General features: G+C 59.0%; 93 protein-coding genes, 3 pseudogenes, 1 riboswitch and 1 other annotated feature (1 of these 98 running past the window's edge). Of the genes and pseudogenes, 28 read left to right on the plus strand and 68 right to left on the minus strand.

Translation table 11 applies throughout. The features are described from left to right. The 8 genes from RY831_RS16180 to RY831_RS16215 form a co-directional block, all read left to right on the plus strand. Nucleotides 1-1,910 (plus strand): condensation domain-containing protein (locus RY831_RS16180; RefSeq protein WP_326507409.1); only part of this gene is annotated, 1,910 nt, incomplete at its 5' end. Nucleotides 1,911-1,947: 37 nt separating this feature from the next. Further along, entirely contained in the window at nucleotides 1,948-3,819 is a 1,872-nt protein-coding gene (asnB, locus tag RY831_RS16185) for an asparagine synthase (glutamine-hydrolyzing) (protein WP_326507410.1), read from the plus strand. A gap of 39 nt (nucleotides 3,820-3,858) precedes the next feature. Next, nucleotides 3,859-4,956 carry a DUF481 domain-containing protein gene (locus RY831_RS16190; RefSeq protein WP_326507411.1) on the plus strand — a complete coding sequence of 366 codons (1,098 nt, stop codon included), beginning with the start codon at nucleotides 3,859-3,861 and terminating at the stop codon, nucleotides 4,954-4,956. Nucleotides 4,957-5,037: 81 nt separating this feature from the next. Beyond that, the gene (locus RY831_RS16195) at nucleotides 5,038-14,544 is read left to right on the plus strand and encodes a non-ribosomal peptide synthetase (RefSeq protein ID WP_326507412.1); all 9,507 of its coding nucleotides are present in this window, start codon (nucleotides 5,038-5,040) and stop codon (nucleotides 14,542-14,544) included. Next, entirely contained in the window at nucleotides 14,541-14,984 is a 444-nt protein-coding gene (locus tag RY831_RS16200; RefSeq protein WP_326507413.1) for a DUF697 domain-containing protein, read from the plus strand. Before RY831_RS16195 ends, RY831_RS16200 begins: the two co-directional genes overlap by 4 nt. 27 nt (nucleotides 14,985-15,011) lie before the next feature. Continuing rightward, on the plus strand, nucleotides 15,012-22,298 hold the full coding sequence (locus RY831_RS16205) for a non-ribosomal peptide synthetase (RefSeq protein ID WP_326507414.1): 7,287 nt from the start codon (nucleotides 15,012-15,014) through the stop codon (nucleotides 22,296-22,298). Next, the gene (locus tag RY831_RS16210; RefSeq protein WP_326507415.1) at nucleotides 22,295-24,142 is read left to right on the plus strand and encodes an SLC13 family permease; all 1,848 of its coding nucleotides are present in this window, start codon (nucleotides 22,295-22,297) and stop codon (nucleotides 24,140-24,142) included. The genes RY831_RS16205 and RY831_RS16210 overlap by 4 nt, the downstream gene beginning before the upstream one ends. Nucleotides 24,143-24,201: 59 nt before the next feature. Further along, the gene (locus tag RY831_RS16215; RefSeq protein WP_326507416.1) at nucleotides 24,202-25,251 is read left to right on the plus strand and encodes an ABC transporter substrate-binding protein; all 1,050 of its coding nucleotides are present in this window, start codon (nucleotides 24,202-24,204) and stop codon (nucleotides 25,249-25,251) included. Between the two features lie 436 nt (nucleotides 25,252-25,687). Here the strand turns inward: RY831_RS16215 and RY831_RS16220 are convergent, their stop codons facing one another. The 7 genes from RY831_RS16220 to RY831_RS16250 all read right to left on the minus strand — a co-directional run bounded on the left by RY831_RS16220 (nucleotide 25,688) and on the right by RY831_RS16250 (nucleotide 32,594). Continuing rightward, complete coding sequence (locus RY831_RS16220) at nucleotides 25,688-26,860, minus strand: prohibitin family protein (RefSeq protein WP_326507417.1); 1,173 nt, start codon at nucleotides 26,858-26,860, stop codon at nucleotides 25,688-25,690. Continuing rightward, entirely contained in the window at nucleotides 26,861-28,510 is a 1,650-nt protein-coding gene (locus RY831_RS16225; RefSeq protein WP_326507418.1) for a cyclic peptide export ABC transporter, read from the minus strand. It abuts the gene before it with no gap. A 5-nt stretch (nucleotides 28,511-28,515) separates the two neighbouring features. Then, nucleotides 28,516-28,713 (minus strand): hypothetical protein, encoded by a 198-nt coding sequence (locus tag RY831_RS16230; protein WP_326507419.1) that lies wholly within the window; start codon nucleotides 28,711-28,713, stop codon nucleotides 28,516-28,518. Continuing rightward, nucleotides 28,713-29,273, minus strand: coding sequence for a hypothetical protein (locus tag RY831_RS16235; protein ID WP_326507420.1), 561 nt, complete (start codon nucleotides 29,271-29,273; stop codon nucleotides 28,713-28,715). The genes RY831_RS16230 and RY831_RS16235 overlap by 1 nt, the downstream gene beginning before the upstream one ends. A gap of 6 nt (nucleotides 29,274-29,279) precedes the next feature. Next, complete coding sequence (locus RY831_RS16240; protein ID WP_326507421.1) at nucleotides 29,280-30,047, minus strand: thioesterase II family protein; 768 nt, start codon at nucleotides 30,045-30,047, stop codon at nucleotides 29,280-29,282. 272 nt (nucleotides 30,048-30,319) lie between these two features. Next, on the minus strand, nucleotides 30,320-30,862 hold the full coding sequence (locus RY831_RS16245; RefSeq protein ID WP_326507422.1) for a YcjF family protein: 543 nt from the start codon (nucleotides 30,860-30,862) through the stop codon (nucleotides 30,320-30,322). A gap of 58 nt (nucleotides 30,863-30,920) precedes the next feature. Continuing rightward, a complete protein-coding gene (locus RY831_RS16250; RefSeq protein WP_326507423.1) occupies nucleotides 30,921-32,594 on the minus strand; it encodes a serine hydrolase in 1,674 nt (557 codons plus the stop codon). A 349-nt stretch (nucleotides 32,595-32,943) separates the two neighbouring features. Between RY831_RS16250 and RY831_RS16255 the strand changes: the two genes are divergently transcribed. Both RY831_RS16255 and RY831_RS16260 read left to right on the plus strand, forming a co-directional pair. Continuing rightward, a complete protein-coding gene (locus RY831_RS16255; protein WP_326507424.1) occupies nucleotides 32,944-36,417 on the plus strand; it encodes an indolepyruvate ferredoxin oxidoreductase family protein in 3,474 nt (1,157 codons plus the stop codon). Nucleotides 36,418-36,694: 277 nt separating this feature from the next. Continuing rightward, the gene (locus RY831_RS16260; protein ID WP_326507425.1) at nucleotides 36,695-37,423 is read left to right on the plus strand and encodes a GNAT family N-acetyltransferase; all 729 of its coding nucleotides are present in this window, start codon (nucleotides 36,695-36,697) and stop codon (nucleotides 37,421-37,423) included. 67 nt (nucleotides 37,424-37,490) lie between these two features. On the opposite strand, the gene RY831_RS16265 is transcribed toward RY831_RS16260, so the two are convergent. The 33 genes from RY831_RS16265 to sctW form a co-directional block, all read right to left on the minus strand. Next, a complete protein-coding gene (locus tag RY831_RS16265) occupies nucleotides 37,491-39,563 on the minus strand; it encodes a PP2C family protein-serine/threonine phosphatase (protein WP_326507426.1) in 2,073 nt (690 codons plus the stop codon). Further along, nucleotides 39,553-41,457 carry a hypothetical protein gene (locus tag RY831_RS16270; protein ID WP_326507427.1) on the minus strand — a complete coding sequence of 635 codons (1,905 nt, stop codon included), beginning with the start codon at nucleotides 41,455-41,457 and terminating at the stop codon, nucleotides 39,553-39,555. Before RY831_RS16270 ends, RY831_RS16265 begins: the two co-directional genes overlap by 11 nt. Continuing rightward, nucleotides 41,457-42,209, minus strand: a complete 753-nt coding sequence (locus RY831_RS16275) for a hypothetical protein (protein WP_326507428.1) — start codon at nucleotides 42,207-42,209, stop codon at nucleotides 41,457-41,459. The genes RY831_RS16270 and RY831_RS16275 overlap by 1 nt, the downstream gene beginning before the upstream one ends. A gap of 362 nt (nucleotides 42,210-42,571) precedes the next feature. Beyond that, complete coding sequence (locus tag RY831_RS16280; protein ID WP_326507429.1) at nucleotides 42,572-42,805, minus strand: EscF/YscF/HrpA family type III secretion system needle major subunit; 234 nt, start codon at nucleotides 42,803-42,805, stop codon at nucleotides 42,572-42,574. A 55-nt stretch (nucleotides 42,806-42,860) separates the two neighbouring features. Beyond that, nucleotides 42,861-43,121, minus strand: coding sequence for a hypothetical protein (locus RY831_RS16285; protein WP_326507430.1), 261 nt, complete (start codon nucleotides 43,119-43,121; stop codon nucleotides 42,861-42,863). Between the two features lie 2 nt (nucleotides 43,122-43,123). After that, nucleotides 43,124-44,494 carry a type III secretion system inner membrane ring subunit SctD gene (gene sctD, locus RY831_RS16290; RefSeq protein ID WP_326507431.1) on the minus strand — a complete coding sequence of 457 codons (1,371 nt, stop codon included), beginning with the start codon at nucleotides 44,492-44,494 and terminating at the stop codon, nucleotides 43,124-43,126. A gap of 51 nt (nucleotides 44,495-44,545) precedes the next feature. Then, nucleotides 44,546-46,225, minus strand: a complete 1,680-nt coding sequence (gene sctC / locus RY831_RS16295; RefSeq protein WP_326507432.1) for a type III secretion system outer membrane ring subunit SctC — start codon at nucleotides 46,223-46,225, stop codon at nucleotides 44,546-44,548. 63 nt (nucleotides 46,226-46,288) lie between these two features. Continuing rightward, nucleotides 46,289-46,666 carry a CesT family type III secretion system chaperone gene (locus tag RY831_RS16300; RefSeq protein WP_326507433.1) on the minus strand — a complete coding sequence of 126 codons (378 nt, stop codon included), beginning with the start codon at nucleotides 46,664-46,666 and terminating at the stop codon, nucleotides 46,289-46,291. 21 nt (nucleotides 46,667-46,687) lie between these two features. After that, on the minus strand, nucleotides 46,688-47,740 hold the full coding sequence (gene sctU / locus RY831_RS16305) for a type III secretion system export apparatus subunit SctU (protein ID WP_326507434.1): 1,053 nt from the start codon (nucleotides 47,738-47,740) through the stop codon (nucleotides 46,688-46,690). A 12-nt stretch (nucleotides 47,741-47,752) separates the two neighbouring features. Further along, nucleotides 47,753-48,559, minus strand: a complete 807-nt coding sequence (gene sctT / locus RY831_RS16310) for a type III secretion system export apparatus subunit SctT (RefSeq protein WP_326507435.1) — start codon at nucleotides 48,557-48,559, stop codon at nucleotides 47,753-47,755. Between the two features lie 6 nt (nucleotides 48,560-48,565). Beyond that, a complete protein-coding gene (sctS, locus tag RY831_RS16315) occupies nucleotides 48,566-48,832 on the minus strand; it encodes a type III secretion system export apparatus subunit SctS (RefSeq protein WP_326507436.1) in 267 nt (88 codons plus the stop codon). Nucleotides 48,833-48,845: 13 nt separating this feature from the next. Then, nucleotides 48,846-49,496, minus strand: coding sequence for a type III secretion system export apparatus subunit SctR (gene sctR / locus RY831_RS16320; RefSeq protein WP_326507437.1), 651 nt, complete (start codon nucleotides 49,494-49,496; stop codon nucleotides 48,846-48,848). Beyond that, entirely contained in the window at nucleotides 49,493-50,587 is a 1,095-nt protein-coding gene (sctQ, locus tag RY831_RS16325; protein WP_326507438.1) for a type III secretion system cytoplasmic ring protein SctQ, read from the minus strand. The genes sctR and sctQ overlap by 4 nt, the downstream gene beginning before the upstream one ends. Next, entirely contained in the window at nucleotides 50,584-51,147 is a 564-nt protein-coding gene (locus tag RY831_RS16330; protein ID WP_326507439.1) for a type III secretion HpaP family protein, read from the minus strand. Before RY831_RS16330 ends, sctQ begins: the two co-directional genes overlap by 4 nt. Continuing rightward, the gene (gene sctO, locus RY831_RS16335; protein ID WP_326507440.1) at nucleotides 51,140-51,637 is read right to left on the minus strand and encodes a type III secretion system stalk subunit SctO; all 498 of its coding nucleotides are present in this window, start codon (nucleotides 51,635-51,637) and stop codon (nucleotides 51,140-51,142) included. Before sctO ends, RY831_RS16330 begins: the two co-directional genes overlap by 8 nt. A 4-nt stretch (nucleotides 51,638-51,641) precedes the next feature. Beyond that, nucleotides 51,642-52,970, minus strand: coding sequence for a type III secretion system ATPase SctN (gene sctN, locus RY831_RS16340; RefSeq protein WP_326507441.1), 1,329 nt, complete (start codon nucleotides 52,968-52,970; stop codon nucleotides 51,642-51,644). Nucleotides 52,971-53,071: 101 nt separating this feature from the next. Further along, nucleotides 53,072-53,704, minus strand: a complete 633-nt coding sequence (locus RY831_RS16345; protein ID WP_326507442.1) for an HrpE/YscL family type III secretion apparatus protein — start codon at nucleotides 53,702-53,704, stop codon at nucleotides 53,072-53,074. Then, nucleotides 53,662-54,372: a SctK family type III secretion system sorting platform protein gene (locus tag RY831_RS16350; RefSeq protein WP_326507443.1), complete on the minus strand. Its 711-nt coding sequence runs from the start codon at nucleotides 54,370-54,372 to the stop codon at nucleotides 53,662-53,664. Before RY831_RS16350 ends, RY831_RS16345 begins: the two co-directional genes overlap by 43 nt. An 11-nt stretch (nucleotides 54,373-54,383) precedes the next feature. Next, nucleotides 54,384-55,151 carry a type III secretion system inner membrane ring lipoprotein SctJ gene (sctJ, locus tag RY831_RS16355; protein WP_326507444.1) on the minus strand — a complete coding sequence of 256 codons (768 nt, stop codon included), beginning with the start codon at nucleotides 55,149-55,151 and terminating at the stop codon, nucleotides 54,384-54,386. 11 nt (nucleotides 55,152-55,162) lie between these two features. Then, nucleotides 55,163-55,594 carry an EscF/YscF/HrpA family type III secretion system needle major subunit gene (locus tag RY831_RS16360; protein WP_326507445.1) on the minus strand — a complete coding sequence of 144 codons (432 nt, stop codon included), beginning with the start codon at nucleotides 55,592-55,594 and terminating at the stop codon, nucleotides 55,163-55,165. Between the two features lie 39 nt (nucleotides 55,595-55,633). Next, entirely contained in the window at nucleotides 55,634-56,032 is a 399-nt protein-coding gene (locus RY831_RS16365; RefSeq protein WP_326507446.1) for a tetratricopeptide repeat protein, read from the minus strand. A gap of 200 nt (nucleotides 56,033-56,232) precedes the next feature. After that, nucleotides 56,233-56,712, minus strand: coding sequence for a tetratricopeptide repeat protein (locus RY831_RS16370; protein ID WP_326507447.1), 480 nt, complete (start codon nucleotides 56,710-56,712; stop codon nucleotides 56,233-56,235). A gap of 9 nt (nucleotides 56,713-56,721) precedes the next feature. Then, nucleotides 56,722-57,495, minus strand: a complete 774-nt coding sequence (sctB, locus tag RY831_RS16375) for a type III secretion system translocon subunit SctB (RefSeq protein WP_326507448.1) — start codon at nucleotides 57,493-57,495, stop codon at nucleotides 56,722-56,724. A 41-nt stretch (nucleotides 57,496-57,536) separates the two neighbouring features. Beyond that, the gene (gene sctE / locus RY831_RS16380) at nucleotides 57,537-58,805 is read right to left on the minus strand and encodes a type III secretion system translocon subunit SseC family protein (RefSeq protein ID WP_326507449.1); all 1,269 of its coding nucleotides are present in this window, start codon (nucleotides 58,803-58,805) and stop codon (nucleotides 57,537-57,539) included. Beyond that, nucleotides 58,798-59,301 (minus strand): SycD/LcrH family type III secretion system chaperone, encoded by a 504-nt coding sequence (locus RY831_RS16385; protein WP_326507450.1) that lies wholly within the window; start codon nucleotides 59,299-59,301, stop codon nucleotides 58,798-58,800. Before RY831_RS16385 ends, sctE begins: the two co-directional genes overlap by 8 nt. A 46-nt stretch (nucleotides 59,302-59,347) precedes the next feature. Further along, the gene (locus RY831_RS16390; protein WP_326507451.1) at nucleotides 59,348-59,965 is read right to left on the minus strand and encodes a hypothetical protein; all 618 of its coding nucleotides are present in this window, start codon (nucleotides 59,963-59,965) and stop codon (nucleotides 59,348-59,350) included. Between the two features lie 105 nt (nucleotides 59,966-60,070). After that, a complete protein-coding gene (locus RY831_RS16395; protein ID WP_326507452.1) occupies nucleotides 60,071-60,613 on the minus strand; it encodes a hypothetical protein in 543 nt (180 codons plus the stop codon). Nucleotides 60,614-60,643: 30 nt separating this feature from the next. Continuing rightward, nucleotides 60,644-60,946: a hypothetical protein gene (locus tag RY831_RS16400; protein ID WP_326507453.1), complete on the minus strand. Its 303-nt coding sequence runs from the start codon at nucleotides 60,944-60,946 to the stop codon at nucleotides 60,644-60,646. Nucleotides 60,947-61,189: 243 nt separating this feature from the next. Further along, nucleotides 61,190-63,292: a type III secretion system export apparatus subunit SctV gene (gene sctV / locus RY831_RS16405; RefSeq protein WP_326507454.1), complete on the minus strand. Its 2,103-nt coding sequence runs from the start codon at nucleotides 63,290-63,292 to the stop codon at nucleotides 61,190-61,192. Between the two features lie 12 nt (nucleotides 63,293-63,304). After that, nucleotides 63,305-63,646 carry a type III secretion apparatus assembly chaperone SctY gene (gene sctY / locus RY831_RS16410; protein WP_326507455.1) on the minus strand — a complete coding sequence of 114 codons (342 nt, stop codon included), beginning with the start codon at nucleotides 63,644-63,646 and terminating at the stop codon, nucleotides 63,305-63,307. Nucleotides 63,647-63,817: 171 nt separating this feature from the next. After that, nucleotides 63,818-64,213 (minus strand): type III secretion apparatus assembly protein SctX, encoded by a 396-nt coding sequence (sctX, locus tag RY831_RS16415; protein WP_326507456.1) that lies wholly within the window; start codon nucleotides 64,211-64,213, stop codon nucleotides 63,818-63,820. Nucleotides 64,214-64,242: 29 nt separating this feature from the next. After that, complete coding sequence (locus tag RY831_RS16420; RefSeq protein ID WP_326507457.1) at nucleotides 64,243-64,617, minus strand: type III secretion system chaperone family protein; 375 nt, start codon at nucleotides 64,615-64,617, stop codon at nucleotides 64,243-64,245. Nucleotides 64,618-64,619: 2 nt separating this feature from the next. Then, complete coding sequence (gene sctW / locus RY831_RS16425) at nucleotides 64,620-65,717, minus strand: type III secretion system gatekeeper subunit SctW (RefSeq protein ID WP_326507458.1); 1,098 nt, start codon at nucleotides 65,715-65,717, stop codon at nucleotides 64,620-64,622. Nucleotides 65,718-65,911: 194 nt separating this feature from the next. On the opposite strand from sctW, the gene RY831_RS16430 reads away from it, so the two are divergent. The 4 genes from RY831_RS16430 to RY831_RS16445 all read left to right on the plus strand — a co-directional run bounded on the left by RY831_RS16430 (nucleotide 65,912) and on the right by RY831_RS16445 (nucleotide 67,872). Next, nucleotides 65,912-66,358, plus strand: a complete 447-nt coding sequence (locus RY831_RS16430) for an ATP-binding protein (RefSeq protein WP_326507459.1) — start codon at nucleotides 65,912-65,914, stop codon at nucleotides 66,356-66,358. Further along, nucleotides 66,348-66,782 carry a type III secretion system chaperone gene (locus tag RY831_RS16435; RefSeq protein WP_326507460.1) on the plus strand — a complete coding sequence of 145 codons (435 nt, stop codon included), beginning with the start codon at nucleotides 66,348-66,350 and terminating at the stop codon, nucleotides 66,780-66,782. Before RY831_RS16430 ends, RY831_RS16435 begins: the two co-directional genes overlap by 11 nt. A 39-nt stretch (nucleotides 66,783-66,821) precedes the next feature. Beyond that, nucleotides 66,822-67,208: a hypothetical protein gene (locus tag RY831_RS16440; RefSeq protein WP_326507461.1), complete on the plus strand. Its 387-nt coding sequence runs from the start codon at nucleotides 66,822-66,824 to the stop codon at nucleotides 67,206-67,208. A 109-nt stretch (nucleotides 67,209-67,317) separates the two neighbouring features. After that, the gene (locus RY831_RS16445) at nucleotides 67,318-67,872 is read left to right on the plus strand and encodes an RNA polymerase sigma factor (protein WP_326507462.1); all 555 of its coding nucleotides are present in this window, start codon (nucleotides 67,318-67,320) and stop codon (nucleotides 67,870-67,872) included. Between the two features lie 134 nt (nucleotides 67,873-68,006). Here the strand turns inward: RY831_RS16445 and RY831_RS16450 are convergent, their stop codons facing one another. The 7 genes from RY831_RS16450 to RY831_RS16480 all read right to left on the minus strand — a co-directional run bounded on the left by RY831_RS16450 (nucleotide 68,007) and on the right by RY831_RS16480 (nucleotide 77,993). Beyond that, the gene (locus tag RY831_RS16450) at nucleotides 68,007-68,474 is read right to left on the minus strand and encodes a type III secretion system chaperone (protein ID WP_326507463.1); all 468 of its coding nucleotides are present in this window, start codon (nucleotides 68,472-68,474) and stop codon (nucleotides 68,007-68,009) included. Between the two features lie 82 nt (nucleotides 68,475-68,556). After that, nucleotides 68,557-71,751, minus strand: coding sequence for a regulator of G-protein signaling domain-containing protein (locus RY831_RS16455; RefSeq protein WP_326507464.1), 3,195 nt, complete (start codon nucleotides 71,749-71,751; stop codon nucleotides 68,557-68,559). A gap of 97 nt (nucleotides 71,752-71,848) precedes the next feature. Beyond that, nucleotides 71,849-73,315 (minus strand): hypothetical protein, encoded by a 1,467-nt coding sequence (locus RY831_RS16460; RefSeq protein ID WP_326507465.1) that lies wholly within the window; start codon nucleotides 73,313-73,315, stop codon nucleotides 71,849-71,851. Between the two features lie 14 nt (nucleotides 73,316-73,329). Then, on the minus strand, nucleotides 73,330-73,767 hold the full coding sequence (locus RY831_RS16465) for a CesT family type III secretion system chaperone (protein WP_326507466.1): 438 nt from the start codon (nucleotides 73,765-73,767) through the stop codon (nucleotides 73,330-73,332). Nucleotides 73,768-73,844: 77 nt separating this feature from the next. Further along, nucleotides 73,845-74,177 carry an STAS domain-containing protein gene (locus RY831_RS16470; protein ID WP_326507467.1) on the minus strand — a complete coding sequence of 111 codons (333 nt, stop codon included), beginning with the start codon at nucleotides 74,175-74,177 and terminating at the stop codon, nucleotides 73,845-73,847. Nucleotides 74,178-74,259: 82 nt separating this feature from the next. Further along, nucleotides 74,260-75,264: an ABC transporter substrate-binding protein gene (locus tag RY831_RS16475; protein ID WP_326507468.1), complete on the minus strand. Its 1,005-nt coding sequence runs from the start codon at nucleotides 75,262-75,264 to the stop codon at nucleotides 74,260-74,262. 32 nt (nucleotides 75,265-75,296) lie between these two features. Then, nucleotides 75,297-77,993 carry an MFS transporter gene (locus RY831_RS16480; RefSeq protein ID WP_326507469.1) on the minus strand — a complete coding sequence of 899 codons (2,697 nt, stop codon included), beginning with the start codon at nucleotides 77,991-77,993 and terminating at the stop codon, nucleotides 75,297-75,299. 456 nt (nucleotides 77,994-78,449) lie between these two features. Between RY831_RS16480 and RY831_RS16485 the strand changes: the two genes are divergently transcribed. Further along, entirely contained in the window at nucleotides 78,450-79,052 is a 603-nt protein-coding gene (locus RY831_RS16485) for a hypothetical protein (RefSeq protein ID WP_326507470.1), read from the plus strand. Nucleotides 79,053-79,229: 177 nt separating this feature from the next. Here RY831_RS16485 and RY831_RS16490 read toward each other — a convergent pair whose 3' ends face one another. Then, nucleotides 79,230-79,718 carry a site-specific integrase gene (locus RY831_RS16490; protein WP_437126281.1) on the minus strand — a complete coding sequence of 163 codons (489 nt, stop codon included), beginning with the start codon at nucleotides 79,716-79,718 and terminating at the stop codon, nucleotides 79,230-79,232. Nucleotides 79,719-80,017: 299 nt separating this feature from the next. On the opposite strand from RY831_RS16490, the gene RY831_RS16495 reads away from it, so the two are divergent. From RY831_RS16495 to RY831_RS16505, 3 genes and pseudogenes are all read left to right on the plus strand, one after another. Continuing rightward, nucleotides 80,018-80,230, plus strand: a complete 213-nt coding sequence (locus RY831_RS16495; protein ID WP_437126280.1) for a universal stress protein — start codon at nucleotides 80,018-80,020, stop codon at nucleotides 80,228-80,230. Between the two features lie 259 nt (nucleotides 80,231-80,489). Next, nucleotides 80,490-80,807 (plus strand): annotated as a pseudogene (locus RY831_RS33255) (transposase); the annotation flags it as partial. 113 nt (nucleotides 80,808-80,920) lie between these two features. Next, a pseudogene (locus tag RY831_RS16505) lies at nucleotides 80,921-81,067 on the plus strand (IS256 family transposase); the annotation flags it as partial. A gap of 84 nt (nucleotides 81,068-81,151) precedes the next feature. Here the strand turns inward: RY831_RS16505 and RY831_RS16510 are convergent. From RY831_RS16510 to RY831_RS33420, 4 genes and pseudogenes are all read right to left on the minus strand, one after another. Next, nucleotides 81,152-82,420, minus strand: coding sequence for a PQQ-dependent sugar dehydrogenase (locus RY831_RS16510; RefSeq protein ID WP_437126282.1), 1,269 nt, complete (start codon nucleotides 82,418-82,420; stop codon nucleotides 81,152-81,154). A gap of 50 nt (nucleotides 82,421-82,470) precedes the next feature. Further along, a complete protein-coding gene (locus RY831_RS16515; RefSeq protein ID WP_326507476.1) occupies nucleotides 82,471-82,899 on the minus strand; it encodes a DUF2231 domain-containing protein in 429 nt (142 codons plus the stop codon). A 620-nt stretch (nucleotides 82,900-83,519) separates the two neighbouring features. After that, nucleotides 83,520-83,628 (minus strand) — a sequence feature (AL1L pseudoknot). A gap of 852 nt (nucleotides 83,629-84,480) precedes the next feature. Then, nucleotides 84,481-85,179, minus strand: coding sequence for a hypothetical protein (locus RY831_RS16520; RefSeq protein ID WP_326507477.1), 699 nt, complete (start codon nucleotides 85,177-85,179; stop codon nucleotides 84,481-84,483). A gap of 545 nt (nucleotides 85,180-85,724) precedes the next feature. After that, nucleotides 85,725-85,922, minus strand: a pseudogene (locus RY831_RS33420) (transposase); the annotation flags it as partial. Nucleotides 85,923-86,689: 767 nt separating this feature from the next. Here RY831_RS33420 and RY831_RS16530 point away from each other — a divergent pair. Then, on the plus strand, nucleotides 86,690-87,133 hold the full coding sequence (locus RY831_RS16530) for a hypothetical protein (protein ID WP_326507479.1): 444 nt from the start codon (nucleotides 86,690-86,692) through the stop codon (nucleotides 87,131-87,133). A 716-nt stretch (nucleotides 87,134-87,849) separates the two neighbouring features. Beyond that, nucleotides 87,850-88,560 carry a hypothetical protein gene (locus RY831_RS16535; RefSeq protein ID WP_326507480.1) on the plus strand — a complete coding sequence of 237 codons (711 nt, stop codon included), beginning with the start codon at nucleotides 87,850-87,852 and terminating at the stop codon, nucleotides 88,558-88,560. A gap of 276 nt (nucleotides 88,561-88,836) precedes the next feature. Here the strand turns inward: RY831_RS16535 and RY831_RS16540 are convergent, their stop codons facing one another. Then, nucleotides 88,837-89,553 (minus strand): hypothetical protein, encoded by a 717-nt coding sequence (locus RY831_RS16540; RefSeq protein ID WP_326507481.1) that lies wholly within the window; start codon nucleotides 89,551-89,553, stop codon nucleotides 88,837-88,839. A 998-nt stretch (nucleotides 89,554-90,551) separates the two neighbouring features. Beyond that, nucleotides 90,552-91,649, minus strand: coding sequence for an ATP-binding protein (locus RY831_RS16545; protein WP_326507482.1), 1,098 nt, complete (start codon nucleotides 91,647-91,649; stop codon nucleotides 90,552-90,554). A gap of 167 nt (nucleotides 91,650-91,816) precedes the next feature. Here RY831_RS16545 and RY831_RS16550 point away from each other — a divergent pair, with 167 nt between their 5' ends. Continuing rightward, a complete protein-coding gene (locus tag RY831_RS16550; protein WP_326507483.1) occupies nucleotides 91,817-92,542 on the plus strand; it encodes a Crp/Fnr family transcriptional regulator in 726 nt (241 codons plus the stop codon). 93 nt (nucleotides 92,543-92,635) lie between these two features. Here the strand turns inward: RY831_RS16550 and RY831_RS16555 are convergent, their stop codons facing one another. Beyond that, on the minus strand, nucleotides 92,636-93,160 hold the full coding sequence (locus tag RY831_RS16555; RefSeq protein ID WP_326507484.1) for a CopD family protein: 525 nt from the start codon (nucleotides 93,158-93,160) through the stop codon (nucleotides 92,636-92,638). After that, nucleotides 93,157-93,462: a DUF3817 domain-containing protein gene (locus RY831_RS16560; RefSeq protein WP_326507485.1), complete on the minus strand. Its 306-nt coding sequence runs from the start codon at nucleotides 93,460-93,462 to the stop codon at nucleotides 93,157-93,159. Before RY831_RS16560 ends, RY831_RS16555 begins: the two co-directional genes overlap by 4 nt. A 115-nt stretch (nucleotides 93,463-93,577) precedes the next feature. On the opposite strand from RY831_RS16560, the gene RY831_RS16565 reads away from it, so the two are divergent. Beyond that, nucleotides 93,578-94,534, plus strand: coding sequence for a GlxA family transcriptional regulator (locus tag RY831_RS16565; protein ID WP_326507486.1), 957 nt, complete (start codon nucleotides 93,578-93,580; stop codon nucleotides 94,532-94,534). 23 nt (nucleotides 94,535-94,557) lie between these two features. Here RY831_RS16565 and RY831_RS16570 read toward each other — a convergent pair whose 3' ends face one another. After that, complete coding sequence (locus tag RY831_RS16570) at nucleotides 94,558-96,264, minus strand: diguanylate cyclase domain-containing protein (RefSeq protein ID WP_326507487.1); 1,707 nt, start codon at nucleotides 96,262-96,264, stop codon at nucleotides 94,558-94,560. Nucleotides 96,265-97,069: 805 nt separating this feature from the next. On the opposite strand from RY831_RS16570, the gene RY831_RS16575 reads away from it, so the two are divergent. Further along, nucleotides 97,070-97,279, plus strand: a complete 210-nt coding sequence (locus RY831_RS16575) for a hypothetical protein (RefSeq protein ID WP_326507488.1) — start codon at nucleotides 97,070-97,072, stop codon at nucleotides 97,277-97,279. Between the two features lie 125 nt (nucleotides 97,280-97,404). Here the strand turns inward: RY831_RS16575 and RY831_RS16580 are convergent, their stop codons facing one another. Then, nucleotides 97,405-98,721 (minus strand): PQQ-dependent sugar dehydrogenase, encoded by a 1,317-nt coding sequence (locus tag RY831_RS16580; protein ID WP_326507489.1) that lies wholly within the window; start codon nucleotides 98,719-98,721, stop codon nucleotides 97,405-97,407. A 271-nt stretch (nucleotides 98,722-98,992) separates the two neighbouring features. After that, nucleotides 98,993-99,427, minus strand: coding sequence for a hypothetical protein (locus tag RY831_RS16585; protein ID WP_326507490.1), 435 nt, complete (start codon nucleotides 99,425-99,427; stop codon nucleotides 98,993-98,995). Nucleotides 99,428-99,486: 59 nt separating this feature from the next. Between RY831_RS16585 and RY831_RS16590 the strand changes: the two genes are divergently transcribed. Beyond that, on the plus strand, nucleotides 99,487-100,644 hold the full coding sequence (locus RY831_RS16590) for a D-alanyl-D-alanine carboxypeptidase family protein (protein WP_326507491.1): 1,158 nt from the start codon (nucleotides 99,487-99,489) through the stop codon (nucleotides 100,642-100,644). A 159-nt stretch (nucleotides 100,645-100,803) separates the two neighbouring features. Here RY831_RS16590 and RY831_RS16595 read toward each other — a convergent pair whose 3' ends face one another. Beyond that, entirely contained in the window at nucleotides 100,804-101,178 is a 375-nt protein-coding gene (locus tag RY831_RS16595) for a response regulator (protein WP_326507492.1), read from the minus strand. Between the two features lie 286 nt (nucleotides 101,179-101,464). Here RY831_RS16595 and RY831_RS16600 point away from each other — a divergent pair, with 286 nt between their 5' ends. Then, nucleotides 101,465-101,788, plus strand: coding sequence for a response regulator (locus RY831_RS16600; RefSeq protein WP_326507493.1), 324 nt, complete (start codon nucleotides 101,465-101,467; stop codon nucleotides 101,786-101,788). A 543-nt stretch (nucleotides 101,789-102,331) separates the two neighbouring features. Here the strand turns inward: RY831_RS16600 and RY831_RS16605 are convergent. Continuing rightward, the gene (locus RY831_RS16605) at nucleotides 102,332-103,024 is read right to left on the minus strand and encodes a hypothetical protein (RefSeq protein ID WP_326507494.1); all 693 of its coding nucleotides are present in this window, start codon (nucleotides 103,022-103,024) and stop codon (nucleotides 102,332-102,334) included. A gap of 300 nt (nucleotides 103,025-103,324) precedes the next feature. Here RY831_RS16605 and RY831_RS16610 point away from each other — a divergent pair, with 300 nt between their 5' ends. After that, entirely contained in the window at nucleotides 103,325-104,014 is a 690-nt protein-coding gene (locus RY831_RS16610) for a DUF4197 domain-containing protein (RefSeq protein ID WP_326507495.1), read from the plus strand. Between the two features lie 99 nt (nucleotides 104,015-104,113). Here the strand turns inward: RY831_RS16610 and RY831_RS16615 are convergent, their stop codons facing one another. Continuing rightward, nucleotides 104,114-105,523, minus strand: a complete 1,410-nt coding sequence (locus RY831_RS16615; RefSeq protein WP_326507496.1) for a DUF2863 family protein — start codon at nucleotides 105,521-105,523, stop codon at nucleotides 104,114-104,116. Nucleotides 105,524-105,561: 38 nt separating this feature from the next. Between RY831_RS16615 and RY831_RS16620 the strand changes: the two genes are divergently transcribed. Together RY831_RS16620 and RY831_RS16625 are read left to right on the plus strand one after the other, a co-directional pair. Beyond that, nucleotides 105,562-106,179: a DUF3293 domain-containing protein gene (locus RY831_RS16620; RefSeq protein ID WP_326507497.1), complete on the plus strand. Its 618-nt coding sequence runs from the start codon at nucleotides 105,562-105,564 to the stop codon at nucleotides 106,177-106,179. Between the two features lie 421 nt (nucleotides 106,180-106,600). Then, the gene (locus RY831_RS16625; RefSeq protein ID WP_326507498.1) at nucleotides 106,601-107,860 is read left to right on the plus strand and encodes a diguanylate cyclase domain-containing protein; all 1,260 of its coding nucleotides are present in this window, start codon (nucleotides 106,601-106,603) and stop codon (nucleotides 107,858-107,860) included. A 45-nt stretch (nucleotides 107,861-107,905) separates the two neighbouring features. Here the strand turns inward: RY831_RS16625 and RY831_RS16630 are convergent, their stop codons facing one another. The 6 genes from RY831_RS16630 to RY831_RS16655 all read right to left on the minus strand — a co-directional run. Then, nucleotides 107,906-108,880, minus strand: coding sequence for a zinc-dependent alcohol dehydrogenase family protein (locus RY831_RS16630; RefSeq protein ID WP_326507499.1), 975 nt, complete (start codon nucleotides 108,878-108,880; stop codon nucleotides 107,906-107,908). Nucleotides 108,881-108,945: 65 nt separating this feature from the next. After that, nucleotides 108,946-109,248, minus strand: coding sequence for an ArsR/SmtB family transcription factor (locus tag RY831_RS16635; protein ID WP_326507500.1), 303 nt, complete (start codon nucleotides 109,246-109,248; stop codon nucleotides 108,946-108,948). 64 nt (nucleotides 109,249-109,312) lie between these two features. Beyond that, nucleotides 109,313-109,687, minus strand: coding sequence for a hypothetical protein (locus RY831_RS16640; protein WP_326507501.1), 375 nt, complete (start codon nucleotides 109,685-109,687; stop codon nucleotides 109,313-109,315). After that, a complete protein-coding gene (locus tag RY831_RS16645) occupies nucleotides 109,684-110,118 on the minus strand; it encodes a MotA/TolQ/ExbB proton channel family protein (RefSeq protein WP_326507502.1) in 435 nt (144 codons plus the stop codon). Before RY831_RS16645 ends, RY831_RS16640 begins: the two co-directional genes overlap by 4 nt. An 11-nt stretch (nucleotides 110,119-110,129) precedes the next feature. Beyond that, nucleotides 110,130-114,503: a cobaltochelatase subunit CobN gene (locus tag RY831_RS16650; protein ID WP_326507503.1), complete on the minus strand. Its 4,374-nt coding sequence runs from the start codon at nucleotides 114,501-114,503 to the stop codon at nucleotides 110,130-110,132. 264 nt (nucleotides 114,504-114,767) lie between these two features. Further along, nucleotides 114,768-114,973, minus strand: a riboswitch (cobalamin riboswitch). Nucleotides 114,974-115,133: 160 nt separating this feature from the next. Then, a protein-coding gene (locus RY831_RS16655; protein WP_326507504.1) for a TonB-dependent siderophore receptor crosses the window boundary here: on the minus strand, nucleotides 115,134-115,343 show its 3' end. 1,926 nt of this gene lie beyond the right edge of the window; only the last 210 of its 2,136 coding nucleotides appear in the window; its start codon lies beyond the right edge, outside the window — the gene reads right to left on this strand; the stop codon is at nucleotides 115,134-115,136.

Genomic DNA, 115,343 nt, shown 5'->3' on the forward strand with positions numbered 1-115,343 from the left:
TCCGCAGGAATGCGCTGGGCGAGGAGGAGATCGTTGCCTATCTGGTCGGGCAGGATTGCGCCGACCCGGCGCAGCTGCGTGCGCAGCTTGCGGCCTGCCTGCCGGCGCCGATGATTCCATCGCGTTTCATGTCGCTGCCGGCATTGCCGCAAACGCCCAACGGCAAGACCGATCGCCGTGCCCTGCCCGAGCCGCTGCCCGAGCCGTCCCAGGAAAGCCGCACGCTGCCGCGCGAGCCGGCGGGCCGCCTCGAACTTGAAATCGCACGCATCTTTTCGGACGTGCTTGGCCATGCGATTGGTCCGAACGAGGATTTCTTCCTTTCAGGCGGCCACAGCCTGCAGGCAATCCAGGCCATGGGCCGGCTGAACCGGGAGCTCGGCGCGGCCTACAAATTGCACGATCTTTACAGGGCTCCGAGCGCTGCGGCATTGTCCGGTATCGCGGTCGGACGGGCGATGCCGGTGGTACGAGCGCCAGAGGCGCCCGACTATCCGCTCACCTATGCGCAGCAGGCATTGTGGGTATTGCAGCAGATGCAGCCCGGGTATGCCGGCTATAACGTGCCGGGCAGCTACATCCTCCAGGGAAGCCTTGATATCGACGCGCTGCAGATGGCATGGGCGGCGCTCGTGAAACGCCATGAATCGCTGCGCACGGTATTCCGGCAGATCAATGGCGAGCCGCGCCAGGTCATTCTCGATCACATGGCATTCTCCGTGGCGAAGATTGCCTGTGCCGATCCGCAGACACAGCATCGCGGCTCCGTGGATTCCCCGGTTCCAGCGGATTGCGCGCATGCCGCCCTTCCCCCGCAAGTCGAATCCATCATTGCCGAGCTGACCTGCCAGCCCTTCGACCTGGCGAACGGACCGCTGTTCCGAATCGCCGTCGTATCGCTGGAACCCGGCAGGCATGTGCTATTGCTGGTAACCCATCACATCATCAGCGACGGCTGGTCCGATGCCGTCATGGTGAGCGACCTCGCTGCGGCCTACAAGGACACATTGGCGCGCAGGCCCGCATCCCTGGCAGCAGCGCCGGAGATCCGCTATCGCGATTTCGCCGCCTGGCAGCGACGCTATCTGGCTTCACCGCTGGCGCAAGCCCACCTGGATTACTGGACCGGCCGCCTGGCGAATGCACCGCTGCTGCAAGTGCCCGCCGACCGTCCGCGCTCGGGCAGCCTGCTCCGCCCCGGTGCGCGCATCGCCATGCGGTTCGATGCCGAGGATGCCGCTGCCTGGCTGCAGGCGGTGCCGGCTTCACGCCGTTATGCGGCAATCACCGCTGCCACGCTTGCACTGCTGCACGTCGAGAGCGGCCAAACCGACTTGCTTCTCGGCCTGCCGGTTGCCAACCGGGAGCGTCCGGAGTTGCAGGAGCAGGTAGGCCTGCACTTGAACATGCTGCCCTTGCGCCTGCGCGTGGAACCCGATGCGCCGCTCGACATGCTGCGCAGCGGCTGTTCCGATGCCATCGTCGAGGCGATGGCCCATGCCGACTACCCGTTTGCCCGCCTGATCGAACAGCTTGGCGTGAGCGCCCTGCCGGGACGCCATCCGCTATTCGACGCGATGCTGATCTACCACCAGCATGCGATCCCGACGCCGGCGCTGGCCGGTATCGAGGTGAAGGCGCACGCAATGCGTTCCTATACAAGCCGCTTCGATCTCGACTTCGAAATCTGGACGGACGACGACGGAATACACGGTTTCATCGAATACGATGCCGGACTCTTCGGCGAAGAGCGGGCTGGCCAGATCATGCAGCGCTGGCAGGCGCTGTTGCTGGAAACCGGCAGGAACGCGGCGACCAGCCTGAAGGACATGCGCGCCCGGCTGCTGCCGCAAAGCGACGACACCTCCGACTTCCTCGCCAGAAGCCTCGCCCTGGACGACGATTTCTGAGCGACCGGATCCACCATTTTTATCAAGGAAAGTCTTCATGTGCGGCATTGCCGGAATAGTCAACATCGATCCAAGGCGTCCAGCCAGCGGCGAGGAGGTGGTTCGCATGACGCGCGCCATCGTCCATCGCGGCCCGGACGACGAAGGCCTGCATGCCAGCGGACCGGCTGCGTTCGGATTCCGCCGCCTGTCCATTGTCGACCTGAGGCCGGAGGGAAACCAGCCGCATTTCAACGAAGACCGCAGCGTGTTCTCGGTCGTCAACGGCGAGATCTATAACCATCACGAACTGCGTGAAGAACTGGCGAAGAAGGGACATGTCCTGCGGTCGCGCTGCGACGTGGAGGTGGTGCCGCATCTATATGAAGAGTACGGCATCGAACTGATGGACAAGCTGAACGGCCAGTACGCGTTTGCCGCCTACGACAGCAAGCGTCACCGCCTGCTGCTGGCCCGCGACCCGGTCGGCGTCTGCCCGCTGTTCTATACCGTGGTCGACGGCCAGTTGCTGTTCGCATCGGAGATCAAGGGACTGCTTGCCCATCCTGCGGTGAGCCGGCAGCTCGACTTGCGGGGCCTGGATCAAATCATGGCCTTCCCCGGCATCGCCAGCCCGACCACGATGTTCCAGGATATCTCGTCGCTACCCGCCGGCCATTTTCTGTTGATGGAGGAAGGCAGGATACGCACCGGCGCGTACTGGGATCTCGATTACCCGGCCGACAGCCAGCGCGCCGCGCCCTCCGACTGGCAGGAACAGCTGGACCATTTGCTGCAGCAAGCCGTCAACCGCCGCTTGCAGGCCGATGTGCCGGTGGCCTGCTACCTGAGCGGCGGGCTTGATTCCTCGCTCGTGGCGGGCGTGATGCACAAACTGCGCCCCGGCAGCAACTGGCATGCATTTTCGGTGGTGTTCGACAATACCGATCTCGACGAACGCAAATATCAGCGCCTGATGGCCGAACGGATCGGCGCCCGCCATCATGAGGTGGCCTTCGACGCGTCGCAAGTGGAAAGCCGGCTGCGATCGGTCATCAGGCATGCGGAATCGCCGTTGAAGGAGAGTTACAACACCTGCTCGCATGCGCTGTCGGAAGCGGTGCGCGAGAGCGGTTGCAAGGTGGTGCTTTCCGGAGAAGGCGCCGATGAACTCTTTGCCGGCTACGTGGGTTACCGCTTCGACATGATGCGGGCCGGCCAGGACGACGGCGCCGACCTGCTCGACGAGGACAGCTGGCGTGAATCCCAACTGCGGGAAAAGCTGTGGGGCGATGGCAATTTCTTCTACGAACGCGAGTATGGCGCCTTTCGCGACATGAGCAGCACGCTCTACGCGCCGGACATTGCCCGCGATCCCGCTCGCTACGACTGCCTGGCCCAGCCTCTGGTGAACCGCGAGCGCTTGCGGGGACGCCACCCGGTTCACAAGCGGTCCTACCTCGATTTCAAGCTTCGCATCGCCGACCATCTGTTGTCGGACCATGGTGACCGGATGACCTTCGCCCACAGCGTGGAAGGCCGCTATCCCTTCCTCGACCGCGACCTCATCGAATTCGTCACCCGGCTGCCGCCCGGCCTGCTCACGCTGGACCAACGCGAAAAGTATCCGGTCCGCACCATCGCGCAGCCTTACGTCGCTCCGCAGATCATCGCGCGGGAAAAATTTTCCTTCGTCGGTCCGGGCAGCCCGGACATCCTCCGCGGCAAAAGCGATTGGCTGATGGACATGCTATCGTCCGACACCATTCGGCGCCAGGGCTATCTGAACCCGGAGACGGTCGCGCGGCTGCGCAGCATTTATGAAGGCAACGCGTACAAGATCAATCAGACATTCGACGTCGACCTGATGATGGTGGTGCTGTCCTTCCAGGTTTTCCTGGACGAGTTTGCCATCCCCGACCGGATCTGAACGCATCACACGATAAATATAAAAGGGAGTGAGTTCTACATGAAAGCGATTAACGGCAGTTCCGCCATCCTGGCCGCGGCGATGGCCCTTTGCACCCAGACCGCTTCGGCACAAGGCACGCCGCCGGCTGCACCGGCTGCAACGGCCGCACCTGCTGCAAAGCCCGTACCCGGCGCGACAGCCGACTACCAGGCTGGATACGACGCCGGATACAAGGCCGCCATGGAAGCGCTGAAAGCTTCCGCCATGCCGGCAACGGCGGCCGCTCCCACGTCGGCACAGGCCGCCGCGGTGGCACCGACCGCAGTTGCCGTCGCCGCTCCGGCGCCAGGCGCGAACAACGAGCCGAAGGACTGGTGGAACCACAGTGCCCTGCTCTACCGGCAGCTCGATCCCGCATGGCGCCATCATGCCGAATTGCAGTTCTCCGCCACCGGCCTGAACGGCAACGACACTGGGCATGCGCTGCGCGGCACCGGCAAGCTCTTCAGCCGCAGCAACCGATGGACCAACGAACTGGTCGCCAGCATCGACAAGCGCAAGATCGTGCAAGCCGGCGGCGCGGTCAACCAGCGCGATTACAAGATGCTGCAGGAATCGCTGCGCTACGACATTACCAGCAATCTCTATGGCTCGGCCGGTTTCATCATCGAACGCGACGACGTCAACTTTATCGACCGGCGCGATACCGTGCTCGCAGGCTTTGGCTACTATCTGTTCGATACGCCGACCATGCGTCTCAATGCCTTCGTTGGTCTCGGCAAGCTCGATGAAACTTATCTCGCGCCGGTGCCGTCGCTGGTCGGCATCTCCAGCCGCGACAGCGGCCTGCTCTACTTTTACCAGACCTTCGACTGGCAGCTTTCGCAGAACTGGACCCTGCAGCAAGGCTTCCGCCAGATACGCGATCTCGACGAATCCGGGCGCTATGTCCTGGCGAGCTCCGGTCCCACGCCTTATACCGCGGCCGAATTCGTCAAGCGCTACCGCAACGTATCGAACGTGTCTCTCAATTACCAATTGTCGCCGCGCAGCGTCCTGTCGTTCGGCGTCGAGTCCCGCTATGACAGCAACCCGTGGCCTGATGTCAGGCCGCGCGATACGGTCCGCCGTATCTCGGTCAACCTCTTGTACTAGTTAAAAGACATCCCGCCGCGGGCTTGGCCGAGCCGACGCGGCGAAAGCATCTGAAGTGGAAACGAAAAAATGACGCAGCCGTTGAACAAAAAGCACCTCCATCAAGTCGTCGAACATCTGCTGCGCCAGCATCAGGGTCGCATCGCCATCGAGCAGGGCGGGCACTCCTGCCGTTATGATGAACTGGACCGGCGCTCCGGGGCGCTTTGCATCGCAATGCAAAGGCTCGGCGTCGGACGCGGCGATGTGGTGGCTCTGCCCATGCCTGCGTCGATCGACTATGTGGTCGCGCTGATTGCGACGGTTCGCTGCGGCGCCATTTTTCTTCCGCTGGATCCGGCGTTTCCCGAGACGCGCCTGCGCACCGTGTTGAGCAAGACCAATCCCGCCATGATCGTCGGCAACGATGCCGGTGTGGTGGCGCGCATCGCAGCGCTGGCCGGCGCACCGGCCACGCTGCTGCTGCAAGATCTTGCGCGGGAGGCCGGCCAGGTCCAAGCGCAACCGCAACTACCCCCGCAACCGGTCGCCGGTGAAGACGATACCGGCTATCTGATCACCACTTCGGGTTCGACCGGCGAACCGAAGCTGATCGCCGGCCGCAACAAGGGCATCAGTCACTTCGTGCACTGGGAGGTATCGGAATTCGGCATAGACGAGACGGTGCGCGCCAGCTTCTTTGCGCCGCCCACCTTCGACGTGAGCCTGCGCGAAATCTTCGTACCCCTGCTGGCGGGCGGCATCCTGGTGATTCCCGATCCGGAAGTGCGCGGCGACGCGCGCAGGCTGGTCGGCTGGCTGCGCGACTGCAAGGTCACGCTCATGCATTGCGTGCCTTCGCTGTTCCGCCTGCTCACGAGAGCATTGGCCGAGGACATGGCCAAAGGCGGTTTGCCGGAGCTTCGCATGGCTGCGCTTGCCGGCGAGCCGCTGTATGGCGCGGATATCAGCGCCTGGCGTGCCGCCGCGGGACCGGCGACGCAGCTGGTCAATCTCTACGGCCCTTCGGAAACAAGCCTGGCCAAGGCGTTTCACCGCATCGGCGATGATGTCGCGCCGAATGCGATCGTTCCCCTGGGCCAGCCGATCAGGAACACCGCGCTTCTGATTCTGCGGGATGGCCGTCTCTGCGACATCGGCGAGATCGGCGAACTCCACATCAGCACGCCCTTTGCAAGCAATGGCTATTTCGCCGATCCGAACCTGACCGCACAAGCCTTTGTTGCCAATCCGCTCGCTCCCGAAAGCGCTGATCGAATCTATCGCACCGGCGACCTGGCGCGCTACCGCGCCGACCGCAGCGTGGAATTCGTGGGCCGTGCCGATCGCCAGGTCAAGGTGAACGGCGTGCGCATCGAATTGCCCGAGATCGAGGCGGCCATGCGCTGCCATGCCGGCGTGACCGAAGCAGTGGCGCACACCTTCCGGGTGGCGAACGGCGACAATATCCTGGTCGGCTATTACACGGCCGATGCCGCGCTGGACGCACAGGCCTTGCGCGCAGCCATGCAGACGGTGCTGCCTGCGGGCATGCTCCCCGGCTATCTGCTGCAGCTGCCGGAATTCCCGCGCAACTTCAATGGAAAGATCGACAGGAAGGCATTGCCCCGCCCTGAAGCGCTGCTCGATAGCGGACAGTCCTATACCGCGCCGGAAGGCGAACTGGAGCAGGAAATCTCCCGCATGTGGGCCGAAGCGCTCGGCCTGGAGCGCGTCGGCGCAACCAGCCCTTATCTGCAGATCGGCGGCAACTCGCTGCGCGCCATCGGCCTGATCGGCCGTATCGGCCAGCGCTTTGGCGTTGATATCACCATCCGCGACTTTTTCGAGAGCGGCACCGTGCGTGCGCTGGCCGAACGCGTCGCAGCCAATCGCAAGCCGGCAAGGCAAGCCATTCCGTTCGCGGCCGACCGGGAAGATTACCCGCTGACCGATGCGCAATCGGGCCTGTGGCTGCTCGACCGCATCTCGCATTCGCGTACCCTGTACAACAATGTCGAATGGCTCGAGTTGCATGGCGCGCTGGACCGCCCCGCGCTGGAGTCCGCGTTCCACTCCCTGGTCGAACGGCATGAGTCGCTGCGCACCGCCTACATCGACGTGGACGGCGTGCCTCGCCAGCGCGTCCTCCACACCGCGGATTTCTCGATGCATCTGCATGAGCTCGAATCAGCCGAAGATGCCCAGGCGCAGCTTCGCGAGATGCTGGAGATAGAGCGGCATCGGCACTTCAACCTTTCCTCCGGCCAGGTATTGCATGTCAGCGTGGTGAAGCAGACTCCCGAACTGCACCACCTGATCATCAACATGCACCATATCGCCTGCGACGGATGGTCGATGGGTATCCTGGTCCGCGAGCTTGCCAATGCCTATCAGGCTGCCCGATCCGGCGCAATGGTTGAGCCCGCCGCGAAAGAGCGCGGCCTGGCCATGCGCGATCTCGCATGCTGGCAGGCGGATCAAACCGTGCCGGAATCCCGCGCCGGGCAGTGGCGCGCACGCCTTTCCGATGCGGACAAGCGGGCCGCGATTCCGCCGGACGCTTTCGATTCCATCGCCGACAACGGTGCATCCGGCAGCGCCCTGGCCGCCGGATGCACGCGGATCGAACTATCCAGCGAACAGACGGGAATCCTGCGCAACCACCTGGCAGGGCAAGGCGCCACGCCTTACATGGCCGTCGCTTCAGCGCTAGCCATCCTGCTGTACCGTTACGGCGGCAGCGAGACCGTAGTGATCGGCACGCCGGTGGCCGGCCGCAGCCGCAGCGAATTGGCGGACGTGGTCGGCTTCATGGTCAATACGCTGCCGCTGGTGCTGCGCCTGACGCCGGACATGAGTTTCTCCGCGCTTCTCGACCGCACGCGGCAGTCGGTCGAGGAACTTTCGGAATGCGAATTCGATAATGCCGTTCAGTTCGCCACCTGGCTGAGCTCCGGCCAAGCGGCCATCGATGCGTCGCGCAACCCCCTGTTCGATGTCGTGCTGGCGATGGAACCCGCGCCGGCGGCAATGCCGCTCGGCGATATGCAGGTCATCGAACGCGAGGTGCCCGAGGCGCCGGCCCGCAATGATCTGTCGCTTCGCCTGCAGGACGACGGCGCTAAGCTGTCGCTGGTTCTTGAATATCGCAAATCGCTGTATAGCGCCGCGACCGCCGCAAGACTGCTCGACGAGCTCGGCAGGCTGCTGACTCGCGGCTGCGAAACCCCGGCCTTGCCGATCCGCGGCCTCGGCATGCTGAGCGAGCAACAGATGGCGGCGCTGCTGCAGCATGCACGGGGCCCGGTCCGCCAAATGCCGCAGACCACGATCCATGCATGCTTTGCCGCGCAGGCAAAGGCAATGCCGGATGCGGCGGCCCTGGTCGGCTTTGACGGGAAAATCGACTACCGCTGGCTGGACCGGCGCGCCAACCGCATCGCCGCCGCATTGATCGACACCTGCGGCGTACAGCCTGGCGATGTCGTTGCGGTATTGCTCGACAGGGAAGCGGACTGGCCGGCCGCGATTCTCGGCATCCTCAAGGCCGGTGCGGTGTACCTGCCGCTTGACGGCTGGCACCCGGCGGCGCGCCATGCGCAGTTATGCGACGACGCCGGTGCCCGCGTGCTCGTGAGCCGGAACACGATGGCCGCCGCGCTGCACGACAAGCTTCCCGTGCTCGATCTCGCCGCTCTGCAAGGCATCGCCGAAGATCCCCCGGCGCTAGTCCTCGCACCAGAGTCGCCCGCTTACCTGATCTACACCTCGGGCTCGACCGGTACGCCAAAGGGTGTGCTGGTGTCCCACCTCGCCTTCCTCAACATGATCGGCGACCAGATCGAGGCCCTGGATATCAATGACGCCGACACCGTCATGCAGTTCGTGTCGCCGGCCTTTGACGTCAGCCTGTTCGAAATCTTCCTGGCTTTGCTATCGGGTGCGCGCCTGGCGCTGGCCGACCGCCGCCTGTGCGGCACGGCCGAGGGCTTCGCTCAGGCCGTCGACAGGCTCGGCATCACCGTGGCGGCGATGACGCCGGGATTCCTGAACTCCATTGGAGATCTGCCCCTTTCGGGTCTGCGCATCATCGTCAGCGGCGGCGAAGAGCCGATCGCGGCGGATGTTCAGCGCCGCCTCGGCCAGGGAATCCGATACGTCAATGCCTATGGCCCGACCGAAAGTGCTGTCTGTGCCGCCTTTCATGAATTCGACCCGACCGGACCGCTGCCTCGCCAGCTTCCGCTTGGAAGACCCACCGCCAATACCGCCCTGCATGTCGTCGCACCCGACCTGACGCCGCTGCCGCACGGCGCGGTGGGCGAACTGGCGATCGCCGGCGCGGGGCTGGCGATCGGCTATTTCCGCCGCCCTTCCATGACCGAACAGGCGTTCGTCAACGGCACGCTGGCCGCGGGAGAGCAACGCTTGTATCGTACCGGCGACCGCGTGCGGCGAAACTCCGACGGCGCGCTGGTGTTTGTCGGCCGCAACGACAGCCAGGTCAAGATCCGCGGGCACCGTATCGAGATCGGTGAAGTCGAGTCCGCATTGCGCGGCCTGCCGGGCGTCGGCGATGCGCGCGTGCTGCCGCGCCGGATCGGACAGGACCTGGAGCTTGTCGCCTACTGGACCGGCGATGCGCAAACCGAACCCGGACTGCGCCGGCTGCTGGCGGAAAGCCTGCCCGAATACATGGTGCCGCGCCTGCTGATGCGCCTTGATGCATTGCCGCTGAATGAGAACGGCAAGCTGGATCGCAGCCGCCTTCCCGATCCGGCGGCGACGGATTCCCCGGAAACCGGTTATCAGCCGCCGCGTACCGCTGACGAAGTGCAGCTGGCGGCCCTGTGGTCGGAGCTGCTGGGACGCGAGCGTGTCGGCAGGGACGATAATTTCTTCGATTGCGGAGGCCGCAGCCTGGCCGCCAACCGCCTCGCATTGCGCGCCGCGCGGGCGCTCGGCATCCGCGTCGAGATCCGCGACATCTATGCCGCGCCGACGCCGGCAAAGCTCGCCCTCCACCTTCGCAGCCGCTGCGCGGACACGGACCCGGCATTACCGCGCCTGCCCGACGGCGAGCCGGCGCCGCTCTCGCCGATGCAGCGCCGCTTGTGGGTGATCGACCAGCTTGGAGAAAGCGGAGCCGCTTACCATATCTGCGGCCTGACCAGGCTGAGCGGCAGGCTCGACATCGATGCGCTGCGTGCGGCTTTCGATGACGTGGCCGCGCGCCAGGCGGTGCTGCGCACCCGCTTCGAGACACGCGACGGCAATCCGGTGCAGGTGACCGACAGCAGCGGCCGCGTGCCCTGGACCGTTCTGCCCCTGGATCTCGGCCCCGACTTCCAGCAGACGGAACTGGAATCCATTGCGAACAGCCCGTTCCGGCTCAGCCAGGAGTGGCCGATCCGGGTCGCGCTCGCGGCAGAAGACCAGTCGCAATGGAAACTGCTGATCGTGCTGCATCATATTGCGGCTGACGGCTGGTCCATGCCCATCCTGGAATCCGAACTGGCGCAGGCCTATGCGGCCCGTGTTCGCGGCAAGGCGCTCGAATGGACGCCGCTGCAGGCCCAATACCGGGATGTTGCGGCCTGGATGGAAAATCAGCTCGGGCAAGACGCCCATGCCGAAGACCGCGCCTACTGGATGCGTCAGTTCGACGGCGAGATTCCGCTGCTCGATCTGCCCGCCGACAGGCCGCGGCCCGCGGTGCGGCGCTTCCAGGGCGCCAGCATCGAGCATGTTCTGAGCGATGCAACCGTGTCTGCCGTGCACGCGTGCGCGCAGGCGCATGGCGTGAGCCTGTTCGCCGTGCTCCTCTCCGGCCTGCAAACCCTGCTTTACCGCTTGTCCGGCCAGGACGACCTGATTGTTGGAGTACCGGTGGCCGGCCGCCAGCATCCCGCCGCCGAGGGACTGGTGGGATTTTTCGTCAACACCTTGCCTTTGCGCGAACGGATTGCCGGCGAACAGGGCTTCGCAAGCCGCCTCGCCGCCGCCGCGGAAACCACACGCCATGCCTTGGCGCACCAGAATTATCCGTTCGACCGGCTGGTGAGCGAATTGAACATTGCGCGCGACACGTCGCGCTCCGCGCTGTTCGATGTGATGATCGGCCTTGATGAAACGACTTCATCGCCTGCGCTGCCCGGCCTGGATGCGCAGCCCCTTACGCTGGCGCGCAGCGGGTCGCGATGCGACATGACGTGGATGTTCAGCGTCGGCACCGCCGGTGCGGCCTTGCGCGTGGAATTCGATACCGATCTTTTCGATCAGGAACGCGTGATCGACTGGACGCGCCGCTTCGAGCACCTGCTGTGTGCCGCAATCGGGCAGCCGCAGCAGCCGCTGAACCAGCTCGATCTGCTGTACGGCCAGGAACGTGCCGCACTTCGCCAGAGCCTGGCGCAGCCTGCGGCAGGCGATGCCGAAACCACGGTGCTCGAACTCTTCGAAGCGCATGCGGCCAGCAGGGAAAACGCTGCTGCATTGCTGGGCGACGGCGTGGCATGGACCTACGGAGAACTCAACCGCGCCGCGAACCGGATGGCGCGCCGCATCGGGCGGATGCTGCGCAAGCCGGGCGTGCCGGTAGCGCTGGCGCTCGAACGCGGACCATTGATGGTGCTGGCCCAGCTGGCCGTCATGAAATGCGGAGCATCCTATCTCCCGATCGAACCCGATGCGCCGGCCGAGCGCATCGCCCTGCTGCTCGAGGACTCCGGTGCCGATCTGCTGCTGCTCGAACCCGGCAGCAGCTTGCTCGACGGCGACAACGATGCCGTACGGCGCGTTGCGTTAAGCATTCCGCCGGAAGGCGAGGAAGACAGCGGCAACCTGCCGTCCGCGCTGCTGCCGGAAGATCCGATCTATGTCATGTACACCTCGGGTTCGACCGGGCGTCCAAAAGGCGTGGTTGCCCTGCACCGCGGCGTGATGCGCCTGGTGCGCGATTCGCTGTACTACGAGCCGGAGGCCGGAGACCGCATCCTGCAACTGTCGAATTACGCATTCGATGGCGCGACCTTCGACTTCTACGCGGCCTTGGCCAACGGGCTTCCGCTATGCCTGATGGACAAGGAAACCTTGCTCGATCCGCAGGCGCTGGCCGCCTTCGTTCAACGCCATGGCGCCAACGTCAGCTTTATCACGACCGCCCTGTTCAATCGCATCGTCGACGAAGCGCCGGCAATGCTCGCCGGTTTCCGGCGGCTCTTTTTCGGGGGGCAGGAAGCATCCCTTTCGCACGTAGGCCGCGCCTTGCGGCATATGTCGCCGGGAGCGCTGGCGCATGTCTACGGTCCGACGGAATGCACCACCTTCGCGACCTGGCATACGGTACGTACCGAGGATCTGCATGAACAGGCCGTGCGCCTTCCCATCGGCAAGCCTGTTGCGCAAACCAGCGCGGTCGTGCTCGATACGCGGCGCATGCCTGTGCCGCCTGGCGTGCCGGGCGAACTCTACCTCGGCGGCGCCGGGCTTGCGGGAGGCTATCTCGGTTCGCCTGAACTGACCGCCGACCGCTTCGTTGCCTCGCCTTTCGATCCTGAGCAGCGGCTCTATCGCACCGGCGACCTGTGCACGCAGCGCGCCGACGGCACGATCGAGTTCCTGGGCCGTCTCGACGGCCAGGTGAAGGTGCGCGGCTTCCGCATCGAGCTGGGGGAGGTGGAACATCACGTTGCGGCCCATCCCGGCGTGGAAAAAGTGCACGTCATGCCGCGCAGGAACGACAGCGGCAACATCGAGCTTGTCGCCTATCTGACCGCGCGCGAAGCGGCACCGCCAAGCCTGCAGTCGCTGCGCGACCATCTGGCGCAGTCCTTGCCGCAATACATGCTGCCTTCGCATTTCGTCCTGCTCGACGAAATGCCCCTCAATCGCAATGGCAAGGTGGACCGTGCGGCGCTGCCGGCGCCCGAAGCCGGCGCCTTGTCGCTGGCGGAAGCGGAATCTCTTTCCGGCGAAGGCATGAGCAGCGGGGAACGCGCCCTCCTCGACGCCTGGCGTTCGGTGCTGCGGCGCGACGCCATCGGCCTTCATGATAATTATTATGCGATCGGCGGCGATTCGATCCAGGCGATACAGATCGTGTCGCGACTGCGCGCCGCCGGGTTTGCGCTGAAGGTGACCGATCTGCTGCGCTATCCCACGATTGCCCAGCTCGCCCCCATGCTGGGCGAGGCGGCGGCAAACAAACGGCGGACCGCGCATGCAAATGAAGACATTCCCCTGACGCCCATCCAGCACTGGATGCTGGAACGCAAGCTGCCCTCGCCGCAGCACTTCAACCAATCGGTATTGCTGCGCCTGCCCGACGGGGACGCGGCTCGGATGGCGCGTGCGCTCTCGGCGCTCGAGGCCCGGCATGAGTCCCTGCGCCTGCGCTTTGGCGTCGATGCCGACGGCAAGGCATGGCAGAGACTTGCGCCGGTAGCCGGTCCGGTCGGACTTGATGTTCATGCGTTCGACGGCACGGACGCCGTCGAACGCATGCAGGAGGAAATCAACAGGCTGCAACGCAGCCTCTTGCCTGAAACCGGCCCATTGTGGCGCGCCGCGCTGTTCAGGCTGAACGACGGTCACCGCCTGTTCCTGACCATCCATCATTGGGCGGTCGATGGCGTCTCATGGCGCATCCTGCTCGAAGACCTGGCGACGGCGCATCAGCATGCCGCCGATCCGGATGCCGCGATTGCATTGCCGGAAACCGGCTTCGGTTTCCATGACTGGGCGCTTGCGCTGAAGGATGCGGCGTCGGATCCGCGCTTCGCCGGCCAGGCGGACTACTGGCGGCGCCAGTCGCTGGCGCAAGCCGGCCGCATGCCCGTCCTTGCCGATGTGCCCGCCGCACCGCTGCGGGAGCGGGCTTCATACAGTTTCGCTTTGCCCCGGGACAAGGCGGAAGCCCTGTTCGGCGCTTGCCACGATGCCTACCGGACCCGTTCCGACGAACTGCTGCTCGCCGCCTGGGTACATGCGCTGACGCAGGTACAGGGTCATCCGGCCTGCCGTATCGCCCTGGAAAGCCACGGCCGCGAAGCATTGGCCGACTCGATCGACGTCGGACGCACGGTCGGATGGTTCACTGCGATCTATCCCCTGGTCTTCACGCTGGAGGGCAGTGACTGGTCCAGCCATATCCGTCAGGTCAAGGAAACCTTGCGCAACGTGCCCGACAATGGCATCGGCTACGGGCTGCTGCGCTATCTCGGCGGACAGGAACTCAAGGGCGGCCATGCTCCCGAAGTCGTTTTCAATTACCTCGGCCGCTTCGATCACCAGGAGCAGGCGCTGCCGGTTGCCGCCGAATCGACCGGTGACGAACTCGATCCGGCCATCCGCCTGGAACAGGGGCTCGACGTCAGCGCCGAATTGCGCGACGGCGTGCTGCAAGTCCGCCTGACGGGGGACACGGCGCGCCACCCGGATGCGTTTTTCAGGTCACTCAAGGATGCGTTTTCCCGCGCGCTGGAAGACGTGATTGCGCATTGCCTGTCCGCCGACGCCGGAGGGCTCAGCCCGAGCGACGTCGATCTGCAAGGCATCGGCATTGATGATCTCGACAGCATCCTCGACAGCCTGGAGGGTTCATGACCGGTCCCACCCCCCTGACCCGCGCCGGCTTGCGGCGCATTCGCGCCCACGACGTGATCGTGCACCATACCACCCTGGCTGCCGGCAGCATGGCCATTCCCATCCCGGGCTTCGATGTCGCCGCCGAGCTCGGCATCCAGGTGCGGATGGTGAAGAAACTGTGCGAGCTGTACGGCGCCCAATTCACCGCCGGCAGCGCCCGGAAAGTCATCACGGGCATCGTCGGCGGCCTTTCCATCGGCTCCCTGAGTACGGCGGCGCTGCGCTACGTCTCGTTTGCCAGCTACTTTGCCGGCACCCTGCCGTCGGCCGGGCTCACCGCCGCCTATACCTACACCATCGGAAATCAGCTGATCGAACGGCTGGAACGATACGGCACCATTGAAGCGCCTCCCGAAGAAGCCGTAGGCGACCTTCCCGCAGCACCTGCCGCTCCCTGACAGAACTTTCGAGTAAAAGCCGGACCCATGATCGACCGCCGCAATATCAGCAATCTCTATCCGCTTTCCTCGCTGCAGGAAGGCATGCTCTATCACGCGCTGCGCGAGCCGGAGTCCCGTGCCTATTTCGAGCAAATCGACTTTGAAGTGCCGGGCAAGCTCAGTGCCGCGGCCTACCGCCAGGCTTGGGAAGACCTGGTCGCGCGCCACGATATCCTGCGCACGGTGTTTGCGGTGCGCAAGCTGCCGCAGCCGCTGCAGATCGTTCTTCGTCAAGCGCCTCTGGCGCTGACCGAGGAAGACCTTAGCGCGCTGGCGCCGGAACTGGCCGAGGCGCGCATCACCGCCTACCGCAACGAAGATCTGGCCCGGGGTTTCGACCTGACCGCGGCCGTGCCGATGCGCCTCGGGCTGTTCACCCTTGCCGGCGGCCGCCATCGGGCCGTCTGGAGCTTTCATCACATCCTGCTGGACGGCTGGAGCCTGGCCATTCTGCAGTCCGATCTCGACGCGCTGTACGCGGCCCGAATAGCGGGTCGCAGCGCGGCGTTGCCGCCGCCGGCGCCATTTTCAGCCTACATCAAGTGGCTGGGCGGCCGCGACCGCAAGCAAGGCCTGGCCTACTGGCAGACACGCCTGCAGGGACTGTCGTTTCCGACGCCGGTGCCGCGCCGCATCGATTCACGCTTCGGAAGCAGTACAGCCGGCCATGTCGTCGGGGAAATCCGCCATCCGCTCGCGGCCGATGCCGCGCAGGCTTTGCCCCGGCTTGCCGCTGCGCACGGCGTCACCGTCAATATCGTCGTGCAATGCCTGTGGGGCATGTTGCTGTGCCGCCTGAACGGCCAGCGCGACGCCGCATTCGCCGCGACCGTATCCGGCCGTCCGCCCGAATTGCCGGACGCGGCGCGCACTGTGGGCATTTTCATCAACGCGGTGCCGGTACGTGTCCGTCTTCAGGGCGACGAGTCCTTCGCCGGCCTCCTTGCGTGCCTTCACGCCGAATCGATCGAATCGCAGCCTTACCATGACTGCCCCCTGCCGGAAGTGCAGGCCGAACATCCCCTGCGTGACGCGCTGTTCGACCATATCCTGGTCTTCGAAAATTACCCGCAGGACGAGAAGGCCTCCCAGCCTTCGGCGCCGGACGCGGTGCATCTGCACGAATATACCCATTACAACTTCGAATTCCAGTTCCTGCCGGGCGATCCGCCGGTGTTGCGCATGCGCTTCAACCAGAATCTGTTCGATCCGGCCTCCATCGCCGTCATTGCCGGCCAGTTCGAAGACATGTTGCTGTCGGCGGCGGCCGACCCGCAGCGCAGCGCGCAGCAGATAGCGCTGCCCGCGCCCAAGTGGCAGGCGCCGGCGACGCTCGCGATCGCCGCCAGCTTCACGGCCGAACCCATCGCCGAAACCCTGCGCTGGTGGCTTGCGCAGTTCGCATGCGCCAGCGAGGTGCGGCTTGCGCCGTATAACCAGTGCCTTACGCAACTGGGCGACGCGCAGAGCGTGCTGAGCCAGGCCGATCTTGGCGTGCTGCTGCTGCGTTTCGAGGATGCGGCCCGCGACCTGGACGGCCTTTCCACGGCGGAGGCCTGCGCCAGCCTCGACGCCCAGTACGATGCCTTGCATTCGCTGCTCGAACGCCGGCAAGGCAATCCGCTCATTGTCGCCCTCCTTCCCTGCAATCCGCAGGGAGCGCTGGCGGACAAGCTCCTGAGCCTGGAACAGCGCTGGGCCGCAGCGATGCTTGCCCTGCCCGGCGTCGTGCCGCTCGATCTGCGCCGGCTCGCCGGGCGCTTCGGCCTGGATGAGGTATTCGATCCCGAAGCCGACCATATCGGCCACATGCCCTACAGTGCGCAAGCCTTCGACGCCGTGGCGGCGGGAATCGCCCGTGCGGTCATGGCGCGCGCGCGCGCGCCGTTCAAGGTGATTGCCGTCGATTGCGACAACACCCTGTGGTCGGGCGTCGTCGGTGAAGCGGGACCGCTGGGCGTACATGTCGGAGCAGGACACCTCGCCCTGCAGCAATTCCTGCTGGAGCGCATGCAGGAAGGCTTTTTGATCACGCTGGCGAGCAAGAACCGTGAAGAGGATGTATGGGCGGTGCTGGACCAGCATCCCGACATGCTGCTGCGGCGGGAACATATCGCCGCGGCGGCCATCAACTGGCAACCGAAATCGGGCAACCTGCGCCAGCTTGCCTCCCGCCTGAACCTCGGCGTCGACAGCTTCATTTTCCTTGATGACAGCCCGGTCGAATGCAGTGAAGTCATGCAGAATTGCCCGGAGGCCCTGGCGATTCCCATGCCGTCGGATCCCGCGCTCTTCGAAAGCTGGCTCGCGCATGTCTGGGCCTTCGATGTCACGGCAGTTACGGCGGAAGACCGCGAACGTACCGGCATGATGCAGGCGGAAAGCCGGCGCCAGGCATTGCTCGGCGAAACCGATCCGCAATCCTTCCTGGAACAGCTGCAGCTCACCGTGAAGGTCGGCCCGGCGCAGCGCCACCAGATTGCGCGTGTCGCCCAGCTGACGCAGCGCACCAACCAGTTCAACCTGAGCGGGAAGCGCCGCAGCGAGGAAGATATCGCGCAGCTCATTGCCGATCCGGAGACCAGCGTCATGGCGGTCGAAGTCGAAGACCGCTTCGGCGCCTACGGATTGACCGGCGTGATTATCGTGCGCAAGGCGGCCGGTACGCTGGCCATCGATACCCTGCTTCTCAGCTGCCGCGTGCTGGGGCGCAAGGTAGAGCACGCACTGCTCGGCGCTCTTGCCCGGCAGGCATTGCAGGCCGGATGCGGTGAGGTGCGAGCGCTGCTGGTTCCCACCGAGCGCAACGAGCCTGTCCGGATTTTCCTGCGGCAGCCGCCGTGGGAAGCGGCTGGCGAGAATCTGTTCATCTGCAAGGCAGCGGCTGGCGCAGCGGAAGTGCCTGGCGTCGAAGTGATCGACAATTTCCAGTTCGCGCCCTCTCAGACCGACGCGAATGCGAGCGCGCAGGAACCTGCCCCCTCTGCAACCTCTGCACCCGCTGCTCAGGTTCCGGACTCCGCCGCCATCCGAACGCAATGGCCGGAATTCCCTGTGCCCGTACGCAACGAGGCGCAGCTTCGCCATGCGTTCCAGTATCTGCCGCTGCTTGCCGCATGCGCGGGCTGGCCGCATGCCCGGCTGCGCCATGCCAGCCGAACCACTTCCCGCCCCGCCGGCAGGATGCCCGCTTCAGGAAGCGAGGCTGCCGTCGCCGCCATCTGGTCCGAAGTGCTCGGCAGGGAAGTCGCCGATGCCGAAGCCGCCTTCATCGATCTCGGAGGCCATAGCCTGCACGCCGTGCGCGCCGTGTCACGCCTGGGTCGCGCATTCAACCGCGAACTGGGGCTGTCGCAGTTCTTTGCCCTGGGCAGCATTGCGAAGATTGCCGCCTGGCTCGATTCGCAGCCTGCCGCGAACACTCAGGCGGCAACGACCGGCGCATCGATTCCCCTAGCCCCCGACGCGCCCTCGTACCCGCTGTCGCACAATCAGCAGCGGCTCTGGATTCTGAGCCGATTGGGTGCAGCCGCCAATACCTACAACCTGTGCGCCGCCTTCACTTTGCGGGGCGGGCTCAACCTCCCGGCGCTGCGCCATGCGGTCGGCGAACTGCTGGAGCGGCATGAGGCGCTGCGCACCGTGTTCCGACTGGAAGGCGAACAGCCGCGCCAAGTCATCGTAGCGGCGCATGAAGCGTCCTTCTCCGTCATTTCCCATACCGCCGGCAAGGGAAGCGAGGAAACGAACGCAGCGATACGTGCGCATATCACCTCGCGCAGCCGCACGCCGTTCGATCTGGAACACGGGCCGCTGTTCCGGATGGAGCTGCATGCGACCGACACCGACGAACAGGTGCTGGCGATCTACCTTCATCACATCATTGGCGACGGCTGGTCGTTCAGCCTGCTGCTCGACGACCTGGCAAACGCCTATGCCCGCCATGCCGGCAAGGTCAATACCAAGACCGATAGCAAGACGACTACGCCGGTATTGCGTTATCGCGACTTCGCCGTATGGAACCGGTCGCATGAATACGAAAAAGCTCTAGTGCGGCAGCGCGACTACTGGCTGCGGCAACTGCAGCCGCTGGTCCCGATTGCCCAGTTCCCGATGGATTTCCCGCGGCCCGCCGTTCCGGGCAACGAAGGCGCAAGCCTGGAATGCGTGCTGCCCATGCCCTTGAAGCAGCTCAAAGCCTGGGCTGCCGAGCGGCATGTCAGCCTCTTCCCGCTGCTGGCTTCCCTGGTGACTGTCGTCATGTACCGCTGTGGCGGCGAGACGACGGTCCGTCTGGGCATGCCGGTGGCCGGACGCGACCGGCCGGAACTGGAGCAAACCGTCGGCTTCTTTGCCAATACCACGGTGGTATCCGCGCAGCTGGCTGCGGACCAGACTTTCCTGGACGTGATCACTACCTTGCAGCAGCAGGTTACCGGGGCAATCGAGAACCAGGCTTATTCCTTCGACCGCCTGGTCAGCGAACTCAAGCCGGAGCGCGAGCCGGGACGCAATCCCCTGTTCGATGCCATGGTGGTGCTGCAAAACCCACGTGATGGCGCCGGCAAGCTTCCGGGGATCGAGGTGACCGACTTCGAGATGGACAGCGGATTGGCCGCGTTCGACCTGGTGTTCGAATTCGCCGAAAGGAATGAAAACGAGCTGGCTTGTGCGCTGCGTTACCGCAAGGATCTCTATCGCGACGACACTGCGCAACTCCTGCTCCAGCGAGTGACCAGTTTGCTCGCTTCGGCGCTTGCCGCGCCCGACACGGCAATTCACCGGCTCGGCATGCATGGAACAAGCGAGCGGGCGCGGCTGGATGCATTCGCCGATGGCGGCAAACGGGCACTTCCGGCCATCACGCTGCCGGAACTGTTTTCCCGGCAGGCTGCGGCCACTCCCGCAGCGCCTGCGCTCGTGTCCGGCGGCCTGCGCCTCGACTATCGCACTCTCGATCGCAGGGCGAACGCGATTGCCCGCCACTTGCGTCTCGAACTCGGCATCGCCGATGGCGATACGGTGGCCGTCATGCTGGAACGGCATGCCGACTGGCCGATCGCCATGCTGGGCGCGATGAAGGCTGGCGCCGTCTATCTCCCGCTCGACCTCCGGCATCCGGCGGCACGGCGCCGCGAATTGCTGCGGCAGTCAGGAGCAAAGGTCCTGATCGCGGCGACGGACGACCTGGCCCCGTTCGATGATCTGGAAGGCTTGCATCGCATGGCGCCGCTTCGGACCGGCCCGGACCTTGATATCGAATCCGAACATGCGCCCGCGGCCGGAAGCAATCCCGACGATGCGGCCTATCTCATCTTCACTTCAGGTTCCACCGGCAAACCCAAAGGCGTAAAAGTCCATCACCGGGCATTCATCAACATGATTCTGGAACAGGTGCGCGGCTTTGCGCTCAGGGAAGATGACGTGGTCATGCATGTTGCTTCCTGTGCGTTCGACGCTTCCTTATCCGAATTCTTCATGGCCTGGGCTTGCGGCGGCGCGGTCGTTATTGCCGACAACGATACCGTGCGGGACAGCAAGCTGCTCGCAGGCTGTATCGCCCGCCATGGCGCAACGGTCGCCACCTTCACGCCCTCGCATCTGCGGCAGCTGGCGGATCGCGATCTTTCCGGCCTCAGGAAAATCATCCTGGCCGCGGAACCGGTGCTGGGCCGCGATGCCCGTCGCTTGAAATCGCTCGGCATCGAATGCTTCAATGCTTACGGCCCGACAGAGACGGCGGTCTGCGCGACCCTGGGGCGCATCGACAAGTTTCCGGAGGATGCGATGCCGGTGCCCATCGGCAGGCCGCTCGCCAACCTTACGCTGCGCATCATCGACAGTCATGGCGGCGATGCTCCTCTGGGCACGCCGGGCGAACTGACGATTCTGGGAGAAGGCGTGGCCCTGGGCTACCTGAACGCATCGCAGGATGCCGGCTCCGCGTTTTTCACATTAGCCGGCGGCATGCGCGGCTACCGCACCGGCGACATTGTGCGGTGGCTGCCTGATGGCCAGCTCGAATATCTTGGCCGCAAGGATGCGCAGGTAAAGATCCGCGGCCATCGTGTCGAGCCCGCCGAGATCGCCGCGGCATTGAGTGCGCTTGAAGATGTTCGTCAAGCCGAGGTTGTCGTGGAAGGCGATGAAACCGTGAAATTTCTTACCGCGTATTTATGCGGCAGGCCACAGACCGATGCGCGCCTGCGCGCCGTGCTGGCGGAGCGCCTTCCGGCTCATATGATTCCGGCGCGCTTCGTGTGGCTCGAAAGCATGCCATTGACTACCAGCGGCAAGCTGGACCGCTCCGCGTTGCCGGCGCTTGCCGTTGCGCGTTCGGCCGATCCGGATGACAGGGCTGCGCCGGCCGAGTCCGCAAGCCTGACGGCAACCGAAAGCAAGCTGCTTCGATTGTGGCGCGAGCTGCTGCCGGGCTCGGTCGACGCGGATACCGATTTCTTCCTTGCCGGCGGCAATAGTCTGCTTGCCATGACCGGCGCGCGGCGCATCGAAGCGGAGATGGGCATTGCGTGTCCCGCGCTGCAGTTTTTCCGGACCCCCACAGTCCGGGACATGGCGGCGGCGCTCGACTCTTCGGCGAACACAAAACTGTTACAGCATTTCGGAAACGGTGAAGTGCAGATTCTTGCCCTGCCGCCCCATCCCGGGATGGATCTCGGATATGCCGCGCTATCGCGCGCCCTTCCGGAAGCCACGATCCATGCCGCTCGGTTTGTCGACAAGCCTGTGTCGGACCTGGTCGAGGACTATCGCCTCGCATATGACGACATGAACATCTGCGACGGTGCTTTGCTCATCGGCTACTCGGCGGGAGGCATGCTGGCGCTTGCGCTCGCCGCCGCGCTCGAGGCATCGGGCCGCCGTCCGCGCGCAGTCATCCTGCTCGATACCTGGGATCTGTCCAAGGCCTCCGCGGCTGTCCGCGCGGGCATCGATGCCGACATGGCGGCGTTCGCTTCCGGCAATGACCGCGAGGGCAATGGGTATCGCGCCCGGATGTCCTCCTTCGCTCCACGAGGACCGGTCGCGGCGCCGGTGCATCACCTGCTTGCAGCCACCGGCGGTGCCCAGGCTCCGGACGGCGTAACTCGCGACTGGAAGCACCTGGCAAATACCGACTACAAGACCTATGCAATGCAAGGCCGCCATCATGAGTTGCTTGACGACGCGCATGTCGGGGCGACAGCCGGCTGCCTGCGTGAAATAATGCGCCAGCTGCCACCGGCGGAGTTTAATTACAAAACATCATGAGACAAGAAGACAACACGACGACCGCCAAGCTCCTTCAGGACGAAGTGCTCGCCCGGAGCAATTACCAGAGCCTTGCGCGGGTGCTTCCCCAGGTTTCCGAGAAATGCTTTTCGCCAGGGGAAACCATCTACAAGGCCAACGCCAGGGCCGAACATTTTTTCCTGCTCACCAGCGGAGAAGTCAAGCTGGTATCGCCGGGTGGCCGCGAATCGCATCTGGTGCATCGGCGCTTCGGCGAAGAGGCGGCATCCGATGCCGAGCATTATCTGACCGACGCGGTTGCCGCCACGGCATCGACTGCGATGTGCATACCGCATGTCGCAATGAAAACGCTGATTGCCGCCAATCCGGCATTGAAGACCGATCTTCTGCTGTCGCTGGCCAGCCATCTTGCCGGCGAAAAGCTTGAACGCCGAAGCACGCCAGCGGCCGTGAAAGCGGCAGCACGCAACTACATCCGCCCTTTCGGCTGGTTGCTGTGCCTGATACTGCCTCTTCTGATTCTTGCCTTTGGCGACCGCGCGGGAATCGGACACGACGCGGTATTGTTCTCGGCGATTTTCGCACCGACGGTGACGATGTGGGTCTTCAGCCTGGTGGATGACTATATCCCCGGGCTGTTCGCGTTGATGGCTATTCTGATCACCGGCCTGGTGCCTCCGCCGGTAATTTTGTCGGGCTTCGCGTCTGACGGTTTCATGATGGCGCTCAGTACCCTGGCGCTGGGCACGGTGGTCGTCACATCGGGCCTGTCCTATCGCGTCATGCTGAACTTGCTGCTCAGGCTGCCCAATCACCAGTTCTGGCATGGCGTCGGCCTGTTCCTCACCGGAACCATACTGACACCGATCATCCCCACCGCCAATGGACGCATTGCCCTGGTCTCGACATTCTTCGTCGACATGGTGGAAAGCCTGCGCCTGACGCCGCAGGGAGCCGCGGCGACCCGACTCGCCATCACGTGTTTTTCCGGCATCAGCCTGTTCTCCGCAATGGTCATCACCAGCAAGTCCGTCAATTTCGCGGTGTACGGCCTTCTGACCCCGCAGGGGCAGGATCATTTCCAATGGCTGACCTGGCTTTTCACCGCCATCATCGCCGCCGCCGTGATGCTGCTCTTGAATGCGGGCATTGCGGCGATCTGGTTCCGCAACACGGAACTTCCCCAGCTCTCCAAGGCGGGGGTTGCCGAGCAGCTGCGCCTTCTGGGAAAAATGAAAAACCGGGAATGGGCAGCGGTCATTGGCGTGATATTCATGGTGCTCGGAATCATCACCAGTTCCATCCACAAGGTACAGCCGCCATGGCTGGGATTTGCAATGCTGTTCGGCCTGCTATTGTGCGGCACGCTCTACAAGAAGGAATTGAAGGAAAAGGTCGACTGGACTTTTCTGCTCTATCTGAGCGGTGTTACCGGTATCGTCGGCGCTTTCAGTTTTCTCGGCCTCGACCAGCAGCTCGCCGATGCCCTGCCCGGTCTTGGCAACTACATGCGCACCAACTTCGGCCTGTTCATCCTCATGCTGTTTGCATTGATCAGCGTGATCCGGCTGGCAGTGCCCATCAATGCCACCGTCGTGATCATGGCGGCGATCTTCATGCCGATCGCGGAAGCCAACGGTATCAATGCCTGGGTGCTCGGCTTCGTCATCCTGATCTTTTCGGAAGGTTGGTTCATGCCATATCAATGTTCCTATTATCTGCAGATGCAGGAGATCAACCGCGGCAAGCCGCTCTATGATGAAAAGTCTTTTTTGCGCTTCAATGCGGTGCTCAACCTTGCCCGTCCGGCTGCAGTCTATGCTTCCTTGCCATACTGGAAAATGCTGGGCCTGATGTCTTGAACATGCTGCAGCCCCAGGTTTGCGCGGCGCGCGGAAAATATTACTAAGGCGGGTATTGAATGAGCAAGAACATCAAGCTGGAAAGCATTTTCATCGGCCTGTTTCTGGTCGTAGCGCTCGGTTTGTTCGCATGGTTCAACATGAGCAAGCCGAGCATTCTCATCCTTCACAGCTACGACAAGTCCTACGCCTGGACGCGGGACGTCAACGTCGGTTTGGAACGGGTCCTGAACAATAATTATCGGTACCAGGTACGCTGGTATTACATGGATACCAAGCGCCGTCCGTATCCCGAATACCGCTCCAGCGCCGGTATCGCCGCGCGCCGCTTCATCGAACAGATGCAGCCGGACGTGGTGATCGCCATCGATGACGATGCGCAGCAATACGTGTCGCGCCATTTCATCAATGATCCGAAAATGAAAATCGTATTCGCAGGCATCAACAATTCCGCCGCCGATTACGGATTGGACAAGGCCAATAATGCGACAGGGATCATGGAGCGCATTCCTCTGCCCGCGATTCGCGAAACCTTTCTGATTGCAGACAATTTGAAATCGTTGGGCCGCCCGGTGAGGCTGGCGCTGCTCGCGGACAAATCCGAAAGCGTGAGCGGGGATATCAAGCAGCTGCAGGGCTTCAACTGGGACCCGGTGCAACTCGTCTCGATCAACCGCGCGGCTTCCTGGCCTGACTGGCAGGCCAAGGTACGCGATCTGGCCGGCAAGGCCGATGTCATCATGGTGACCGGCTATCGGCGCCTGGCCCGTTCCGAGACCGACAAGTCACTGGTTCCGCCGCACGAAGTGGTCCATTGGACGGAAATGCATTCATCGGTACCGGTCATCTCGGGGAACGGCTTCTTTACCGAGGAAGGCGGCATGCTCGCGATCGGAACGTCGCCGTATGAGCAGGGTGAAACGGCGGCTCGAATGGCGCTCGATATCGTGCTCAGGGGAAAGCACCCGAAGGAGTTCCCGATCGTCAGCTCGAGCCAGTTCATCGTCACGATGAACGGTGCTCGAATGCAGGTAAGAGGCTTCAAACTGCCCAAGGTATATGAAGCGGCAGCCCGGACAGGAAACAAATACTTCGATGACAGCCATTGAATTGTCTGGCGTGTCAAACAATTTTTGCTGTGTTGCTTAGAGCGAAAACGCTCTAGCGTTGACGAATGCGCGTTCGGCTCCATCCGTAGAGTTCCGGATCGGCGCAGGAACGCGCAACCCGCTCCGGAAGAACTGCAGCTGCAGTTCAAGCCCTCGGCGTATCTTGAAGAAAAGCCTTGGCGGGTATCGTTACCCGAGGAGGCAGGCAAATACCATCCCTTCCCCTGCCCCTTCCCCTGCACTTGCTCCTGCACTTGTCTCTTGCGCGGCAGGCTCGCTGCGCGCCATGGTCAGTTGATCCCGCAGAAGCGGTGCGGCGCTCTAATTTCGATACGGAGTGCACAAAGCCAGCACTTGCGTGCCCTGCATGGCGGGAACTGGAGCTAGCGCATCCAGTCCTGTTTCCGCCATGAATTCGTACGGGATCGCGCAATAATTATTTTGCGGAAGATACCGCCGATGCGCTCTTTTCGATCGCGGTCGGGGTCTCATTTGCGCCAGGCATGTTCAGCGCAAGATCCTTCGATTTCGTAGCGCCGGCCTTGCCTTCGCTTTCCCTTGATTCTGCCGGCTTTGAAGATACGGGTTTGGTCAGTTCGGTCTTTAGCGTAGACGAATGGTTAAGGTCGGAAGCATCGGCTCGTCCGCTGTCGATGGTTTTCTGCTTTCCTCTCTTCGGATCTTCCGCCTGGACGGTGTCGCCGCTGATCGAAATGATGGGCAGGCCACCGGTTTTATTATTGCCGACCACGACAACCTTGGCGTTGTTCGAGCGGGCAAGCTCCAGCGTGGCTTCGATGCCGCGCCAGCGGAGATAGGATTCCGACATGCCTTCACTGACAATCTCCTGGAAATTCCGGATGCCAAGCGCTTCGACGCGCTTGCGTTCGGTTTCCCTGAGTTCCTTCTCGACGATCAGCGCATACTGTTCCACTTCGTGACGCGCCATATTTTTGCGCACGATGGATTCCTCGACTCCATCAGGCAGCACGATGCGCTTCACCAGCACGTCTTCGAGAACGATCCATTCCTTGGGCGTAGTGCCTGTGGGAGCAAAGCGATGCTTCAGGTCATAGCGCACCGATTCCGATATCTGGTTCTGGATTTCCAGTCGATGCGAAGTATAGATATCCTCCGGGCGGTAGATCGCAATCACATCGCGCGCACGCGCGCCGACCGACGGCGCCAGCAGGGTTTCCGCATAGTTCGGTCCAGCATACTGGTGGAGATCGCCGAGTACGTTCGGAATGATGCGGTAACGCCAGGAGAGATCGATGGTCAGCTTGAGTCCGTCCGACGACAGCACTTCAAACTCCCGGTCGACGTTCTGCAGGCGGGCGTCGTAGATCGATACCCTGTCCCACGGAAGAATCATGCTCGTGCCTTCGGAGAGCGGCTCGTTGAGCACGGTGCCGCCGCCGAAGCGTTTCCATTTGACGCCCAGATGACCCGCCGGAATGGTGACGATCATCGCGGGCAGCATGAAGGCAATCAAGGCGATCAGGATGATCGCACCGATCATCAGATCATCGCTGAACAGGCTCAACCGGTAACGAAGGTATTCGCCCAGGCGGGCCGGGCCGCTACGGGGGCTGCTCGGTTCGTTCATTTATGCAGTCTCCATCGACATCTCGGTAATGCGTCCGTCCGCCATGTGCAGGCGCCGGTCGGCATGGTGGAAGTATTTATCGTCATGAGTAATGGCGATGACCGTGGCCCCGGCGGCTTTCAGACTGGGAAGCAGGGTCTCGTAGAACTTGGCGCGGAAATGAGGATCCTGGTCGGCTGCCCATTCGTCGAGGATGATGATGGGCCGTTCCTCGAGCTGCACGGCAACCAGCGCCAGGCGCTTGCGCTGACCGGTTGAAAGGTCGACCGTCGAAAATCTGCGTCCTTCGAGGACCACCTTGTTTTCGATTTCCATCTCGTCGATCAATCCGGCGCCGCGTGCCTGGTCGACATCGTCGACCCCGTAGAGCTTGCTGAACAGATGAAAGTCCGAGAACACGGCGCCGAACATGTCGCGGTAGCGCTGCATGTCGAGCTTGCCGACCACCATGCCGTCGATCAGGATTTCGCCGGAGTCGGCCGGATAGAGCCCGGTCAACATCTTCACGAAGGTCGTCTTGCCGGAGCCGTTGCCGCCGGTGATGAAGATCGTCTCACCCTCGCGTATCGTGAGATCGATCGGTCCGACGGAAAATCTCTCACTGCCCTGTCCGCGGCTGAACCGCAACTGACGCAATTCAATGACCTTGAAGTCGGAAGATGTTTGCATGTCGCCGGGAGCGGCAATTTCGCCGTCCGGGGTGCGGCGGCCAGCTTCGACATGCTCGTCGAGCAGCTGCTCAAGCCGCAGCAGGTTTTCCGCAGCGGCATTTGCCACCGTGATTTGCGGCACGGAAGAAATGATGCCGGAAATGGGACCGATGAGGAACAGCACCGCGGCCAGCGCCTTCACGGTGGTGTCCGCAAATGTAGTGCTGATTACCGGCAATACGAATACCAGGGTACCGAGCAGTACGAAGATGGCGACTTGCGAGAAGATGAAATTGGCTGCCAGGGCGCGTTGCGCAAGCGACCGGTAAAGCGCGGTGCGCTCCGATACCAGCATGGCGTCCTGCAGCAGTTCCGAAGCCCGCCGGCTTGACAGCTTGACTTCCTTGAAGCCGCCGAGCAGTCCTTCGACCACTTCATGCAAGGCCGTCACCTCATGATGCGCGCGCCGCAGTTCGGTACGGGCGCGTTCGATCTTGCGGTTATAGATACGCGATGCAATCAGCAGCACTACGGCAACCAGTGCCAGCGTCGGCAGCGACAGCGTCGCGAGATAGATCGCCGTCCAGAACATCAGGATCAAGGCCTGCACGCCGAGGATCAGGCTGCCCGCGGTCTGGGAAATCGTCTGCGCGTCGGAATTGATGGCGGTGAAGATGACGCCGTGTCCGATTTTTTCAACGCCCTGCAATTCGCAGGCGGCCAGCTTGCGTATCAATCCGCGCCGGCGCCCGTCGACAATTCTTTCCACCTCGTCGGTGGTGACGGTGAGAACATATCGCTGACTGAAAACATAGGCAATCAGGGCAATGCCGAAGAAGGCGACATACTGCGCATGCCCCGAGCTATCGCCAGCCACCTGCGCGGCGGCATTGACGATCGCCAGAATACCCGCGCTTGCGCCGCCGGCAATGACTGCCATGAGCCCCAGGCGTTTGATGGACGTGCGCGTGTCCTGGAAAAGCAGTTCGGTAAGCCGCATTGATGCTACCGCCCTCGTGAACGTTCAACTACCGATCTTGCCTCGTTATCCATCGACGCAAACAGCAAGAGATAGACGAACATGATCAGCGGCGTCAGCAGAAAGGACATCAGTATGCTTCGCATCATTCCGAGACGACTCTTGCGTCCGAGAAAACCGACTACCAGGCACAGCACGATATAAATGACCAATGCATTCGACATTATTTGCCTTCCTTGTTTATGATTTGCAGCGGCACGGCACCATAAGCGACTGTGCGAACGTCGTCGGTACAGTCAATACCATTTTCGTAGACGCACCGGACGACTTCCATCTCGCCGGTCAGTCCATGACAGTTGTCCGCGTTGATGGTGCTGTAAAAATAATGCGTTTCCTGGCGGCCGACCTTCACCCGGAAAAAGCGCGTGACGGTCGATCCGACATCCTTGCCGTTCGGACCGCGATAACGTATTCCGACCATCATTTCCTCAATCGTCTTGTGCGAGGAATTGATTGCGCGGATCTGGGGAGAGCAGTAAGCCCGGTATCCGGACCCTTCGCCATAGACGCGCGCCTGCGGAATCGTGACGTAGAGCAGGCCTCTCGCTCGCTTCTTCCTGACCAGCTCTTGCAAGGGTTGCCGCGCAATTTCGGCGGACGAACCCAGTTCGGTGGCGCTTTCCGCATGCGCGGCCGGACACGCCATCAGCAGCAGGACGTAAATTAGCGGCGCTGTGCCTCGCCGGAATCGGAAACTGTGCGGCTTCAGGGTCATCGAACTCATTGGGAATCAGTCGGAAACGAGGTGCTCGGGTGTCAATGACAGCGAAGCCGCCATATCGGCTTTTAGACGTGCCTCAAAATCAGGCGCGGTTCGCAGGAAGAAATGTCCGCCCGCGAATTCTTTCAAATGAAATGCGCCAGTAGTGAACGTTGCCCATCCCTTCATATCTTCCGCGCTGGCTTTTGTATCCTGGGCGCCGGCATACGCAATGATGGGACAATCGATCGGCGCAAGCTCTACGGCGTGTGCGGCCATGGCGAAGTCGGCGCGCATGACCGGCAGGATCATTGCGCAGAAATCGTCGTCATCGAGAAGTTCGGCCGGCATGCCACCATAATTGCGCAGCACTTCCTTCAACTCGGCATCGGGCAGATCGGCCGCATGCAAGGCATTGGAGATGCGGTCGGGAGGACGATGTGCCGCGACGATCAGAGCAGCTGGCGCCGGCAGGCCCCGTGCGACAAGATTGTGGATCAGGGCGAAGGCGATCCTGGCGCCCATGCTGTAGCCAAACAGAAGATAGGGACGGTCCAGGCGCGCTGCAATCACGTCAGCGATTTGCCCGACCATTTCCTTCATGCTGCGCACCGGCGGCTCCGCAAGGCGTGTTTCATGGCCGGGGTATTGAATCGGACCAACCCCGATCGCGGGATGCAGCTTGCGCCATGCGGCAAAATTCGATGCGCCGCCGCCGGCGAACGGCAAACAGTACATGCGGGCTGAGACATCGGCCGAACCGTCGCCAAACGGTAACCATGGCTGCGTGAGCGGCATTTTGATCATGAAACGAGGACCCGCGAAAAACCGATACGACAAGAACGACAGGGCGTGGATCTTATGGCAAGCCCAAGAAATGCCATCACATGAGATCGCGCCTTGTTCCGCCCGGCCGCGTTGAAGTTGTCATCCATGGCGTGCCATGAATTCGCCTGCAACGTGCCGGACGAAAAATCGTCGATCTCGGTTGTCACGCCATCACTCGGGTTTGGGTTTACTCTTGCAAGACCCCGCAGCCCGATTTACTTAATATCCACAACGTCGGCTGCTTAGACGCTTTCCGTCTTGGAGCCGGGAGCGTGCTTCTTGATGAACTGTTTGCCCTCTTCGACTTGCTGACGGAGCTTCGAGCCCATTTCGGCAGGCTTGAAGTCGAGGAAATTGCCGCCCGATTCGAAGTGCTGCAGAAACAGTTTTCCTACCGCGTAGGTCGTGGCTCCGGCGAGCGTGGACTGCGCCAGAACGCCGGCAGCGATACCAACGCCCGGAATGAACTTCAGAACGCTCGCCACCGGTGCGGTGATCGCCAGCGGCAGGTAACCGCTAAGGAGGGCGCCAAGCAGCTTCTTGCCGGTTTCATCGGACAGCTTGTAACCGTACAAGGCACCCAGCTTGCGCAGCAGGTTCAGCTGTACGCCAGTCAGCGCCAGCAGGTCCAGGCCCGGGACGGGCAAGATGCCTACGCCCATCGCGGTGATGGTGTGGTTCTTGATGGTATGCAGTGCTTCATTGTGGCGCTCGCCCGGCGACACGGCATCGGCTACGGCGGTTGCGTTATCGACGATGCTGTCGGTCGGCTCAGTAGTCTTCATTTGGTTCTCCTCCTGGAAAGGACGCCCGTAGGCACCATTGGGTTGATGGATTTACGAATTAATACTCCATAAGGAAGCCCGGCTTCCTGATCTGCTCCGTCTCCGCCGGCGGCGATGCGAGACGCCGTGCAGAGGGCTTGACCGCGGCTGCAGGCCGCGAGGGCCAGAGTGCACGGATGGCATCATACGTCATCACGGCACTGTAATCATGCAATGCCAGCGTCCGGTTGTAAAAGAACGCCAGCGTGTAGCCGGTATCCGGCATGTAGTAGGTCTGGGATGTATAACCGATCATTCCGCCCTGGTGTCCGAGCAGGTTGGCGCCGTTGTCCTTGACGATGCCAAGTCCATACGACAAGTTGTCGCTCATCGGCACGAACTGAAGGCGCTGACCCTGCATGCCGCTGCTCAGCAGCGACCCCTTGCCGAGAAGCTCGCCCCACTTCGCCAGATCGCCAATCGTCGAGATCATGTTGCCCGATGCCCAGACCGTCGATGAATCGCGCAGCGTGACATCATGGAAAGTGCCTGTTTCAGCGTCTTCCCAATAGCCGCGCGATAACGGCGCCGGGATGGTGGCATCGCCAAGGCGGGGAATGAGCGTACCGCCAAGGCCCTGGGTGATGGTGATCGCGCTGGGGACGGCATCCTCATAAGTCATGCCGCTTGCCTTGCGGATGATCAGGCCGAGAAGAACGTAATTGGTATTGGAATAGGCAAACTTTCCGAACTGGGGCGCGGTGGCATCGGACGCATGGCCATTGGCGATCAGCAGCAGCTCCTGCGGGAAATACTGCTTGAATGGTTCGCTGATGAAGGCATTGCCCCAGCCGCCGTCGGACGTGAAGTTAGCAATACCGCTGGTATGGTTCAGCAACTGACGCACCGTGATGCGATTGCCGTCGTAGGCCGGCAGATAAGCGCTCATCTCGGCGCCGATATACTTGTTGACCGGATCGTCAAGCCCGAGCTTGCCCGCGTCGGCCAGCTGCAGAATGACGGTTCCGACATAGGTCTTCGTGTTGCTGCCCATGCGGAAATGCATGTTGGTCTTGATCGGCGTGCGGGTGGTCAGGTCTGCGTAGCCATTGGACGTTGCCCAGGTGCGTCCCTGGTCATCACGGATGGCGATCAGCGATCCGGGGATTTTGTAGGTGTAGGCAGCCTTATCGAGAATCTGCTGGAGGTTTTTCTGTACATCGGTGTCCCGGCGCGTCGGGTCGACCGAGAACGACCAGCTGTAGGGCCGCCCCATCATGTTGCCGGCCGCATCCTTCACATTCGAGGCGACGGTGGCGGTATAACGCCGTCCTGTCAGATCCTGGGTGTGGCGGAACACGAGCGCATTGCGGCTCGCATCGTATTCAACGGTCCCCTGCACCGCGCTGCGGTCATCACCGGTGACGGTCAGCGAGGCATTGCTAACCGAAGTCGGATCGAGCGATTCGGAAAACACGGCAACGACGTCCGAATTCACCGCCACGTCCGCAGCGCCGTCGCTGCGGCTCGTATAGATCACGTAAGGAAGCCCGGATGCGGCGTTCTGGCAATAGGCGCTGGTTGCATTGAACAGGCAATTGGGCCCGCTAGGGGAAGCCTGCTCTGGCTCTTGCTGCTGCCCTGTTGCCGGCGCGACTGCAAGTTCCGCTGTTGAAGAGCCGCCGCCGCAGCCGGTGAGTACAAAAGCAGAGGAAGCAAGCAGAACTGTCCAGCGAATGCGAAGTAGCTTCATAACGAAAAGATGGGGGGCAGCAGGAATGTTTTTGGGCAAATTTGATATAGCTTACGGGAAACTCTCAAAAAGATGTAACTTTTTTTATCTCCGGACGCCCTGCATGTGCGGTTTTGGGGTATTTCCCGGCGTTAATGCCAAGGCAACATGAAAGACAGTACAATTCGCCTGAATCCGGCTTGGACGCATGACAAACCTGCAATTCTCATGTGCCCCGCCGATGGTACGCGCGCATTAACATAGCTTTTAATTAATATTATTTTCAATATGACAGGGGCCGCCAGACGCGCAAGCCCTGGAGAATGCCTTGGCTTCAGTTGATCAATGCACCGGTCCAAGGCCGACCGATGTGAACAGTACATTTTTGTCCGGCACCGAAGTATTGATTCAAATGCTGCTCGCTCAACGGCGGCTGGATTCGGTGCAGGGCATTCGCTCTGCAGGCTTCGTTTCCGGATACCGGGGCTCCCCTCTCAGCGGTTTCGATCAGGAACTATGGCGGCATAAAGCCGCACTCGATGACGCATCGATCCGCTTTCTTCCCGCAGTCAATGAAGACCTTGCCGCAACAGCGGTGTTGGGCACCCAGCGCATCGGAACGGATCCGGACGCCTTGTATGAAGGCGTGTTCGCACTCTGGTATGGAAAAGGCCCGGGCGTGGATCGCTCAGGCGATGCGCTCAAGCACGGCAATGCCTATGGCGCGTCCGCCAAGGGAGGCGTGCTGGTCGTGGCCGGCGACGACCACAATTGCGTATCGTCTTCCATGCCGCACCAGAGCGATCAGGCATTCATGGCCTGGAGCATGCCGGTACTCCACCCGGCCAGCGTTGCTGAATATATCGAATTCGGTCTTTACGGTTGGGCGCTATCGCGCTATTCGGGGACCTGGGTCGGCTTCAAGGCCATTTCGGAAACCGTGGAAAGCAGCGCCTCCGTCTCCACCGCCATTCCCGATCCCTTCTCAGTGCCTGGCGACCACCATTATCCCGCCACAGGCGTTCACTACCGCTGGCCCGATCTGCCAAGCCCGGCTATAGAAGAGCGTCTTCATGCCAAGCTCGATGCGGTTGCCGCATTTGCACGCGCAAACAGTATCGACAAGCGGATTGTTCCGGCGCCCCACGGAACAATAGGAATCGTAACCTGCGGCAAGGCGCATTTCGATGCGATGGAGGCACTGCAGCTCCTGGGGCTGGACGAGGCGGCGCTGGAAGCGTCGGGAGTGCGCCTTTACAAGATCGGCCTTACGTATCCGATAGAACTGGAGCGTCTCACGGCATTCGTCCACGGGTTGAAATCGGTACTGATCATCGAGGAAAAAGGCCCGGTGCTGGAGCAGCAGATCAAGCATGCGCTGTTCAACCGGGAGCAGCTTGAAAGGCCTGTCATCATCGGCAAGAGTGACGAGCACGGCAAGCCGTTTATTCCGGCCACGGGACAGCTCGGTCCGTCCATGCTTGCTCCCCTGATCGCCGGCTGGCTGGAACAGCACCTGCCCGGACGGCAGTTCGCCTCCTCCCTGAAAGCATTGAACAAACAGCATGCGGATCGCAAGGCGCCTGCGGTTCGCCGCACCCCCTATTTCTGTTCCGGCTGTCCTCACAATATTTCAACGGTCGTGCCGGAAGGCAGCCGTGCGCAGGCCGGCATCGGATGCCACTTCATGGCGGCATGGATGGACAGGAAAACGACGGGACTGACGCAGATGGGCGGTGAAGGCGCCGACTGGGTGGGCCAGTCGCTTTTCACGAAAACACCCCATGTGTTCCAGAACCTGGGAGACGGCACCTATTTCCACTCGGGGTTTCTGGCCTTGCGCCAGGCAGTCGCGGCGCGAACGAACATTACCTACAAGATCCTCTACAACGATGCCGTTGCAATGACCGGAGGCCAGCCGATCGACGGCAGGCTGACGGTCCCGCAGATTGCGCGCCAGGTTGCCGATGAAGGTGTCGGGACGATTGCCATCGTCACCGACGAGACCGAACGCTATGCGGAACGTTCGGATCTTCCGACCGGCGCGACGGTTCATCATCGCCTTGAACTCGACGCGGTGCAACGGAAGCTTCGAGCAATTCCCGGCGTGACAGTGCTGATATACGACCAGGTATGCGCCACGGAAAAAAGACGGCGCCAGAAGGAGGAGCGCAGGAAAAGCCCAGGGTCGGCGCCGCCCGCTCGCAGCGTCGTGATCAACCCGGAGGTCTGCGAAGGATGCGGCGACTGCGGCGTTCAGTCGAACTGCGTATCGATACAGCCGCTGGAGACCGAATTCGGGCGCAAGCGCACGATCGACCAATCGGGCTGCAACAAGGATTTTTCCTGCACCGAGGGCTATTGCCCCAGCTTCGTCACTGTCGTCGGCGGCATGCGCAAAAATCTGGCGGCACGTGCAATCGATACCGACCGCTTGCAAGCGCTTCTGCAGCATGCCGAACCATCGCGTGCGCAAGCCCTCGATCCCGCACATTCCGCCCGGTCCGCCCGGTCCGCGTTCAAACACAACATCGTAATTGCGGGGATAGGAGGAACCGGCATCGTCACCGTCGGCTCCGTCATTGCGAAGGCGGCACACATGGAGGGCTACGTTGTCTCGACGCTCAATTTCAAGGGGTTTGCCCAGAAAGGCGGCGCCGTTCTCAACCATATCCGGTTGATTCGGGACAGAAGTCAGATGACCCAGCCCAGGATAGACGCTGAACAGGCGGACACTGTCATCGTTTCCGATCTTGTCGTCGGCGCGTCAGACGGCGCCTTGCTGACCATGCGGCAAGGACACACGCAGGTCATCGGGAGCGGGAGCGAAATCGCCACCGCCAGTTTTACCCGCAATCCCGACGCCGTCATCGACAAGCCATCCCTGCTTGCCCGCATCGAACATGCGGCCGGAAGCGGCCGGGTCGAATTGTTCGACGCCCAACACCTTGCGATGCAGGCGTTCGGCGATGCCATCTTCGCCAACATGATGCTCACCGGCTTTGCATGGCAGCGTGGCGGTATTCCGGTCAGCGTGGAATCCATCAGCAAGGCTATCGATATGCACCCGGCGGCCGAACAGAATCGAAAAGCCTTTCTTTTGGGCCGTTTGATCGCCGTCGACGAATCCGCAGCGAGAACGCTGGTCGGAGAACGGACCGCGACGGTTCAGGTTTTCAGGAAAACGCCGCTGAAGGATGTCATGCGAAAGCGCGCGGATATTCTGACCCGTTATCAGAATGCCGCATACGCGGATAGCTATCTTCAATGGGTCAGCCGCATCGAACAAGCTGAGCGGCGCATCCTGGATGAGGGAAAATCGCTCAGACTGACCGAAAGCGTCGCCAGGAATCTATTCAAGCTCATGGCCTACAAAGACGAGTATGAAGTCGCACGGCTCTTCACCGACGGGCAGTTCGACGAGTACCTGCGTACGCAATTCGACGGCGAATTTACATTGCAATTTCATTTTGCACCCCCCATGCTGAATTTGTTCCGCAAGCACCACTCAAGGAAAGTGCGGCTGGGCAGCTGGATGGCCGGGGCGTTGAAGCTTCTCGCGCAATTCAAGTTCCTTCGTGGAACAGTCCTCGATCCGTTCGGCTATTCCGGCGAGCGCAGAATGGAGCGGCGTCTCATTTCGGAGTATGAGGATTTGCTAAAGGCATTCGAAGCGCGCCTCTGCAAGGACAACATGGAGCTGGCAATCGAGTTGAGCGCTCTTCCGGAAAAGATTCGGGGATTCGGCGCCATCAAGTCGCGTGCCGCCGATGAAGCCGGGCGCCGCCGCGAAAAGCTGATGCAAGGCTTTTACGACACTTTCCCGGAACAAGGCATTGCGTAATCCTGACTTCGACGCCGCCGCCCGGCTCTTCCGTTCGCATGCGTTTCACGCAAGTGACAGGCGACAGCAATCGTCATGCTGAGCCGATATGTCACTCATTGAACCAATATTGAACCAATCGATGCAGACTGTTACTCATGCGTTGGAAAGCATTGAATCTTGATACCGCAAATTCCACATCCACGTAAAATGCGATCGATCCTTGTTATCCATGGCTGCCGCAACCAATAGCGCGATGGAGGCGACAGTGATGTTCATGAAACCGGAGTGACTGCCGTTGAAATCATTTGCGATACCGACCACCTCGACTCTTCCCGGGAACGACTACGAGTTCAGGATGCTTTGCGAAAAGGAGATGGGCCAGCTGCTCGATTTCCGAAACCTTGTTCTGTCATCGCTCAGCAATGCGGACCATTACGTGAAAGAGCAGGATGAAGCCGTCTTCGTGCACAAGCATCTCGGCCCGGAAGGATTCACCATCGGCGTTTACTCGAACGACGAACTGGTGGCCTACGCAATGCTCGGCCTTCCGCCCGCGGATGAAACGAATGAGCTCGCGGATCGGGTCGACATCCCGGTCGGCCACAGGCATTTGATCGCTCATGTCGCTGGATGCATGGTTCATCCCGCCCACCGCGGAAGGCAATTGCAAAAGCTGCTGCTTGCCAAACGGATTGAAGGCGCCCGAGCTCAAGGCAAGCGCTACTGCATCAGCATGGCATCGCTTTCCAACCATGCAAGCCGCCGCAACCTGCTTGCATCGGGCTTCCACATCGCCAGGGTGACAATCATGGAAGCCGCCCTGAAGCGCCAGCTGCTGTTGCTTGACATGGTTGAGCAACCCGTCTTTGATTTATCAAGCGCGCGCATGGCGGCTGCCGAAGACTACGCGACACAGCAGGTACTGACGCAACAAGGCTTCCGCGGCATCGGGGAAGAACGGGATGCAGCGACGCGGGCGGCGCCGCAACTTGTATTTGCAAAGCAGCGCAAAGCTGGGCCATAGAACAAGACAGTCAATGATGACCATGGACGCAACGCACGCCACAGCGCCATATCCGCCTGGCGGCGTGTTATGAAATGCGAGAAGAAGAAGCGGAATAACGCAGCGCAACGCAGGTAATGTCGTCAGACTGAGGCTCATCCCGTGAAAATGCACGGACTTGCGCAATGACGCTGTCCAGACGCGCGGCCGGCAGCGCGTTCGATTCCCGCAGATTATCAAGCAGCGCCGATTCGCCGAACAACTCATGCTCGGGGTTCATCGCTTCCGTTACGCCATCGGTGAACAGGAACAGGCTGTCACCCTCTTCCAGTACCAGGTGGCCTTCCTCGAAATCCTGATCTTCCAGTACCGCGAGGCCCATGTTGTCTGCGCGCGGCAGGTAACATGTTTCGCCGTTTCGGCGGATCAGTGCCGGCGGATTATGGCCGGCGTTGACATATCGAAAATCGCCGGTACGTATGTCGAACACGCCCAAAAACACGGTGACAAACATCATCTGGTCGTTTTCGGCGCAGAGCTGATCGTTCAGGCGCCGCATCGCCCCCTTGGGTTCCCGGAAAAACATCACGCTGCTTTTCAACAATGTGCGCGAGATCGCCATGAAAAATGCCGCCGGCACTCCCTTGCCCGAGACATCCGCGACAACGACGCCAAGGCGATGTTCGTCAATCATGAAATAGTCATAGAAATCGCCGCCGACTTCCTTGGCGGGAATCATGGTGGCGGCTATTTCAACGCCCTGCACGTCCAGCGGGATGCGCGGAAGAATCGATTGCTGGATCGAGCGCGCAATCTCCAGTTCCTGCTGGAGGCTCAGGAACTGTGCCTGAGTCTCCATGGCTTCCTGGAGCTCTTTCAGCAGCGTCAGGAGGCGAGCCTGTTGATTGGTGACCAGCCCTGCCATCCGTCCCAGGATGCCGGCAAGCTTGGCCAGCTGGTTATCGCCTTCGTCGCGGCTCGTTTCTTCCGGCGGGGCATCCGATGCGGTACTCGCTTCCAATTCTTTCAGCACATCGGTACGCGACTGCGGGTCCAGGCTGTCGGCCAGGCTGCGCAGCTGATCGCGGATCAGGAATTCCTGCTGCTGACTTGCCCTGGCCTGCTCGTCTTTCAGCATGCGAAGCGTCACCACGTCGCGGCGCAGCCTCAGGAGCCCGGTCGATATCCGCGTGACCTCCTCGTCGGCAACCACATCGTCGTCCGGCTGAGCGTCGATATCTCCGTTCGCAAGGCGTTCAAGTACATCGATAGCGGCATTGACGGGAACGAACGCCTGCTGGATGAACACCCAGATCGCGGCTCCTACGAGCAGCAGGAATGTTGCGGCAATGCTGAGCAGGACGAAATGCAGCCTTTGTTCCGACCGGGCATCGTCAGTTGCGTCGATGATGCCGACGATGCTTCCGATGCGGCGGCGGCTGGGATCGAGCAGCGGCTGGCTGACGACATCGTAATAATGCCGATCAAGCCGGACGCGTCGCACGGCTTCGCCGGCCGGCAGGGAATCGATACCCAGTCGTTTCAGCAACCCCGGCTCGGTGCCTAGGATTTCGCGCCCCCTTGAACTCACGATAAACGCCTGGCCGTTGATGTTGTCCGCGAATCCGTTCAAGGTCTTGTCGACATCCAGCGATAGCGTGACGAAGCCTTCCGACTGGCCGGCTTCCCTGCTGTACACCCACACGTAGTGATGGTTGCCCAGTTGTGCCACGCCGGAAACCCGACGCTGAGTCTTCAGGACCCTGTCGGTCCAGCCAAGTTCCAGCACCCGTTCCGGTTTGAGGGAACTGTCGCTCGTATAGAGCATTCCGAGTCCCCTGTTCTGGATATCGATTCTCGGATTGCCCGCGGCTGCCAGTGCCTGCGCCACGCTTTCGCTGAAAATGGCTTTCTCGAAACGGTCCTGGCGGAATATCTGCGCGACTTCCCGTGCCTGTCCCAAACTGTCGGCGGCATCCCGCAGTCTGGCGATGGCTTCCGCTTCCATTTTTTGCCATGCCAGCCCCTGGCGCGCCAGCAGCGATTTCTGCATCCTGGCTTCGGCCGCCTGATGCCAGTTCCAGACCAACGCGCCCAGAACGCCCTGCAACAGCAGGACAAGCCCGAGAACGACCATGACAATGCGGTTCTTAAGCTTCACGCCTTCCCCACATCTTAATTGCCGCGAAGGTGAATCCAAGCGCCGGCACGGCCCATGCCCATTGGGCCAGTTGTGTCAGTTGTGTCCATTGCGCCAGCCCGGCGAACACGCTACCGGCGCCGGCTATCATCGCCGCCAGGAGCGCGCCGACGAAGAACGGCACGCCGACGCGCGCATGCCCGGGAAGCGTGCAGGCGAGCGCCAATCCGAAGCCGACACCTGCTGTTGCGAGTAGATGCAACCATCCTTCCATGCCGGCCAGATTTGTGTGAGGCATGACGAGCAAGGCCGTGGCGGCACCGGCGGCAATGGTTAGCACAAGAATGGCATAAGGCTTTACCGTCAATGCAGAGCGGTAATGGAACCCGCCGAGCACAGCCAGGCCGAACACACACCATCCCGCAAGGACCAGCGCCCATGATTGAAGGCTATGCGTTTCTCCGGACGCGGCGGGCATATGGTCCGTCCAGTAAAGCCAGAGCAAGGCGCAGCCAAAGCCTGCAATCTGCTGCCTTGCTCCTTGCGGCTTCCTCGCAGCGGTTGCGCTTGAAGCTTGCGTCGTGCTCCAGAAGGTCTTTGCCCTGCCGCGCCATATGAGAGCAACTCCTGCCGTGCATCCCAGGCCCAGGATCAGCAACGTGGCCTGCTTTCCGACCAGCGGCGAGAGAATCACGGCAAGCACGGGCCCGACTAGCTGGGCCCCTGCCAGCATGCCCCACACCGGCCATTCGGGCTGTTCGTTCTCGTTGAGCACGGCGCCTGCCGGCGGCGCAACATCGCTGCAGGCAAATGAGTGCAGGGTACATCCCGCGCCGAATGCGGCCATTGCGCATGCCGCAAGGAGAGTCAGCGGATGTTCCAGGATCAGCGCCAGCAGCATGCCGCCACTGATCAGACCCCACGCTGTCAGCATGCCTTGGTAGCGCATGCGGTTACGCAGAAACCGGGGACCGGCGACGGCCGCGCCAAGCACGCCGCACAATCCGGCGATCAGATAGTAGGACCTTGCCGGGCCGCTGCCATCGAGCATGAGCAGGACTTGCAAGCCCGCCGCGGCACTGCACAGGAGCAGCGCCACCCAGCGCGCTTCCGAGAAAAAGCTTTCGACACGCACGGTAACCGGCCTGCCTTCGGCAAAGCTGTTTTTCCCGAGCGCCTGTTCCAGTACATGATCCATTTCGGCGCGCCGCAGGCGCGACGGTTCGGTACGCCGGAGAGACGAGATCAGGCGCTCGATTCGTTCGAACTGTTCATTGATAAGCCTGACTTCGGCTCGCAAGAAACGTGAGCGATAGTCCTGCGGATGCGGGCCTTCGCCCGCAAAAACCTGCAGCCAGTTGCCGGCTCGCGCGGCATCCTGCGCATGCCGCACCACCGCATCGCGGGAAAGCAGGCTGCGCTGACGCACCAGGTGAACGGCTTCGTAGAGAAGGATGCCCGCAGCCAGGGTTGCCATGGCGATGATGAACAAGGCTTCGATGAACGAGGCGGGGCTTGTCTGGGCGCCGGCATTGAGCACGACTGTCGCCACCACTTCCTCCTGCACCAGCAATGGCGCCTTTCCGCTGATTGCGGAACCTGCGCCGGTTTCTCCCTGCTTCCACAGGATATTTCCGTCGAGGTCTCGGATTTCGATACCGAGCAAATGCGGCGAACGACGCAGGCGGCTCTGCAGAAATGCATCGACGCCCTGCAGGCCGGCCAGGGGAACGCCGACGGTCAGCGCCCTGTTGAGAGGCGCTGCAACCGCGGCAGCGTCCATTTCAACACGAATGCTTGCCTGGCTTTGCCGAACCGGTTCAAAAAGCGCATGGCTCAGATAGGCAATCGCGATGGTCGCCATCATCAGCAAGCTGATGGCCAGATACGCGATACGTGGCCCAGGCACGCGCATCAGCGTTTTTCCTCGGAGGTAATGCGATTGAGCGATGCGAGAGCATCGTCAAGCCGCTGCCTTGCCTGCCTGATCATGACCATTGCGTTTTCGTCGCTGCCTTCATCTTCAAACCTGGACAAGCTGCGCTCGACGCGCGCCTTCGCCATCCAGGCGGTCAATATGATTAAAAGCGCCGTTGTGGATAGTGCAATCAGGGTCGAATAAAGGAAAAAGCGGGTCCAGTCGACCTGCCATGACGCGGCAAAGCTCATTGCCACATAGCCCTGGAGTTCTCCGAATGAACCGCGCACAGGGAGCGCGAGAGTGCGCTCTTCATCCGTGTCGATGGACCATCCCGACGATTTCCCGCCCGACTGGCTTTCGCGAAGCCGGAGCAGCCATGATGCCGGCGCATATTCGCCGATCGCACCGCGATCAGTGTTGAACAGCGACACGCCGCGTTCGTCCATGACTTCGATCGCCCGGATACTGGCATCGAGAAGAATCGCTTTTTCCAGAAGCGGTTGCGCCGCCTCGATTTCGGCAAGCGAGAATCCAAGAGCGGTATCTGACTCCAGCCTCTCTTGAAGATCCACGAGGATGACATCGGCCCGGTTGTTCTGCAGATGCGCGGATTCCTGGCGCGCGATAAAGGCAATGACTGCGATGACCAGCAGCAGGCAAAGCATGAGGCCTGCCGCCGGAACGGCGGCCGCGCCGCAATACGTCCAGAATTTCGCTTGCGGGCCAATGCGGCTCGAAGTGGTCATACGGAGGAAAGTGTCAGTGTGAAAAATCTAAAAAGCAGTGATGCCATATCCTTTTGCGCCATCGGCCACGCCTCAAACCGAATTGACCAGGGCATTGAAGTTGATGGCGCGTCTGTGGAACGGAGATGAATGGCACGCACGCGGATATTATTCCGCAAAGAAAGATTTAGCGCCATATCTTTGGTGAATCTCGCCAGAAGAAGAGCACAGGAGAAGAGTGCGGAGACGAAGAACGAGAGGATGGAAGCTGGTAACTACAATGTTAAAACATGGTAAGACGAAGTAAGGAGCATATCTGAAAGCGCAAACAGGATATCCGCATTGCCCGCGGATATCCTGTTTCCGTCAACTGCCAACCAGGTTCAACCGATTTTCTGGACGATGCCTTTCAAGGCATCCGAGTATTCTTTCACCATGGCGCTGTTGAGCTGAATCGACATCGACCATTCATTCATTGCCGACTGCATCTTGAGCAAATCCGTGGTGGTCGGTTCCCTGCCTACCGTCTGCATGAGCGTGTTCAAGGAAGCTTCCTTGGTCTGCACCGCATTGTAAAGCGAGGTCCCGATGGACTGGAACGATATGTTTTCCGGCATGGATTTTCTCCTGGCAATAGTGGTTAAGCATCATGCATCAGTTCATCCATCATGTCTACGCCTTGACTGCGGCTTGTGCAGACATGACAGCGGTCAGGGCAGCCGCCCATTTTTCGTACTGGGCGCGCGGCAGGCCTCGCTGCATCGCGCATTCGAGTTCTGCACGCAATTCGCCGAGGTCTGCAAGCAGTTGCCGGCGGTATTGCTGACTGTTGTCCGAGCCGAGCCTTGCCGCGAGATCGGTGGTATGCACTTCGGAGGATCGCACTTCCGAGGACATTTTCTGCTGCGGGCTGAATGGGTGGGGAAGGTGCATGGCTATCGCTTGAAAGTCAGCATTCGGGGACCATCGAAGACAACCTGTGCAGGCTCGATCCGACTCAACCGGTAGCCCATGAAGCTGCTACCCAGAAGCACATTTTCTCCGGTTGAGGTTGTCACATAGGGAAAGCTTCCCCCTACGACCGCAACGATCCCGAAAGGCATCTTTGCAGAAACGGCAACCTGCTCCGGCGTGGTCTGGCGATCGTCGATCGTCAGGCGGAATGCAATCACATCCCGGGTCTGATCGGCGAGCGTCGCGAGTGCAGACATGAGTTCCGCATACTGGCTGTCTCTTAAGGTTCCAACGATAGCCAACTCCGTGCCATCCCAGCTTGACTTAAATCCATGCAAGCCCATTTTGCCGAGCTGCGCGACGAATCGTTTCGCGACATCGTCGGGCAGCAGGACGTCTTCCGCCACCACCGCCATCGCGGGAAACTCGTCAACCAGCACCGCCCTTGCCTTTTCAATATCTTCACTGGTGCGCGCTACGCCCATGAGGGTGCAATTGGCCTGGCGGCATGTCACCTGAAACCGCGACGAGATGTGCTGAATGGCCGCGGTCGCCGCGGCCTGCATCTCCTCGGCCGTCGTGATGCTAAGGGCCGGCCGGGGATCGAAGGACGCCAGTCGCATCGCCAGGGTGTCCAGGATATTGCTGTTGTCCACGACGCCGATCAGGCGAACACCATCCTCGTCGCCGTGGACGCGCACCGCCTTTTCCAGGTCGAGTTCCGCCAGGACCGTGCGATAGGCGGAAAGCGTGCTCTCGTCGAGGGCCTTGGGCTGGGCCTTCAACGGCGCCATCGGAAGCGAGGGTGGACGGAGGAACAGCCATGCGGCAACCAGCAGGAATCCGAACACCAGGCCGCCGCCGATCAGCATCACGGACGTGGCCGTGGAGCGCTTTCGTGCGAGGGAAGATGCGGGCAGCGCGTCCGCCGGTTCCGGGGGTGTCGCATCGTCATGACGTTCCGGAATCTGTTCCACTACCAGCGCGGCCGGCGGGGTCTCCACTGGCGAAGCAGGCTCGGCCGGGTTTCCCGTCGCCGCCACGGCCGGCGCGGAGAGGATGGCATTTTCATCCGGCCAATCGGCATCGTCCCGATCCACGGTGACGGCAACGTCGCCGATGCGGACAATCTCGCCAAACCCGGCATCCGTGGTGACGCCGGATGCGTTATCGGTCCATGACCATCCATGTACGGACAGCTGCAGCAGCCAGCCGGCGCCGGCGACGCCCGGAGAGCGAAGGAATACATCGTGTTCCAGCGTGCCGCCTACACTCAAGCGATCAGTGAGGCGCACCCGCGCGCCCTTATGTATGCTCGATAATATTCGCAGCTCAAGTTCGTTCGTAAGCATGACAGTGTTCTTTAACAGCCGGCCGGGAACCGGTCTTGCAATCGCGCCACGTCAGTCATTGACGATTCCGTTACCGATGGTTTCGGTCGTCAGTATCTGGGCGGTGGCCGCGGTGGTCGCCGCTGCCGGCGCGGAGGCTTCGGCAATCACCGTACGATCAATGATGCGCGGCATGATCATGAAAAGTCTTTCCCTGCGTTGCGATGACGAGGTCTTGTTGCTGAACAAGGCGCCCATCACGGGGACGCTGCCCAAGCCGGGAACTTTCTGGACGTTCGCCGCCGCCGACTGAAGGTAATATCCGCCGATCAGCAGGGTCTGGCGTTCGCCGACCAACGCCTGTGTGCTGATCGTCGTCCTTTTCACGATGGGCAGGCCGTCTACCGTCACGGCCTGCACCTGGCCATCTTCAATGTCGACGTCGAGCTGCACTTCCTTCTTGCCGTCTTCAACGACCAGTCGCGGCGTCACGCGCAGCATGGTACCCGCCGACACCGGTACCGCGTTGGCGACGCGCTCGCCCTGCAGGCGAATGTAGAACGTTTCGGACAAATCCAGGATCGCCGGCTGGTTCGATGTCGTGAGCACGGAGGGTCGCGCCAGGATTTCCGCATCGCCGCTTCCCTCCAGCGCACGTACGCGCGACAGGAAGAGATCGGCGCCGTTTTCCCATCCAAGCGTCAGGGTGAGCGGGCGGTTCGTCGGCGTTGTGTCCCCGACGCCGCCCCTTCCATTCCCATATTTCAGCGACCAGTCGATGCCTAGTTCGCGCTCCCGTTCGGTACTGATATCGACAATGGCGGCTTCGATCTCGATGAGCGCGTTAGGAATATCCAGGTCGCGAATCACCGCCTCATACGCCGGCATCATCGCCGGGTCGGCACGCACGACGACGGAATTGGTCCGTGGATCGGCCTCGATGGCGGACTGCGCCTGGGAGCGCATGACCGCCCTGCTGCTACCGGCCGCGGGCTCGGCCAATTTGTCGGATTCGGCTGCGGCCCGCGTCGTGTCCGGCGCCAGCGAACGCATGGCAGGCATGGGGCGCCCTCCCGGAGACGAATCGGAGACCAAAGCATCGGTACCGTCTTCGATCAGCCGGCGCAACACGGCGGCGACCCCGGGAATGACGACTTGCTGATCGCGGTAATTGTAGGTACGGTCGGCGACGGTTGCATGGCGAAGCTTGAAAACACGCATCATCTGGCCTGCGGTGGGTGTACGGCCAAGGCGATCCAGCGTGTCGGCGATCCGGCTGACGTAGGAACGCGGTCCGCTGACCACGATGGTGCCATGCTCTGCGAACTCACCCCAGCCGAAACGGCTTTCCAGAATGCCGAGCTTCTGCAGCGAGGAGCGCAGCACATCCATGTTCGAATTACCTACACGCATGGTCTGGTTAACGGAGTCGCTGTTCTTGGATACGTACAGGCCGCCGCCATAGTAATACCAGGTCAGGCCATGGCTTGCGGCGATACCGTCGAGGAACTTGGTCGGAGTGTCAGTCTTATAGCTGCCGTTGAGCGTGCCGGTAATGCCTTCCTCGGCATGCAGCTTGATGCCGAATGTCGTGGCGAAGTCGCGCAGCGCCTTCAGCACCGGCGTTTTATTCGCCATGTACTGGAACTGCACCTCGGGCCACGATGGCGGTGCGGCAACAGCCAGGCCGGGCGCGCCCGCCAACCATGTCGCGCCCACCAGGGCGGCAATGCCGAATACGTTCTTAATCATTCTTGCTATCCCATCAACCTGTAACCAATGTTGCGCGAAACCGCGTCCCGTCCATGCAAGTTCTCAAGCGACCTTGCGCCACCAGGCGAGTTCGTTGACAAATTTTCCGAGCAAATCCTCGACCTCCCTCGCCGATGCGCTCGCGGGCACCTGCTGCTGCAGCATCAGGGACCGCTGTTCGCGGTCGAGCGCAAGCGTGCAAGCCGAATCGCGCATCCGGCTGACGGCCAGACGCAGCGACTCCTCCATGCAGCGCTCGGCTTCGTGCGGGGCTTCCGGCATGGCGCGGATCCTGGATTCGATGACCATGCCGCCGTTATTGGACGCGATCAGGTGAACCCGGTACGTGCCGTCGATTGCCAAGGTCAGGCGTCCGTCCGACCGCAGGTCGCGGCTGGTCAATCCATACTTTGCCATTACGGCTGCTATACCCTGGTTCATGAATTTTCTCCCTAAAAGCGCTTATGCCGTTCCGCCATCGGCGCCCAATTTCTGCACCAGGCGCAGGACCTCCGCGACAGGCTCGATGAGCTCCGACGGAATGTACTGGTCGACCGTCGCAGTATTGAACAATGCGTGGGCGAGCGGTATGTTTTGCATCACCGGCACCCCCGCCTCCTTCGCCGCAGCGATCATCATGCTGGCGAGGGTTCCCTCTCCCATTGCCAGAACGACCGGCAGGGGCGTCTTGTCCTTGTCATATTCCAGCGCGATGGCAAGGTGGGTCGGGTTGGTGATCACTACCGATGCGGACTTGGCCTTGTTCACGGCGCCGTGCGCAAGCATTTCCTGGTGCAGATGCTTGCGCTGATGCTTGATGTGCGGATCGCCTTCCATTTCCTTGTACTCCTGCTTGACCTCTTCCTTGCTCATCATCAGTTCCTTGCGATGATTGAAGCGCTGCCAGCCGAAATCGGCCAGCGAGATCACGACATAGGCAAGCGACAGAAAGACCAGCAGGGATTTCATCAGCGCGCCCAGCGTGCTTCCCACGCCGGGCAGACCGGTGCGCGGAATGGTCAGCATGACGCCTAGGCTGTCGCGCAGGAGCATGTACACCAGTATCGACAGTATGGAAATCTTGAGAATGGACTTGAGGAATTCGATCAGATTCTTCTTCGCGAATACATTCTTGAGGTTGGCGATGATGTTGAGTTTCTTTCCGCTTGGCTTGATCGACTCGAAGGCGAGCAGGACGCCGACCTGAATCATTTCGCCGAAGATGCCGACCCCGATGACGATCATCAGCACCGGCAGGAGAATGTCGGTGGCATTCTGCAGCAGGCGTTCGATGGCCACGTTTACTGCATCCTCGAATGCCAGATTCATCAACGTCGCGGGAAACAGGATCATCTGCCCGAAGGTGCGAACGATATGGTCGGCGTTGCCGACAAGGTATCCGAACAGCGCCAGGATCAGCAGCGTCTGCGTGAAGTCCTTGCTGTGCGCGACCTGCCCCTTGTTGCGGGCGTCGCGCAGTTTCTTGGCGGTAGGCTGTTCGGTCTTGTCGCTCATGGTAACGGCCCGCTATCTGAACCACTCGGTGGCAATGGGAAGGACGTTCTTCATGCCGCGCAGGTATTCGCCGCCATACTCGAACAGCGTGGCGGTATAGAGCATCAGCACCAGGAAGGCCAGGCCGCTCTTGATCGGCATTGCCAGAAAGAAGACCTGCAATTGCGGCGCGAAGCGGCTGACCAGGGCCAGTCCGATCTCGGCGAGGAACATGGCGATGATGGCAGGCGCCGCAAGCAGCACGGCCATGTTGACGAGCCCATCGAGCTGCGCCAGCAGAAGCGGAACTACGGACTGATCGATCTTCGGCCACCAGAGAAACACCGACCATTGCGCGTAGCTGTTGTACAGGATATCGAGCATCAGGCCGAATCCGCCCGCAATGAGGAAGAAGACGATGAAGGCCTGGTTGAACAGGATGCCGAGCGGAGAGGAATCATGGCCGGTCAGCGGATTGATCGTGGCCGCGATGCTCGCGCCGCGCTGGTTGTCGATGATGAATCCGATGGCTTCGAAGCCCCAGAACGGTATCGCGATCAGGTAACCGAGCACGAGCCCGATAAAGCACTCCTTGACAACCAGGCCCACCAGTGCCAGCCCTTGCGGTGCCATCCCCGCCTGCATCCCCGCCAGCAAAGTTGGCGCGACTATGACGCCGAGACCGGAGGCGATCGCCATGCGCAGCAGATTAGGCATCTGCTGTCTCCCGAAAATCGGAATGACCGCAAACATCGCGAGGATGCGCGGCATGGTGTAGAACAGCGCCATGATGAAGGACATCGCGTCCTGGTAGGCGCCGGTGGAATGCAGCTCTTTCATTTCTGGTTATCTGACGTGCATGATCACTGCGAATACCGATTGGGTATAGTTGTAAAGTTCGCCGCCTATCCACCGGGCCACCAGCAGCAGCACAACCCAGACGGCGATGAGTTTAATGGCAAACGACAGCGTCTGTTCCTGAATCTGGGTCAGCGCCTGCAGCAGCGAGACCAGCGTGCCGACAAGCGCCGCCACCAGGATCGGCGGCAGCGAAAGCCAGAGCGTCAGATAGAATGCCTTGGTCAGATAACTGACCAGATCCGGAGTCGTCATAGATGCATGGATGTCATGTATAGGAGTACACCAGTCCCTGGATAAGCTGGCTCCATCCGTTGACCATCACGAACAGAAACAGCTTGAGCGGCAGCGAGATGGTGACCGGCGACACCATCATCATTCCCATTGCCAGCAATATGTTGGAAACGATCAGGTCGATGATGATGAACGGAAGATAAATCAGGAAGCCAATCTGGAATGCGGCCATGAGTTCCGAGGTCATGAATGCCGGCATCAGCACGATCATGTCCTCGCGCTTCAGATCGGCGGCCATTTCCGCGCCCCACAGCTTGCGTGCCGTCTTGTAAAAGAATTCCTTCTGCTCGGGCCGGCTGTTGCGGTCCATGAACTTGCGCAGGGGTTCCACGCCGGTCTGCAAATTGGATACTAGGCCCGCGACGCTCTGATTCGATGCCGCCGGAGCCACGAGCACGGTCTGGTACATGCGCATGCCTACCGGCGCCATGATGTAGACGCTGAGGATGAGTGCGAGCGCATACAGGGCAAGATTCGGCGGAATCTGCTGAATTCCCAGCGCGTTACGCAGCAGCGACATGACAACGGCGATCTTCAGGAAGGAAGTCGTCACCATGACAAGAAGCGGCACCAGCGCCATGAGCGCAAGCACTACGCCCAGGGAAATCGGGTCGAACTGGTTCATTCTTCCTCGCCGGGCGATGCAGCCGTTGCCGTCTGTGCCAACGCCACCACGGCGACACCGATACGCTGTTCGATTTCTACCAGGGCGCCATGTCCGATGACCGCGCCGTTGGCACGGATGGTGACCGCGCCATCCGGAACGCGTCCAAGATCGAACACCTGGCCGGGCTGCAGCGTCTGCAGTTCATGCAGGGTAACGATGCGTTCCCCCAGCTCGAACGTGACGTGAATCGGAACCTGCCCGATATCGAGCGGCTTGTCTCCGGGAGGAGCGGTTGGGTTATCACTCATGATTTGCCTTAGGGATTCCAATACGGTTAAGCGGCCATCCTGCATCTGAGCGGAGAAGCCGAATCGTGATGCCGCGCCGTGCAATGGCAACTGCGGAAGGCCGGCTCCGACGGCGATGAACAGGTTGCCGCCGTCTGTCCCGCTGCGCGAAGACAGCCAGATCACATCATGCGGTGCCAGTGCCTGCAGTTCGCTGGCGCGCAACGTGGCGTCGCCGATGACAAGCCTCAGCGGCATCGGCAATGCGGAGAGGTCCAGTGTGTTGCCGGCGGCGGGCGCAGCCTGCGCCAGGCTGGACAAGACCATGAGTCCGAGCGAATCGGCATGCATTACGCCGTGAATCACTTCGGCGCCGTCGACCTGCTGCAGGGTCAGCAGCAGCCTGTGGTTGAGTCCGGCCGTCGAATGCTCAAGCCTTGTCAGGTGAATGCGGCCACGTCCCAGCCGTTCCACCGATGAGGTCAGGTCGGCAAGCAACAGTTCCAGGGATGCCAGCGCGAGCGGCTCGGGAATGTCGGACAAGAGTCCGGGCAACTCGACGGCGCTGCGCGTCCATGCCGACAGGGCTGCCTCCGGAAGCGCCAGGCAGAAGCGCGCGCCGGCCCACTCCGCGCCCAGCAGCAGCGGCGTCGCGAACGTCTGTGCCGGCTCGCCAGGTGCAAGAAGGCTCAAGCGTGCGTGCCATTCTTGTCCCAGGGATAGCGTGAGCCGCAACGCGTGTTGCGCGAGGATGTTGCGTGCCTGCGCTTCCGTACGGGTCAGGTACGGCAGGACAGGCCTCGTGATGGTTCTATCATTCATTTCGGGTTTCCCTGCACTTCGTAGCGGCAGCGGTCTTCTTCATCATCCGTCATCACGCACCAGATCACCGGACGATTCAGGTTGTCGGCCATTTCCTGCGCGAGCGCGGCGGCTGCCTGGTTGAGCAGCCGTCGCGGCTCCTCATTGCGACAAACGAATTCCACGGTCAGCAGCCCCTTGTCCTCATACAGGCTCACCGTTACGCCGGGAAGATGATCTTCATCCAGTTCCATACGCACTTGTGCATTTTCGCCATCCCGCGACACCATCAGCCGCTGCAACAAGCCAGCCGCATCGGGAAACCCGGAACGCGGCGCGGGTGGCAAGGAAGGGGCGGGGGCGACGGCGCCGAACAGCGAAAAAGGGCTCGGCGGCGCAGTCGCGGGAGCAGGCGCCTGAGGTTCCGAAGGGGATGGAGCATGCATTGCCTGCTCGAACCGGCTGCGGTCCTGCTGATTCGGTTCGGCCGGGGTGCCGCCCTTGTCGGCGCCGCCGGCGCCTGCTTCGCGAAACAGTTGAGCCCCGGCGTGGATGCCGGCTTCTATCCGCCTTTCAGTCATTTTCGACTCCTCCCCACTCTTCCCGGTCGCGCGATACGCTGGCCGCCTCTTCCATCTCGAGGTCTTCCTTGCGTTCACTCTCGCGACCGACCTCCATCTCGTGCGCCTGTGCCAGTTCGACGAATTTTTCCCGCATGCGATTGGCCACGGCGAGCTGCTCACGGTCCGTATTGAATGCTTCGGTCGCCTGCTGCCGCGCCTTCTCAGCCTCGGCGAGCGCCTCTTCGTGGTTTCGTTCACGCTGCCGCAGCATGACAACCGATTGCTGCAGGTCTTCGATATCGGCAAGCCTCACGATACGCGTGCACAAATCCCGGTACCATGCTTTCTCCTGTTCATCGGCCTGTTTCCTGTATTCGGTCAGGCGCTGCTGCATCAGATCACGGGCGGCATTTGCATCTGCCAGCATGAGGCGTGACCGGGACAGGGCCATTTCCGCCTTGTTCTTGCGGAAGGTTTTGATCGCGAGAAGTTCCTGGAATACGGACATGGCATCAGGTTCCGGTGAGCTGGCGCAGCTGCGCGAGGGTGTCCGGCAAGCTGGAATGTTCGTCCGTGCGCTGGCGCAGGAAGGAGCGTATCTGCTCCACCTTGTCGATGGCTTCGTCAGTCGTCGGATCGCCGCCGCGCTTGTATTCGCCGATCTTCACCAGAAGTTCGACCTCGGCATATTTCGCCATCAGCTCGCGCATGCGACCTGCCGCTTTCTTGTGTTCCGGCGTGACCACCGCATTCATGACGCGGCTTGCGGAGGCAAGCACATCGATCGCGGGATAGTGGTTTGCGGCGCCGAGCTTGCGCGAAAGCACGATATGGCCGTCCAGGATGGATCGGGTTTCGTCAGCGATCGGTTCCGTCATGTCGTCGCCCTCTACCAGCACTGTGTAGAGCGCGGTGATCGAACCCTTGTCATTCATCCCGACCCGCTCCATCAGCTTGGGCAGGGTCGCGAACACCGAAGGCGGATAACCGCGCCGCGTGGGCGGCTCGCCGGCCGCCAGACCGATTTCGCGCTGGGCCCGTGCAAACCGGGTGACGGAGTCCATCAGGAACAGGACTTTCTTCCCCTGATCGCGGAAGTACTCGGCGATGGCGGTGGCGACGTAGGCGGCCTTGGCCCGCTCCATGGACGACTTGTCGGAGGTTGCACACACGATCACCGATTTGCGCCGCCCCTCCTCGCCAAGTTCGTGTTCCAGGAATTCACGGACTTCGCGTCCGCGTTCGCCGATCAGGGCGATCACGGTGACATCGACTTCGGCGCCTTTGACCAGCATGCCCATCAGGGTCGATTTGCCGCCGCCGGCCGCCGCGAAAATGCCCATCCGCTGCCCTTCGCCGCAGGTCAGCACCGAGTCCAGCGCGCGAATGCCGAGCTCGAGCGGCTGGTTGATGATGCGTCGCGTCAGCGGATCGGGCGCTTCCGCATAGACCGGATAGAAACGGTCCGCTTCGAGCGGCCCCCGTTCGGCGTGATCCAGCGGACGCCCCAGTCCATCCAGGACACGGCCAAGCAGGCCGGGTCCGACCGGCACCATGTGCGCCCGGCCGGTGGGAATGACTTCGGTCGCCGCCGAAATGCCGTACATGTCGCCGATCGGCGTGAGCAAGGCGGCATCCTTTGCGAAGCCAACGACTTCGGCCTTGATTTCGAAGGACTCGCCGGGGTTGCGGAGAATGCAGACTTCGCCCACCTTGACGGTGGGAACCACCGCCCTGATGATGGTGCCAACCACCTGCGTGACGCGTCCCTTGATGGTGAGTGTCGAGGCATCGAGCAAGGCAAGACGCATCATGTCGATCACATAATCGAACTGCCGCATGATTTAGACTTCCCCCGCCGGCTTTGTTGGACGGACATCGTCACAGGCAGAGATGCATGCATGCATGCATGAGCTGGATTGGAGCGGCTGGAGCGGTAGGATCATCGCCTGCTACCCAGGACTTTCTCGAACGCGTTCTTCAGTGCCAGCAACTGCCCTTCGATGCTGGCTTCGACGATGCCGATCTCGCTTTCAAGAATGCACGAATCAGGCGAAAGGCGCGGGTCGGATATCACATCGAGTTGTCCGACGCCCTGGTAGTCCGCCAGCAATGCATGCATCTGCTTCTTGACGGTTTCCACCTGCCCCGGATTCAAGCGCAAGGTGATCTGTTTCTGGTTGCGCACCACCGAGATCGCATTGCGTACCACGATGACGATCCGTTCGGTGTCGTCGAAGCCGTTGATGATCTTCTGCACCGATTCCATTACCAGGTTCACCATTTCACCTTCGATGCGGGAAAAGAACTCGACTGTGCGCGATACCGACTCGATCATCCGCTCGGCCTGCTCCATCTTCGCTTCCGCCAAGCCGTCTTCATATCCGCGCCTGCATTCGGCCTCGTAGGCGGACTGCGCGGAAGCGACGATGCGCGCGGCCTCGTCGCGAGCGGCATTGAGAATGCGCGACTGCTCCAGCAGCACCCGCACTTCGTCGGCCTTGCTCACCGCGGATGCCGGATCGGCATGAATCAGGTGCGCGGCATTGATGTCTTTGAATTGGATAAAGCCCATGTAGATTCCTGTTCGTCCTTCAACCGCATGAACGCTGACGCCACGACGTCGTGCGGCCAGGCCGCCTCGAACTCCAACCATTCCGGCAGCGTGTGCGTCGGATTCAGCTTGAGATCAAAGCGTATGCGGACTGCACGGCCGAGTCCGCCCGTTACTTGCTGCAGCGCTCGCAGACCGAGCGCCATGACGGTTTCAAGCGGCGATTCATACAGCGCCGCCGTCAGCGCCCTGCTGCCGGGGAAGCGGCTTTCCGCCTGCTGAAACACATATGCCAGATCCTGGGGAGACAATCCGGCCTCGAGCCGTTTTACGTCCTGCTGCCGCACGCACTGGTGGATCGGAGCTGAAGCCAGCAGCAAGCCGGCGCGCCGCATCAGCGGGTCCAGATGCTCCCTGGGCAGCAACGCGATCCATATCGCCAGGGACCGATCATCGCTGACCCATGCATCTTCGATCCCGAGCTTCGCCAGCAGGTAAGCCGACAGATGCGAATGAACGGCAGGCGGGACCGGGCCATCATTCAGGCGTGCAGACCATGCGGCAGGAAGCAGGCTGGCCGCATGCGCCGGGTGCACATAAAGGCTAGGCAGGTAATTGAACTCGTGCAGCCGGGCATATTCGGGTGAACGCAGGTCTACCGCAGCGGAACGGGAATTTGCGGTTTCCAATTGCACACCATTCAGTTGCCGGCTATGCGGCGCGGCTGGATAACATATTTCCAGGCCATGAAAGCAGTACCGGCAAGGCTTGCAAGCACAACGGCCAGCAGCGCGAGCACGGTGCCGGTCAGCCTGGAAGCGGAAGCCTGCGCCACTTCAAATCCGAGTACGCTGACGGTGCGATCCTGAGCGCGCTTTTGCGCGGTCTGCGCGCTGACCAGAACGATGGTGACTTTCTCGGGCGTCAGTCCGGGAATGCTGTTGGTGACAAGCTTGCGTATCTGCGGCTGAAGGGTATCCAGGTTGTAGCCGGTCTGATGCTTGAGAAACACGGCCGCAGACGAGGGCGACATGTTTTCTTCAAGGGTGCCGCGTTCCGGCAAGACCAGGTGAACCCTGGCTGTGAGCACGCCGTCAACCTGCCTGAGCGTATTGCTCAGTTCCTGCGAGAGGGCATAAAGGTAGCGTGCCTGCTCTTCGAGAGGCGATGAAATCAGCCCTTCTTTTTTAAACACATCGCCCATTCCGGCGAAGCGTTCGCGCGGCAGGCCTCTTTCCCGCAATACGTTAATCGCCCTCGCCGCCTGATCCTGGGCCACGTTCAGGGAAACGGTCCCTTCCTTGCCGGGCACCTTGTCAGTGGTGATGCCTTCGTCGGCCAGGGCGGCAAGCACTTCGTTGGCTTCCATCTCCTGCAAGCCGGCAATCAATTCGATCTTGCCGCCGCAGCCCGCCAGCAGCATTGTCAGCGCACAGGCTCCGGCCAGCAGGCATTGCCGCCATCTCATTGCAAAACCGTTCATTGTACTTTTGACAGCTGGTCGATACTGCGGGTCACTCCGCCGAACATCTTCCCTACATAATCCATCTGCAGAGAAAATTGCACGACATTCAATTGCGCTCTCAACAGATCGGCGGTTCCCAGGTTCGCGCTGGAGCGCAGGGCCGCATCGATCTCGCCGATGGAGGATTTCATCGTGTCGCCCATCTGGCCGAGCCCGGAGAGTATCTTGTCGCCCAGATTGAATGCATGCTGCGACGGCGGTACCGCAGCGGCGGGGATGGCGCCGGCGCCGGCAGCGGCGACGTCCGAAGGCGCAGGTGCGGCGTTCATCAGATTCTGAAACTGCGAGACCGCAAGCCCGTCGGGCGCGACTGGGACCACCGTCTGGGTCGCCGGCACGCTGGTTGCCGCCACATTCATTACTGCCATCGCGGATACGTCAATCATTCCTGCCTCTGATTATTTTTTTGAAAATCCAACATGTGTTCACGATGCCAGCAATTGCTTTGCGAGGCGCAAGGTCGGCGTGTCCTCGCGGTGCGCTGCCAATGTCTCCGTCAGCAATTTATTGGCTTCTGCGTTGCGCTGAGATGCCCGGAGCGCCATTGCAAGGAAAACGCACAGATCGACCGAATCAGGAACCATCGTCTGACCCCGCTCCAGAATCGAAACGGCTTCCTGCACGCGTCCGCCATTGAGAAAGGTTATCCCTAGCCCAAGATACGGAAAGTCTCTGTTCGGACGCAAGACGAGGAGACTCTGAAAGATCTCTTCGGCGCGAACCAGATCGCCATGGTTGGCCGCAAAAAACCCGATTTCACCCAGCATGCGCATCTGTTCGGCGCTGAGAGGTTCATCGGGAGAAGGATTTCGCGGCAGTTCCATAATTGACAACGCTCAATATTACCCAGATACAACAAGGGGAAACTGTAACACAGTTACCCCGCTTTAGAACCGTCGAAAGACCGATGTTGCGCGATGTTGCCTACCGACTGCAACGGCTTGCAGTCGTTGCAGTCGTTGCAGCCGTTGCAGCGATTGCGTCGATCGCGTCGATCGCGTTGATCGCAATCGGTGCCCGCGTTCTACGCTAACGCCGGCTTTTCTATCAGCCCCTTGAGCGCAGAGGCGCGCTGCAGCACCGCATCGTGGCCGCTGCGCTCCTTGCAGAAATCGATCACGAGCTGCAGCGTGGCAAATGCCGCCGCGGTTTGCTGATTCGACAGCTCGCATTCGGCGACCGCAAGGGTATGCTCCGGTGCCAGCGGCTCTATCATGCCCGCGAGCGAAAAGAGGCGGATCGCTTCTGCATGGTTGCCCAGCTGCCGGTGTGTCTGCGCCAGGCCGGTCAAAAAACGCGTTTCGGTCGGACGGTACACCGTAAGGAAGGCGAAATACTGCATCGCGGACTCATACTGTCCCTGCGAGTAATAATTGAATGCCACGCCGTACGCGAACTCGGCCAGTTCCGCCGGCAGGCGCCGGGAGGCGGACAGATCCTGCAGACGGTTGACGAGCTCGATCACGGCGGGATTGATGTTTTGTACAGTTTCGTTAGCGCTCACGGTCAGCTCCTAGATGTTGCGCGCAATGCCGCGGTTGGCTTCAATGGACGCTTGATTGATCGCCTGCAGCTTTTCGCGAATATCGCGAATGATGTCTTGCATCTGCTGCATCATGTCATTGGCCTGCTGGCTGGCGTTTTCATGCGTCTTTGCAGTGGCTTCGAGTTCGCTGCGCTTGGCATCGGCCATGTCCGCCCCAAGCTTGATGGACGAAGAAACGATTCCGCCCAGGCCGCTGATGCTCTTGCTCATGCCTTCGCCGATGCCGTACAAATGCTGGCCGCCGGTGGCGCTCTTTGCCGCGCCGCCCGCCATTACCGCGCCGGCGGCGATCTGCGTGATGCCGTCGGCAACCGCCGCCGCGTAGCGCAGGCCGGCCGCTTCGCGCATCTTGTCGGCGGCGTTGAACAGCGTCGTTACCTGAGCCTGCATTTCCGATTGGCGGACTTCGCGCTGCGAACTGCGCATTTCCTGCGCCAGCTTGAGAAACACCGCCATGAAATCCTGCAGGTCCGCCGATACGTTGCTGCTCAGGCTATTGAGCTCGGCAAGGGCGCGTTCCTGATTGCCGATGGTGAGACCGGTGGCTGGCGGCGCGATATCAAGGCTGCCTCCTTGTCCCAGGAGGGAGGCAATACTCTGGAACTGCGTTGCATCGATATTGGTAGGCTGCTTGGCTCCCGCGCTCTTTTCCGCCGAGGCAGTGCCTGCCACGTCGCCAAGGCTGGCGCCGGAAATATAGCCGACGCCTGCCGACCCGTTGTTTTGAATGCTGTTGCTCATTCGGATTCTCCCGTATTGAATGTCCGCCGCATCGATATTGTTTATGCAGAGACGCGCGAGCTGATGTTTGCAGCCAGCTGAGCGCGGCTGTTGCCCGCTTCGTTGATCATCTTGGTGACGACGCTGTAGCCTTCCATCAGCTGATCCATCACTTTTTTGAGTTCCTCGCGGTCGTCTTCCATCTGCTTTTGCAACCGCATCAGAACGGCATCCATCTGCTTGCGATCCGCCGCCGCCAAGTCTGCGGTCTTTTGCGAACCGGCGGCCTGTATATCCATGACGCCCTTGCCGACCATGCCGGCCCCTGCCGCCACACCGGAGGCGGCCTTGGCGACGGTTCCTACAACTTGCACCGTCTTGGCGACTTCGCCGACCGCGGCGCCGGCGCCCATGCCCCCGGTCGCCACCGTCATGGCGATGGTCATGGCGAGCGAGACTGCGACGGTGACTGCCAGAGACAAATACATGGAAGTCTTCTCATCCGCTCCCATCAGTTCGGCCGCGCCGCCCAGCATATTGCCGATCAGTGCAGGGTCCATCATGACAAGCACGCCGGCCCCCGCCGCGAGGACCGCCGCACCGGCCAGAACCTTGCCCAGCGACTCCGCCTGCTTCTGATCCATACCCAGGCTGGTGAGCAGTTTTGTCATTGCCTTGGCAATCAGGGCCGAGGGTTCAAGGGCTGGACCGCCCAGTTCCTGGCTCACCGCACTCGCAAGCGAAACGGTTGCCGCAGCCAGGCCGATGGCGGCGAACGCCAGCATCGGCGCCGCCGCGCCGCCGGATGCAACCGTCGCGACGGCAGCGACCGCCACGCCGACCACGGCGGCAATGAAGCTTGCAATCTTGGTGATCCAACCGAAGATCTTGCCTACCTTGCTTTTTTCTTCCGCTTCCTTCGACTTCTGGACCCACTCATTGAGCTTGGCCATCGAACGCGCATTGGTGTCTTCCATCTTCTTGCGGTTCGTATCCAGCCCTTCCTTGGCGGTCCGCATCTGTCCATCGGCGGTCTTGGACTGCAAGGCCTGCAGCGCGGCGGCCATATCTTCCGGCGAGAACGTCAGGCTGACGCCATCGAGCATCGGCGCTCCGGACGAGTTCGTCACGCCCGGCAAACCCTGGCCCTGGCCCTGCTCCACATCGATGGTCTTTGCCAGCTGCATCAATTGTGCAACGAGCCCTGCCGTATCGACGCCGCCGAGCGCGCCATCGGCCTTTCCGCCGACCAGGCCGGCGACATCCAGTGCGACATCGGCTCCGAAGCCGGGCGCCACGCCGCCAAACCCGCCTGTTCGAATTTCATTCATCTTTGCCCCCTTTTTTCTGGATTCCCGCGCTGATCAGGTCGAGCATGGCTTGCGCGCGCGTCTTGAGCCCGGCATCCTTTTCTTCCCTGCACTGGTTCACCACGATTTCAAGGGCCTGCGTTGCTTCGAGCAACTGGCCGAGAGCGATCATGCATTCCGCGGTGTGAAAGGTGGGCACCGGGTCGCGCATATCCATGACCGAGGCGAGCGAATAGTACTGAAGCGCATCCTCGTAGCGTTTGCACATTTGCAGGCTTGCCGCATATGCGTTGACAAAACGCTTCTCCCACTGGTTATGAATCACAAGAAAGCCGAAGGCTTTCATGGCATCGCTATAGCGGCCCTGGTTATACAGTTCCGAGCCGAGTGCATAAACCACCTCGTAATCGGTGCTGTTGTAATCGTAAACGTCTCCCAGCGTACCGCCGTTGCTGAACAGCTCCACCATCTGCTCCGCCAGTTTCTCGGCGGGGATTTCCATGGTATGCGTATCCATTCTTGTCCTCTTGTGCTTTGTACTTTTGTATCCGGGCGCTTTCCGATTACATTTTCTGCAGGATCGAGCTGCGGCTGTCCTGCATCTTCTTGACGAAATTGGTCATGATGTCGAAGGCTTCATTGCGCTTGTTCGACAGGCTCTGCAGACGCAGCATGTCCATCTGCTGCGAGTTGCCCTGTGCATCGATCAGCGACTTGATGCTGCCGATGGCGGCGCTGATGTCGGCCTTGGTCCGTTCGCTGTTGAGTCCGCCGACAAAACCCCATTCCCGGGGATTGAGCGAAATCTGGCCTTTCGAGCCGTTATCCTTGAAAACGCTGTCCAGCTTCGCATCCGCAATCGCACTGTTGACCGTCGCTTCATATTCGCGCGCCACGGCATAGTCGTTGTCTTTCCAGCCCTTTATGGAACCCAGCTGATCGGTGGGTTTGGCGTCGGCCGGGAATTTCGCGTCGACCGAGTTCAGGGCGCTCAGGACATTGTTTAATTTCGCGATATTCGTATTGCGTGCCTGGACTGCGTCCAGCTGTCCTTTCAGCTGGGTTTCCAATTGGTTGGCACGTTCGGATTGCACTGCCATCAATGCGGTTTCCAGATCCATGCCGCTGAAGTTGTTGATCCCGGCGACGGAGCCGGCACCTGTGGTCGGTGAGGTCGACATTCTTGTTCTCTCCAAACATGTTGATGAGATGCGCGACAGGGCCTGCAGCCTGTAAATGCTGCCTCGCTCTCCACGCACGCACGCTGATTCCGTTGCCGGCGGCCTTTAGCCCATCTTCTGAATGATGGAACTGCGGCTGTCTTGCATCTTCTTGACGAAGTTGGTCATGATGTCGAAGGCTTCGTTGCGCTTGTTCGACAGGCTCTGCAGACGCAGCATGTCCATCTGCTGCGAGTTGCCCTGCGCATCGATCAGCGACTTGATATTGCCGATGGCGCCGGCAATATCCGATTTCGTGGCGTCGGTGTTGAAACCCTTGGGAAAGACGCCGCCCAGTTCCGCATCCTTGAGCGCAGTATTCAGGGCGGAGACATCAGTCGAACTGGCCTTGCCGCCTATCTTGTCGGTCGGCTTGGCATCGCTCGGGAATTTGCCGTCCAGCGCATTGAGCTGCCCCAGCACGCCGTTGAGCTTCGCAATGTTCGCATTGCGGTTTTGTACCGCGTCAAGCTGGCCCTTGAGCTGGATTTCCAATTGATTGGCGCGTTCGGATTGAACTGCCATCAAGGCGGTCTCCAGGTCCATTCCGGCAAACGAGGAAACCTGGTTGATCTGATTTGCACCCGAGGCGGAAGATGTCGTCGTCATGGTTGATGATCCTTACTCGAATGGATGCGATTAGACAATGGTGCGCGGACGCTTGACGGACGGAGCGGCGCCGCCCTTGGCAAAACGCGCCCGCGCCATTTCCTCGGCGACTTCCTGTTCCACTGCGGCCATGTCGGCGCGGGCGAGCGCCGCTGCTTCTTCCTTGTCCTTGGACGTCATCTGCGATTCCAGTACCGAGCGGACCTTCTGCGGATCGAGGCCCTGCTGGCGGAAGAACTCTTCTCCGCTTTCAAGCTGGCTGCGAACGTTGCGGACCAGTTCGTCTGCCTTCTTGATGAGCTCTTCAGTATTCATTTGCGTGGAATCTGACATGTGACCTCCTTTATAGTCTGCCCGGGGGCGAATTGATATTAGGGTTTACTGCCTTCTCGTCCGGCTTCGACAGGCCTTGGGGAAATTCGCCCGGCTCCTGTAGAACAACTGTTATCTGCCGCGTGAGTAACAAACAAGGTGAAACAGTTCAAATATTCTGAAAAAATTTTTACGCCCGTGTGAAAACCTGTCGGGCGGCCCAACCTTGGTTTCTTGGCGCCCGCCGCAGTTTTCAAAACGCTCTCACAGATCGATCCGTGCAAGAGGCTGAATATTCACTTCCTGCGTCATTTCCTGGTACGACAATACCGGCAACTCATACAGCTCCTGCTCGATCATCTTGCGCATGTACCGGCGGATGTCCATCGAGGTGATCAACACCGGCTTCTGCTTGCTCGCACCGAGATCGCCGACAGCCTTCTTGATGTTCTCGACCAGGCGCTTTCCGACTGCCGGATCGAGAGCGAGATAGCTTCCGCCGGAAGTCTGGCGGATCGCGCCGCGAATCGTATCCTCGACATTGGGCGCGAGCAGATAGGCTGGCAGCAGATTCTGGCCGCTTGAATACTTGTGGCTGATATGGCGCTTCAGCGTTCCTCGCACGTATTCGGTCAGGAGAACCGAATCTTTCTCCTTCTGTCCCCAATCGACCAGCGCCTCGAGAACCGTGCGCAGGTTGCGGACCGAAATGTCTTCCGAAACGAGGCGCTGCATGATTTCGGCGATCTTCTGCACCGGCATGACGCGCATGACTTCCTTCACCAGGTCGGGAAAACGGGCTTCCATCGCGGAAAGCAGAAACTTCGTTTCCTGTATGCCGATGAATTCGGCCGAATACTTCTTGAGGACAAAAGCAAGATGATAGGCAAGGATCTGGCTCGGCTCCATGCAGGCAATGCCGGCATTGCCGAGCGCTTCCTTCATATTGTCGGCCACCCATACCGTGGGAATATTGGGCAGGAACTTCTTGCCGGCCTCGAACTGAATCGAAAGCGCGGTCAGGTTCTGGGGCGATTCGCGCACGAGCAGGTGCCCCGGCTTGAGAAATCCCTGGGACACCGGAATCTCGGACAACAGAATGTTATAGGTATCCACCGGCAGCGATTCGTTGAAGCGCAGCTGGATGCCGGGGAACGGCACGCCGAGGTCGAAATACAGCGCGCGTCGTATCTTCAGCAATTCTTCATTCAAGGTCTCGGCGTTGAAGCTCGACTGCAATTGCGAGGAAACGTCCATCATCAGCGGCACGGTCGGCGCAAACTCGTCGGTGCCGTCCATTTTCTGCTTGCGGGGCGCTTCGCCTGCCGCCTGCATCGCCGGAACGTCGGTCACTTCGCCGGTTTTCTCGTCCACCACCCTGCGCGTGGAACGCATCAATACATAGCCGAGCACGCCGAATATCACGGCCAGCACCATGAACACGGCGGTTGGCATGCCGGGAATCAGCCCCATGCCGAACATGATTCCCGCACCGATCAATAACGCGCGCGGCTGGGCGAGCACCTGGTTGCCGATGTCCTTGCCGACGTTCGATGGACCGTCGCCAGTCTGGACGCGGGTCACGATCATGCCGGCGCAGATTGAAATGAACAGCGCCGGAATCTGGGAAATCAGGCCATCGCCGATGGAAAGAATAGCGTAGGTCTCCACGGCCTTGGCGGCCGTCATGTTGTGCTGCACGGTACCGATGATCATGCCCCCGAGCAGGTTGACAGCGACAATGATGATGCCGGCGATCGCATCGCCCTTGACGAACTTCATCGCGCCATCCATGGCGCCGTACAGCTGGCTTTCCTTCTCCACGATGCCGCGGCGGCGCTTGGCCTCGTCCATGTCGATGGTGCCGGCCCGCATGTCCCCGTCGATGGACATCTGCTTGCCTGGCATCGCGTCCAGAGAAAAGCGCGCGGCCACTTCAGCGACCCTTTCCGCACCTTTGGTGATCACGATGAACTGCACGATGGTCAGAATCAGAAATACCACCAGGCCAACGACAAGATTGCCGCCCACGACGAAGTTGCCGAATGTGTAAATGATATGGCCGGCATCGCCCTGCAAAAGAATCAGGCGCGTCGTGGCAATGGAAATGGACAGCCGGAACAGCGTCGTGATGAGAAGTACAGAAGGAAACGACGAGAAGCTGAGCGGCGACGGCAGATACATCGCAACCATCAGCAGGATTGCCGATACGCTCATGTTGATGGCAATGAGAATGTCCACCAGCCATGTCGGTAGCGGCAGGATCATCATGAAGATGACCGATACCAGCAGAATCGCCAGCACAATGTCGTTGCGACTGGTCGCAAGCAGAACAATACGCTGCAGTCTTTGTTGCAAGGCTTGCATTAAATGGATTCCTCAGGCGTTGGACATTGTCGCGGCGACCTGCCGCATCGACACGTAAGCGCGCATGGACGCGGCCGCTTCGTCGGGCCGTTGCAACGCAGACAAGGTTTCCGAACGCATCAAATGAAAATTGGCATTGGTGTCACCCAGCATGGCAAGCCGGTCCAGCGTTTCCAGCGCCTTGTTCGGCTTGCCGGCACGCAGCTGCGCCAATGCCAGCGAGCGACGCACCTTCAGGTCTTCCGGCCGAAGGACAGACAGGGCGTCCAGAAGGACCGCGGACTTCTCCGGACGGGCGTTGCGCAAGTAAAAATACGCGAGCACCTGCAGCAATTCGAACTCTGGCTGTTCCAACGTTCCTACCCTTCAGTGTTGCGACGCCCCGTGTTCGCCGAGTATTGTTATAAGGAAACAAAGTGTATCAAAGCTTGCCGCTTTCACGCCAGCTATCCGGGCAGGCGAGCCTTCCATTCGCGATTTTTACGACAGCAGCGGGATGTGCCGGCCGGCTTGCCCTGCCAAGCTTCACCCCTGATACAGTCCGGTCCGGTACATCTGCAACAGGTCGAGGTTGGCTTCTTCCTCTCCAAGCAGCCGTGCGGCGCGTTTCAGTATTTTTTCGTGGTCGGGCTGACCGGCTGCCGCGTCCTGCAGCGTCTGGCGCGCCGAGGAAAACACTTCCTTGAACTGCGCCGGCAACGTAATGTTCTTGTGCGTGATGACCGGCTTTGCGATCGTCTCTTCGAGCGCGTCGCCGAGCGAAGCTGGCGTCAGAAGGCGCTCGAGGTCCGTGCTGTTCGCTTCGGCCGGCTCGAGAAGCTGGTTGTCCGGCAAATTGGGCTGGTCCGTGGTGTTGTAGACGACGCGATCTATCCCGCGGTCCATCGCATACATCGTGTTGATATTGGTATTGATCGCCATGACTTGTCTTTCGAAGATTTTCCGGCCATTCAGGCCAGGTCGACCCAGCGGGAATTCAGCCCATTGATGACGCGCTCCAGCATAGGCAGCGTGAAGTCGCGCACCGGCACCCGCACCAGCACGACAAGTACCGCTTCCTGGCCGACGCCCTTCATGCCGACCTGGAAAGGAAACTGGCCGCCCTGCCTGAAATCAGCCTGTCGCAGTACCTTGCCGCGAAGTTCCGGGGAAGGAAACGGCGTTGGCTGTATCCGATACACGAGGACTTCTTCATTCACGAGCTCGACGCCCAGCTGACTTCCGGACTGGAACTGAAGCGATGCCATACCCTGTTCGCTGAACGACAATCCGTCCATTCCCAGGCTTTTCCCGAAATCGGCCAGTGTTTGCTGCACCCAATGCATGCTTACTCTTCCTCACGATCAATTGCTGCGTCCAGTGCGTCCTGCACTGCGTTGAGTACCGATTGGCGGGCATCGGCATCGTTGTACACCTTGACGGGCAGGTCGCGCAGTATGGCTTTGGCACCGGTCAGAAATGTGATCTGCGCGCCCGCTTCATAAGGCGCGACACGCTCTGCAATGCCCGTGAACCGCGCGCCCGCCAGCCATTTTTCGGACGTGATGCCGACCAGTTCCGTCATGACCTTCACTGCATCCATCGATTCGACGCCATGCCGCTTCACCATCGTATCCGCGAGCGCGCATGTCCCGTCAAGTACCGTCGCCGCAACTTCGAGATGATAAAGATCCTGTACCAGTGCCTGCAGGCGCGTCGCATCGGTGGAGGGACGGGCCGCGGCAAGGTCGGCGCCCAGGCCCTTGATGAGATTCTGCATGCCGGTGGAAAAATCACCGGCGCCGAAACGTTCGAGCGCCGCCACCAGAGTCTGCGCCAGCGTCTGCTGTCCCAGGACCACGTCGCGGAAGGCGGCCTGGAAATTTGCCACGTCTTCCGCGCTTGCGTAGCCGCCGGCCACACCGATCGTGTTCAGGTCGGCCCGGATGCGGGGACCGAAATCCATGTCCATGTCGGCGATCGCATCGTAGATCGCCTCCATGTGCTCCTGTGACGCGCCGGACTTTTCCCCCTCGCGTGCCGCATATTGGAGCGCCAGGTATTGCTGGGTAATGTCCTGAAAACCCTTCTTCGCCAGTTCGCGCGGACTGCCCTGCCCGCTCGTCATCAGTTTGGCCAGGGCCGCCATTGCCTCCGCATCATTGCCCTGCTTGCTACTGTCGAGATAGGCAATGATCTCTTCGGTCGGCATCGAGCGCGGCAGCCCTTCGGCTTCCACTAAACGGTCTTCGATGTCCTTTGATTCGACGGTTTCGGATAGCGCGAGGGTGATTTCTTCGGCCGAGTCGGTGAGAATGGAAGACTCGATACTGCGAGCGATGACCTGCTGTCCCATGAAATTGCCCGACCGCAGCTGAGAGCCGGAATCCTGGAGGCCGGTCTGGCTCGAAGGAATGCCGCCGGAGGGATTATCAATACGAATCATGGTCAGGGAAGTCGCGGGGATAGCAAAAAATTCCGAACTGATGTTACCATGAGGAACAGAAACGGCTGAATGGTTCAATGCTTTTTACATCGGCATGCAAAACAATTTCGGACGCATGCCGATCGAGCCGAGCATCAGCCCCGGACGATAAGCGCCGGACGCCCTCACACCCCCGCCCATTTGTCGGACGAGGTATGCCTAGCCCCCACCAATTCAGCAAAATGATGTGCAGCAGTCTGGACGAGCTTTCGGTACTTATCGAGCAAGTCCGGGATTGGGGCACGAGCTGCGCCCTTCCCGACAGGGCCCTCTGGACACTTTGCCTGATTCTCGATGAACTCATTACGAACAGTATCGTTCACGGCTATCGTAACGCGCCCGACCGTCCGATCGAGGTAGCGATCGAGCGGGACGGCGGCTTAATCCGGCTGCAACTCACCGACTTCGCGCCCGCCTTTAATCCATTGACCTTGCCTGCGAGTTTGCCGGGGGGCGATATCGAAGAAAGGCAGATCGGCGGATTGGGAATTCATTTCGTGCGAAAGATGTCCGCGAGTCTGGATTATGACTATGTTGATGCCGGCAATCGGATCCGCCTCGCGATCAACATAACGCCCGACGGAGAAGCGCGTGGCGCTTGACAAAATCATAACCGAACTGGGGCAGCTGCTTGGGATGCCGGGGCTGGGATTTTCCGGCCGCGGCAATTGTGAACTTGTATTCGACGGACATCTGGCGGTCAGCATTTCACCCGCTTCCGGAAACAGCCTGATGTTGGCAAGCATGGTCGAGCGCGGCGTGCCGGGTCCCGATGCGGGCAAGCTGGAAGCGCTCATGCGAGGAAATCATTTATGGCAGGCGACAGCCGGTGCAACACTATCCATGTCCGAGGATCGATCGGTATGGCTGCTGCGCGAGCTCAATGCGGAGGCGTTGCATGCGCAACAGCTTCTCAATGCCGTCGAACAGCATGTCAACACGCTCGAACAATGGATGACACGCCTGCGAGCTGCAGAGCCGGCAGCGGCGCCTCATCATTCCTTAGCATTCATGACACGGGTATGAGCGCCGTGCGTGCATCCCGGATAGGCAAGCCAACTCAACATGGACATTAATAAACTTTCAACTGCAGGCCCGATGACGCCAAGCTTCGACAGTTTTGTCGAAGCCGCCGGAAAAGGCGCAGGAATTCTTGTCAGTCAGGACGGCAGGCAACTGGACATACTGGCGGAAGGCAAATCGCCAATGTCGGGAAGGCAGGTTAGCTGGGTGCAAGGCAGCGAGACGGACAGTACTTCCATCTTCCTGCATGCCTTGTCGCAGCGCTACTCAAGTTCGATTGCCAACGCCATTGCCAAGGAGCTTGGGCTCGGGCCGGCGCCAGGCAAGCCGCTGGCATCCCGCTTGGTTGAACAGTCCGCCGAGATGGCGCGCATGGCTGGCGTGGCAATGGAAGGCGTGGACTTTCTGAACGGGCTGCTGAAGAAATGAAACGCTTGCCAGAAATTCCCGTTTCGATTTGCCCGCATGGTCTGCGGTCGAATGAAGTACTGGAAGGCGACCATTTGGCGACTGTTACTGATGTCACAGGAGTGACGCCATGACCGCTCCGGACAATTCCATGACGCTCGATGCTGATTTCGCCGCCGGCGAAGGCAGCGATGTCCTCTTCCGCAACCTCGTGGCGCAATACGAGACCCGTCTTTACCGATTTATCGTGAAACACATCGGGCATGGGTCGGATGCAGAGGATCTTGCGCAGCAGACCTTTGTGGACGCGGTCCGCACCTATTCGAGCTTCAAGGGTGAATCGCAGCTGTCGACGTGGCTGTTCGGCATTGCGATGAATCTGGTCCGTAATTATCTGTCTCGTTCGCCGCACAGGATCTACCAGTTCGAGAACATTGAAGACCATGCCGGATTACAAAGCACGCAGAACACTCCGGAAGAGTCCTTGAGCCAGAAACAGCAACTGAAGCGGCTCGACGAGGAGCTGCAGGCGCTCGCACCAGAAATGCGGGAGACGCTTCTGCTCGTGGCACTTGAAGAATTGAGCTACGAAGACGCTGCGATCATGCTGTCGATTCCGACGGGGACAGTGCGCAGCCGGGTTTCGAGGGCGCGCAAGATTCTGGCCGAACGTATCGCCGCGTAAGAGCCTGTTCGATAGCTTTTTGGCATGGCGGCAGCGAGCATTTGAAGCAATGCCGCCCTGCCTCCATGAACCTTTAAAGCGGATTGCGGATTTCACCCGCAATCCGCTTTAGCGAGGAACACGGCAATCCGGAATCAGGCCCACTGGGCAGCAGGATCTACCCTGAATGTTTCGGCGCCGGAAGTTGGAGGTGTCGCGTTGGCCGTCACGGCGCCTGCGCCCAGTTCCTCGCGCAAGGCCTCGCAGGCGGATACCAGCTTCTCCAGCGACTGGCTGAATCCCGTGAAATCAGTGGAAGCCAGTTCGAGGCGGCGGCAAAGAACGACTTCATTACGCGCTCCGTCAACGGCCAGCGTCGCTCCAGCCGTCTCGGCGCAATACAGATTGGCTTCGAGCAGGCGCGAATACAAGGCTTCCTTTCCTTCCGCCGGAACGGTCATCACCCTGGTGTAAAGGTGGAGTACGCCCTCAGCCGAATCCTCTTCGAGGTCGACTTCGGTTCCCTTGTCAAAAGCCAGACGCGCCACACCGTGCTCGTTCAGTTTCAGGTTGGAGAGCCCGCTGGCCTTGGCCAGTTCCGCTACCAGATCAGATGCATTCATATCGTTATTCCTTTTTCCAAGATAGTCGTTCTCATGCCGGAGCCCTGACGTGTCGCGACATGTCAGGGGTCAGGATAGGTTATTAGCTGATTTCACCGGCATCCACTGCCTTGACCCAATTTATCAACATTATCAGGACTGCTTCGGTCACGTCCTTATCCAGCACTTTCAGCGCAGCGCTCAAATCAGTGTTGAATTGCTGCCTCGCAGTAATAAGGCTCTGATTCAATGCATTGATATCCGGACCGCCCAGATTCAACAGATTGGGCGCACCAGGCCGGACAAACTCGTTCGCGATGTTTTCAGCCTGCGTAAATGAAGGGTTCTGCCTGAATGCTTGAACGGCATCCAGAAAGTCCATCGGCTCCGCCGTAAGCCCGCGCTCAAGGATCGAGCGCAGTTCATTTCTGGTTGCGGGGTTGGCAAGGACGGCACCTATCGTCGGGGGAGCCGGCGGCGTCATTTGCGCACTGTATTGCTGCGTGTATTCCTGGTGCAGCTGCGTGACTATCGTTGATTCCAGGACGTCAAACGCCTGTCCCACCCGATTGAAGGCGTTGGTCATCGCAACCTGCGCCTGTCCGCTGGCGTTGGCCTGGGTCGGGCTATTGTTGTCGACGAAGCGGTCAAACAAGTCGCGGGCGTCGGTCAGCAAGGTTTCCGCAAGCGGCAGCGGCGGTACGCCTCCGGTCGGCAGGACTGCCGCCCTCAGGCCGCGCACTTTTTCCACAGCCGCCAATTCATTGTCGGAGAACTGGCGAGCGCATTCGGCGCGGAAGTCGGCGAGTGCCATTGCGTGGTTCGGAGCCGCCGGATTCAGCAGATCATCCAGCGTGGCCGGACGCGGATAGGCTTTCGGCCAGGTTTCCACCACAAGCTTGTTCGAGAAAGTGATGTCACCTTCGAGTTCAACGCCATAGGCGGTGTCGAACTTCAGCTGGAAATTGAGTTCCGCCCTGCTGCTGTCGGCACGCAGCGCGATCGTCTGGATGTTGCCGTCACGCGTCAGGACCTGCATTTGATCTGGCCGATCCACGACATGGTGAACGTCAATGCGGATTTCCCCGGTGTTGTCACGACTGATCGCGTAGCTGGTCGATCCGTTACCGCCGGCCGGCATGCCGCGCGTGCCATCGGCCAGGACGAAAGGCGAATGCCTGCTGAGCATCGGCTCGATCGCCGCCAATGGAGAAGACTGGTTGGCGAAGCTGCTGACCAGTTCCAGCAGACGCTGGTCGCCGCCGACCAGATGGTCGAGGCTGGCGACGGCGTTCTGCCGCTGCAGCGGTGTCAGCTGGCCGAGAGGGACAAGCGGGACTCCCTGCAGCGTGTACGTGGCGCGCCCCAGATCCGCGAGAAATGCCTTTGAAACTGCCGGCAAGCCCGCCCCCGGCGACTCCATCGTTCCGAGATTGGCCGCCAGTTCGGCAATTTTATTGCCCATCTGGGTGGCGAACCTATTATTGACCGTGCCCCGGGTAATGATCGCATCATGTCCCTTTCCCTCCACCACGCCAAATACGGTTTCAACGGCACTCCTGGCAGCGTCGGAAGGATTCTTCACATCGGTCTTGATGGCCGCGGAGAGCGCTTTGCCTGCGCCCTCGTCAAGAATCTCCGCCACATCCTGCGACAAGCCGTTGATCAGCGAAGCTGTGCCAAGCATCGAACTCATCCGGTCGACGTCGTCCAGCGGCACCCTGGTGCCCAGGTTTTCGAGAAGGGCAACCAAATCACGTGTGCTGCCCGCGGTAAGTCCGGTGCCAAGCGCCTCCAGCTGAAGCGGCGTCAGCAGTTCCATGGCGCCGTGCATGAGTTCGAAATGGAAATCGAGCGCTCCATCGCCGCCTTCATACTTTCCTCCCATCAGTTGGGCCGCTTGCAAGGCATTGTCTCCGGCCGCCGTCAGATTGACGAATGCCGCCAGCACGCGTGTCGCGTCGTTCGAAGCCAATTCCGCAGTCATGGTCGCGAACACTGCCTGGTAGTTCTCAGCGTTCAGATGATTGCGCGCTGCGATTTCGTTGTCCACCATGGGTCGTGTATTGGTCAGCCCAAGCTTGCGCGCCGCGTTGTGCATGATTCCGAGCGTCTCGTCGGTGAACGCGGTGAAGCGGCCCGCGTTGCTCGTCATCATGTTGTCGGCCTTACTGACGGAATCGTCCATTTGCTGCTGGATCGGCTGGGGAATCCGGATGCCGTGCCGCGTGCAATGGTCCTTGAATTCATTGATCGCCTGCGCGATCTCAAGCAATTCAAGGTTGAACGACTTGGGTGAGTTGTAAGCACTCAGCGGATCCGCATGGACGTTGTCGTCCTTCTGCAGAAAAACGGCCAGCGTCTGTCCGATCTGCCCTTCCATCTGCGCAGTCTTGTCCTCAAGGGCAAGCTTGAGCATGGTGTCGGCAAGCGGCGTGCTGTGCTTGAGAACGGGAGCCTGAATCAGCTTTGCCAGTTGCTCGCTCGAAGCCAGCGCCAGCAGGGGACGTGCCTCTTCGGGATGAGCGGAAACCTGGCTGCGCAGCAGGGAATTGACCAACTTGTCGTTGGCCAGCGAATCGGATCCCAAAAAGCCGTGGGAAGCCAAGGCATTCCGGGCCACGTCGTAAGCCTCGCTGAAGGCTTTTTTCGCCTTGGTCTCGGCATCTGCACCCTGCAGGGTGGACAGTTCGACGGCGGCCTTGCCGTAGACCTTTCCGACCTCATCGGATGCCTTGGTGAACCGCCGATCGATTTCCCCTGAAATCTTGGCTTCGAGGGTCTTTCCGAATTCCTCGACCTTGTCCTTCATGCCCTCCAGAGCCGGCTCGCTGCCGGCCGCGGCGATCCCCGCGCGCAGCGCCAGAAGATCCTTGAGCGTCGCCGTGCCAAGATGCTGGTCCATGCGCGCGCTCAGCAACTGCTCATAGTTGGCGCCGCGGGCGATTGCCGGCTCCGCCGCCGTCTTCAGGCCGCCGAGCATGCGCGCGATGCCGCCCGCATCTATCTTCCCGTCCTTGCCAGGAGTCAGGGCCCCAAGTCCGTTGCCAAGGGTGCGGGACATGTCCCTGACCGCATGCCGCACCGTGCTCGATGCCCGGCTGTCTCCAGGTGCCAGCGCGTTGAGCAGCTTCGAGAACGACTCTGAAATTCGCTTTCCTACCCCGAGGCTGGCGGCACGCGGGGTTGCACCCGCGCCCACGCTGATGCCGCGATTGCCGACCGTCCCGAGAGGAGAGTCGCCGAAGCTGGTGCGCGCCAGCGTGTTGAGTTTATCTGGACTGAGTTGAATGGACATGAGCGCTCCCTTTCCGTTGTTGTTATGTGTACGACGCGAATGCTATCTGCCACGCGCATCCGCCAGATTTTCCCGGCGGACGCAATGCCGTTCGCGGTCAGATCTGCAAATGGACTTCAGCGCCCCGCCGGCCGATACCGAACGCGGCGGTTTCAAGATCGCCGAGAGCCTTGCGGTGGCTGCCCATTTCAGCGCTGAGCTGACGGATCTGATCGGCAAGCTGGGGAGAGACGATATCCATTACGCTGGAGCCTGATTCCGGCAGCTGCAATTTTTCCTTCACCGCCTTGGGAATCGGCAGCTCGCCATTGAGCAGCGCCTGCAGCCGGTTTTCGATGGACTCCATTCCGTGTTTCTTCGCGCCTGCCATGGCCTCCTTGGCGGCGCTCTTGCTCAATATGCCTTCGGCCTTTAGCCCGGCGACAATACTTTCGAACGGCTTCCAGACCGAAGCCTTCAAGCCGTCCTTGTGCACATGCTCCTTGCGCTGGACGCCTTCGGACGGGCCATCATGGCTGCGCCGTGATGCAATGGTACTGACGACGTGTGCCAGGCAGCGTTTGATCGCAGCCAGCCCGCCGCCCGCGCTTCCGAAGACGTCAGGCGTGCCGCCGTGCTCGAACTTGAGGAAAATTTCGCTTTCCCGGCTTGCGGCGCCGGAAGTCGGGTTGATGTTCGAGAACAGCAACGATCCTTTTTTCCCCGGCATCATGTTCTGGTAATCCTCGATGCCGCGCTGCAGCGGCGTGCCGAAAAGCTTGTGCTTCGGTGCATCCGAGGGCATGCGTTCATTGAAGTGAGTCGACGCGCGACCATAACTGGTCGGCGCACTGTTGAGAAAGTCGAACAGCTTGTTGCCGGGATCCTTCATGACAATCGATCCCTCGGTGACCATGTTGCCCTTGCGCTCGGTACCGTCATTCGGCGCTGACAGATCGCGCTCGGCCGCCTGCGCCATCAGCGCCCAGGAAATTGCGCGGGTCGTATGAAGATTGCTGGAGATCTGATGATCGCGGCCCTGATCGTCGCGTACCGTGATGCCGCGCCCGGTCGCGCCGGTGTCGGCGCTGCGAATGGAATCGAGCAGGCGCTCGCCGACAGCAACGAATTCCTTCACCTGCTGTTCGCTTACCGGCGACCCGACCTGTCTGGCATGCGTCATCAGCTTGTCCACGACGCGCGCATCGAGGATACGGCTGTCCGCCTTGGGAGTGGAAAGAGCCGTGACGTAGTCGTTCGCTTTCGGAGTTACCCCGGCCGTGGATTTTCCGGACACGCGGGCTTCCAGCAGCGGACTGCTTTCGGTGGGCGTGCGCACCTCGCCGATCTGGGTCTGTCGATTGAACAAGTCCTTGATTTTGGCGAATGCAGCCGACAGACCGCTTTTCCCGTCACCGCCCGCAACGCCGATCTGCCTTCCTTCCAGCGAGCTGTCGGCACGCGCGGATTGGGTAGGAGCGAATGCATTGACCTTTTCCTCGAGCGAGGACTTGCGATCTCCCTCTCCTCCAATGTTGTAGAGTCCTTGCAGGTCGGAGAAGCTGGGATTGTGATTGATATGCACGATCATCCGCTCCTTCAGGCCAGGTCGTTCGGGAAATGATGCGTGACAGGCTGCACCGTGATCCTGGAGATTTCATCGCGCCAGTAAGCAGCAATATCGGCGAATTGATCGATCACTTCCCCCAGTCCTTCGCCATCCAGCGTGTCGAGCGGCTGCTTGTAGGCGATGCAGACCTGGCCGGTATCCGGATGCAGGCCCAGGGTTGCTCCGCCGGTGCCGGCCCACATCAGATTCGCTTCCAGCAGGGTGCGATAAATGCCCGCTCCGGGTTCAGCCGGCATGCCAAGCTGGGCGACGCATACGACATTGTCGGAGGAGATTTCGTCTTCATAAAGAATGGAAATCGACAGCTTGTCGACCACGATCTCGCCGCTGCTCACCAGCGCCGACGCGTCTTCCATGCCGACATGGGCGGCGAATTCCCGCAAAAGGGCTTCAAATCTAGACTGCATGTATGGGCTCACAAGAAGTGGTTGCACGACTTAAGGAACAGAATACGCAGGAAGGTTCACGCGCTCCGCAAAAAATTTCAGATCTTGGACCGCGCCTCATCGACTGTCGGCGCAACGGCGAACAATGCGAGAAAACCGCTCATCTCGAAGACGTCATGCACCATCGGCTTCATGCCCGCCAGCGCCATTTTCCCGCCCAGCGGACGCAACTTCTTGCCTGCCAGGAGAATAACCCGCAGCCCCGCCGAACTGATGTAATCAAGCATGGAGAAATCGAACACGATGCGGTGATTTCCCTCCTCGAGCTTCTGAATCACGGTTTTTTCGAGTTCTGGCGAGGTGCCGCTGTCAAGCCTTCCGACGGGACTGATAACAAGAATATTGTCATGCTGGCTGATGTTGATGCTCATTGATTAGGCTTCCTGTAGATAAATTGGATGAACTTTCGACAATACGGAATCGGTTCAGATGGCTAGCGAATCAACCAGGACCCTAATGCGCCTGCGCACTTCGAACCGCTGTCTCAGAAATCACTTCCGATACGTTGAGCAGGCCGATCGGCGGATAAAGATCGAGCTGCCTGGCGACAGGCATGTTAATCAGCAAAGACATGCGCTGCAAGGTTTCGGAGGGAATCTGGTCGGCGGGCTTTTTCTGTATCAGTATCTGCGCGGTCTTGTGCGCGGCGAAGCGACCGAGATTTGCGCCGTTGCTGAACAGGCCGACCAGGCATTTGGCCTGACGTACGATGCTTTCGGTCGCGCAGAACGTCGGCAGGCGCTGCTCCAGCGCACTCTGGGTCACTGCATCGCGATGACTGAATGCGAGAAACGTGCTCGGGCCGATATACAGAAAATCGACCTTTCGGTCCGCAATCCGCTTGACGACCGCCGGAATCTGCGACGCCTGCGGCTGGCCCGCATCGTTGAGCGGCAAGGTTTCATCGATGACTTCAAAACCATGCTGCGCGGCGACCTTTGCAAGGCCTTTCAGCACAAGCAGGGAATTAGGCTCTGCGGGATTGGTGATGTAACCGACGCGTTTGACAGGCCTGTAAGCCTTGATGGTATTGATCTGCTGCGCCAACGGTGCCACATGGGTGATGCCGGTGACATTGCGCCCCGGTTTTTCGAATGACTGAATGATATTCGTGCCGACAGGATCCGTTACCTCGACAAATACGACCGGAATATTGCGCCTGGCGAGATCTTCATTCGGTGAATCGCTTGTACCCGCCACGGCCAGGGTTGTGGGCGTGCCCCAGGTATAAACCAGATCGGTTTTCAATTTCTGCAGGCTTGCACGCAGTTCGGCGACGTCGCCCGGCTTTCCGGAAAAGCGCAGAAAAGTATACGTCGCATCCACGTTCAGCTTTTTCAGGTAATCCTTGTAGACCACTTCGATGGTCTGCTCATCCCTGGGCATCACCATCGTGATGTGAAATTTTTGCTGGGCAAATGACAGGATCGGGATGCCGACGAGACCTAATGTGATCAAAATCCTGCGGGCGCTCATTGACCGGAATGCCTTCATACCGAATCTCGCATTTCGTTTTCATTCTCGTTATAGTTTCTCAGGCCGAAGACGAACCCGGCCGTTCCCATTGCCAAAATGACGCCGATGAACACGACGGCACCTGCCAACCCAAGCATGCCGGCGGCAATTGCAGCAACAAAGGGCGCTGCGATGCTGCCGGCACGTTCAAGAAGTCGAAACGCCGCCAGTCCTTGTCCAGCGAGCGCCTTTCCTCCCGCCGGATCCTTGCCCCGACGCTCAAAAATCTCCGTCACGATGGCAAGCTGCGGGGCGCTGAGCAATGCTTGAGCCACACCAAGCAGGAAGCTGCAAATGCCGATTGCGACTGCACCGCTGGCAAACGCCATGATACCGCAGGCAAATACCGACAATACACAGCCGCTTAACACATACGGCTTGCGGCGGCCAGTTCGGTCCGACCAGCGAGCCGCCAGCGGCGCGGAAAGGAAGAAGGCCAGGAAATAAAGCAGCAGTACGCGACCAATCGTGGTCGCGGAATCGCCTGTCTGCACCAGGTACAGCGGTATCAAAATATTCAGAATTGCTGCTGCGGCAAGCCGTGCCGGTATGGCGACACAGAAGATTACCGACAGTACCTGTGGCTGCCTGAATACGGCCACGAAGCCTTTCGCACTCGATGGCGATGGGCTGCTCTTCTCTTCTTCCGTCCTTTGAAGCAGCGGTAGAAATAATGCGACAAGCCCTGCAAGCAGGTAGAAGGCCCCGGCTGTCGGAAACAGCGGCAAGCTGCCGAATCGTTCCGCTATGACGCCGCCAAGCGCCGGGCCGATAATCCCGGCGGCAACGATGGCGGCAGAAATCTCGGCGAGTCCCCGGGCTCGCCCCTTCGAATCGGTGATGTGCACGATTGCCGTCTGTGCCAGGATAAGCATCAACCCGTAGACCATTCCGGTGGCGCCTCGCAACACGAGCAGAACCAGTCCGCTATTCGATGAGAGGTTTGCCGTCATGAGGACCGCGCCAATCACTCCCGCGATAACCATGGCGCGACGCAAGTCAATCCAGCGCACAAGCATCACGCCCAGCGGCTGGGCCAATGCAAGCGTCGTCATGAATGCGGCGACGGGCAAACCCGCCAGCATGGTGACGGACAGGCTCGACGTAAACGGCTTGGCATCCGCCGCATAGGTTGCAATGATGGGACGGAGGACTTCTTCCGACATGGCCACCAGGAATACGAGCAACCTGACCTTGGTTATATCCGAAACCGCGTCTCCCGCCTTGTCCGGTGTTCCGACTTTCATCTCCAGTCTTAACTCGTCCATCCATCTCGCGAGTCGTTCCCTGGCATTCCGCAAGCTCGTCCGCGCAATACCGGTCCGGCTTCGCATCCAGAGTTCAAATTCCGTCAACGGCTTGAATGCGCTATGCACCCAAAAGATTCTCGCAACCTCGCTGACCAGCACGAATGCAATGAGGATTGCAATGATCTGGTCGACGATCATGGATCCCAGATAACGGTCGACATAGTTCTCCGGATAGGTGACGAGAATTTTTCCTGACGATGCATCCTTCAGCGGAAAGGAAAACATTCCGCTCCGCTCCGGCGACGACTGATCAGGCGATCCTTCGGCAGGTTTTACCCCGCTTTCGGCCCCATGTCTCTGCTTGAAACCGACGATCCGGCCGCTGGCATCCTGCAGCTGGATCTGCCTGATCTCCTTCGACTGCTGCAGCTCGATTGCAAAAATGTCATCCACGCCCAGAAGCCGTTCAAACGGCACACCGAGCGACAGCGAACGGTTGATTTGCACGGCGAGATGGTTACCGACGGAAGCTGCATTCTCCTGCAGTTGTTCCTGGATCACGTCCTTGGCATGTTCGCGCGCCTGCCACAGCATCAAGGTGAGGCCCGCACAAAAGACTAGCGCCACCAGCAATCCTCCATGCCACAGCATCCGGGCGACTCTCTTACCCTCCTCCGACAGGGAGAAGGCGCGGACATCGACATCGACTTGAGGGGCTACTCCCGTCTTCATCAGTGCATTGCTTGCAGCCGCCTCAGCGTATTGAAGGCGACGCCGGCTTATCTGCAGCAAGCTTCCGCAGTAGAAGCCACTCACGGCAATCAGCAATAAAGAAGTCATTATTGCTACGGGCGCGAGCTTCCATACCAAGGCCGCAGTCTGCTGGCGGATGTCAGCACGACTATGCAGTAACCAGAGTACGGCTGCGCGCTTGCCGAGCGCGTCGATGATTGGCAATCCGGAAACCAAAAATGGACCTACCACATGCGCGGACCGGTCCGCCGGTACACCATGCCGCCCCAGGAGCTGATCATTCCACACCGGATTGACCGCTTGTTTGATCAGGTCTGCGCGTACGCCGTCGATGACATCGGTCGATTCGCCCAGTACGGCAATGGCCGCCAGGGACACATCTTCATCAGCCTTTTCCTGCAAGGTCCGGGAGAGGTGGCTCATCTCCTCCAACGCAATGCCAAGGCGGACCGCTTCGTCGACCTGCTCCTGAATCTGCCTGCCTTGCTGAAACGACCGCTCTTGCGCCAGTTTGAGTACCACATGCTCGACGCGGAATGCGACCAGGGTCACCGATATACTGACGAGCGCCACCACGAATACGCACAGTATTGCGAATACCCTGAATCCGATCCGGCTCTTCGCTCCGGCTTGCGCGCGGTCTGCAGGAATCGAAATAGGATGTTTCATGAAATGCTTTCGTGGAGATTCCCGGTTCGGCAGCTTTGGTTCGCCTGCCGGTGCAGGACGTGAAATCGCGAAACTTGTTGAGGCACGGGCCGATTAAATTGCACAGAACGTTACTATAAAGCAAGTCGCAGTCAACATGCCTAAATCAGGGTGCGATGGAGCTGAAATTCCGTGATGCGTTGCATCCATTTCCCAATAACGCCCAACCTTCGCAACTGATCCGCTATATGCACTGCTATCATTCCACCGGCAAAAGAAGAGCGACCTTGTTCAACTGTCAATCGCCATGGCAGTTGACTTACTGACATCATCCAAGAGACATGTCGTCATGTCATGAGCTTGAAATATAAATCATGTAATTTGCAGCGCCACCATTAGAACGAGATGACTTTAAACATTAAGGTCGCACAATTCGCTTCAAATGCCGCATCAGGGATTCGGGATTAATAAAATACTATGTACGAGCTTCTTCCTCTCATACCTGTCACAGTCGTAGCGGCAGTGTCGTTATTCGCGTTGCGGGAATCTCTCGAATGGCTAAGGCGATACAGAGGTGAAGAGAGAAAAAAGCAGGCCTTGCGTATTCTTCTGGCCCGGGAATGCGAACTGAATTATTGGACTATCAAGTCGATCCGGCATATCGTCGAAACGATTCGCGAGGAATCCGCCGCAAATCCGCAAACCACCTTCTCATTCATTTTTCCAAAATCGGGTAAAACTCTTTTTCGGGTGAAGGAACCTGGAATGGAAATCACCGTCGGCTCGTCTCTTGGCAATATTCATCGCGACGTCATGAGCAAAAACTTGCTCGATGTGGCGCAGCTGGACAAGCGGCTTTTTGAGGTTCTTCAACCGGCATACGACGCTGTAAGCGACCTGGAGAACGTCCGAAGCGATCTGCTTTACTACGTGACGTCCGAAGACGATCAGGAAGCCGATCTGCTCATGGAATTTGTAGAAAATTTTGCAATCTCCGAGCTGGAGCGCATTCATGCAGTTTTCAACGCTTTGTATCTTGAATGCTGTGGAAATGCATTAACGAAAAGCCGTATCAGGTGATATCCATTCTATTGGATAGAGCGTTCTGCTGACTCATGCTGCCGTTCTCGTCCGTTTTACTAAAATTGGTTCCGGAATTTTCGCAAAGTTGGTCCCGCCCTGCCTTTGCCAGGCACCAAGGTGTGGCGAACGCAAGCAACTGCCATTCAATACGCCTGTTTGGGTGCCAGAAGCCGACTAACTCTTTCGCTTTCGACGCAACAGCGCCACAGCAGCGTTCTCCTCGAACTGGCTTGCCTCTTCGATATAGCCCTGCACGGTTCCATCGTGGCGCCACCCGCCCTGGCGCTTGATGTCTCGAGGATTGGCACTGGCACGATACGCACTGGTCGCCATGCCGCGGCGCAGGCTGTGACTCGATAGCATCGGGACATAATCCAGCCCGGCAAGCTTGGCACCTCGTTCAAGGATCTCATTGACGCTGCCCGGATGCAGCCCAACGGCGCCCACCATGCCCGACTTGCTGATCGGGCGGAAGAGTGGTCCGGATTCGATACCGGCCTTCTGCAGCCATGTCTTGAGCGCCTTTACCGGGCAAATCGACTCATCACCGAACGGAATCGCTTTATCGATCCCCTTCCCTTCCTGGTCCGTCTTCGAGCGCGGTAAGGTAATGACGAGGCCGTCCCGGTCCCACACCAGGTTTTCCACCTTGAGCTGCACCAGTTCGCTGCGACGGTAGCACCAAAGTAACCGACTTGCAGCAGAGCGTTATCGCGAACCGCACTCAGGGTTATCTGATTCGTCAGGGCCGCGACGATCAATTCNACCAAAGTAACCGACTTGCAGCAGAGCGTTATCGCGAACCGCACTCAGGGTTATCTGATTCGTCAGGGCCGCGACGATCAATTCCAGGTCTTCGACCGGCAATGCCTTGGCCTTTTTCTTGGGTTTGCCGTACGTCCGCAGGATGTTGAAGATAAGCATATGGAAAACGCAAGACAGCTGTGGAAAATGTACGCACCATGGCTGAAGAAGGCGGGGTGAAGTGCAAGAGCTTGGTCTCGATGTCGGCGCTACCGGGTAAAGAAATCCTTGGCACCGTCGAGAAGGAAACCTGCGACCTTATCCTCATGACCACTCGAGGAAACATAGGAGTCATCGGCACTATTTTCAGCGAAAGTACCACTCAAGAAGTTTTGCAGAAAGCATCTGTATCGGTACTGGTCATTCCATGATTCCAAGTCGAATCTATGACAGACCAATACGTTGTTATCAGTGGCATTGGACACCCCACCGCGCGCATGTTTGTGGCTCGAGGATATCGTGTGGATTTGCCGACCAAGAACTAATCCATTACGTATATTTCCAATACAGGACGCATCATTCTCCCAGCAAGTACGCGTCGCTTCGAATCTTAAATCTGTTTATTAGACAATTTGATTACCGAAATCAAAACTAACTAACAAATGGACTCTCCACCATGCGTAAATATTCGATGAGGTGTTCCCGGCCACCAGAACACAGCGCTGCTGATTCCACAAGATGCGGCAATGTTTTGAATACCTTGCCAGCATCAGAGATGTTGCCATGGCACCGTTCAACCGCTTTATTGCCACCTATGAAGCGAAAAATCCAAAAGTGACCACCGAGCTCGTTCAGCACAAAGTCAGCCAATTCGGGTTCAGTGACTTCCCAGCCGATCATTGGCAGCATGTACGCACCACCAACTCGATTGAGCCAACATTTGCGACAGTGCGGCACCGAACCACGCGCCCGAGCAACTGCCTGTCACGGGCAACATTCCTGGGACTGTTGATTCGGCTCGAACAATAGTTCATTTTCGGGCCGCTGTTCTCACCCTCTACCGATGGGAGAGGGCCGGGATGAGGGAATCCGGCCGAATATATTTTCGAGCCACATCTATGGCATTCAAGCAGATTGAGGAAGCGGAAAAATTATGGCGCAGGATTCCTGGCACTGACGAGATTGGACCGCTGCTTGACGGTCTGCCGTTTAAAGATGAAACTCAGATGCAAGACCATCCACCGGAACAACAGAAACTCGCCGCCTGAATAACCTACGCTTCAGACGCTTTGTATATCAGTCTTGATGTTTTCTTAACCAGCTTTTCATGTTCCCCTAATTGCTTATCAGGTTCATCGAGGTGCTGTGGGAGTCACGCGCCAGATGGTGTTCGCGAGATCATCAGCAACAATTAATGCCCCGCGTGGATCTACTGTTACGCCAACTGGTCGGCCGCGGGCTTTACCGTCTGCACCCAGAAAGCCCGTTACAAAGTCTATCGGTGGCCCGTCAGGGCGACCGTCGCGAAAGGATACGAACACCACTTTGTAGCCGACGGGATTATTGCGATTCCAACTGCCATGCTCGCCGATGAACACGCCTTCTGAGAATTTCGCACCCATAGAAACTTCCGAGAAGTCAAGCCCGAGCGCGGCAACGTGCGATCCCAAAGCGTAATCTGGTTTGATTGCTGAAGCCACCTTCTGTGGGTCTTGCGGACGCACACGGTCGTCAACATGCTGGCCCCAATAACTGTAGGGCCAGCCATAGAAAGCGCCTTCCCGAACTGCCGTCAAATAGTCCGGCACGAGGTTCGGGCCGATTTCGTCACGTTCGTTTACCACCGCCCACAACTGACCTGATCCCGGTTGGATAGTAAGCGCAGTAGGATTACGTAACCCAGTAGCGTAAGGCCGGTGTGCTCCTGTTTCGGCATTCACTTCCCAGATCATCGCGCGGTCGACTTCTGCCAACATGCCGCGCTCAGTGATGTTGCTGTTAGAGCCAATACCAACGTATAAGAAACGTCCGTCCGGACTCGCTGCCAGCGCTTTGGTCCAGTGATGGTTGATCATCGACGGCAGATCGGTGATCTTGACCGGTGGCTCGCTGGCCTGAGTCTGGCCCTCACGGTAATTGAAGCGCACCAGCGCGTCCTGATTCGCGACATAGAGTTTGTTTTCGACCAGCGCGAGTCCGTAGGGCGCATTGAGCTTATCGGCAAAAATCGTACGCATTTCATAAACGCCGTCACCATCGGCATCCCGCAACAAGGTCAACCGGTCGCCCCCCTTGACGGAAGTCGTTCCCTTTGCCTTGATGTATCCGGCAATCAAGTCCTTTGGCTTCATCGGCGACACATTGCCGCCTTTGCCTTCGGAAATCAGGATGTCACCATTGGGAAGAACCAGGGTCTGGCGCGGGACCTTAAGGTCAGTGGCGATAGCCGAAATTGTGTAACCTTGGGGCACTATCGGCTTATGATCGCCCCAAGGTGCCGGCTCTGCAATGGTCATCGCGGGCAGTAGTCCGCGGCTCGGCTCGGGGAGCGTCGGCTCGGGACCAGCCTGATCCGGCGCTGGGTCGTCGCTGCCACATGCGCTCAAAAACACTACGAAGATGAGGAACGCAAATGTGTGCAAACGGGGGCTTGTATTCAGATATGGATGTTTCACCTTCCACCTCTTATCCCGAACTTGGCGAAACCGATCCAGGTTGAAGCGCAAGCGAGCAGGAAAACAACTACTGAAAGAATAAGGCCCATGGGCATGGCTGCCCACGCGTCCCTGGCGTGAGTTAGCGCATTGAAAAAGCCGACACCCCACGTCGCAAGCAGAAGGAGAGTATATAAGATGGAGTGCATACCGCGACCATCGGCGCGGAATAGGTTAATGATTGACCACAGCAACGCAAAACCACCAAAGATAAGGCCGCCCGCGATTAGCCAGGAAGCAAAGTTACTCCACTGCACCTGGTAACTGGAAGAGTATGCAAGGTCGCTCAACAATCCCCCCAGAAACAGAGGAATAGTGCCCGATAGAAAAATCCCGTGAACGGGGTGTAGCCCTCTTCTCTCCATTCGCTTATTCTCGGAAATCACGGCGTTCCTCCTCATTGCAAATAAGGGACTCACCCAGGTGAAAATTATGTAACTTAAGCTTTTGCAAAGGTTTTTGCACAATGAGACTGTCGTCGAGCAGATAAGGTTCTGCGCTGCTCAACCGGGCGCACAGCGCCCGTTCAATGCACCAAGGACGAAGTTGGTTTGTATTGAACCGCTGGTTCGCGAGCCGACGATCCAGCGGGCAAATACATCAATCACGCAGGTTACGTGCACGACGCCTTGCCAGGTCAAGACGCACGTGAAGTTACACAGTGACAGTTTGTTGGGCCGATCTACCCGAAACTGCCGGTGGCCCCGATCCAGTGGACAAGACACTTTCCTATCACCCTATATCGTAAGAGCCGGCTTGCCTTATACCGCACTGCGCAAGACCGGCCGACGCGTGAGCCGTTCAACCGTACCGTGGGCCACCGTAATGCCTTCACACCGGAGCTGCCCAGACCTTGTCTGTTCATAGTCCCGCAGGTTGCCATGTCACACCCGCCAAATGTAGTGAATCAGCATCACGTCACGGCGTCCGGTCTTCCCACGCAACGCCAGGTGGCGGGTTCGCGCTGCTTGGCGAACATAGGCCGACGGGGCAACTGCAGTATGGGCAGAGCAATGCGGTCGGTGAGGATCGACCTTGAATGCCTCCCGGTACTGGTCGATGATAGCTCTCACGACTTGAATTGGCGGTCTAGCGCCGCCTGGGCGAAAAATTTGGTAGCCAGCTTCAGGACCCCAATGGCCTAGCGCAGCTCCCGTACTTCCCGCTCCAGATCCTTAAACCCATTCTGGCCGGTCGTCGTCATACCCGGACGCTGGCCGTGATCACGTTTATGCTGGCTAACCTACGCCGCAGTGCTTCGACAATGCGCCCAGCAATGGACTGGATGCATGCCCGTTGCGATGAAGGTACATCTTTGTTCTCGAAAACCATTCGCACTGCGCCCTTGATGTCTTTAGGGGAACACCTGATCGTTTGCTCCTTTATAGACCCATTATCTCGAACGTAGCATTTTTCTTTTTCAGAGCAATTCAGCTCCTGTTTCTAGTCATAGTTTTAGTAAAAGTATTTCGTAAGAGGGATTCTACAAAGTAACAGAGATGGGAACATTTAGGCCAATATATAGTCAAGATGATATAGAAGTCAGATTCGAGCAGCACGTTACCAGACCAAGGTAACTCGTTCTTAAATAGCAGAGGCCGGCCCAGTTTTAAAAGTTTGATATAGCCAGCTCTAAGATCGGGAGGAAGCGTAACAAGGTGCCACTGGATGAATCATTTGTCGCAAGGATAGGTTCCGTGGTTACTTACCGAAGAACGGGAACGCCGACGACTTTCTTTCGGCCCGTACCTTTTCTCTTGAATGAGCAAGTTTAAAACTCCGCGCTCTATCAGGAAAGAAATAGGAAAACGTGCAAATGCTCAATACACCGCCTGCGAGATATATAGGCCCTTGATTTTCTTAAACTATATTTAAAAGGAAACAATGATGACTAAGAAATGTACTCTCAATCGTATGCTGAGCATCGCGACACTGGCAATGATGTTCGGTGCCGCAACTGCCCACGCTCAGTCAAGCGGGAGCACCAGTAGCGGGAAGATGGGTGAAGCTGGAGCCAATACAACAGATGCATCTGGCAAAACGCAGGCAAATCGCGAAGGCCGCATGAGTCCGACCGGACAGAACGCCACCACTAGCGTCAGCCCACCCGCGGAAAAATCGTCCAGCACGTCCAGCGGATCTGGTGGATCTAGTGGCAGCACAGGTTCCGGGAAGATGGGTGAAGCTGGAGCCAATACAACAGATGCATCTGGCAAAACGCAGGCAAATCGCGAAGGCCGCATGAGTCCGACCGGACAGAACGCCACCACTAGCGTCAGCCCACCAGCGGAAAAATCTTCCAGCACGTCCAGCGGATCTGGTGGATCTGGTGGATCTAGTGGCAGCACAGGTTCAGGGAAGATGGGTGAGGCTGGGGCCAATACAACAGATGCATCTGGCAAAACGCAGGCAAATCGCGAAGGCCGCATGAGTCCGACCGGACAGAACGCCACCACTAGCGTCTGCCCACCCGCGGAAAAATCTACCAGCACGTCCAGCGGATCTGGTGGATCTAGTGGCAGCACAGGTTCAGGGAAGATGGGTGAGGCTGGGGCCAATACAACAGATGCATCTGGCAAAACGCAGGCAAATCGCGAAGGCCGCATGAGTCCGACCGGACAGAACGCCACCACCAGCACCAAACCTAACAGCACATCAAGCAGCAAGTAAGATACTGCGGCGTTTCGATGAATAGGCACAGCGCATCGTCGATCACAGCGATGCGCTGTTCAGGTACGACGACTTGTTTTCACAAGACTTGAGTTACAGCGAGCCATATTCGGCGTTGTGCGCAAAGGCTACCTGCCCATACGTGATATTGTCACTGCCGCAGCACCTGTAACAGTCAAAGTGCCTAAGATACGCGATCGGTCCAGCACTAGAGCGGTTTCGCCCTGACCGGCTTTAGCGAGGCCGAAGCGGAGTGCTTCTAGGTCAAGGCGTGGCGACGCGACATGGCGGGCTCGGCGCCCCCGGGCCATTGCAAGAAGGCTTCGGCGGGCTCACGCAACGCGGTACCAGAGGCAAATTTCGCGGGATCGGCAAGCAGGTCGGGACGGAACCGCTCTGGTAGTCAATCACTCTTCGATTTTCGGATAAAGGTACTTTAGTCTAATGCGCGCATCGGCCGTGCGAAATTGCCAGTCGATACCCGTTTGCCGGTTATTGCGTGTCTCGGCCCAGTTCTCGGCAAGTTCGGCTACGCGCTCCTGCGCACCGATGCGCTGGTCCGGGCATTGACGTTTCAGTACGCTCAACTCCGGCTCGGCCATATTTAACCAGCCGCCATGCTTAGAGGCGTATGCACCAATTCCAGTTTGCGCGCCAGTCGCAGCGCCTCTTTCGGTGCAAATGCCTCGTACAGAGATGCCAACCGGCGGGTATTAAGGTTGTCGCATACCAGCGTGATCCGCTTGGCCTGCCTATAGCAGGGCGCATCTACCACTTCCTTGACGTGCTGTGCCCGCGGTAGCGCGTTTCGTACGCGCCTGGCGTACACTTCCAGCACCTGCTCCATTTAACAGGAAACTCGGCATCCTGTGCCGGCGGGATGCACCATTGCTCTTTCAGCCACGGTTTGAAATCTATTTTTCAAGGGTGCGACGCACGGTGTCGCGTGAAATTGCCTCGACAATACGCGCATCCGCCCAGTTCGGTCCGTCGTTGCTTTGGTCCATCTTGAGTAAGACATGCACCAGCCTGATCTTCCATACCGCCTATTTGCCTGTGCATACCATTGTTCCATCCATGTCCGCTCTTGCGCAGAGAGTTGCAGCACATATTTCCGGTTCATCACAGCCTCCTGCTGGAGCAATCCCCTTGGACCGCTTTAAAACCGAAAAGTGGGCCGTGCCAGGCTTCTAGACTTATTCATTGCTTGCATTGAATTCCTTGAACAGGTGCCATGCCATCATCAAGATCCAGCGCTGCATGGGCCGGTTACATAACAACCATATCAGGTTGCCTTGCCCGCGTTCGCGTTCCGGCCGTATGACCATATCGCAAGGTCTTTGGCACTATTCCTGCAAATCAGATTCCAATGCTGGCATGCCTTCGGCAGCCAAGCTTTTTCGAACCGGACCTTCGCCAATTTTGCGGTAGTAAGGTGGCCGCTACCGGCATGCTGCCCTAGAGTCCTCATGAAATACCGTACGTTATGACGATGAATGACGATGAATGATGATGCCATTTGAAGCGCGAAAACAGCTTATTTCCCGAATCCTGGAAACCCGCAAAAGTCCAAGCGACGAAGCGGCGACTGTTATTGAACAGTCAATGTGGTTGTGGCATCAGATGGCACAACAGATTACACCGTTGATTGGCGAGACAGGCTTTCAAGCCCTTTATGGGCATGCCGCGCATTACACGCTGCCCCATTGTCCAGGCTTTTCAATGCTCAGAACAGCAGCAAGGGGCGACGATTTCTTTCAGATACTGCGAGAAGATTTAGTTGCAATGGAGCAAGGTATCGCTGAGCGCTGCAATACTATTCTGATCACGAAATTTGCCGACTTGGTATCGGCGATGATCGGTGAAACCTTAATGGATCAGATTCTGCAATCTGTGTGGGATACGCAGTTAAGCCAGAGGGATGTTAAAAGCTTTGGGGATGACTATTAAATTCATCTACAACGGGTCTGCTGAAAAAAATCAACTCGTGCCGAAAAACAAATCTAATTGCGTTACATCAGCACCGAAAAGTGTATCGGGCTGACAATTTGTATCAAATTGTTACCACACCGGTGAACGCCATGATGCCTACGCTGTACTTCCACGTAAAGCGGTTCGTCTGGGTGCTGCTAGTCACGTCGACTCTGGCGGCACCTGTCACGGCGGCATCAGCAGGCGCGGTCCCATCGGCCACGTTTCATGAGGGTTCAGTCGCAAACTCGGGCAACTCACGAACTATTGCCGAACGCGGCGCAAAGCTTTTACCGTGGCTGCCATTGATCTGGATTGGTGCCGTAGTCGGTATAGCCGGCATCGGAATCGCAAGAGTAGTGATCAAGCTACGCCGGAAACTGCGCCTGTCCAGGAAATCCGCTGTTGACCTCCGCTCGCGTCGCACTTCGCCGCGTCATCCTGCCCCATCGAACAAATTCCCCACGTCCCAGGACTCGGCTCGACCGGTGCAACACACAACCGGGTACCCCAGAGACGCAACGCTGTTTCCTATTCCTTTCTCCACGCAAGTTCTGCCGGCACACGACACCGGGGCACGTCCCACAAGCGTTTCCCGGTCACGCGCAGCTCACCCAGGCCCTTACAGCTACGTCGGGGCTATCCCGTATGTCCATCATGACCAGACAGACTCGGGCGATGCGGCGGACGATGCAATGCGCGGTGCCCTTTTTGTCGAGGATGTCACCGACCCGCTTGATCTCATCGAGATGTGGGTAACACTGGACCAACCCAAGATCGCGCTGGATTACATCAGGAACGAGTTGTCCACGAAGTTTCCCGACTCCCCGCTCATCCACCTCGGCATGCTGGAAGTGTTCAGACGACTATCGAATCCGCAACGCTACTCCGAGACCGCTCGCGTTCTTAAATCCCGCTACAACATCAAAGTGCCCGGCACGCTTGACAGTCCAGAACATGATTCGGTGATCGGGCTGCATCGCCTGCCCCATGTCAAGGCAACGCTGATCGACTTATGGGAGAGCGATCGGGTTGTGCCATACATCGACACGCTTATTTGCGATAACCGGAATGGAACCCGCATGGGTCTGAATATCGTGGCGTTTAAAGACGTTGTGCGCTTGTCCCACCTCGCGAGGTTGTCAAACAGCTCATTACGCAACACGGGCCCCGGTGAAAACAGGGCCTACCAGATACTGTTTACGATGACGCAACCCGGTTTTCGGAAGGCTTTCAGCGCTTTCACACCGACAGAACCCGTTTCAAAATCGGTCCCGACTGGCACCCTGACTTCTCGGATCCGTACGCGTCCACGCTACATCACCCCTTCCTATGAGCGTAGCATCCGCCAAGACCTAGGAGCTGGAGCGGCGCAAGCACACGCCGGGTTGCCGGAACGCCGATAATTCGCGGCCGCAGGCTCTTCATTGGCAGCCGCTCCTGAATGAACGCCTGGAGTTACGGCTGGCAGCATGATGCTTGACCCAGTCCTTCGGCATACCTCGACCAGTCGCGAGCGATTCTGAGGTCTGCAAGCCCGGTTGCAGGCGTCGCCGCATTGAAATCTGACGCGCCCCTTCCCCGCCCAGCGCAACCTGTCCGTGTCTAAGCGTAGATATGCACAGCAAGTTCTCAGGCAACTATGTCATGCTCTATTCCTGCGCATCATCCGGTTGATAGTGCTAATGCCGGGATTGATGAGCACGTGCCACCTCGTCGCGGCTAGATTCGGGCATGTTGCCTAAAGCAGCTTCGAACATCGATGCCACGGCCTCATGTATGTCGGGTCGCATGTGCCGCTCCCTGACCTCTCTCTCGACCTGCCGTCGGATATCGGCAAACAGCACGGTGCCGAAAGTAGGATAGCGGCTTGGCAGTGATGCGAGAAATCCTTGTACAGCTTCGGCGCGTTGCTTACGATGCGCTTCGCGCCGCGATTCGAATATCGCCGCGTCCTGTTCATTAAGGATGGTGAAGTGGCCTTGCTTGTCGCGCTCGATCTCGGCCGCAACGATTTCTGCGCATCTGGATGCGATCCGCAGAGATAGTCTGGACTTGAATTCCGAGGCCGATTCAGCGCTCGTCCGCAGAAGCGAAAGAACCTCACTTTCCGAATCTTCCTCAAGCCCCGTCAGCAGGCTGGCAGCGCGTTCGCTCGCATCCTGTTCCAGGCCTGCTGTGAGCACGTCAGCGGCACACCCCGCTCCATAAGCCTGAAGGGCAGCCACGGCGGCCCTTTGCTCCGGCGGAACCGATTCGTTCCTCGCTCTGCGAATTCCGGCAAGCGCCGAGTCCGGCGCGGAGGCATCGGACACGACAGCCGTCATCACCGAGGCAAGCTCATCTGCCACGGCGGCCTGGTCGATCGATTGCAAGACAGGTTCGAGTTTCGAGTTCATAAGGTCCCGTGTGAAGGAGCCGGCGCATTCTGCCGGTGCTTTGTTGACAGACCGTGAATCGATTGGTTCGGGCGTAAGCGGTTTCTCCAAACATGCGTTTCAGTCGAGGTCGGCCCTGAGGCTAATAGGAATTGGAAATTGCAAATGGAAGGAGTTTGTCCAATGTCATTGTCGACTCATTCAATTTCGATAATATCTTGGCATTCGAGCTTTTCCGAGTGAGCGTATGCTCAAGAGAATGAGCAGTTTGTACCGGGGCCGGCGGTATGCAAACATTCCGGCACCAAAGTTTCATGTTGCTCGCATAGGAATCTACCGGACACCACCGGAACCAGCGGGCGGCGATCATTTCAGCACTAATTTGAAACCCGCCCGTGGCGGAGGGTTTTTGTCCCACATTGCACTCGAACGGCCAACCTCAAACCGTGTACGCGACGCCAAGCCCAGGGTTTGACGTGGCTGTCGTGATTTTCCACACTGCGCGGACAGACGTTGGCCGCGCTGCCCGGGGGGCACATCCGGCCACACCTGCAATTCCGGCATAGCAGAGTTACCCGCGTTTCTCAGGACAATGAAGTCAATGCAGGCGCAATGACATTTAAAGACCGCACTTACGTGTCCGGGACGGCAGTTTCGATTACCTTCAGCAACTTTCTGGCACGGGGTAGACAGGCCAAATTCATTCGCCCGAAAAAGGCTGATTAAATTAATTTTCCCATGTGCCATATGAATTTGTATCAGCATGTTAGATCCTGCACCAATCGCTAGTCTCCGAGTGGACTTCGCCCTACACTGAACTGGCAGTACCCAAAGGTTGAGTTAGTCTTGGCCGCAACCACGCGGTTGCGGCCTTTTTCATTGCTACTGAGAATAAGCCTGCATGCACATGCGCAGTGAAGCACTAACTTATCAAAAGTGTGCGTGGAATTCGGAATAGAGGCATTGAGGGCCAGATAATAAGAGCCGGGAACATGCAAACCCTCATCTGGCGCGTCACGTCATGCCGTCAGCTTTGGAAGGCGTACGGTGAAGGTCGTTCCGGTCTTTTCCGTCGAACTTACTTCGATGACGCCTTTATGAGCCATGACGATTTCGCGAACGATATATAAACCGAGCCCCAGGTTTTTACGGTTGGATGAATGCACTTCACCGCTGATACCCCTCTGCATCGGATCGAAGAGTTTCTTTTGCATCGCCGCAGGGATCGGCGGTCCGTCATTATGCACCGACAAGACGACCTCTCCGTCCGTTGCCGAGGTGACTACGGACACAGCGGTATTTTCCCCATATTGAATCGCATTGCCGATCAAATTCTGGTACACCTGTCCGATTCTGGAACCGTCCCACCGCCCTCTTGCATCTCCGTGCACTTCGGTACGGATGGTGGTTCCAGGGTTCGATATCCGAAATTCATCGGCAATATGTTCGGACACGGCGGCGAGATCGACATCGCTCGGATGAATGGGGAGGCCGAGACCACTGCGGCTGCGCACAAAGTCTAGCAAGTTATCAATGATCTCTTGCATGCGTACTGCGCTGGTGAACATGCGCGAGCCGAGTTGAATCAGTTTGCTGTCAGCATCGTCCAGCCGCATCAGGTAAGTCGCACCGAGGTTGATGGCTGACAGCGGCGTGCGCAAGTCGTGACCGATGATCCCCAGGAAAATGTCCTGGGACTGTCCCTGTGCCTCGGTGTACCGTGCAACGGATTCTGCCAATGCCTGGTCAATCGCTTCATTGAATCTCGACATGTCCTCGACTTCGAACCACGTTGCTGTTTTCTCGCGCCGCGACCATAGCCCAAGTACGCTGGCCCTCAATGCGCGAAATTCCGATAACAGCTGGTCGATTGTAAAGCCTGAGAGAACGCGAGTATCGGCATGGATTTGGGCAGGCGTATTGCCGTCGGAATCCAGATTTCGCTTGTAGTCTGGCGATGCAAGTTCCGCCGAGATGTCCTCCAGGATTTCCTTTGCGTGATCACGGAGTTCAACGACTCCCATCGATCGATGGGATGGCTGGATGTTTCGAGCGAAGTCTTCCCACTCCTGCAGGATAGCCTCCATATTGACCAAAATAAACTCCGATAATCGCATTCACGCCTTTCCGCTCGCTGCTTGCGCTATGTCTAGCACTGACAGCTCTTCCCGTTCCAAGATTTTTGGAAATGCAATGTATCCAGAATGAACGCGGCAGTCTGTACAAATTTATACCTTGCAGGGCTTGCTGCTTTATCGTTAACGTGATCGGTTACGGAGAAAGAATGACGGGCGTTCCCGCAACACCAGCAGAATGCAGCAACCACATTTTGGCGAGCCTCCCGGAAGCCGAATACCATGCGCTCAGACCGGCACTTGAGTATTTCCCTACTCCAATGCGAACCGTGCTGTTCGAACGTGACAAAGACATTCAGTATGTCTACTTTCCTTTGTCCGGCTGTCATTCGGTGCTGGCGATCATGCGAGACGGCGCGGCGGTGGAAGTCGGCACCATCGGAAACGAGGGCATGTCGACCGTTGATGTGCTGACCGGTAGCACGGTCGCGACCGAAACAACGATATGCCAAATTTCAGGAGATAGCCTCCGGCTGCGCAGGGAAAATTTTAATCAGGCACTTGAGCGCAATAGCGAATTGCGTCGGCTAGTCTATCGCTTCTTCCAGGCCTACTTAAGTCAGGTATCGCAGTCTGTCGCCTGCAACCGCCTGCACAGCACTGAAAACCGGTTCGCACGATGGATTCTGATCAGCCATGACAGGATTCAAGGCGATGAATTCCAGCTGACCCAGGAGTTCCTCGCCGATATGCTCGGCGTCCATCGGCCGGCAGTGTCGTTGATTGCCCGTCGATTTCAACAAGCAGGTTTGCTTGATTACCGTCGCGGCACTATAAAAATTCTGGACCGTGCCGGCCTGGAGGAAACCGTTTGCGAATGCTATGCCGTCGTAAGAAGACAGTTTGCCCGGGCATTAGGGACACCCGTAGGATAGGAAAGGCGGTACTGACGGCGATGGACTTACCACGCAGCCCTCTGGCTAGCTGTGCGCACATTTTCAGTGCGACTCCGGGCACACTGCAGCCAATCAGGCGCACCGATGCAATGGTCGCGCGGCGGCGTGCAGTTCAGCGTTTTGCAGGCCAGCCATAGTGGAACAAGCCGCAGGCTGGGCCGTTGTAATTTGACTGCCAGTGAAAGCTCGAAAACTTGGCACAGCAGGCTTCAAAATGACCAGGAAGCTGATCACGGTAATGGCCGCAATGACAACGACGCCAGCCTGCCGCAAGAATTCAGGAACTGTTGCCGTGCTTTCAAACTCGATTCGACGCAGTGCGCCGGTAAGCACCCCGTGCAACCCGGACAAACCAGCGACGGTAATAAGCTTAATCGTAAGCCATGTATTTCCAAACCATTGTCCCTGGATGGCAATCGTTAGGCCTGTTATCCAGACCAACCCCAATGCCGGTAATGTAAAACATCTGTCCCAGCGACGGACCGTACGCAGTACCACCAGATTATTTGCCTTTGCCGCCACCGCCAGTATCAGCAATCCGCTGATAAAGCTCATGACCGACGCGACATGGATGGCTTTAATGACTTGATAGATCACTGCTCGGACTCTCTACGGGAGAGCTGCGCCGCGCTGAAGAAACCGCCGAATGGAATGACCGAGTTGATTAAAAGCCGCCATATTTCTCTCCGGTGCAAACTTCCGCTTGATGCGGCATGGATAACGATCCAGAGAAACGTCAGGAAGGCCATGCCGTGTACCGGTCCCAGAATGGATACCGGAAGGCTGTAGCCAGCCAGATGTTTCAAGGGAACTGCAATGCAAACGAGGCCGGCCAAGGTGGCCGCTTCTATTAGGCAAGCAGTTTTCAAACTCAGCATGGTAGTGGCGCGACGTTTCATTTAGACCTCCCGGATCACGAGTGCAACAATTATCAGGACATGCGAGGATGCACGCCATTGGCTAGAATGCCAATATTCGACGGATTTCAGCCAATGGTAAAAAAGGAAGCGCCGCATGCATACAATCGCCGTCCTAGCACTGCATGATGTCCTGCCCTACGATCTGGGGATTGCATGCGATGTCTTTGCCCGTGTATCGGTGCCTGGCATTGTCTGCCCGTACCAGGTCCTGGTTTGCAGTGAGCATCGAAGCGTTCGCGCCGGCTTTTTCGAAATTAAAACAGCGTACGGCCTGGAGGAAATGGACGGCGCGGATACTGTTATCGTCCCTGGCATTGCCGACGCCGACCGGCCGGTTTCCGGCAAGGTCATTTCGGCACTGCAGAAGGCCTCGGCGCGAGGCTGCCGGATTGCGTCAATTTGCAGCGGCGCTTTCATCCTGGCCGCGGCGGGCCTTCTGGATGGCAAACGCGCAACGACACATTGGCTGGGAGCGTCCGCGCTTGCGAGACTTTATCCGTTGATAGAAGTCGACCCGAACGTCTTGTTCGTCGATAACGGAAATATCCTGACCTCCGCCGGCGCTTCGGCAGGCATGGATCTGTGCCTGCACATGATCCGCAATGACTACGGCGCGGAAGTGGCTGCAAGCTCGGCGAGACTCGCCGTGACGCCGCTTGTTCGGGAAGGTGGTCAGTCACAGTATATTGCACACCCATCCGTAACGGACGAATCGCCGCTCCAAAAACTCATGCAGTGGGCTGAAAATAATCTGGCTCAGCCTTTGACTCTTGAAACCCTGGCTGAAAAAGGAGCCATGAGCACCCGAACACTGACCCGGCGCTTCCGTGAACAAACGGGGGTGTCGCCTTTGCAGTGGCTGCAAACGGCGCGGGTGAGACGCGCTCAGCGCTTGCTTGAAACTACCGCGTTTTCGATTGAGAGAATTGCCGCCGACGTCGGCTTCGGTTCGGTTACGACTTTTCGGGAACGCTTTGGCAGGATCGTCGGCGCGCCGCCTCAGCGATACCGCATCGTCTTTCAAGGAAAATCAGCAAGAGTGGATTCCTGACCATTACATGAGGTGCCGGGAATTCAGGTACGCACATCATTCATCGGTGAGGCGTGCCGTTCGTTTCCAGCCTCGACGGTCATCATATCGTCGATGAAGAAAAAACTTCCTTTTCCGTTCTGCTTCACCTGGTACATTGCCATATCCGCGCGTGAAATCAAATATGATGCCGGAACCGATGCGCCGGAATGCAGTGCAATACCAATCGACACGCCCAGGGTCTTTTCGTCTCCATTGATGTGGAACGGTTCGCACAGGGTCGCCAGACATCGCGCAGCAACAACTGCCGCCGCCGCACGCGCATCATCCAGATCCGAAAGCAATATGATGAATTCGTCACCGCCTATGCGTGCAACCGTATCACTTAGGCGTCGTCCATCGCCAAGTCGACGTGCCACTTGCTGCAGTACCATATCGCCTGCATCATGACCGTAGCAATCATTGACTGATTTAAATCCATCAAGATCGCAGAACAGTAATGCAAGCTGAGAACCGGCGCGCTCCGCTCTAGCCAATGCATCTTCCAGGCGCCCTTCGAGTCCGATACGATTGACAAGCCCTGTAAGCGAATCATGAAGCGCAAGAAAAACCAGTCGTTCTTCGCTTGCTTTGCGAGCCGCTTCTTCGTTCCGCAATTTTTCGACAAGAACATTGAATCCTCCCAGAAGCTTGCCCACTTCATCATTGCGGATAACGGGAAGTGGAGCAATTTCGGTTTTGCCGTCGGCCATCGCACGTATTGCGGCTGCCGCCTCCGAGAGCGGACGCAAGAGTCGCGGCAATGCGAATAGCAGTACCGCGAAAACAAGGGAACCCAGTATGGCGCTGGCCTTTAAGGCGAAACTGCGCAATTCATTGACGGGGCGGAAAGCTTCCTTGGTCGGCATGCGCGCGACGACGAACCAGCCAGTACTTGGAACGCTCACCATGGCCGATAGCTCTTCCACGCCCTTGGCATTGACGGTAACCCCAGTGCCGCGGAAACCAGACATCGCGCGGTCATGCAGCAGATTTATACCGGGCCGCGGCGTGGGCTTGAGCACCATGGAAGGATCACTCGAAGCGACGAACAATTTGTCGGCGGGCGAAATCAGCAGAAACCCGCCGCTATCACCCAATTTTGTTTGCTGCAACTGATCAAGAAAACCCGGTGCGTCGAGTTGTACCTCACCCGCAAGCACCGCCACGGGACTACCGGAGCCATCATGCACCGCCGCGGAAAAGAACATCACGGCATCGCCCGTCACTCGCTCACGCTCGGGCTTGCCCATGACCGGTTTCCCGCTATCCAAGGCGGCGCGAAACCAGTCTGATGTTGAGAAATCGACGCTGGCACGGTCGGGTGTCAAAGGAAATTCCGCGATTACACCTTTGCCGGAAGGAGGCAGTAGGACCAGTCCTTTGGTAAAAGCGGGATTAATGGTCTGTCGCTCCCTGATCCAGCTACTTAATTTTTCCGGTTGCGAAACAAGCTCTCGTGGCACTTCGGCAGCAAGGCGCTCAATCAGAGCGAGGCGCGTTTCAATATTGTAGTTAATGCTGCCTGCTACATAGGTCGCGATCGCGTGCTGCTGCGATGCTGCCAGGCTGCGCACCCGATCTTGAAAAAGCGGGAGCGCTATGAACTGACGTACGAAGATACCAAGTGCGATGAGGACAATCCCTAGTCCTAGCAGCCGAAATTTAATGCTGCCAAGCTTGTCCATCACCCGGGCGTATCTGCTATTCATTCGGAGTCACCTGGAAAGTAACGCAGACTGATTCTTGTGCTTTTAATACACCAATAACTTTTCCATAAAATCTACAGCATTTGCACCAATATCTATTGTTCGTTGTGCAATAAGCCGCCAACGAGGCTGCTTGTCCCACCGAAGAAATCCGCCCTGCGTCATGCATCGCGGATGCAGTCGACGCTTTAATTTGCATTAAGGAAATATTTAATTGATAAGATACCATATGTCTTCCGTCTGACATATAAGTAATTCCATGCCTGCTGCAGATAGCAAGCTTTCAAGATAGACGACGGAAATCTGGAAGGGATACTTTGATATACGTCTCGCACCTGGGGCCGCATTTGAAGCAATGAAGGTGTCTGGCTTGCTCTGCTACTTGAGGCAGCTTCTGCCTGAAATCACCGAACCAGGCTACCAATGCGGCCGTACTAAAAACAGGGCCAAGAGTGAATCTCGGCCTAGGTTTGCTGGCACCGATAGGCGTTCCGCGTCTGGTTCCAAGTCAAGACGCAAGTTCGGCCTTGCCTAACAGGACAACATGCCCAATTCGCACCCCAGGTTTTAGGCGCTCTGGTCAGGCGCGTTGGAGACGCTTCCCAGCAACAGCTTGAGCTGCCGAGCAGCGCAAAGCAGCGCTATTCGCTGGATTTTTATTGAATGCTGCAAGCAAAGCTGAGATGATATATTTTCCCGTGGGAAACATTTATGCATGGCGAAATCGCTGTGTAGCGCCCGTTTTTCGGCAGCTGCATCTTGAATCAAGACAGCTGTGACGGATTAAATACCTGGATTGGATTGCAAGATGTTGGAGAAGTCGTTACTGAAACCTGGCCAGGAACTGGAGCACGGGCGGTTCGGAACTGTTAAATACACCAAGGACTGCATGCTGCTGGAAAAGTTGAATGGAAAACCTTCCACGATCTTTGTGGAACATGAGCGTGAAGTGATCGAGGTGTTGGTGTCGCATGTGCGCATCGCGCGGCGCTTAAAGCGCCGTTCCGCTACGCAGTAGCACCGCATGTCATTTACGGCTTGCCCGTTTCCATATTTTCCGGAGCTTTCAGCGATGGTAAAACCGGAAGCCGGCGGCGCGATGGTGACCGCGGCAAATTGAATCGCAGAGCGAGCCACAGCAGTTCAAGGAGCAGGCGTCACGCGCCAGACAATGTTGCCCACATCATCCGAGACAAGCAGAGCTCCTGTACGGTCGACCGCGATGCCGATCGGACGTCCTAAGGCCTTGCCTTCGTCCGAGAGAAACCCGGTAAGCACGTCCGTGGCAGGTCCGGATGGTTTGCCATCCTTGAATGGCACATGAATGACTTTATACCCGCTGTGAGGTCTGCGATTCCATGATCCGTGCTGTGCGACGAACGCACCGCCGGTGTATTGCTGCGGCAGGAGTTTCCCCTCGTAGAAGTGTATGGCGAACGAGGCGGTATGCGCGCCCAGTGCATAGTCGGGCACAATCGCTGTCGCGACCAGGTCCGGCCGCGACGGTTTCATCCGTTCGTCTACGTTCTGTCCGAAATAACTATAAGGCCAGCCGTAGAATCCACCATCCCTTACGGTGGTCATGTAGTCCGGCACGAGGTCGCTGCCGATTTCGTCGCGCTCGTTGACCGTGGTCCAGAGCGCGCCCGTTTGCGGATGCCATGCAAGGCCGTTAGGATTGCGCAATCCTGACGCAAACAGGCGAGATGTGCCTTTGGCCGGATCGATTTCCAGGATTGCGGCACGATTCACCTCATTTTCCATGCCAAGTTCACCGACATTGCTGTTCGAACCGACGGTAACGTAGAGGCGTGAACCATCCTGGCTGGCAATGACGTTCTTGGTCCAGTGGTGATTGATTCGGCCAGCCGGCAAGTCCGCGACCTTGACACCGGGCTCCTTGATCTGCGTCGCGCCAGGCTGGTATGGAAAACGAACAAGGGCATCGGTATTGGCCACATACAATGCATTGCCCACCAGCGCCATGCCGAAAGGTGAATTCAAACCTTCGAGAAAAACGGTACGCATCTCCGGCACGCCATCGCCATCGGCATCGCGTAACAAGGTAATGCGATTTGCGCTCGGCACCCCTGCGCCTGCCCGCTTCATTACTATCTTCGAGATCCATCCGGCGACACCGGATTTCGCGCCTTTAGCGTCTGCCGGGCGGTTGGATTCGGCCACCAACACGTCACCATTGGGCAATGCGTACAGCCAGCGCGGATGATCCAGGCCACGGGCGAACGCTTTGACGGTCAGGCCCGAAGCCGACTTCGGGAGCGCGTTCTCCGGCCAACCTTGGGCCGGTGCGATGTTAACCGTCGGGATCAGGTTCCTGACAGGGGCGGGAAGTTGAGGCTCGGTCCCGATCCCCGATTCGATGGGTAGCTTTGCCGATTCCGTGCAAGCACTCAACAACAGGATTCCAGCCAACCCGGCAGGATAAAGCGCAAAATGCATGACCACTCCTAGTATCGGTGCGGGCGGCACCCCATAAAAAACTTACCCTAAAGACAAAAAATTGGCAACCGGTTGATTCATTCGCATTGCACCATTACCCGATGCTGGTGATCCAAGCAAACAACTCTTCCTTTTTTAGGCCTGTGCGCATCTTGTCAAGGAGCCGATGAAGGTGGTCTGGTCTCGGATTGCCTGTTGCGGTGCTTGACCACTCGGTTTTCTTGCCGACACTAGAAAAGTGCGCTTACGTCCACTGCTCGGCCTCGACACGTTATACGGCGATGGCTCGCAAGACTCGCCGCAACTGTAGATTGTCGGCCGATGACCGATTTTCTGCGATTTGCCGGCGTCGTGAATCCGGTCTGAGCGAAGTGACGACAGTACCGCCGCCTTCCGCCATGTCCAATATCTTGATGAAAATATGTGCGAAGTATTTTCCATTTCGATAAAAAGCGTCTTTTAAGATACATGGACGCGGGCTTGGATTCTTAACAATTATCTGAAAATTGTTAATGAGTTTGAAAAACACCGGCACCGCATCTGCGGTGCCGGTGCATAATGCTGTGGTTTTTTCGCGTGAACCCGATCGAGAAATGCTACCAACTGCAATAACTTCAGCCGTTCCGCCATCACCGATTATAATTTCCGTTCGGTAGAAAAACGACCGTGGCGCCGTTGCCCACGCGTTGCCAATACCGCATGCCACTTGCCAGTGCCTTGCGTTACCGCGGCCGGCAGGCCCCTATTCCTTTTTCATTTTTTTGCATGCTAAAGCTTACTGTTTCCATCACCGCCCGCGCCCTCATCTCGAGTGCCATTCTGGCAGGAGCCTTACCTGCCGCCGCACAAACCGTTCCAGCGCCCGCCGCGGCAGCGCGAAGCTGGACTGTCCTCGACGCCAATACCGGCCAGATGCTGGCTTCCCATGAAGCCGGCATGCGCATCATCCCCGCCTCACTAACCAAGGTGATGACCGCATACCTGGTATTCGAGGCGGTGCGCGACAAGCGTCTGCAATGGGACCAGATGGTCAATGTATCACTCAATGCTTATCGGGTTGACAAATCATCTTCCAAGATGTTCATCGACCCGAAAGTGCCGGTGTCGATCAAGGATCTGACGTATGGGTTGATTATCCAGTCCGGCAATGACGCAGCAGTCCAGCTTGCCGAAGCGGTCGCCGGCAGTGAAGAGACATTCGCGGCGATGATGAATAAGAAAGCGCAGGAACTCGGCATGAAAGGCAGTCATTTCATGAACGCGTCCGGTTTGCCGCATCCCGAGCACTACTCGACTGCGGAAGACCTGTCTGTGCTGGCCCTGCGCCTGATTCGTGACTTCCCTGAAGATTACAAGATTTATTCGATCAAGGAATTCACTTACAACAATATCAAACAGGGTAACCGCAACCTGCTGCTGTATAGCGACTCAACCGTCGACGGCATGAAGACTGGCTATGTGAACGGTTCGGGCTACAACCTGATTGCCTCGGCCAAGCGCGGCGGCAACCAGCGGATCATCACTGTAGTAACCGGCACCACATCGCCGCGGGTGCGCGCCGACGAAAGCCTGAAACTGCTTGGATGGGCATATTCCAACTTCGAGAGTGTCAAGGTTGCCAGCAATGGCCAGCAACTCGCGACGCCCACCGTATGGAAAAGCGATCAGGATTCCTTTAAGGCCGGCTTTGGCGCCGATCGCTACGAGACTCTCCTGAAAGGTGCCGGCAGCAAGATCAAGACCGAGATTGTCTTGCAGGAGAAGCTGGCGGCTCCCATTGCCAAAGGCACCAAGGTTGGCACGGTCAAGGTAAGCTTCGACGGCAAGCCGCTGGCCGATCTGCCGCTGGTCGCTCTTGAAGATGTCAAGGAAGGCGGCTTTTTCGCGCGAATCTGGGACTCGCTGCGCATGCGGTTCGCCTAAGCGGCGGCCGGCGAACCCCGCCTTTCCTCCTGCGACGTCTTTGGTGTTCATGGATGCGTGCTCGCCAAAGACGGTCGGGTGACGGTGGGCGGTTGGTCCGGAACCACGTCCTAGCGGAAGCGGACCGCCGAACGAAAACCAATTTCCCGGTCACGTCACTTATAGCGCCCTGCTCTCCAGGGTCGTTGCAGGCGATGTTAATGCGGCTTCAATGTGGCGAAGATGAAATGGCTTGGGGACGAGCGTGAACTCGAACGGCAGGCCATTCGAAAGCAGGTAACCTTGTCCGGTTGTCAGAATGATCTTGGTGGCGGGTGATGATGCATGCACCCGTTCCGCCAACTCCGTTCCGGATAGTCCCGGAAGTACGACGTCGGTAAGCAGTACCGGATAGGACTGCGTTTCGAGGTGAACAAGCGCTTCTTCCGCGCTGCTTGCTGCGGTCGTCGAGTATCCGAGGCGGCCAAGCATCCTGTTGAGTAAATCCCGCACATCTCTATTGTCCTCCACAAGGAGGATTTTTTTCGTCTGCATAAACCGTTCAAGTCCACGACACTATTTTCACATCGATCATTTTCCTGATTGTTCCGATTCCGAACAATCAGTGCATACCGGAATTTCACCGTAAGAAAATTCTTATTGGAGTCATTTATGACTCCGCACTTCAGGCAACTTCAAGAAAAACCGGAAAGAATAATCACGAACCGCATGTCCCGACAGAACAGGACTGGGTCGACGTGGCCGCGGGGTGGCGGAGCAGACCGTAATCAACCTGCTCGATAACGCAATCAAGTACACGTCGCATGGCCGGCGAATACACATGTCGCTGCAGTTTGTTTCAGGAGATGCCGGTCTTCACTGTGAGGGACGAACGTGGCGGAAAATGGACGGTTTTTGTGTCGCCGCAGAAGAAGTGCGCGAAATCGCATTCATCGAGATCGGCTTGCCGGCAAAGAAGGACTTCGAGATTGCAGCACGGCTCAAGAACAGTTCGCTGGAAGCAGCCATATCTCTTGTGGCCTTGACTGGCTATGGCGGCGGCGGCGGCGCCAATAGATCAGCAAAGTCCAGATTCGACCGCCATCTTGTTGAACCCGTCAGGCTTGCAGGTCTGCTTTCATCCATCGTCGCCATCCGGAAGTGATTGGAGCATGTCGCACCGGTTTACTGGGGTAAACACGCTACAAAAAGCCAGGATGACCGGCACCTTCGCAGAATTGCTTTGACATTTCCCTGTGGCAACGCGAAAGTAAGCATTCCTCGTCACTGCATTGCTGTAGGTAAAAATGAATCGCTTCAATCCTTCTCGACGCCCCATCTTTGGACTTAAAGACCAGGCAGTCAAACGACGGAGTACCCTGTATTTGACAGGCAGTGCTTTACTTGCCTACATTGTTTTTTTATCTTCTTTCTAACCAAAGATTTCTGGCGGTTCGCCACGACTTTCTGTCATGGTTTGCGCAGATGCTGCCTCCTTTTCCGGATTCAGCAATTCAGCTTAAAGCGACCTGCGAAACCGGCTCTTGCCAAAGGTATGCATTGCCGAACCGGTAGTTGGCGCAATCCGCGGTCGTGCATGCATTCTTTAGTTGCTGCTAACTATGGATAGCATCATAAGAATGCCAAATCAACATCGTTATGGACCGAACGTCTCCATGCCTACGATGTTGGAAGTATGGTGATGTTATTAAGCGTTCAAGCTGATGCCAGCAGTATTCCGCTTTGCGGTTCGCGTTACGCGGAACTCCCGGTCACCGAGAAGCAGTTCCTTGATGATGCCAATGCAAATCTGGTCATCCGTCGCGTGGCCATGTCTTTTCTCATGCTCGCTCAGCAGCGAACCGATTGCAAATAATCGCTCGCCAGCGGTATGCATTGCGAGGTCCAGCGTTCGCTCCCTGGAGCCAATAGCGTCGCTGATCCAGCCGGTAAAAATTTCGTAACATCTGTCGTCAAGAGCCTTGGCCTTCTCCAGCGACTGCGCCACATCCGTATATGAAATGCCGCCGCCGTCAGCATGGCGCATTACTCTGGCAAATACGTAGGCAAAATCTTCGATCGGAAGGAAGATGGTCGCCTTCGTAATCGCGTGCGCAAGCATCATGCCATTCGTTATTGTTTCGCCATTCCAGACTCCTTCCAGTGCCAGTGCCGCGTGTGCGGGAAATATTCGCAAAAGAGACTCGACGTAAGCCCAACGCGTCTCTTCGCTAGCGCAGACCGTATTCATTTCCGTCAGCGTGACAGGTTTGCCGGCGAAGAATTTGTCTACAAGACTGACGTACTCCGTATGCGGGAATTTGCGCTGCATGTTGCGACGATACTTCCGGGTGTCCAACGCTGATGCCAATTTCTTAATTTCGATTTTGCTGAGTTCCATAACCATGCCTTGACGAGTGCTGTTAGGTTGCACGCAGGCTAAATGGTTCACCAGGGAACACGCTCAAGTACAAGCCTTCGCAAGGCAGCTTCAAGTTAAAAAATGGCCAAGCGATTCGCGTCGATGGCACGGTGATGGTTCCTCGTTGAAGGAGGCCGTGGCCAGGTTTCCTTTATTATCCAGTCAGCATCTCGCCAGCGCATTTGAGGTGAATACGATTGCAGGAATCGCTGGTGGCTAGAACATGAGTATCAGCGTAGACTCGGTTTACAGATAACTTGAATGTCCTGACAAACTGCCATGCCTATTTTTGCAATTCGAAAGTCAATGCTTCTGCCGCTGTTTTTTACTGCATCCAGCGCTCTTGCTCTCTCAATCACGGATTTATCCAATCGGGATGCCACGAGTGGATTGAAGGCTGCACTCGAAAAAGGCTCCACGGCCGCAGTCAACAAGCTGGGTGTCAATAACGGATTTCTGGGGAATGATAAAGTAAAGATCCAGCTGCCGCCGATCCTTGAGAAGGCACGGCCACTGATTAAACTGGCAGGTCGCGGCCAACAGCTTGATGAACTTGTCGTGTCCATGAATCATGCCGCTGAAGAGGCGGTTCCTCTTGCCAAGCCGCTATTGCTCAATGCAGTAAAGTCCATGACCGTGACGGATGCGAAACAAATCCTGACCGGCGGGGACACCTCGGTAACTCAATTTTTCCGGGATAAGACTTCGGCCCAGCTTGCCGGAAAATTTCTCCCGATTGTGAAAAAGGTCACTGACCAATCCGCTCTTTCAACCCAATACAATAATACGATGAACCAGGTGACTAAGCTGGGAATCGCCGGGCAGCAGGTGACTGTTGAAGATTACGTTACCCAACGTGCGCTTGACGGCTTGTTTACGATGATCGCGGAAGAGGAAAAGGCGATCCGTCAGGATCCGGTCGGAACCGGCAGCAAGATCCTCGGCAAGGTGTTCGGCGCAATACGGTAAATCTGTTTTCGATGCGCTCGGGTCGATTGCCGCCGAATTCCAGTTTTGGCAATCGACGCTGCGCAGCGACTGGCAAGCCGCCTATCGCTGCTGTCCAGGCTATCGCTTGCGATAGGGACGAACGCTGTTGGGACAGCCTTCCGAATCAAATGCACTTGCAATCTTGACCTCGACGATTCCCATCGCTGTCAATCCATCCGCAATGTCGTCGATTGCGCTCTCCATGCTTTCCGTGCGGCTGAGCAGTCTTTCCGCATAACCCAAATCTGCATTGCCGGCGCTGCGCGACAAGTTCACCCGCAGCAGCGACTCCTCATCCGAATCGACCGGCCCGATGACCGCCTCGACGTCTGTCGCACCATTCCCTTGTGTCTCGAACAGGTCGCGCACTTCGGTCAGGACGCGCAGTACGCTCAGTTCGATCAATGCCGCCTCCCGGGCGCCATGGAACAGATCCTGGTACAAGAAGTCAATCCGCACCTCGCGCCCGTCGGTGACAAGGCAGCGCTGCAGCAACGGCGTTACCTGCTGCGTCCACTTGCGGAATCGCTCCGCCCGCGCCTCGAAGTAACGATCGGCTGCCGCGGCTTTTTCCGGCACACGATAGAAAGGATCATCGGCCGGTTTCAGTGCAAAACCGACGAGGAATCGCAGCTCGACCGCCTGGTCGTCCGGCGCGAAACCCGATGGCGGCCAACCCGACAGGCTTCTCACGATCGCGTCCGCCATGGATGCCTTCTTGCGGGTCATGGCATCGGCCGCCTCTTGTACCATGGCGTTCAGGTGGCAATAGCCGATACGGTCCATTTCGTCAGGATGATACGCATGGCTGACAAGCACCACGCTTGCATGCCGGCTTTCCAGGCCATGCTCGATGAAGCTGGCTCTCAATTGTTCAAAGGCGTCGCCGTCCTGAAAGCATTGGTCAGTGTGCAGTCCTCCTTGGGTATGCACGAACATCGGCACGGCAAACGCATTGACTTCCAGTTCGGGACCCGAATCGCGACGCAGCAATATTGTCCCCGCTTGTTCCTCGACACTCTCGCGTAATACGTGGTACGCCTTGACATCCTTCTCGTAGACTGTCTCCAGCGCTTCATCGAGCGCCTGCTCGCGGGCATTCTGCAGGCATTTGCGGACGGTTTTGCGCAGGACGGCAAGGGCCTTTGTCTTGTCGTCGTTCAACGTTGCATAGAGATCAACGTCGCGGAGCTCGATCGCCAATTCGATCAGTTTGTCAGTCAACGCATCGTCGCGTTCTTCGTGTCCGTGTGCATTCTTTTCTAGCGGTGCTTTTATCGAAGCTTTTATCTTTTTCGTCATAAAGGGGAATATCCATTGGATGCCACAGGCTTTTGCTTCGCTTCCTCCTCGCATGTCGCCTGCTGGTCGATTCGAACAATGCAGGAGAGGATTTTCGCTGCGGCGTACTTTACTTAATTCATCCCCTAGTTTACAGCCTTCCTGAATCGCGGCAACGGTCGCCGAATGGAAGGTTTCCCGGCACAAGCGTTTGAGATCTGGATCAGCAGCGCCGGGTACTGGATATGCGCGTAATAAATCAGCAGACCGTCATCATCGACCAGCCCCCGGCATACATCAGCGACAGTAAAGACTGTATGTATGTACAGTATAATGATGGCAAACGGAATTTCCGCGTTGTGTTACTCGTACCTTTCCAGACCACATCCATGAAGTCCTCTCCCAACCTTCCAATTGAAGGTGCCACACTCTCTGCCCGACAACGCGCCGCATATCGTGTGATGTTTTATTCGATCAACTTGCCGCGCAGGCTCAAGCTGCAGGCCGGCATTCGAAATTCCGAACTGGCACAACTGCTCAAGACGCATGGTGCCGCGACCGCAGCCATCGTCTCCGCCTGCAATCCGGCAGGTTGCTTATTGCCGGCGTCGAAAAACAAGGCACGCCATGCCGCACTCGCTACAGCGATCAAGCAGCTCAAGCTGAAGGCACTGCCTGCCGAACGGAAGGCGGAAAGCAGTGCCGACACTGCCGAAGATGCATATCTGGTACTCGATATCAGTGGCGCGCAAGCCGAATCGCTATTAACGGAATTCGACCAGCATGCGCTCCTTTGGTGTAATCAGTCGGGTCCTCCGGAGCTGATGCTGCACCCGCTGGTACGGCAGAAAGGGCCTCGATGACCCGGGCATGGGTCCCTGTCTGACTGCTTGCTGCGGACTCATGCAAAAGACCAACTTCACCATGCGTTGCCTCCACGGGCTTCCGGAAGCATGGTCCGTCCTTCTTGCGACGCGCTATTTTCATTGACTGGATCAGCAACATTGGCTTCTCGCCGCCTTTCGGCGCTGCGGAAGCGCTGATCTGCTTTGACCTACTTCCTTTACCTGAATCAATATATCGAGCCCAATCGTTTTCCTCGGGTCCAATGACGCCATGCTTTCCATGATCAGTTTGATATTACGAATAAGTAACAAATTGTGTAAAAAAGGAATCTATTTCCTTAGATCAATGTCCTATGGGTAACAATGAATAAGCTTGGTGGAAAAGCAGCCGGTAGCTTCAGCGGCTGGTCCAACCGAAATCATGGGAGTAAATCGCAGTATGAAACTGCAATATTGGCATGCAAATTCCGGTACGATCGTGCCCCGTTCAGGACGTAAAGAGCGGGGCGATATTACCAATCAAAACCGGCTGGCCCTCATGACATTGGTGTCTGGAGTTGCCATGGCGAGCGCTCTTGCCCTTCTGATCGGCTGGTCGATGTTTCACATCATTTCCGACTTCAAAAGTGCCGCAATGCTCAAGGCTCGTAACCATGAAGTCGTCGCCACATTGAACAAGCTGCAAATCCATCTCACCAATGCGGAAAAAAGCGAACGCGGCTATATTCTTGGCGGTGAGCTCGCAGCGACGCCATATGTCGACGCAGTGGAGGAAGTACGCTGGACGACAGATCTGATCCACGCGCTTGCATCAAAAGATCCATTCCAGCGCGATAAAGCAGTACAGCTTGAACAACTCGTAGAAGCCCGGCTCGCCACGCTGCAGTTCCTTGTCGAAATGCGGGAATCAGGCAATATGCAGTCGGCGCACCTGCTGATGTCACCCGAGCAGGACAAACTCGAAACGGAGCGTATCAACAACGTGCTCAAGGAGATGGAAACCTACGAAAATACCCGCCTCGACGAAGCACTGCATGTACGTGACAATGCCTACGGCAAGATGTGGGCCATGCTCGCTGCCGTGACTTTCGCCCTGTTCGGCGGCGCAGTATGGCAGTACCGCCGGGTAAATCGCATCGTGCATCAAGCCGCGGAGTCGAACGCTGAAATGCGGCATCTCGCAAACCATGATGTGTTGACCGGCCTTCCCAATCGGCGGCTGCTTCAGGACCGGCTCGATGCCCATATCGCCAGTGCCGGCACGAATGGACTTTCACTTGCTGTCATGTACATGGATCTCGATGGCTTCAAGAAGGTGAACGACACCATCGGCCACGATGCCGGCGATGAATTGCTGCAAAGTGTTGCTAGGCGCTTGAGAGCGGCGATACGATCAAGCGACACGGTGGCGCGTATCGGCGGTGATGAATTTATCGTGGTAGTACCCGAACTGGACGGGCCGGCCATGATCGCGCAAATCGCTGGAACCTTGGTTGATGCCATCTCGAAACCATATTCGATCAAAGGCCGAACCCTCAGTGTGTCGACGAGTATCGGGATTAGCGTCTACCCTGACAACGGAATCTCATCCGGTGAACTGATGCATGTTGCGGACCAGGCATTGAACCAGGCAAAGAACAGCGGGAAGAACCGATATCGGTTCGCGCTCAATCCGGTACCCGCAACAGTCAATGCCTAGTTGGGTTGGACTCGGCCGGCTTTATCCACTATGGCGCCGCCTCGCCTACGTCGTTAATCCGGCCTTTACCGCAATGGCGATCTTGCCCTGCAAGCCGTTGCTCCTGCTTTCGAGGCGTCGATGGGCTTGTGGGATCTGCGGAAGAGAATATATTGCACCCAGATGCGGACGTAAGTGTCCCCGGTCGACCAGCGTCCTCAGTTCATCGAGCTTTCCACGGTTTTGCCTGGTAAAGACAAAATGATAGCTGGCGTTCTTGCCCCATGCCTGGATCAGGTTCTGCGGCTGCGCGATATCGACAATCGTGACCACGCGACCAAGCTGTGCAAGAACGTCCGGACTCCTCGACAGCGTATTCCCGCCGATAGTGTCAAGGATGACGTCTACACCTTGCCCACCGGTGGCTTGTGCCACCGCATCGATATAGTCCTCCCTTTCATAATCGATCACGACATCGGCTCCCATTGCCTTGACAAAGTCATGATTGGAAGATCGGGCAGTCGTTAAGACCCGTGCGCCGATCGATCTGGCAAGTTGAATCGCAACATGACCAACTCCTCCGGCTCCGCCATGGATGAGAATGGTTTCACCGACCTTCAGGCAGGCTCGAGATACCAATGCTTCCCATACGGTCCCGCCTACTAGCGTCAGGCTTGCGGCTTCGAGATGATTCAAAGTAGCAGGCTTTTTACCGACAATTGCTGCGTCGGCAACATGAAATTCGGCATAGCTGCCCGCACCGCCAAAAATCTGCGGCGTGTACCAGACTTCGTCGCCTGGTGAAAATGCGGTTACTCCAGGCCCAATTGAATCCACGACCCCGGAAACATCATGCCCGATGATCGCAGGAAGCGGCACCAGATCGGGGTAATCGCCGCGACGTATCTGGTAATCGAGCGGATTGATTGAAGTTGCATGCACCTCGACGCAGATTTGTCCTGGGCCAGGTTCCGGCTTTGCCAGGATTTCAAGTTCAAATGACTCGGGCTCGCCGAATTTTTTCAGCACCATTGCCTTCATAACATCTCCATCGATTCGTAAAAAAGGGATATCGCGAATTAACGATATTACATGTTAAATAAAAACTAAAGCTCCGTGCCAATCATGTCTGCCAACGACTTGATCGCTTTCTCATTTCGCTTATAGTATGTCCACTGCCCGATGCGCCTCGCCTCGACCAAACCAGCACGCTGCAGGGTCGCAAGATAATCCGATACCGTAGATTGGGATAGTCCGATACCTTCCTGGATACTGCTCACGCAAACGCCAACGATGTTCACATCCCCCTCATCCTGAGGCGGAAAATGCTTCGCGGGATCTTTCAATCCTTTTAATATTTGCAGGCGCGTCTTGTTGGAAAGCGCCTTGAAGATTTCGAGCAGGTCCATGTCGGCATTATATCGAAAATCCCCGATATATCAATATTGATTCGGATTTTCCGTGCCTCCCTGATTACTTCGCTGGGTTGCCTGCCGGTTCCGGTCGCGTCGGAACTTCATTTTTCCCACCGGAAGAAGCGGCATCGATCAACACCAGCTTGCCGGTCTTCGGGTCCCGAAACACCTCGCCGACGCGGTCATAGCCGCTACCCTGCTGGGTGATGCCGGCGGCGGGTTGCTCGATCTCGCGACCCTTATCCACCGGCTGCGGGACTTTCAGCGCGCTTTGCGTACCGGCCGCCAGTGCGGCCAGCAGCCCGCAGGCAAAGACAAGCATGACGTCAACCAGATTGACGAGACTTGCACGCGGATCTTCATCATGGTCGTCGAAACGGGCATCAAGCCGCGAATAAAGATGCAGGCGTTTGCGTGGCTGACGGTCGCTCATTCCATGGCCTCCAGCGCTTCTTCATACCAGCGGCGGCGCAGCTTGCCGATCACCAGTCCGCCGATGCCGGCGACGAGGCCGAGCACGGTTGCGTCGAACGCGACGGTGACGGCGCTGGCCAGTTGTGCCGGATCCCCCTTCCCCAGTGCGGCGAGTCCCGGCCCGAGCGGTATGATGGTCGCCATCAGCCCGAGCATGGGCGGAATGCGGGCAAGCAGGTCGGCGCGTTCCAGTCGATGACGAGCGATGCGCTGCACGCGATGAATATCGCCGGCGGCCTTGAGCTTGGCGATGCCGTAATAACGTTCGCCGGTTGCAATGCCGGCCTCGATCACGGCGATTGCACAAGCCAGCAACAGCGCGCCAAGCGCAGGCACGAGCAGCCAGGTGACCGCCTCATGCAGCCAGGCGAAGGACATTAGATCATTCATTCGAGACTCCTTTAGGTTGAATAGGATTGCCTGCCTCGCCACAGGCCGAAAGCAAACAGGCCGACACACGCAATGAGAACACCTAGCAGATTCACGATCCGCACGGCAGGACTGCTCGCAGGAGCCTCCTGCTCGATCAGCTCATAGTAGCGCGGGGTTTGCTGCGACACCGGGGCTTCGGAACTGGCCGGCGCCGAGGATTCGGCAGCAGCACCGGCGGCGATGTTCTTCGGCGCGGACCTGGATGAAGCGGCGGATGAAGTGGCCGGAGCCGGGGGCGTGATCAGGGATCCGGCGGCTACGGAATTTTCTCCGCGGGCATTGGCCAATGTCACGCCGAGCGCCTTGGCATCGGCGGCATCGAGCTGCGGCGCCAGCCATTGCCACATTGGATGATCCGGTGCGGTGTGGCCGCTGCCCGGCAATCCATTGCTTGCGACCAGACGTGCCAGCTCGCTTCCCATTTGCTTGATGGTCGCCGGGTCGGCCTTCCAGAAACCCTTTTCCGCTGCAACCATGAAGATGGATAGCATATGCGCCTTGACATGGGCGTTCTGACCCTGCCCCAGGAACTGCGGCAGCCCGATTTTTTTTGCGTCGTCGAAGTACACCGCCTTGACCTCGTCCCAGGCCCAGTTCTGGATCAGGTCTGGACGTGTCACCTGCCAGCCCCACAGATTCTCGAGGAATGCCGTGCCCATGGTGCGGGCACCCGCATAGCCATGGCTCATCAAGGGCTTGAGCCACGCAGGATTGAGAAAGCGTCCGCGAAGTTCACCGAGCAACGCGGTGGACAGCGGTTCGACATCGGCTCGCCCAGGTTCGGCATGCTGCAGGATCATCGCCTCGGGAGGCTTGCCGGTGCGTCCTTCCACGGCCAATGACAATCCGCCGAGATAGTCGAAGGCATCATTGTTATCAAGCAGTCCGTAGAGATTGCTGGCTCGGCCATGGTAAGTACGGGCGATGCCGACAAGTGCCGTATCGAAGGCTGCATGGCTGGCCGTGCCGTTATCGATAAGGCTGTAGCCGTGCCCCATGCGTCTGACATAGGCGCGTCCGATCTCGTTGCGTTCACGCCATGCACCCGAGCGTTCGGTCAGGCGATTGACACCGGTGCCGTAGGCGCCGGGAGCGTCGCCGAAAATGCGCAGCGCGGCGGCGCGGCCGGCTTCGGGTGCTGATTGACCGGTGTGTTCAAGGGCGGCAAACCGTTTCAGCCATTCGCGGGCGACGCGGTTTTCCTCCAGCGATTCATGGCCCCATGCAGCCGTCGGTACCGGCGCCAGCGCCGCGGCCAGCGCATCCTTGAGTTCCGGGCGCTGCTCAATCAGGCCGGCGGCCGAGGCAGCCAGCGCCAGCCGTCCCGCGCGGTCGATGAGATGAATGAGGTTGGGATAGAGGTCGCGAAACAGGCCGGAGGTCGTGACAATCACATCGCGGCGCGCGGCTCCCTGCTTGAGCCGAACATCGGTGACGATGCCGCGCGCATTCCATACCGGCTCGGCGCCCATCAACGCAAGCGAGAACGCCACCATCACGCCTTCGTCGCGAACTGCATCCGACGCCCACAGGATGACTCCCTCCGAACCTTGTGCCGATGGGCCGCGAGACGCGGCCTTGCCGGCCAGGGTTTCCCCCAGGCGGTAGCCGACGCGGGTAGGCAGTATGTCACCGTCGACGGCGTGGAAATTGCGGCCGGTCGGCAGGGCCTCGGGGGAACGCAAGGGATCGTTGCCCTTGCCGGGCGCGATGTACCTCCCATCCAGGCCGGCCAGGAGGCCCAGCATTTCCAGTCTGGGCGAATCGGCCAGCTTGCGGCTGACCGCAGGATCGTCGATGCCGCCTTTCTTCATCGAGTCGAGCATCAGATTAAGCGAAGCCTGGCTCCATTGCCGCCCGAAGATGTGCAAGCCGTAAGGCATGAATTTTTCCTGGAGCTTGGTCAGGTAATGACCGATCTCGTGGGCCAGGAGATCATCGTCGGCGGCCTCGAAGCCGATGCCGCGCACCGCCAGCACATCGGCCATCGAGGCTTCCAGTTCGGCCTTCAGGTTGAGCGCGACAACCTGCTCGCGCATGGTGCGGGCAGCCTGCAGCTTGAGCGACTCGCTGGATGCCGCTTCGAAGCTTTCGACCACCTGGCGCAACGCCAGCAACTGGTCATACAGCGGGGTCGAGGCCAGCGGGGGCGTCAGATGATCGACCATCACGGCCAGGCCGCGCCTCTTGGCCTGCGTGCCTTCGCCGACACCATCGACAATGTACGGGTAAACGCCCGGCAGATCACTGGCAATCAGGCTGGGGTAATCGTCCGCCGTCAGCCCTACGGCTTTGCCGGGCAGGAATTCATAGGTCGAATGCCGGCCGACATGCACGAGCGCATCGGCCTTGAAACGGTCGCGCAGCCAGTGATAGAACGCCAGGTATTGATGAGGCGGTGTCACGCTGGTATTTGCATGCAGGAGTTCCTCATCGACTTCCCACCCGCGCGGCGGCTGCGGACCGATGAAAATATTGCCGAAAACAAGGCCCGGCACCAGCAACTTTCCGCTGTCGACCATGATCTTGCCGGGCGGAGCTCCCCACCCCTTGATACCTTCAATGCCGTAGCCGGTCAGCCGGCGCACGGTCGTCGCCAGCGTGGCGCAGCGGCGCTGCGGATTATCGTCCAGGCAACCGAGATATCCGGCTTCCAGCATCTCCAGGTCGCGCATGGCGTCTTGACGCTTCGGATGATCGATACCTTCGACCAGATGACGCAGATCCTTCAGCACCGCGTCGACACGCTTGCGTCCCGTGGCACGTTCATTGGCCGCTTCGGCCTCGAGCACTTCGGCGTGCAGGCGGCCGAGAGGTCCGACTGTCATCTCCGCCTGCACGCGGCGCGGCAGCTTCGCAAACCAGCCGGCGTAAGCGCCAGCCTCAACGCCTGCCACCGACGCGCCGAGTTCGCGCAGCGCCGCCTTGTCTTCCGGAAGATTCACGCCGTGCGCCATGATGCGGTCCAGAAGCGCCTCGGGCGTCGCAGGCAGTTCGCCCGTGGTGTAGCCGGCCGCCTTCAAGGTATGCAGCATGTCGAACAGGGACGCGGGCACATCGAGATTGTCGGCGCCGATGTTTTGCCGGCCTGGCGGATGGTTGTAATAAATGATGGCGATGCGCTTGTCGCGGTTTTCCTTGCTGCGCAGCGTAAGCCAGCGATGGACGCGGGCCGAGAGAAGGCCTATTTCAGGATCCAATGCGACCGGCGGCCGTGTCTCGATACCTGTCACGGGATCGAACTGGCTCCGGCCGAGCGCAGAAACCACGACGGGCTGTCCGATTCCCTGCAGTTCCGGCAGCGCCACGCGGTACTGCACCGTGTCGGCGGCCAGGCCGTCCGGCGAAAGGCGCCATTGGGTGGCGTTACGGTCGGTCAGTCGTATCGCCTTGAATACCGGCACGTCCAGTTTCTTGAAGGCTTCGATCACGGCCTCCCGTCCTTCGGCTGCCCCTACTACGAAATCCTGCAATACAATCAACGCGGCAGGCTTGGCCGGCGCAATTAGTTGCGGCAGGCGCTCCAACGCGTCTCGCGAAGTCGAACCCCAGCGCGTCAGCACCTGCACGCACTGCAAGCCGCGCTGTTCAATGTGCCGGCAGAGGGAAGCGGGCGTCGCAGCATCCATGTTGGCGAGGTCGAGAACGACGACGCTCTGCTTCGTCGCCAGTCCCAGCGTAGAGCCCGAGCCCCAAGCCGCCGCATCGCTGGCCTCCTTGCCGCCGACGCGCAGGCGTATCGACGGTTCCGGTTTCGGCGCCGCCAGCGTTTTGCGCGGATCGAGCAGATGGGCAAACAGCGCCGCCATGTTTTCGCTCCCCCAAGCCTGCCATACCTGACGGGCCGCAAGCCAGCGGCGGGCAGTCGGATGGGATCCGGCCGCATTCAACGCTGCGGCCGACGGGTTCTCCCTGGCCAGCTCTGCCAGCAATTCCGCAGGAAAATCAGAGAGATGTCCGGGCTGCTCCGCATCAAGATGTCGGCTCATCAGGTTCAGGCTGGCTTCGCCATTCATTGCAAGCACTCTGGCGCGCGGACCGGCATGGCGCTCCAGCGCATCTTTAAGGCGGCGAGCCGGATCACCGAAGACGGCAACGGCGACAATACTATCCGCCTGACCGATCCATTGTGCGAGCTGCTTGTCGTTCGCAGCCATGATCTGCGCCGGCGTGCGCAGCAAGATACGGTCGCCGCGATGTGCGGCAAGATGACGGTGTGCGGCCTCGATGGCGGTCGGCGCCGTACGCTCCGTCACGACACCGAACAGGGTTGCCGCCCAGCTTGGTGCAAAGACCATGCAAAGTACCAGGCACACCAGATAATGCAAGGGTCGAGTTGCCATTGCCTCAGGCTTCCAACCCGTGCCCGACGACCATGGTGCCGATGCCTGCGGCAATGGCTAGATACCCAAGGACGCGTCCGTTCGCCATGGCGCCGGGCGCACATTGCGCAAGAGGTAAAAGTAAAGGTAAAGAGTTTGAACCGACCACGAGATTCTCCAAACGGTGTACTGGGAGGCACCACGCATTAGGAGAAGCAAGAAAGCTCACGCGAGCCTGCCGCGCAGCAGGCATCAATGGAACCTTTCCCATCACCCCGGGGATTGGTGCGACACATGTTTCAGGCCGGTCTCCTGGCTTGTCCTCGGCCTTCTCCATGCCTTCCCGCGCGGTTGCACAGTGGCGTTCTCGGAGTCGTCAGACATACAGTAGCGGGGGCTGCGCCGGACTGTCCGATGATTCGGAGTTACCGGCTTCCCGTTTCACCCACTCCGTGAATACGGAGAAAGGCACCTGAAGTGGCGCTAGTATAGCCTAGTCTATCGGCACATGGCACGATCGGAGCACTGCTTTCGAGAAGGCAGCCACGGTGGCGTCGTTGGCTGGATGGCACATTGCCCTCAAGATGAATACCCGTTCGACAGGCTGGAGCCGGACGGGTATTCAGGATGTCGGGGCAAGCGCCCATGTCGTTAAAAGGTGTAGCGCAGATTGGCCATCACGGTGCGCCGCATGCCGTAATAGCAGTCGCCGCGGTTGATACAGGTGGTGATGTGGACCTTGTCGGCCAGGTTGTTGATCGTCAGCGATGCCTTCCAGGGCCCGGTTTCATAGCCCAGCATGGCATCGAACAAGGTGTAGTCCGGCGTTTCGAGCACATCGCGCCCATCCCATGAGGAGCC

The organism is Noviherbaspirillum album, assembly GCF_035916955.1.
GTDB classification, from domain to species: Bacteria; Pseudomonadota; Gammaproteobacteria; order Burkholderiales; family Burkholderiaceae_D; genus Noviherbaspirillum; species Noviherbaspirillum album.

Bases quoted from the DNA above. Each gene is read 5' to 3' on its own strand.
- RY831_RS16245 (WP_326507422.1), bottom strand. From the start codon at position 30,862: ATGAAGACTACTGAGCCGACCGACAGCATCGTCGATAACGCAACCGCC.
- RY831_RS16495 (WP_437126280.1), top strand. From the start codon at position 80,018: ATGGCTGAAGAAGGCGGGGTGAAGTGCAAGAGCTTGGTCTCGATGTCG.
- sctQ (WP_326507438.1), bottom strand. From the start codon at position 50,587: ATGAATGATAGAACCATCACGAGGCCTGTCCTGCCGTACCTGACCCGT.
- RY831_RS16330 (WP_326507439.1), bottom strand. From the start codon at position 51,147: ATGACTGAAAGGCGGATAGAAGCCGGCATCCACGCCGGGGCTCAACTG.
- sctC (WP_326507432.1), bottom strand. From the start codon at position 46,225: ATGATTAAGAACGTATTCGGCATTGCCGCCCTGGTGGGCGCGACATGG.
- sctO (WP_326507440.1), bottom strand. From the start codon at position 51,637: ATGTCCGTATTCCAGGAACTTCTCGCGATCAAAACCTTCCGCAAGAAC.
- RY831_RS16540 (WP_326507481.1), bottom strand. From the start codon at position 89,553: ATGAACTCGAAACTCGAACCTGTCTTGCAATCGATCGACCAGGCCGCC.
- sctR (WP_326507437.1), bottom strand. From the start codon at position 49,496: ATGAACCAGTTCGACCCGATTTCCCTGGGCGTAGTGCTTGCGCTCATG.
- RY831_RS16650 (WP_326507503.1), bottom strand. From the start codon at position 114,503: ATGGCAACTCGACCCTTGCATTATCTGGTGTGCCTGGTACTTTGCATG.
- RY831_RS16225 (WP_326507418.1), bottom strand. From the start codon at position 28,510: ATGCGGCTTACCGAACTGCTTTTCCAGGACACGCGCACGTCCATCAAA.
- RY831_RS16545 (WP_326507482.1), bottom strand. From the start codon at position 91,649: ATGCGATTATCGGAGTTTATTTTGGTCAATATGGAGGCTATCCTGCAG.
- RY831_RS16610 (WP_326507495.1), top strand. From the start codon at position 103,325: ATGCCTATTTTTGCAATTCGAAAGTCAATGCTTCTGCCGCTGTTTTTT.
- RY831_RS16595 (WP_326507492.1), bottom strand. From the start codon at position 101,178: ATGCAGACGAAAAAAATCCTCCTTGTGGAGGACAATAGAGATGTGCGG.
- RY831_RS16300 (WP_326507433.1), bottom strand. From the start codon at position 46,666: ATGAACCAGGGTATAGCAGCCGTAATGGCAAAGTATGGATTGACCAGC.
- RY831_RS16240 (WP_326507421.1), bottom strand. From the start codon at position 30,047: ATGCCGCTCACGCAGCCATGGTTACCGTTTGGCGACGGTTCGGCCGAT.
- RY831_RS16270 (WP_326507427.1), bottom strand. From the start codon at position 41,457: ATGCGCGTGCCTGGGCCACGTATCGCGTATCTGGCCATCAGCTTGCTG.
- RY831_RS16365 (WP_326507446.1), bottom strand. From the start codon at position 56,032: ATGGAACTGCCGCGAAATCCTTCTCCCGATGAACCTCTCAGCGCCGAA.
- sctJ (WP_326507444.1), bottom strand. From the start codon at position 55,151: ATGAGATGGCGGCAATGCCTGCTGGCCGGAGCCTGTGCGCTGACAATG.
- RY831_RS16560 (WP_326507485.1), bottom strand. From the start codon at position 93,462: ATGAAACGTCGCGCCACTACCATGCTGAGTTTGAAAACTGCTTGCCTA.
- sctW (WP_326507458.1), bottom strand. From the start codon at position 65,717: ATGATTCGTATTGATAATCCCTCCGGCGGCATTCCTTCGAGCCAGACC.
- sctT (WP_326507435.1), bottom strand. From the start codon at position 48,559: ATGAAAGAGCTGCATTCCACCGGCGCCTACCAGGACGCGATGTCCTTC.
- RY831_RS16465 (WP_326507466.1), bottom strand. From the start codon at position 73,767: ATGCAGTCTAGATTTGAAGCCCTTTTGCGGGAATTCGCCGCCCATGTC.
- RY831_RS16385 (WP_326507450.1), bottom strand. From the start codon at position 59,301: ATGGATACGCATACCATGGAAATCCCCGCCGAGAAACTGGCGGAGCAG.
- RY831_RS16450 (WP_326507463.1), bottom strand. From the start codon at position 68,474: ATGAATGCATCTGATCTGGTAGCGGAACTGGCCAAGGCCAGCGGGCTC.
- RY831_RS16620 (WP_326507497.1), top strand. From the start codon at position 105,562: ATGCGCGTAATAAATCAGCAGACCGTCATCATCGACCAGCCCCCGGCA.
- RY831_RS16445 (WP_326507462.1), top strand. From the start codon at position 67,318: ATGACCGCTCCGGACAATTCCATGACGCTCGATGCTGATTTCGCCGCC.
- RY831_RS16440 (WP_326507461.1), top strand. From the start codon at position 66,822: ATGGACATTAATAAACTTTCAACTGCAGGCCCGATGACGCCAAGCTTC.
- RY831_RS16275 (WP_326507428.1), bottom strand. From the start codon at position 42,209: ATGACCACTTCGAGCCGCATTGGCCCGCAAGCGAAATTCTGGACGTAT.
- asnB (WP_326507410.1), top strand. From the start codon at position 1,948: ATGTGCGGCATTGCCGGAATAGTCAACATCGATCCAAGGCGTCCAGCC.
- RY831_RS16455 (WP_326507464.1), bottom strand. From the start codon at position 71,751: ATGTCCATTCAACTCAGTCCAGATAAACTCAACACGCTGGCGCGCACC.
- RY831_RS16280 (WP_326507429.1), bottom strand. From the start codon at position 42,805: ATGCCGGAAAACATATCGTTCCAGTCCATCGGGACCTCGCTTTACAAT.
- RY831_RS16215 (WP_326507416.1), top strand. From the start codon at position 24,202: ATGAGCAAGAACATCAAGCTGGAAAGCATTTTCATCGGCCTGTTTCTG.
- RY831_RS16420 (WP_326507457.1), bottom strand. From the start codon at position 64,617: ATGCATTGGGTGCAGCAAACACTGGCCGATTTCGGGAAAAGCCTGGGA.
- RY831_RS16550 (WP_326507483.1), top strand. From the start codon at position 91,817: ATGACGGGCGTTCCCGCAACACCAGCAGAATGCAGCAACCACATTTTG.
- sctV (WP_326507454.1), bottom strand. From the start codon at position 63,292: ATGCAAGCCTTGCAACAAAGACTGCAGCGTATTGTTCTGCTTGCGACC.
- sctB (WP_326507448.1), bottom strand. From the start codon at position 57,495: ATGAGCAACAGCATTCAAAACAACGGGTCGGCAGGCGTCGGCTATATT.
- RY831_RS16250 (WP_326507423.1), bottom strand. From the start codon at position 32,594: ATGAAGCTACTTCGCATTCGCTGGACAGTTCTGCTTGCTTCCTCTGCT.
- RY831_RS16400 (WP_326507453.1), bottom strand. From the start codon at position 60,946: ATGTCAGATTCCACGCAAATGAATACTGAAGAGCTCATCAAGAAGGCA.
- sctD (WP_326507431.1), bottom strand. From the start codon at position 44,494: ATGCTTACGAACGAACTTGAGCTGCGAATATTATCGAGCATACATAAG.
- sctS (WP_326507436.1), bottom strand. From the start codon at position 48,832: ATGACGACTCCGGATCTGGTCAGTTATCTGACCAAGGCATTCTATCTG.
- RY831_RS16480 (WP_326507469.1), bottom strand. From the start codon at position 77,993: ATGAAACATCCTATTTCGATTCCTGCAGACCGCGCGCAAGCCGGAGCG.
- RY831_RS16235 (WP_326507420.1), bottom strand. From the start codon at position 29,273: ATGAGTTCGATGACCCTGAAGCCGCACAGTTTCCGATTCCGGCGAGGC.
- RY831_RS16220 (WP_326507417.1), bottom strand. From the start codon at position 26,860: ATGAACGAACCGAGCAGCCCCCGTAGCGGCCCGGCCCGCCTGGGCGAA.
- RY831_RS16600 (WP_326507493.1), top strand. From the start codon at position 101,465: ATGTCGCTGCAGTTTGTTTCAGGAGATGCCGGTCTTCACTGTGAGGGA.
- RY831_RS16535 (WP_326507480.1), top strand. From the start codon at position 87,850: ATGCGCGGTGCCCTTTTTGTCGAGGATGTCACCGACCCGCTTGATCTC.
- RY831_RS16205 (WP_326507414.1), top strand. From the start codon at position 15,012: ATGATCGACCGCCGCAATATCAGCAATCTCTATCCGCTTTCCTCGCTG.
- RY831_RS16230 (WP_326507419.1), bottom strand. From the start codon at position 28,713: ATGTCGAATGCATTGGTCATTTATATCGTGCTGTGCCTGGTAGTCGGT.
- RY831_RS16430 (WP_326507459.1), top strand. From the start codon at position 65,912: ATGCCTAGCCCCCACCAATTCAGCAAAATGATGTGCAGCAGTCTGGAC.
- RY831_RS16575 (WP_326507488.1), top strand. From the start codon at position 97,070: ATGTTGGAGAAGTCGTTACTGAAACCTGGCCAGGAACTGGAGCACGGG.
- RY831_RS16485 (WP_326507470.1), top strand. From the start codon at position 78,450: ATGTACGAGCTTCTTCCTCTCATACCTGTCACAGTCGTAGCGGCAGTG.
- RY831_RS16200 (WP_326507413.1), top strand. From the start codon at position 14,541: ATGACCGGTCCCACCCCCCTGACCCGCGCCGGCTTGCGGCGCATTCGC.
- RY831_RS16390 (WP_326507451.1), bottom strand. From the start codon at position 59,965: ATGTCGACCTCACCGACCACAGGTGCCGGCTCCGTCGCCGGGATCAAC.
- RY831_RS16395 (WP_326507452.1), bottom strand. From the start codon at position 60,613: ATGACGACGACATCTTCCGCCTCGGGTGCAAATCAGATCAACCAGGTT.
- RY831_RS16360 (WP_326507445.1), bottom strand. From the start codon at position 55,594: ATGATTGACGTATCCGCGATGGCAGTAATGAATGTGGCGGCAACCAGC.
- RY831_RS16580 (WP_326507489.1), bottom strand. From the start codon at position 98,721: ATGCATTTTGCGCTTTATCCTGCCGGGTTGGCTGGAATCCTGTTGTTG.
- sctU (WP_326507434.1), bottom strand. From the start codon at position 47,740: ATGAGCGACAAGACCGAACAGCCTACCGCCAAGAAACTGCGCGACGCC.
- RY831_RS16565 (WP_326507486.1), top strand. From the start codon at position 93,578: ATGCATACAATCGCCGTCCTAGCACTGCATGATGTCCTGCCCTACGAT.
- RY831_RS16530 (WP_326507479.1), top strand. From the start codon at position 86,690: ATGATGATGCCATTTGAAGCGCGAAAACAGCTTATTTCCCGAATCCTG.
- RY831_RS16210 (WP_326507415.1), top strand. From the start codon at position 22,295: ATGAGACAAGAAGACAACACGACGACCGCCAAGCTCCTTCAGGACGAA.
- RY831_RS16635 (WP_326507500.1), bottom strand. From the start codon at position 109,248: ATGGACCTGCTCGAAATCTTCAAGGCGCTTTCCAACAAGACGCGCCTG.
- RY831_RS16570 (WP_326507487.1), bottom strand. From the start codon at position 96,264: ATGAATAGCAGATACGCCCGGGTGATGGACAAGCTTGGCAGCATTAAA.
- sctX (WP_326507456.1), bottom strand. From the start codon at position 64,213: ATGGCGATCAATACCAATATCAACACGATGTATGCGATGGACCGCGGG.
- sctE (WP_326507449.1), bottom strand. From the start codon at position 58,805: ATGAATGAAATTCGAACAGGCGGGTTTGGCGGCGTGGCGCCCGGCTTC.
- RY831_RS16630 (WP_326507499.1), bottom strand. From the start codon at position 108,880: ATGAAGGCAATGGTGCTGAAAAAATTCGGCGAGCCCGAGTCATTTGAA.
- RY831_RS16590 (WP_326507491.1), top strand. From the start codon at position 99,487: ATGCTAAAGCTTACTGTTTCCATCACCGCCCGCGCCCTCATCTCGAGT.
- RY831_RS16645 (WP_326507502.1), bottom strand. From the start codon at position 110,118: ATGAATGATCTAATGTCCTTCGCCTGGCTGCATGAGGCGGTCACCTGG.
- RY831_RS16625 (WP_326507498.1), top strand. From the start codon at position 106,601: ATGAAACTGCAATATTGGCATGCAAATTCCGGTACGATCGTGCCCCGT.
- sctN (WP_326507441.1), bottom strand. From the start codon at position 52,970: ATGCGGCAGTTCGATTATGTGATCGACATGATGCGTCTTGCCTTGCTC.
- RY831_RS16345 (WP_326507442.1), bottom strand. From the start codon at position 53,704: ATGGGCTTTATCCAATTCAAAGACATCAATGCCGCGCACCTGATTCAT.
- RY831_RS16605 (WP_326507494.1), bottom strand. From the start codon at position 103,024: ATGGAACTCAGCAAAATCGAAATTAAGAAATTGGCATCAGCGTTGGAC.
- RY831_RS16190 (WP_326507411.1), top strand. From the start codon at position 3,859: ATGAAAGCGATTAACGGCAGTTCCGCCATCCTGGCCGCGGCGATGGCC.
- RY831_RS16470 (WP_326507467.1), bottom strand. From the start codon at position 74,177: ATGAGCATCAACATCAGCCAGCATGACAATATTCTTGTTATCAGTCCC.
- RY831_RS16285 (WP_326507430.1), bottom strand. From the start codon at position 43,121: ATGCACCTTCCCCACCCATTCAGCCCGCAGCAGAAAATGTCCTCGGAA.
- RY831_RS16640 (WP_326507501.1), bottom strand. From the start codon at position 109,687: ATGAGCGACCGTCAGCCACGCAAACGCCTGCATCTTTATTCGCGGCTT.